We start from the raw sequence: 113022 nt of genomic DNA on the forward strand, positions 1-113022 counted from the left end.
CGCGGGTGAGCAGCTGCTGGTAATCGCTGCTCAGTGGCTGCGCAGCCACCAGCGCATGGCTGGCGCGGCTGGCATCGCGGCCCAGGCCGATCTGGATCTGCCGCGCCAGGTACACAAGGTTCTGGCAGGGCTGATCACATGCTGCCGGCGCGCTGACCAGCAGTTGCCAGCGCTGCTCCTGCGCCTGGATACCAATGTCGGCCCGGCTCAGGCCGTTGCCGATCATTGCACCGTGATAACTGCGGCCATCCGGCACCCAGAACTTGAACTTGTACATGCTGGTGGCGAGGATCATCGGGCCGAGGGTGACCAGCAAGATCAGCAACAGCTGCCAGCGTCCGCGGCTGCGGGGCTTGCGGCCTTCAGGCACGTCCAGTGGACTCGTGGCGGCGCTCATGGTGATGCTCCTTGTTGTTATGCCAGCCGAAGTACAGGTACAGCAGTACCAATGCCGCCGCCAGGGCGAACCACTGCACGGCGTAGCCCAGGTGCTTTTCCGGGCCCATGGCGACTATCGGCCAGTCCAGCCGGTAGCTGGCTGACCCGCCGAGCAGGCGCAGTTCGTGGCCATAGCCGTCGCGCCCCAACTGCTGCCAGAGCGCAGCGGGGTCGATGGCAGTGAGCAGGTGCGGCCACTGCACGCCGACCGGGTCGGGGTGCAGTTGGAAGGCCGCGCCGGGGGCGATATAGACCGACGCCTGCAGCGCCAGCGTTTGTGAAGGGGTGTCGAAGCGCACCGGAACGCGCCGGTCGGGCCAGGGCAGCCAGCCGCGATTGATCAGCAGCCAGTGGCCGCTGGCCTGATCGAGAAACGGTTGCAGCAGCTCGACGCCGACCTGGCCGTCGCGCAGGCGGTTGTCCAGCAGCAGGCTGTGATTGGCGTCAAAGTGGCCAAACAGCTGCACCCGATGAAAAGCCGGATCGGCCAGCGACTGCAGCTCGGCCAGCGCCAGCGGCGCTTCGACCTGGCGTTCGGCGTAGGTCGCCAGCAGTTCGCGCTTCTGCTCGGCGCGGCTCAGTTGCCAGCAACCCAGCGCGATCAACCCCGGCAGCAGTGCAAGCACCACCAGAGTCGGCACCAGCCCAGGGCGAAACGGCTTCACCTTGGGCCACGCTGTGCGAACGCTATACTTGCCTGCATCACCAAGCCCCCGGGGAGTGCCGCCATGCTCAAGGCCGCCATTGTTTTGCTGTTGTTGGCCACTGTTGCCAGCCTGTTCAGTGGCCTGGTGTTTTTGGTCAAGGACGATCAAGACTCGACCCGCCTGCTCAAGGCCCTGACCGTGCGCGTCAGCCTCGCAGCGCTGACCATCGGCCTGATCGTCTGGGGTTTCATGAGCGGGCAACTGGTCTCCCACGCGCCCTTTTAATCAAACCCCGCGTTCGGCCTGGCCCCCGCTAGACGGAACTGGCGCTACAGCACATAAACAAAGACGAACAAGCCAACCCAAACCACGTCGACAAAATGCCAATACCAACTGGCCGCCTCGAAACCGAAATGCTGGTTGGCATCAAAATGCCCACGCAGCACGCGCACGAACATCACGATCAAAATCACCGTCCCCAAGGTCACATGCGCGCCGTGGAACCCGGTCAGCATGAAGAACGTTGCACCATAGATCCCCGAGCCCAACGTCAGCCCCAGATGCACATAAGCTTCGTAGTACTCGTAGGCCTGCAATGCCAGAAACGACAGCCCCAGCAGGATGGTCAGTCCCAGCCACAACTTCAGCGGCCCGCGATGGCCTTTGCGTAATGCGTGGTGGGCGATGGTGATGGTCACACTCGAGCTGACCAGCAGCAGGGTGTTGATCAACGGCAGGTGCCAAGGGTCGATGACATCCTTGGGCGGCGGAAACAGCTTCGGGTCCGGCGTATGCAACAACGGCCAGGCAAACTCGAAGTTCGGCCAGAGCATGTGCGCCACACCCTTGGCGCCGTCACCGCCCAACCACGGCCCGGCCAGCACACGCACATAAAACAGCGCGCCAAAGAAGGCCAGAAAGAACATCACCTCGGAGAAGATGAACCAGCCCATTCCCCAGCGGAACGAGCGGTTCATTTGCGCGCTGTACAGCCCCGCCTTGTTCTCCCTGATCACCGCACCGAACCAGCCGAACAGCATGTAGGCCAGGCACAGCGCACCGAAGAAGAAGATCAGCGGCCCGTGCGAATCCGGGTGGCCGGCTTTCAGATCATTGAACCAGGTGCCCAGGCCGAACACCGTGACGAACATGCCGATGGTGGCGATGATCGGCCATTTGCTCTGCGCCGGGACGTAGTAGTGATCGTGATGTGCCATTGCTGTTCTCCTTCCCTCAGCGGGCGCGCTGGACGCCCTCGGTGCTCAACTGGGCAACCGGCGGGTGGCGAGCGGTGATGTCGAACAAGGTGTAGGCCAGAGTCAGGTGCTTGACGTTGCCCGGCAGGTCGCGGTCGACGATGAACCGCACCGGCATCTCAATGCGCTCACCCGGCTGCAGCACCTGCTGGGTAAAGCAGAAGCATTCGGTCTTGTGGAAATACGCCGCCGCCTCGGCCGGAGTGATGCTAGGTACCGCCTGAGCGCTCATCGGCTTGTCGGTCGGGTTGTGCGCCACAAAGATCATCTGGTTGACCGCGCCCGGGTTGACCTCGACCTGGTCGGCACTCGAGTAGAAGTCCCAGCTCATGTCGCCGGCATTGGTCGACATGAACTGCACCCGCACCGTGCGCGAAGGGTCGCTGACCTGGCTGCCTTCATATTGCCCGCCGGTCTTGCCATTGATGCCGAACGCCTTGCACATCGCGTCGTACAGCGGCACCAAGGCAAAGCCGAAGGCAAACATCACCACCGTCAGCAGCAGCAGGCGGCGCACCAGGCGTTTGAGTGGCAGGCTGGTCATGGCAGGGCCCTATTTCACTTCTGGCGGCGTCTGGAAGGTGTGGTACGGCGCCGGCGAAGGCACCGACCACTCCAGCCCTTCGGCGCCATCCCACGGTTTGGCCGGCGCTGGCCGGCCTCCACGGATGGTCTTGATGACGATGAACAGGAAGAAGATCTGCGTAGCGCCGAACAGGAATGCGCCAATCGACGAGACCATGTTGAAGTCAGCGAACTGCAGGTTGTAATCGGGGATGCGCCGGGGCATGCCGGCCAGGCCAACGAAGTGCATTGGGAAGAAGGCCAGGTTCATGCCGATGAAGGACAGCCAGAAGTGCAGCTTGCCGAGGGTTTCGTCGTACATGTGGCCAGTCCATTTCGGCAGCCAGTAGTAGGCCGACGCGAAGATGCCAAAGATCGCCCCAGGCACCAGCACATAGTGGAAGTGCGCCACCACGAAGTAGGTGTCGTGGTACTGGAAGTCCGCCGGGGCAATCGCCAGCATCAGCCCCGAGAAACCGCCGATGGTGAACAGGATGACAAAGGCGATGGCGAACAGCATCGGTGTCTCGAAGGTCAGCGAGCCTTCCCACATGGTGCTGACCCAGTTGAACACCTTGACCCCGGTCGGCACCGCAATCAGCATCGTCGCGTACATGAAGAACAGCTCGCCCACCACCGGGATGCCGACCACGAACATGTGGTGCGCCCAGACAATGAACGACAGAAACGCGATCGCCCCGGTGGCGTACACCATCGAGGTGTAGCCAAACAGCGGCTTGCGCGAAAACGCAGGGATGATCGAGCTGACCGCGCCGAACGCCGGCAGGATCATGATGTACACCTCGGGGTGGCCGAAGAACCAGAACACATGCTGGAACAACACCGGATCACCACCGCCGGCCGCGCTGAAGAAGCTGGTGCCGAAGTGAATATCCATCAGCATCATCGTCACCACCCCGGCCAGCACCGGCATCACTGCAATCAGCAGAAAGGCGGTGATCAACCAGGTCCAGACGAACAGCGGCATTTTCATCAGGGTCATGCCCGGTGCGCGCAGGTTGAGGATGGTCGCGATCACGTTGATCGCGCCCATGATCGAGCTGACGCCCATCAGGTGGATAGCAAAGATGAAGAAGGTCACGCTGGCCGGCGCATAGGTGGTGGATAACGGCGCGTAGAAGGTCCAGCCGAAGTTGGGCCCGCCACCGGCGCTGAACAGGGTCGATATCAACAGCAGAAACGCCGCCGGCAGCAGCCAGAAACTGAAGTTGTTCATCCGCGGCAGGGCCATGTCCGGGGCGCCGATCATCAATGGGATCATCCAGTTGGCCAGGCCGACAAACGCCGGCATCACCGCGCCGAATACCATGATCAGGCCGTGCATGGTGGTCATCTGGTTGAAGAAAGCCGGTTCGACGATCTGCAGCCCCGGCTGGAACAGCTCGGCGCGAATGACCATGGCGAACGAGCCGCCGAGCAGGAACATGCAGAAGCTGAACCACAGGTACATCGTGCCGATGTCCTTGTGGTTGGTGGTCAACACCCAGCGCATCAAGCCCTTGGCCGGGCCGTGGGCATGGTCGTGGCCATGTTCGTCGATCACTGCACTCATGTCCTGTCTCCTGCCTGCCACTGGCTGCGGCGCAATTTACGGCTCATTTGGCTTCTGCCTGCTTGAGCGCGAGCACGTCTTTAGGCGTGACCATGTCGCCTTTGTTGTTGCCCCAGGCGTTGCGCTCATAGGTGACCACGGCGGCGATATCGACTTCCGAGAGCTGTTTGCCAAACGCGGCCATGGCCGTGCCGGGCTTGCCGTGGAAGACAATGCCCAAGTGGCCTTCGACAGGCCCGGTAGCGATTTTCGAGCCCTTGAGTGCCGGGAACATTGGCGGCAAGCCCTGGCCCTCGGCCTGGTGACAGGCGACGCAAGTGGTGTGATAGACCTTGTCGCCGCGCTCGACCAGCTCTTGCAGGGTCCATTCCTTGCTGGTCAGCTCTTTCATCTTGGCCGCTTCGGCCTTGCGCTCGCCCAGCCAGGTGTCGTAATCAGCCTGTGACTTGACCTCGACCACCACCGGCATGAAGCCGTGGTCCTTGCCGCACAGCTCGGTGCACTGGCCGCGGTAGATGCCGGGTTTCTCGACCCGGGTCCAGGCTTCGTTGACGAAGCCGGGGATGGCGTCACGCTTGACCGCAAAGGCCGGTACCCACCAGGAGTGGATGACGTCGGCGGCCGTGACCAGAAAACGCACCTTGGCGCCCACCGGGATCACCAGCGGCTGGTCGACCTCAAGCAGGTAATGCTCATCCTTGGGCGCCTTGTTGTTGATCTGTTCCGCGGGGGTGGCGAGGTTGCTGAAGAACTCGACATCCTGCCCCAGGTATTTGTAATGCCACTTCCACTGGTAGCCGGTGACCTGGATATCGATATCCGATTCACTGGCGTCGTAGATTTCGATCAGGGTCTTGGTGGCAGGGATGGCCATGACGATGAGGATCAGCAGCGGCACCACAGTCCACATGATCTCGACCCAGGTGTGCTCGTGGAAGTGCGCGGCCTGCTGGCCGGTGGAGCGGCGGTGGATCACCATCGACCAGAACATCGCGCCAAACACCACGATGCCGATAACGACGCAGATCCAGAAGATGATCATGTGCAGGTCGAACACTGCGTGGGAGACTTCGGTAGCCCCGGGCGCCATGTTGACGGTCCATGCGCCATGCGCCTGACCGATAACCGACCACAACAGAAGGCCCATCCAGACATGTGGATGTCGCATCATTGCGGGTTCCCCTTATCATTCTTGTAATCCCGGAGGCATAGACCTTGGGCAAGGGGGGGCGGCGGTCAAGACAGCCTGCTTCGACGACCGAGCTCCTCTGCAAACTGCAGGTGGGCCTCATCAACCAATCACGTTCAACCCGAGTATAGACAGCGCTCTAGGCCACGCAACGCGGCCCATGAAAACATCGTCACAAAACCAAAAAACCGAGCAAACCCGCGCCATTGCTGGCTCATGGCATAATAGTGGCTTCGCTATATTCTTGAGCTCGCACACGTTTGCTTTGCTTATAACAAATGCGTCTTAGGTATCCGGTATACCGAGCTAACTTAGAGCTTTCCGTACGTACTGTCTTCCGTTTGTCACCCAATGTCCCTGGAGTTGTCATGAACATCGCCGCTGTACGCGAGCAGATCAAACAAGCCCATCAACATGAGAGCCAGAGCGGCCAATTGAAGCAGCGCCTAGAAGCGCAACTGCCTCACCTGCATCCGTCCATCCAACTCCCTGAAAAAGATGCTCAGGGCACCCTGGCGCGCTTTGTTGGCGCTTATATCGACGAGGTTCCAGAGCTGCTCGAAGCTGCCCATGCGGTCGCGCTCGAAGCTGGCATCGAGTCGCAGATCAAACCGGTATTGAAGATCGCCGAAGCCTATTTCATGCAACCGCCCAGCGTCATGCAAGGGCATGTCGGCCTCGATTGCCTGCTCGATGAAGCCTACCTTGCCCATCGTCTGGTCGAAGAGGTCAACGATCTATACATCAAGCACTTCGGGCAGCCGCTGATTCCGGCGGACACCACCGTGGCCAACCTGATCGCCCATCAACTGATCGGCGAAGAGTTTGCCAACCAACTGGATGAAGTGGTGCATCACTCGGTCGACGAGATGCTCGACGACGACAGCTTCGCCCTGGAATCGGTCGAAGCCTACCGCGCCACCCTGAGCAGCCCGGCGACCGGTGAAGCCTGGAAACGCTGGCCGTGCCTGTCGCGCCAGCTGGGGGTCGAGCTCGGCCAACCGGCTTGAGCTGACGCGGTGTGAAACGGCCGGTCGCGGGCAAACCGGGACCGGCCAGTACTGTTTAGGTGCAGTGCCCGCTCAGGCACCCACGCCCGCCGTGGTCCGCAGCCGCCCCTCGATCCGCCGCTTCAAGCGCCACTGCTCGATCTTCAAGCGCGAGCCCTTGGCGGCATTGCTGCGCCCCCAGTCTTCCAGCAGTTCCAGGCACGAGTGGTCGATGTAGCTAAGGTTGCCCAGCGGCACATGCAGGGTCGTGCCCGCAGGCACCTGCTCAAGTACCTGGGTCAGGGCCGGCACCTTGAGGAAGGTGGCCGCGCCGCTCAGGCGCAACTCCATATGCCCAGGCTTGGCCAGGTCGACCAGATTGATTTTCAGCCGGGCCGCCTTGAACGCCAGCTTCAACAGAGTCAAAGCAAAGCCCAGCAAGACCCCGGTCAGCAGGTCGGTGAAAATGATCGCCAGCGCTGTTGCGGCATAGGTGAACATCGGCATCCGGCCATACCGGCCAAGGCTGCGAAACGCCTTGAAATCAACCAGCTTGATCCCGGTATACACCAGCACCCCGGCCAGGCTCGCCACCGGAATCTGCTGCAGCACGCTGCTCAGCACTACCACAAAGCCCAGCAGCCAAACACCATGCAGGATCGCCGAAGCGCGAGTCTGCGCGCCGGCCTGGACGTTGGCCGAGCTGCGCACGATCACCCCGGTCATCGGCAGCGCACCGAGCACGCCGCAGAGCATGTTGCCGATGCCTTGCGCCGACAGCTCCTTGTCGAAGTCCGAGCGCTGCCCGCTGTGCATGCGGTCTACCGCTGCAGCAGACAGCAGCGTTTCAGCGCTGGCGATGAAGGCCAGGGCAAAGGCGGCGATCAGCAAGGTCGGGTCGGCCAGCTTCAGCAGGTCATCCGGGCGCAGCCAGTCGATCGCTTCGGACAGGTCCGCCGGCACTACCACGCGGTTGACCGGCAGTGCCAGCCACATGGCGATTGCGGTCATGCTTGCCACACCGAGCAGTGCGCCCGGCACAAAGCGCAGCCGCTGCGGCCGGAAGCGCTCCCAGGCCCACATCATGGCGATGGTACCCAAGCCAAGCGCACCGGCCTGCCAGCCATTCCCCGCGTTTGCCAGCGGCAACGCTGCCAGCAGCGTTTCGGGGAAGGCCAGCAGGTTGTTCAGGCCCGACGGCTGCGGCGCGGTGTCGAACATCACATGCACCTGCGACAGCACAATCAACACGCCAATCCCGGCGAGCATGCCGTACACCACCGCCGGTGCCGTGACCCGAAACCAGCAGCCCAAACGAAAACGCCCGGCCAGTAGCTGCAGCAAGCCCGCCAGCAGCAGAATCGGCCCAAGCATGGCCATGCCATGCTGGCGTACCAGCTCGAACACCAGCACCGCCAGGCCCGCTGCCGGGCCGCTGACCTGCAGCGGCGAACCGGCGATGAAGCCGACCACGATGCCGCCGATAATGCCGGTAATCAGCCCCTTGGCAGGCGGCATGCCGGATGCGATGGCGATGCCCATACAAAGGGGCAGAGCCACCAGAAATACCACCACTGAAGCCAGTAATTCTCGCGGCAGAGCCGCCTTGATCTGTGTTTTGTTCACCGTATTTCTCCTTTCTAGACACATGGCCGGTCCGCTGGCCATGGGCACAATGGGCCCCTGACAGGCGCGCAGGCGCCCGCCGCCAGCGCAGATGCCGGCAACTCGGTCAGGGAAATTCAAGGCAGCCGAAGGCCGCACCGCGCCCCTCAGGGTGCGCGGTCGGCTATCAAGGTTTCGCGGGTATCAGGGTCGCTTAGTAGCGGCCTCTCGGCGTGGCGCTCGGGATCGGCTGGCCAGCCACCAACGGCAGGAAGCTGTCGCTGACGGCGTCATAGGCTTCGATCCGGCTGGTCTCGATGTCGTAGATCCAACCGTGGATGTGCAACTGGCCAGCGGCCAGGCGCGAAGCGACCGACGGGTGCGTGCGCAGGTGCTGCAGCTGGGCGATGACGTTTTCTTTGGTCACGACCTGCATGGTTTCGTGCTCGCTGCCGCACGAGCAGTTGTCTTCAACCACGGTGCGGGCCACTTCGGCGTGGCGCAGCCAGGCCTTGACGGTCGGCATCTTTTCCAGCGAAGCGGGGTTGAGCACCGCACGCATGGCGCCGCAGTCGGAGTGGCCACAGATGATGATGTGGTGCACACCGAGGGCCAGCACGGCGTACTCGATGGCTGTCGAAACACCACCGTTCATCTGGCCATAAGGCGGGACCACGTTACCGACGTTACGGGTCACGAACAGGTCGCCTGGCGAGCTCTGGGTGATCAGTTCGGGAACAATCCGTGAGTCGGCACAGGTAATGAACATAGCGCGTGGGGTTTGCGCTGTGGCGAGCTTCTTGAACAGCTCTTGCTGCTCTGGAAACACATCGTGATGAAACTTCAGGAAGCCGTCGACGATATGCTTAAGGGCGGCATCGGCGCTTTCGGCCGGGACAGCAGCCGGGGCGGCTTTGGATGGGTCCTTGATGGGCATGATTCATCCTCTAGACGGTGCGGGTAAGTTCCATGTTACCGGTTAAAGATTCTGGCTATGCGGGGAATTAGATGACACGCACGGGCCATGAATCACAGTCGGTGTGGACTGATTTCCTACGCTACCGGGGAAAACTTAACTGAAACTTAATTTGAAGGCTCTAGAACGGGCGTTCCAGCTTCATGTGGCGGGACTTTGATAATAGCAAAAAAACATCAGAGGCCAAGGGTCATTAGTAAAAATATTGTGCAGTATTAGTTGAGTTGAAGGGTAACTGTCTGGGCTTAAAACAGTGCCATCTGCCCGCCGGGCCGACAGAACGCCGAGCAGTCCAGCGTTTGCGCCTCGCGGCCGGCAAATTCCAGCCGGCGCATGGCCCGAGCGAAGCGCTGCTGCAACAATTCGGCAAACACCCCTTCACCGCGCATCCGGCTGCCGAACCGGCTGTCGTAAAGTTCGCCGCCGCGGCTCTGGCGGATCAGGCTGAGCACGTGCGCGGCGCGCTGCGGGTAATGATCCTGCAACCACTGCTCGAACAACGGCGCCACCTCCAACGGCAAACGCAACATCATGTACGCCGCACTTTGCGCTCCGGCCTGCTTGGCCGCTTCAAGCAGATGCTCCAGCTCGCTGTCATTGATCATCGGGATCATCGGCGAGCACAGCACGCCGACCGGGATACCCGCTGCGCGCATCACCCGGATCGCCCGCAAGCGTGCCTTGGGCGCTGCCGCACGCGGCTCGAGCACACGTTTGAGCTCATCATCGAGGGTGGTCAGGCTGATCATTACCCGCACCAGGCGCTGCTGAGCCAGCTCGGTGAGCAGGTCGAGGTCACGCAGAATCAACGAGCCTTTGGTGACAATGGTGACCGGATGGCGAAAGCGCAGCAGTACTTCAAGCAAGCGCCGGGTCAGCAACTGCTCACGCTCAATGGGCTGGTACGGGTCGGTGTTGGAGCCGAGGTTGATCGGTGCACAGACATATCCCGGCTTGCTCAGCTGTTGTTCGAGCACTTCGGCAGCGTTGGTCTTGGCAATCAGCTTGGTTTCGAAATCCAGCCCTGGGGACAAATCCCAGTAAGCATGGCTGGGCCGCGCATAGCAGTAGATACAGCCGTGCTCGCAACCGCGATAGGGGTTGATCGAACGGTCGAAGGGCAGGTCGGGGGAGGTGTTGCGGGTGATGATGGTCTTGGCGGTTTCGCTGCGGATCTCGGTGCCCTGGGTGAGCGGCACCTCTTGATACCAGCCGTCATCCTCCGCCACCGATACGCTTGGCGCAAATCGGTTGTGAGGATTATCGGCGGTGCCACGACCGCGCACAGGAGAGACTGACATGGGCATATCCGGAACACTGTTTTTATATACAGTACTCCGATTGAACGGCCAATGCCATGACCGCCCGGCGTCTGCTGCAATCAGCCATATCTGCGCAAATAGGCGTTCAATGAAGGAGGCCGTCCCAGGTAGGCCTGCAACGAAGCACTCAGCGAGCGTTTGCCAGCCGGGGCGAGCAGTTCCTCGAGGATGCACTGCGCCGGAGGCTGCTGACCTGGAGGTGCAGTCAGATAATGCTCGAACGCATCGAGCGCATAGGCCTCGGCCAATTTATAACCGAAATAGCTCGCCTCGTAGCCCGTGACCAGGTAGTCAAAGCTTTCAATGAACGCCTCTTCATCATGCATCGTCAGCAGGCCGGTTCGCCGAGTAGCAGCCATTGCCAGCTGCCGCAGATCACGATGAGCGATAACTTCACAATGCGCAACAAAGTCAAACAGCGACAGCCTCAGCTGCTGTGCCTGGGACACTGCTTGCCAGCTGCTGCGGCTGTGCAGCCAGTTCTGAACCTGCTGCAAAGACGCTTGTTGACCCGTTTGCACATGTCGCGACAAGACCTGCAAAGTACTTGCGGACCAGCACCATTGCTCGAAGAACTTGCCGACGAATTCGCATCCATCTACGCCCAGCGCATCGATTGCCACTCGGTTCAACCGGCGGTGCGAGTTGCCCGCCAGGATCTGATGCAGCGCGTGGCCAAACTCATGCAGCAATTTGCAAAGGTCTTCGTGGGTCAGCATCGGCTCAGCCTGCCCATCACCAGGCTCCAGGCAGCATGAGACCAGGGCCACCGGCAGGGTTGTGTGGTTATCCACATGTCGCGGGCGCATTGGATAAAAGTATGGCCAGGGCGCCTTCAGCGGGCGGCCGAACAAATCCAGATAGATATAGCCAAGCTGTTCGCCGTCGATGTAGAAATGCAACGCCTGCACCTTGCTGTCCCAACTGAGAGCGTTGATGGACGTCGCCCGGATGCCAAACTCCCGCTCCAGCAATTGATAAATACCCTTGAGGGTCTCTTGCAGCGGGAAGTAGGCAGCCATGATTTGCTCCGCATCGGTGCCGTCTGTGCGCCTGGCCTGCTGGGCGAAATACGCCAGATCCCATGCGCCGAGCTCATCGATACCCTGCTCACGAGCAAGATGGGCGAGCAGGTGGAGCTCTTCCTTGGCCTTGGTCTGAGCGCGCTGCGCGAGTTGAGCAAGCAAGGCCTCGACCTCAGCAACCGAGTAGTCATGATTGACCCAGGCGGCCATCGACGCTGCGTTATCCCGCCCCAGCAGCTGCGCACGCTCCTGGCGTAGACGCAGCAGCGCTTGCAGCACCGGGGCGTTGTCCAGTCCGGGGTCGCCCAGCGACGACGCTAGGCTTGCAGCGGCGCGGTAGACCTTTTCGCGCAGAGCCTGATCGTCGGCATAAGCCAGAATCGTGGTAACGGTGGTTTCCCGCAGATCGAGCTGCCAATGGCCACCATCGTCAGCCAATGCGTCAAGTGCAGCATCAGGCAGGCCAGCCAGTGCAGCTCTTTCGGTCAGCGTGCAGGTCCAGCTACCACGAGCAGTATCCAGGTTGGCCAAAAACTGTTGTTCGAGCGCGCTGATTGCCGCGTCGGTTTTCTGCAACTGCTCAAGCTCGGCCGGCGCCAGCGCACTTCCAGCCAGATGAAACTGGCGCAGAATCTGCGCGAGTATCAGGCGTTGATCGGCATTGGTCGCTTCGGCTTCCAGCCTGCGGTAGCCGTCGAGCAACTGCTTGTTACCGAGCTTGGTGCGAGTCCAGGTTTGCAGAAGTTGATCACAAGCACCCACTGCAGCGGCCCATTCAATACTCACGCTAGCCATCGGCGTCAGGGCATGGAATGTATCCTCGAGCTGCTGATCATGCAGTTCGATCGGCAATACGAATGTGTCCCAGGCGGGGCTTGCAGCATGATCTCGAACGAGATCCTCCAACACGGTGACGCTATGCTCGAACAGCTCTTTAAAAGCAGGTTCGAGTTGCCCAACATCCAGTTTGGAATAGTCGAGCAAAACGCAATTGTCCATCAGTGCAAAAGCAGCGGTCATCAGCGGCTCCAGGAATTAACGGTAAGGACCGTTACCCTAAGCGCCAGCTGCCGTGTGCAACGCAGCCATGATTACCACCCGCAGCTACGGACGCTCGCGAAGAGCGTCCGCCGTGCGCTTACTCGCTGGGCTTTTTCAACTTCGGGTTGGGGAAAAACTGCACAGTCTGCACCTTGACCGGCTCAGCCTTGACCGCCTGTTGATTAACCCGCGTGCCCAGTTCCTTGGGCACCGACAGGCCTTGTTCGTTGAGCGTATCGGTAAACCCGCAGGCGACGCACTCTCGGTGCGGGACGCCGTCTTCGCTCCACATGGTCAAGCGATCCGGCTCGCTGCACGCCGGGCAGACCGCTCCGGCGATAAAGCGTTTTTTGGTCTTGCTCACAGGCACCTCACTCATGCCGCTGCATCCTCGCTCAAGCCGCAGTGACGCAGCAGGGCATCGATCGACGGCTCGCGGCCACGGAAGTCGACAAACAGTACCATCGGCTCACGCGAACCACCGCGGGCGAGGATCGCCTCACGGAAGGCGCGGCCGGTTTCGGCATTGAGTACGCCTTCTTCTTCGAAGCGCGAGAAGGCATCAGCCGACAGCACTTCGGCCCATTTGTAGCTGTAGTAACCGGCAGCGTAACCGCCGGCAAAGATGTGCGCGAAGCTGTTCGGAAAGCGGTTGTAGGCCGGCGGACGCATCACCGTGACTTCATCACGCACGCCTTCCAGCACCTCCAGCGCGCTGCGACCGTCGCCGTGGGTGGCGTGCAGCTCGAAATCGAACAGCGAGAACTCGAGCTGGCGCACCATCATCATGCCGGACTGGAAGTTCTTCGCTGCGAGCATCTTGTCGAGCAGGTCCTGCGGCAGTGGTTCGGCGGTCTCGAAGTGGCCCGAGATCAACGCCAGGCCTTCGGGCTCCCAGCACCAGTTTTCCATGAACTGACTTGGCAGCTCTACCGCATCCCAGGCCACACCGTTGATGCCGGATACGCCGGCATGCTCGATGCGGGTCAGCAGGTGATGCAGGCCGTGGCCGAATTCGTGGAACAGAGTGGTGACTTCATCGTGGGTCAGCAGCGCCGGCTTGCCAGGCGCGGCCGGGGTGAAGTTGCACACCAGGTTGGCCACCGGGCTCTGCAGGCTGCCAGCCTCGGTACGGCGGCGGTCGCGCGCGCCGTCCATCCAGGCACCGCCACGCTTGTTGGCGCGTGCATAGAGGTCGAAGAAGAAGCGCCCGACGTGCTCGCCGTTCTCCTTGATCTCGAACAGGCGCACGTCCGGGTGCCAGCTGTCGAAGCCCCTGAGTTCGGCGATTTCGATGCCGTACAGGCGCTGGACGATGGCGAACAGGCCAGACAGCACCTTGTCGATCGGGAAGTAGGCACGCAGGGTTTCCTGCGAAACGCTGTAGCGCTGCTCGCGCAGCTTCTCGCCGAAGTAACCGACGTCCCAGCTGGCCAGTTCAGGGCAGCCTTGCTCGGAAGCGTAGGCTTTGAGCTGTGCCAGGTCCTGCGCGGCAAACGGCTTGCTGCGCTTGGCCAGGTCCCGCAGGAAGCTCAGCACCTGGTCGCTGGACTCGGCCATCTTGGTCGCCAGGCTCAGCTCGGCGAAGTTCGGGTAACCGAGCAGCTGCGCCAGCTCCTGACGCAGGTCGAGTATCTCGTTCATGACCGGGCCGTTGTCGAACTGGCCGGCGTTCGGACCTTGGTCCGAGGCGCGAGTGCAGTAGGCGGCGTACAGCTCCTCACGTAGGGCGCGATCATTGGCGTAGGTCATCACCGCGTAATAGCTGGGGAATTCCAGTGTGATCAGCCAGCCATCGAGGCCCTTGGCTTGCGCAGCGGCAGCCATCTGCGCCTTGGCCGATTCGGTCAGGCCGGCGAGGGCGGCTTCGTCGCTGACGTGCTTGCTCCAGGCCTGGGTGGCGTCGAGCAATTGGTTGGAGAAGCGGCTGCCCAGCTCGCTGAGCTTGCTCTGCACTTCGGCATAGCGCTGCTGTTTGTCCGCCGGCAGGTCGATACCCGACAGGCGGAAGTCACGCAGGGCGTGCTCGAGGATGGTCTTTTGGGCGACGTCGAAGGTGGCCGACTCGGGGCTGTTGGCCAGGGCTTCATAGGCCTGGAACAGCTCGCGGTTCTGGCCCATCTCGGTGGAGTAGGCGCTCAAGGCCGGCAGGCACGACTCATAGGCCTCGCGCAGCTCGGCGCTGTTGCACACCGCATTGAGGTGGCTGACCGGGCTCCAGGCCGCGCCGAGGCGGTCGTTGAGTTCGTCCATCGCCAGCACCAGGCCAGCCCAGGTGGGGTGCTGGCCCTGGCTTTTGAGAATTTCAGCGATGGCTTTACGGTTGTCGGCAAGGATCTGTTCGATCGCCGGCAACACGTGTTCGGCACGGATTGCCGAGAAGGGCGGCAGATCGTAGGACTGCAGAAGCGGGTTGTTCGCACTCACGGTTTGGATACCTTGGCAGGAGAAACATGGGACCATCTTAATTACAATCGACGCCGTCCGCAGCAGGCAGCCCGCCTATTGGCATTCAAGAGAGGCGCTATCATGGCCATTCGTAGCTTTCAGCAACACACTCCGATAGTTGGACCCCGGGCCTTTGTAGACCGTTCGGCGGTGGTGCTGGGCGACGTGCAGATCGGCGAGGACAGCTCTGTATGGCCGCTGACCGTGGTGCGCGGAGACATGCACCGCATCCGCATCGGTGCGCGCACCAGCGTGCAGGACGGCAGCGTGCTGCACATCACTCATGCCGGGCCGTTCAACCCGGACGGTTTCCCGCTGATCATCGGCGACGAGGTGACCATCGGTCACAAAGTCATGCTGCATGGCTGCACCCTGGGCAATCGCATCCTGGTCGGCATGGGCAGCACCATCATGGATGGCGCGGTGGTCGAGGACGAGGTGATCATCGGCGCCGGCAGCCTGGTGCCGCCGGGCAAGCGCCTGCAAAGCGGCTACCTGTATGTCGGCAGCCCGGTCAAACAGGCGCGGCCGCTGACCGACAAGGAGCGGGCGTTTTTCCCGTACAGTGCCGCCAACTACGTCAAGCTCAAGGACCTGCACCTGGCCGAAGGCTACGACCGCCCGGAATGACGCCCTCGCGGCGCCCATCCGCACAACCGAGAGACTCCATGCACCAGCAGACCATTCTTTTCGACCTGGACGGCACCCTGACCGACCCGCGTCTGGGCATTACCCGTTCGATCCAGTACGCCCTGGCCAAACTGGGCATCGACGAGCCGGACCTGGCCCGCCTCGAACACTTCATCGGCCCGCCCTTGCTGCAGGCCTTCATGCAGTTCTACGACTTCGACGAGGCCAAGGCCTGGCAGGCGGTGAACTTCTACCGCGAGCGCTTCAAGGTCACTGGCCTCTATGAAAACAGCGTATATGCCGGCGTGCCCGAGCTGCTCGCAGCGCTCAACGAGCAAGGCCGCACGCTGTATGTAGCCACCTCGAAACCGTGGGAATTTGCCCGCGAGATTGCCCGCCACTTTGCCTTCGCCCATCACTTCAAGGTGATCTACGGCAGCGAGCTGGATGGCACCCGGACCAACAAGATCGAGCTGATCGCCCACCTGCTCGAGCAGGAAGGCCTCGACCCGGCGCACACCCTGATGATCGGTGACCGCAAGCACGACCTGATCGGCGCGCGCAGCAACGGCGTGCAGGCCGTGGCGGTGGGCTACGGCTTCGGCAGCCGCGAAGAGCTGACGGCAGAAGCGCCAGCCTTCCATTTCGAAACGCTGGCTGAACTGCATCAGGCGTTTATCAGGGCCTGACTGGCTTCGCCGACGGCTGCGCAAGCTTGCCCAGCTCAGCTTTACGCTGTGCCAAGGGCAGCTTGCCCAGCTTTTCAACCGCCTGGTAGAACTGCGACCAATCCCCGCCGACCTGCTGGAACAACGCTGCAAAGGCCGGCACCCACTGGTCATAGAGGCCGAAGGGCAGCAGCTTGGCATTGCTCATTGGTGCGTAGATCCAGGCGTCATAGCGCTTGTCGCCCGCCCATTGACCATCGCGCAGTTGCCGGTACTCGTCGCGCAGACGGGCAAACTCGGCTTGCTTGGCCGCTCGCTTGGCGGCATCGGACAGTTGCCCCGCGTAGAGCTGCTGCAATCGCTCACGGCTATCGAGCACCAGCTGTATGAACTGCTCGCGTTGAAGTGAAGTGTCTTCGCCAACCGCTGCAAGGCCACGGGCGGCGCGCCATTGCCGCGTGCCCTGTTGCTCGACAAAAGTGGCAAAGGATTCGTTGAACTCGGTGTCGTCCTTCACGTAAAAGCGCTGGTGCGCCAGCTCGTGAAAGATCAGCGAAGCCAGCCGCTCGTCACCCCAGCCAAGCATCGACGACAGCAGCGGGTCATCGAACCAGCCCAAGGTTGAATAGGCTTCGACACCGCCGACATACACGTCCAGCCCTTGCTGGCGCATCAACGCCGCCGCACCGCGCGCTGCGCCCTGGCGGTAGTAACCGCGATAGGCCACGCAGCCGGCAATCGGGAAGCAGTGGGTGATTGGCTGCAGCGACAGCTCAGGCGTGGCGAACACGTTCCATACCACGTACGGCCGTCCCAGATCGGCATACACCCGGTAGCTGCGGTTATCCGGCAGCTTCAGCACGTCGCTGGCAAACACTCGGGCCTGTTCGGCGTGCTCAAGCCGCTCGCGCAACACCGGATCTGTCGCCGGATCGCGCAGCAGCTGCTCGACCGGCTGGCGCGCACGCAGCAACTGCAATTGGCCCTCGGCCAGTTGGCTGTAGTAACTCACGCTGCTGCAACCGCTCAGCAGAACAAGCGCCAGTACGGGAACCAAAGGTGAGAAAACGCGGTCGAGTGCCCCAAGGCCTGAGCGCTGACTAAAAAGATCGCAAAGCATCGCCGCTGTTCATCTCGCTCAAGGTTGTGCAAAGCCACAGACTATCTCGCCAAGGGGGAGTATCGCCATGCGTGCACCGATAGCCATCGGCGCCTTACTGCTGTTGTCGGGTTGCTCGACCCTGCCCGATGCCGACCCGAACAAAGCCTGGGTCGACCTCGAACCGAGCGATGACACGGCGCTGCACGCCGTGCAGGTCGACGAGCGCGACTGGCAAGACAACCGTTACTTCGAGGTCGAGCCCGGCAAGCATGAGCTGACCGTGCGCTATCAATTCCCGGTAGCGCCGAGCAACATTGGCCCGGTGGCCGAGCCGCTCTGGCGCGACTGTCAGCTGAATGTCGACTTCAAGGACTTCAACGCTGGCCAGCGCTACAGCCTGCAAGCAGGCAGCATCGGCTTCAGGCCATGGCTGAAACTCTACGATGAGCAACAAAAGCTGGTAGGCCAGGGTGCACCGGCGGGCTGCCAACGCAGCTGATGGCGACGATTGGCGCTATGCTCAAGGCTTGTAACCTGCAAGTGGGAGTTCCACCATGCGCCAGCCCATGATGCTGATCGCCCTGAGTACACTTGGGGCCTGCGCCAGCCCCTTGCCCCCCGTTGACCCAAAACAAGCGTGGGTCGACCTCTACACCATGACACCCGGCAAGGTGATCATGGCTGACCGCCTGGATGGCAAGCGCCTCGACGACGGTCGCTACTTCCAGGTCGCCCCCGGCCAGCACGAGCTGAGAGTGCGTTTTGACTATGAGCTCAGTGGCGGGCTGTTCACTACTGACCCCACCCAGCGCACCTGCTACCTGACCGTACGTTTCGACAACTTCGAAGCCGGCCAACGCTATCGCCTGGAGGCCAGGGCACCAGCCATGCAGCCGCAGGTGTACCTCTACGACACCAGTCGCAAGGTGTTGGTAGATGAGCCCAGCGACGTGTTTTGCATCCCGTAACGAAAATGGGGCTGCTCGAGTCCGAGCAGCCCCATGGCATCAACCGTTACTGATCATTCTTTTGATAAATGATCTTCTTCGTGCCACCTTCACAGCTGCCCACCACCATGTTCTGGTCGGTGACTTCACTGTTGGCAACAATCTCCAGGGTGTAAGAGGCTACGCCTCGGGCCTGGATCTTCGCTTCGATTTCAGCTTTGAGCTCTTCGCAGGGCTTCACTGCAGCGAACGCAGAGGTAGCGAGCAGCGAAGCCAGCAGGGCGATTGCAACGCGAATCATGGGACGGCTCCTGGAGCGGCAGGCCAACTGCCGACAATCCTTAGACTACAACAAACCGCCCCAGTTGCGCCGCCTCAGCCCTCCAGCGTGGCGTCGAGGCTGATCTGCGCATTGAGCACTTTCGACACCGGGCAACCGGCCTTGGCCTTGTTGGCGATCTCGGTGAACTGCTCTTGGCTGGCGCCTGGCACCTTGGCCTTGAGGATCAGGTGCACGGCGGTGATGGCGAAGCCGTCGTCCTGTTTGTCGAGGGTGACTTCGGCGGTGGTGTCGATCCGCTCTGCGGTCAGGCCAGCCTCACCGAGCATCATCGACAGTGCCATCGAGAAGCAGCCGGCGTGGGCAGCGCCGATCAGTTCTTCAGGGTTGGTGCCGGGGGTGTCTTCAAAGCGGGTATTGAAGCCATAAGGGTTCTGCTTGAGCGCGCCGCTCTCGGTGGACAGCATGCCTTTGCCATCCTTCAGACCACCTTGCCATACCGCTGATGCTGTCTTTTTCATGGTGTCCCCTGAACCTTTGCTTGCGTGTAGGTAAAGATTGAGAGGACACCACCTACAGCAAGTTCAGAACAATCCGCAGGCAAACATTGAATACATCGAATCTGCCCATACAGAGTCTACAAGGCTAACGCCCTTTACTTTTTGCGGAGGCAGCGATGACGCAGTTGCGTGATCTGAAGATTTCAACCCTCGACCTGGTCCCGGTACGCGCCGATGCCGGCCCAGCCCAATCCCTGCACAATTCACTGGACCTGGCGCGGCACGTCGAGCGCTTTGGCTACAACCGCTTCTGGGTGGCTGAACACCACAACATGGACGGCATCGCCAGCTCGGCCACCTCAGTGCTGCTCGGCTACCTGGCCGGCGGCACCTCGACCATCCGCGTCGGCGCCGGCGGGGTGATGCTGCCCAACCACGCACCACTGGTAATTGCCGAGCAGTTCGGCACCCTGGCCAGCCTCTATCCCGGCCGTATCGACCTTGGCTTGGGGCGTGCGCCCGGCTCTGACCAGATGACCGCCCGCGCCCTGCGCCGCGAGCGCTCGGGCAGCGCCGACGACTTCCCAGATGATGTCGAGGAACTGGTGCGCTACCTCGGCCCACGCACGCCTGATCAAAAAGTGATCGCCGTGCCTGGGTATGACACCGAGGTGCCGATCTGGCTGCTCGGTTCCAGCCTGTTCAGCGCCCAGCTGGCTGGCATACGCGGCTTGCCTTACGCCTTTGCCTCGCACTTTGCGCCGCGCTACATGCATGAGGCGATTCGCACCTACCGTAATCACTTCAAGCCGTCGACGGTGCTCGACAAGCCCTATGTGATGCTCGGCGTGCCGATGGTGATCGCTGATACCGACGAGACAGCCGAGTATCTGGCGACCTCGGTATATCAACGCATCCTCGCACTGATGCGCGGCCAGAGCCTGATGCAGCGCCCACCGGTGAGCACCATGGACGGCCTGTGGTTGCCCCATGAGCGCGAAGCGGTGATGAGTTTCATGGGCCTGGCGATGATCGGCAGCCCGCAGAAGGTGCGGGCCAAGGTCGAGGTGCTGCTGGAGCAGACCGGTGCTGATGAGCTGATCTTCACCTGCGACCTTTACGAGCACGCCGACCGCATCCGGTCGTACGAGCTGCTCGCGCAGGCACTCAAGGCCGACTGAGTGCAGACGCGATTGGGGCCGCTTCGCTGCCCCAATCGGCCTCGCGGCCTGGTATTACGCAGGCAATATTACTTGCGCGTGTAGACGATTTCCTTGGTGCCGCCCTCGCAAGAGCCGACCACTTTGCCCGCTGGATCACCCTTGTCGATGATCTCCAGCGTGTAACCACTGACCCCTTTGGCATCCAGCTTCGCCGCAATCTCTGCCTTGAGCTCCTCGCACGGTTTGCCTGCGGCCATGGCACCACCGGCCAGCATCAGCAAACCCATCGCCATCAGTAGCTTGTTCATCGATCGCTCTCCTTGTTCAGATCAAATCAAACAGGGCGCAACACGCGCCCCTGAACTGTATTACCCCATCCCGCACGGACACTCTAGCCCGGTAGTGCTTCAGCTCTCGGCAATACGGAAGCCAACCTTCAAGGTGACCTGGAAGTGCGCGACCTTGCCGTTCTCGATATGGCCGCGGGTTTCGGTGACTTCGAACCATTCCAGATGCTTGAGGCTCTTGCCGGCCTCGGCGATAGCGTTGTTGATGGCGTCCTCTACACTGGTCGTGGAAGACCCAACCAGCTCGATTTTCTTGTACGTACGATGCTCAGACATTAGCGCGTTCCTCGAGTGATTACCGCAGATGAGCCTAGCAGTGCAGGCCTGATTTACCTGCGAGCGGTCAATTCGAGAAAAAGTTCGATCGCACTTTTGCCGCGCGGCGCAGTCGCACTAGTTACTGCCACTTACCATTGCGAAGGAGAGTCAACATGGCCCGCAACACCCTGCGTAAGACATCGCTGCAAAGCATGGAAGCCGAGATCGAGAGCCTCCTCAACACTCTCGAGACACTCAAGAATGATGCCTCCGAAGAATCGCAAAAGTCCCTCAAGGCCATTCGCGGCAACGCAGAAAACGCCCTGAAACACTCGCGCAGCGTCATCAGCGACGCCTATGACGAGGTCAAGACCCGCACCCGTCAAACCGGCATCGCTACCCGTGACTACGCCCAGGAGCACCCATGGACTGCCGCCGGCGTTGCGGTTGGCGCACTGGGCCTGCTGGCTGCTTACCTGCTGACCAAACGCAACTAAGCCATCTGCTCCAGCTCGCGGCGCAGCCACTGCGCCAGTTGCTCGGCGCGCCCATCTGCGGCGCGCCGCGGCACCCACAGCGCCAGCGCGGCGTTGGTGGGCGAGAACCCCCAGGGCGCAATCAAACGCCCGGCACGTAAGTCATCCGCCACCAATGGTTGTGGCGCGATCGCCACGCCCAGGCCTGCCACGGCCGCCTCCAGCAAATAATACAAATGCTCGAACGCCTGCCCCAGCTGTAGCTCGCCCGTGCTCAAGCCATGCTGCGCCGCCCAGGTAGGCCAGGCTTGTGGCCGCGAAGTGGTGTGCAGCAAGGCTTGCTGCAGCAATTCTGCGGCTGGGGCGTTGCGCAGGCTCTGCGAACCGGCAAAGTGCGGGCTGAGCACCGGGCCGATGCGTTCCGCAGCCAGGACATGGACCTGCATGTCCGCCGGCCACGGCGGCTCGGCGTACACCAGCAGCGCATCCAGCCCCGGCCGGCGCGGATCGAGGTCGCCTTCACCCGCCGACAGGTGCAGGCGCAGCTCTGGCAGCTCGGCATTCAGTCGCCCAAGCCTGGGGATAAACCAGCGCGCCAGCAGGCTGCCCGAGCAGCCCAGCACGAACGGCGCTTCGCTGACATCCCGGCTCAGCTCGGCACATACGCCGCGCAGGCGGTCGAAGGCATCGATACTGGCATCGCGCAGGCGCACGCCGACATCTGTGAGTTTGACGCCACGCCCATCCTTGACGAACAACGCCACCCCAAGATGCTCTTCCAGCACCTTGATCTGTCGGCTGACCGCGCCGTGGGTCACGTGCAGCTGTTCGGCGGCCTGGCTGACGCTGTTCAGCCGGGCGGTCGCTTCAAATGCCCGCAGGGCATTCAGGGGAGGGAGATCGTGGCGCATAACCTGTGAGATTTCCTGACATGTTTGCGCAATCTTATCGGTTTTCAGCCGAGCGCAGTGAAGTTAGAGTAAAGCCCATCAGTCATCCATATCGCCTTGGAGCGCTCCATGACCCAGACCCAATTCCGCGCTGGCCCCGACGCCGACGGCCTGTTCGGCTCGTTCGGTGGCCGCTACGTGGCAGAAACCCTGATGCCGCTGGTGCTGGACCTGGCACGCGAATACGAAGCGGCCAAGGCCGACCCAACGTTCGTCGAGCAGCTGGCGTACTTCCAACGCGATTACATTGGTCGGCCCAACCCGCTGTACTTCGCCGAGCGCCTGACCGAGCACTGCGGCGGCGCGCAGATCTACTTCAAGCGCGAAGAGCTCAACCACACCGGCGCGCACAAGGTTAACAACTGCATCGGCCAGGTACTGCTGGCCAAGCGCATGGGCAAAAAACGCCTGATCGCCGAAACCGGCGCCGGCATGCATGGTGTCGCCACCGCAACCGTGGCTGCCCGTTTCGGCCTGCCGTGCGTGATCTACATGGGCGCCACCGACATCGAGCGCCAGCAAGCCAACGTGTTCCGCATGAAGCTGCTGGGCGCCGAGATCGTTCCGGTTACCTCCGGCACCGGCACCCTCAAAGACGCCATGAACGAAGCGCTGCGCGACTGGGTCACCAACGTCGACGATACCTTCTACCTGATCGGCACCGTTGCTGGCCCGCACCCATATCCTGCGATGGTGCGCGACTTCCAGTCGATCATCGGCAAGGAAACCCGCGCCCAGATGCAGGAAAAACAAGGCCGTCTGCCAGACAGTCTGGTGGCCTGCGTCGGTGGTGGCTCCAACGCCATGGGCCTGTTCCACGAGTTCCTCGATGACGCCAGCGTGCAGATCATCGGCGTTGAAGCCGGCGGCCATGGCGTCGACACCGACAAGCACGCCGCCAGCCTCAACGGCGGCGTACCGGGCGTGCTGCACGGCAACCGCACCTACCTGCTGCAGGACGGCGACGGCCAAATCACCGATGCTCACTCGATTTCGGCAGGCCTGGACTACCCCGGCATTGGCCCGGAACATGCTTTCCTCCACGAAGTGAAGCGGGTCGAGTACGTCAGCATCACCGACGACGAAGCGATCGATGCGTTCCACGCCACGTGCCGTCTGGAAGGCATCATCCCGGCGCTGGAAACTGCCCACGCCCTGGCTGAAGCCATCAAGCGCGCGCCGACCCTGCCTAGCGACCACTTGATGGTAGTGTGCCTGTCCGGCCGTGGCGACAAAGACATGCAAACCGTGATGAACCACATGGCCGCCCAGGAGAAACAGGCATGAGCCGTCTCGAACAACGCTTTGCCGACCTCAAGGCCGAAGGCCGCTCGGCGCTGGTCACTTTCATCACTGCCGGCGACCCTGGCTACGACACCTCGCTGGCCATCCTCAAGGGCCTGCCAGCCGCCGGTGCCGACGTGATCGAGCTGGGCATGCCGTTCACCGACCCTATGGCTGACGGCGTGGCGATCCAGCTGGCGACCTTGCGCGCCCTGGACGCCGGCCAGACCCTGGCAAAAACCTTACAGATGGTTCGCGAGTTCCGCGTCGACAACCAGACCACGCCAATCGTGCTGATGGGTTACTACAACCCGATCCACCGCTTTGGCGTTGAGAAGTTCGTTGCCGAGGCCAACGAGGCTGGCGTTGACGGTTTGATCATCGTCGACCTGCCGCCTGAGCACGACGCCGAGCTGGCCACCCCGGCGCAGGCAGCAGGCATCGACTTCATTCGCCTGACCACACCGACCACCGACGATGCGCGCCTGCCGCGCGTGCTTGAGCGCAGCTCGGGGTTCGTCTACTACGTCTCGGTGGCCGGCGTGACCGGTGCCGGTTCCGCTACCAGCGAGCACGTCAGCGAGGCGCTGGCGCGTCTGCGTCGCCATACCGACCTGCCGATCAGCGTCGGCTTTGGTATCCGCACCCCTGAGCAAGCAGCGGCAATCGCGCGCCTGGCTGAAGGTGTGGTGGTTGGCTCGGCGCTGGTCGACAAGATCGCCAACGCCAGCAACAACGAACAGGCCGTCAACGATGTGCTGAGCTTGTGCTCGGCGCTAGCTGAAGGCGTACGCTCGGCACGTCGCTGAGTTGCCTTGGGCCACTCGCGCTGCTGCAGCGCGGATGGCCCTGCTTCACTCCTCGAAGATCGACAGGTCCAACGGTCGTAAAGCGCCCATCCAGATCGCATGATCACGGTGATCGGCCAGCTCATCGCCAGTCAGCGGGTGCAGAAACACCACCAGCCCGCGCCGATATAACGCCAACCACGGCAGCACCACACCCACCACTTCCGGCGCAAACGCCAGCTGGCAGCTCCAGTCCGGGTGCGGCCCTACTGGTTTCTGATGCATGCGCCCCATGCTCACGGGAAACAGCCGTGTTGCCTCCTCGCACAGCTCCCGCGCCTGCTCCATGCTCTGCGCGTCGTAATAGACGTGCGCGTGGTAACCCTTGATTCTCTGCACGATAGCTCCTGATTACGCTGCAACCATCACCGCCGGCGAGGCAGTGATGCAATGAAAGATAGCCCAGACCACATAGCGGCCCAACCTCTTAACGGTTGCGCTCTTGCTCCAGCCAATCCACAAACCGCTCAATCAACGGCCCACGGCGCTTGCGCGGCGGCAGGACTACGTAATACCCACGGTCCGAGCACAGACTTCCCGTCAATGGCCGGCACAACAGCCCTTGTTCCACCAGGCCGTCCACCAGATGCCCCCAGCCAATCGCGACGCCTTGCCCGGCAATCGCCGCCTGAATCAGCAGCGTGTAGTTATCAAAGCGCAATTGTCCCGCTGGCGGTGGGCTGGTTACGCCGAAGCCGCGGAATACCCCCGCCCAGTCAAACCAGCGGCTGGCCTGCTCGCCCTTCAAATGCAGCAACGGCAAGCGTTGCAAAGCCGAGGCTGACAAGGGTTTGCCGTCAGTCATCCGCGGGCTGCACACCGGGAAAACCTCTTCATTGAACAACCAGCGGCTCTCCCCCTGATGGAAACGCCCATCGCCGAACAGCACCGCGACGTCGATATCCGGGCGCAACATGCCCTGACTACGTTCACCTGTCACCAGGCTTACATCCACCTGTGGATAAGCCTCATGAAAGCGCTGCAGCCGCGGCATCAACCAGAATGCTGCAAAAGCAAAGTCGGTAGCCACCTGCAGCACCTCGCGTTGGCCGCGGCCACTGGCCTGGGCGATGCCGTCATCCATCGCTTGCAGGCCCTGGTGCACCTGTTCGAACAACAACTGGCCGGCTTCGGTGAGCTGAATGCCCCGATAAATACGGTCGAACAGGCGCGTGCCTAGCTTTGCTTCCAGGCGCTTCACCTGCTGACTGACGGCCGGCTGGGTGGTGCCAAGCTCCAATGCGGCAGGGGTAAAGCCACGCAGGCGCGCGGCTGCTTCGAACACGCGCAAAGTATCCAGCGACAGCGCGGCAAGGTGCTCAAACATAAGCTCAGCTAATCCCAGTCATTGCCCGCCATGGGCTTTACCCATGTTAGCGGAAGTCGCATCTTGAAAGGCACGCGGATCGCATAACCTTCAACAATGGAAGCCGACATGACGCGCCCGAATATCCTGTTCATCATGGCCGACCAAATGGCCGCACCCTTGCTGCCAATCTATGGCCCTTCGCCTGTGCAGATGCCCCATCTGAGCCGGCTGGCGAAACAGGCGGTTGTGTTCGATTCAGCCTACTGCAACAGCCCATTGTGCGCGCCGTCACGCTTCACGCTGGTCAGCGGCCAACTGCCCAGCCGCATCGGCGCCTACGACAATGCTGCCGATTTTCCCGCCGATGTACCGACCTATGCGCACTACCTGCGCCGCCTGGGTTACCGCACTGCGCTGTCAGGCAAAATGCACTTCTGCGGCCCAGACCAGCTGCACGGTTACGAAGAGCGGCTGACCAGCGACATCTACCCAGCCGACTATGGCTGGGCGGTGAACTGGGACGAACCGCACGTGCGCCCGAGCTGGTTCCACAACATGTCCTCGGTGCTGCAGGCAGGGCCGTGCGTGCGCACCAACCAGCTGGATTTCGACGAAGAGGTGGTGTTCAAAGCGCGCCAGTACTTGTACGACCATGTGCGCGAGAACGACGGGCGACCGTTCTGCTTGACGGTGTCCATGACCCACCCGCACGACCCCTACACCATCCCCAAGCGATATTGGGATCGCTACGAGGGTGTGGATATTCCGATGCCCACCGGGCTCAGCCAGGCACAACTGGACCCCCACTCACAGCGCCTGCTGAAGGTTTATGACCTGTGGGACAAGCCGCTGCCTGTGGACAAAATTCGCGATGCCCGCCGCGCCTACTTTGGCGCTTGCAGCTACATCGACGACAACATCGGCCAGCTGCTGCAGACCCTGGAGGAGTGCAACCTTGCCGACGACACCTTGATCGTGTTCTCCGGCGACCACGGCGACATGCTGGGCGAGCGAGGCCTCTGGTACAAGATGCACTGGTTCGAGATGTCGGCGCGGGTGCCGCTGCTGATCCATGCGCCCAAGCGCTTTGCTGCAAGCCGGGTGAGCGCCTCGGTATCAACCTGTGATCTGCTGCCGACATTGGTCGAGCTGGCCGGTGGCGCTGTGGATAAAGACCTGCACCTGGATGGCCGCTCACTGCTCGGCCATCTGCAAGGGCAGGGCGGTCACGACGAAGTGATCGGCGAATACATGGCTGAGGGCACTGTCGGCCCACTGATGATGATCCGCCGAGGGCCTTACAAGTTCGTGTACAGCGAAGACGACCCCTGTCTACTCTATGACCTGAGCCGCGACCCGCACGAGCGGGAGAACCTCACCGGCAGCCCGGACTACCAGGCGCTGCTGCAGGCATTTGTCGATGAAGCACACCAGCGCTGGAATATTCCCAGCCTGCGCCAGCAGGTGCTGGCCAGCCAGCGCCGCCGCCGGCTGGTTGGCGAAGCGCTGGCCATCGGCAAGCTGAACAGCTGGGACCATCAACCCTGGGTAGATGCCAGCCAACAGTACATGCGCAACCACATCGATCTCGACGACCTCGAGCGCAAGGCACGTTATCCACAGCCCGCACCCCTGGATTGAGAAGAGAGGCCGCCATGCACACGTTCTCCACCGCCGTACTTGCTTTGGCTCTGGGCATCGCTACGGCGAACGCAGCCGACAGCGACGCGCAATGCAGCACCGTAAAATTAGCCGACCCTGGCTGGAGTGATATTGCCTCGACCAACGCTGTCGCCCGGCTGCTGCTGGAAAGCCTGGGCTACCAGGTCAAAATAGACAGTCTGGCCGTGCCGATCATCTACGGCGGCCTCAAGGATGGGAGGGTCGATGCCTTTCTTGGCAACTGGATGCCGGCGCACCAGAGCTTTCACGACAAGTTCATCGCCAACGGTGAAGTACAGCAGCTGTCACGCAACCTGGAAGGAACCGAGTTCACCCTGGCGGTGCCCGACTACGTATGGAACGCCGGGGTCAAGAGCTTCGCTGACCTGCAGAAACACGCCGATCAGTTCGACCACAAGCTCTACGGTATCGGCTCCGGAGCCCCGGCCAACCTCTCGTTGAAAGAAATCATCGACAACAATGAATTCAACCTTGGCCAGTGGAAGCTGGTGGAATCCAGCGAGCAGGCGATGCTGGCCCAGGTCGATCGGGCGATCAAGAAACAGCAGTTCATCACCTTCCTTGGCTGGACCCCGCATCCGATGAACGTGAAGCTGAAGATGCATTACCTGACCGGCGGCGAGAAGTGGTTCGGCAGCAAAGGCGAGGTATACACGCTGACCCGCAAGGGTTATACACAAGCGTGCCCGAATGCGGCGAAGCTGCTGGGGAATCTCAAGTTCACACTGGACATGGAAAACAGCATCATGGCCCAGGTTGTGGATAAGAAGATCAGCTTCGATGAAGCGGCCAAGGCATGGGTGAAAGCGCACCCCGAATCGCTGGACGAATGGTTGCTCGGCGTGACCACCAAAGCCGATAACAATGGGCTGGAGGCAGTCAAAGCCAAGCTCTGACCTTGCGAACAGCCCCGCAGAACTGGGGTCAGGTGCTAGGGTCGCTCTCGGCGTAACCTTAAGGATTGTGGATAACTCATGCATCGCCTCAGTCATCTGCTGCCATTCCTCACGTGGCTGCCGCGGCAAACGCCGCGCAGCGTGCGCCAGGACCTGCTGGTCGGCCTGAGCGGCGCAATCCTTGCCCTGCCACAATCCATCGCCTACGCGCTGATCGCTGGCCTGCCGGCCGAGTACGGCCTGTACGCGGCCATCGTGCCGGTGATCATCGCCTGCCTGTGGGGATCTTCGGGGCACCTGATCTGCGGCCCGACCGCGGCCATCTCGATCGTGCTGTATGCCAGTGTCAGCCCGCTGGCCGTCAGTGGCAGCAGCGACTACATCAGCCTGATCCTGCTGCTGACGTTTCTAGCCGGCGCCTTCCAACTGGTGCTCGGACTGGTGCGCTTTGGCGCACTGGTGAATTTTGTCTCGCACTCGGTGGTGCTCGGCTTCACCCTTGGTGCGGCTGTGGTCATTGCCTTGGGGCAACTGCCAAACCTGCTCGGCATCGAACTGGCGAGCCAGGCCACCGCGCTGAAAACCCTGCAGGATCTGCTCAGTCACGCTGGCGAAATCGACCTGCCAGCGCTGACGCTGGGCTTGGCGACGTTGCTGCTTGGCCTGCTGCTGAAGCTTTGGCGGCCGCGCTGGCCGAGCCTGTTGATAAGTCTGCTGCTGGTCAGCCTGGTCGCCTGGTTGCTGCCGCAATGGTTTGGCCAGGTGGCGCGGGTGCCGGCGTTCAGCGGCCAGCTGCCACCCTTGAGCCCGTTGCCATTGCTGGATTTCGAACTGATCCTGCGCTTGCTGCCAAGCGCCGTGGCGGTGGGCATGCTCGGCTTGGTCACCAGCCTGTCGATTGCCCGCTCGCTGGCGTCGCGCTCCGAGCAAATGATCGATGCCAATCAGGAAATCCGCGCCCAAGGCCTGTCGAACATGGTCGGCAGCGTATTCTCCGGTTACCTCTCGTCCGGCTCATTCACCCGCTCGGGCTTGAGCTACGATGCGGGCGCACGTTCGCCGTTGGCCGGGGTGTTTTCCGCATTGTGGGTGGCGCTGTTCGCAGTGACCGGCGCCGGCCTGATTGCGCATCTGCCGATCCCGGCCATGGCCGGCAGCATTTTGCTGATCTGCTGGGGTTTGATCGATGTACGCGGCATCCGCGCGCTGTTTCGGGTCAGCCGCGCTGAGTTTCTGGTGATGGCCCTGACCGCTATGGCAACGCTGCTGCTGGAGCTGCAGACCGCGATCTATGCCGGCGTACTGGCCTCGCTGTTCTTCTACCTCAAGCGCACCTCACAGCCCCGCGTGCTGCAAAGCCGCGAAGGCGAGACGGATGTACTGCGGGTGGGGGGGTCGATCTTCTTTGGCGCAGCGCACTACCTGCAAGTGCGCCTGCAACGCTGCCAAGGGCCGCATGTACTGATCGATGCGCGGCAGGTCAACTTTATCGACTATTCGGGCGTTGACATGCTCCACCGTGAAGCGCGGAGGCTGATGCGTAATGGCGGTAGCCTGACGCTGCAAAGGGCCAGGCCGCAGGTGGTCGAAGAGCTGCAGAAGCTTGAAGGGGCGCAGGCGTGCCCGATACGCTTTGAGAACTGAGTAGCCCTTTCAGAATGCTGGGGGCGCTTTGCGCCCCTTTCGCGACACAAGGCCGCTCCTACGCCGACCGCGCAATTCAGATATGCGCGGTCGGCGTAGGAGCGGCCTTGTGTCTCGAAAGGGCTGCAAAGCAGCCCCAAGGCTCTCAAACCCCACTCAATTTTGAGACCCTGCCCGATCCTCAGCCCCGCGCCAACTGGCGACGCAGCTCATCCAGCACTGGCGCGGTGTCCGGGCGGACCCCGCGCCAGATGAAGAACGCCTCGGCCGCCTGCTCGGCGAGCATGCCCAGGCCATCGAGTACCTTGGCTGCCTGCAAGCGAGTCGCCCACTGGCAAAACGGGGTCGGCACCTTGGCGTACATCATGTCGTAGCACACGGTGCGACCAGCTTCGACCAGGCTGTCGGCAATCGGCGGCATCTGCCCGGCAAGGCTGGCCGAGGTGGCGTTGATGATCACGTCAACCGGCTCGCTGAGCCAGGCAAAACCACTGGCCACCACCGGCCCCAGCGCATCGAACTCATGCGCCAGCTGCTCGGCCTTTTCTTCTGTCCGGTTAGCGATCACCAGCGCCTGCGGGTTATGCGCCAGAATCGGCTCGAGTACACCGCGCACTGCGCCGCCCGCACCAAGGATGAGGATGCGCTTGCCCTTGAGCTCGACCCCGGCGTTTTGCGTGAGGTCGCGCACCAGACCGGCGCCGTCGGTGTTGTCACCTTGCAGGCTGCCGTCGGCCAGCTTGGTCAGGGTGTTGACCGCGCCGGCGCGCTGGGCACGCTCGGTGAGGCTGTCGCACAGGCGGTAGGCTTCTTCCTTGAACGGCACGGTGACGTTGGCACCCTGGCCTTGCTTGAAGAAGCCGCGAGCGCAGTCGCTGAACTCGTCCAGCGGCGCCAGCAGTGTGTTGTATTCAATGGGCTGGCCGGTCTGATCGGCAAACAGGCGGTGGATCAGCGGCGACTTGCTGTGGCCGATCGGGTTGCCGAAAACGACGTACTGGTCCATGGCGCTTCCTCGGTTATCCACAGGGCTTACTGGCCAAGCCAGTCGCGGTCTTGCAGGTAGTAGTCGGTCAGGCGCGCTTCTTCGCTGCCTGGCGCCGGCTTCCAGTCATAGCCCCAGCGCACTTGCGGCGGCAGCGACATCAGGATCGACTCGGTACGCCCGCCCGATTGCAGACCGAACAAGGTGCCACGGTCGTACACCAGGTTGAACTCGACATAGCGCCCACGGCGGTACTCCTGGAATTCGCGCTGCTCAGCGGTATAAGGCGTGGCCTTGCGCCGCTGCACGATCGGCAGGTAGGCGTCGATATAGGCATCGCCGATCGCCCGAATGAAGGCGAAGCAGGTGTCGAAGTCCCACTCGTTGAGGTCATCGAAGAACAGCCCACCAATGCCACGCGGCTCGCCGCGGTGCTTGAGGTGGAAGTAGCGGTCGCACCAGGCTTTGTAACGCGGGTAGACGTCGGCGCCGAACGGTGCGCAGGCCTGCTCGGCGACGCGGTGCCAGTGCACGCAGTCTTCCTCGTTGCCGTAGTAGGGGGTGAGGTCAAAGCCGCCGCCAAACCACCAGACTGCCTCTTCGCCTTCTTTTTCGGCGATGAAAAACCGCACATTGGCGTGCGAAGTCGGCACATGCGGGTTGTGCGGGTGGATCACCAACGACACCCCCAGCGCCTCGAAGCCGCGCCCGGCCAGCTCTGGCCGATGTGCACTGGCCGACGGCGGCAGGCCGCTGCCGAACACGTGGGAGAAGTTGACCCCACCTTTTTCAATCAGCGCGCCATCCCCGATCACCCGCGTGCGCCCGCCACCACCGGCTTCGCGCACCCACGCGTCCTCGACGAAGCGGGCGCCGCCGTCTTCGCGTTCGAGGGCAGAGCAGATGCGGTCTTGCAGGTCGAGCAGATAGGCCTTCACGGCCTCGGTGCGGCTGGTCATCGGGGTCACCTGGGAGGAGCAGGGAAGAATTCGCCGCGTAGCATACCACCGGCAACCGGCGCGTCGCAGTTGACGGCAGTCAAGCAAAGGCGTCCGATAGAAGGCCTGCATCCAATCCGACAACAGGAGTGCGAGATGGCCCAGCGTATCCAGTTCAGCCAGCATGGCGGCCCCGAAGTACTGCAACTGGTCGAGTTCGACCCGGCCCCACCCGGCCCGCAGCAGGTTCGTGTGCGCAACCAGGCGATCGGCCTGAACTTCATCGACACGTATTTCCGCAGCGGCCTGTACCCACCGCCAGCGCTGCCCTCGGGCCTGGGCACCGAAGGTGCCGGCATCGTCGATGCGGTTGGCGAAGGTGTCACCCGGCTCAAGGTCGGCGACCGCGTCGCTTACGTCGGTGGCCCGCTGGGCGCCTACAGCCAAGTGCACACGCTGCCCGAAGCCAACCTGGTCAAACTGCCCGACAGCATCAGCTTCGAGCAGGCAGCTGCGGTGATGCTCAAAGGCCTGACCGTGCAGTACCTGCTCAAACAGACCTACGCCGTGCAGCCGGGCGAAGTGATCCTGTTCCACGCCGCAGCTGGTGGGGTTGGCTCGCTGGCGTGCCAGTGGGCCAAAGCGCTGGGCGCCAAGCTGATCGGCACAGTCAGCTCGGCGGAAAAAGCCGAGCGGGCCAAGGCACTCGGTGCTTGGGCGACCATCGACTACAGCCACGAAGACGTCGCCAAGCGCGTGCTTGAGCTGACTGACGGCAAAAAAGTTGCGGTGGTGTACGACGGTGTTGGTGCCGATACCTGGCTGACCTCGCTGGACTGCCTGCGACCGCGTGGGTTGATGGTCAGCTTCGGCAACGCCTCTGGCGCGGTCAGTGGCGTCAATCTGGGCATTCTGGCGCAGAAGGGTTCGCTGTACGTGACCCGACCGACCTTGGCCACTTACGCCAACAATGCCGAAAACACCCAGGCCATGGCCGATGACCTGTTCGCCATGATCGCCAGCGGCCAACTGACGGTGGATATCCAGCAACGCTACCCGCTCAGCGAAGCGGCCAAGGCGCAGAGCGAGCTGTCGGCGCGACGCACCGTTGGTTCGACCGTACTGCTGCCGTGAGTGATTGGGGCCGGCTAACGGCCCCAATATTCAACACAGCGGCTGTCAGATGAGAGACATACGCTTCTCCAGCGTGCCTGCCTCGAAGTTGTCGAGCAGCGACTCGACCACACCCTCAGCCGCTTCCACTGCGTGCAGGTTGGCCCAGTACAGGCCACGGCCTTCTTCGCGCATGTGTTCCATGGCCTGCATGCCGGTTTCGTAGGCACAGCGCAGGTGCAGCGCTACGTGGACCAGAGCGTCTTCAATGGGGATGTTTGGGTTTACTGAGAAAAGCGGAGAATGGGCGGCTTCGCAGCGGCCGAAGGGGTGGGCGGTGGTGGAGGGTAAGGGTGGATCTGGGACGATTTTCTTAGTCATACGGATCTCGACCATCTCGCTGACACACCGCTCGTTACCACACGAAGGGTGGCAGCTGCACACGGGGTGGTAAACCAGGGAGATACCGACCCGGCAGGCTCGAAAGCCTCCCGTGCACAGCCGCCATATGACGACCAAGTATCTGACCCAGCGGGGTTACCACACCCCATCACCGAGGTATTCGGTGACGGTATGAAGCCTAAGGGCGTGAGTTCCAGCTGAGAAGGTGATGACGTCCGACAGCGTGCGTAGGATATTTCGCTGAATGCGATCCGCACAGCCTTTTGGTAAAAATCAGAAATATCCTGCACATTACCGGTTAATGCTGGGCAACAGTCTGCGCACTTACCACTTCGGTACCAGCCAGAAATGCTGGGGGCGCTGCGCAGCCCCGACAGACTCAAACCAGACGCAATTCCGAGATAAATTCACAGGGGTTTGCAGGATCCTGCAAATGTGCAAAAAAAACCGCGAAAAACAAGCGGATTCGCAGCCCTGAATCACCCCGCCCGCAACACCTCGCCAGTAGCCAAATCCCGAATCACACTCGGATTCTTCCGCCCACCCAACAAGCCACCCAACACCAGATCCAGATCCCCGCGGAAATACTGCTCCACCCGCAAGCGGCTCTTCGCTGCAGGCCGTCCACCGGGGTTGGCCGAGGTGGAAATCAGCGGCCCAACCAGCGCGCACAGTTCGCGTACCTGTGGATGATCGCTGACGCGCAGGGCGACGGTGTCGTGCTGGCCGGTGACCCACTCCGGCAACATGCCCTGATGCGGTACCAGCCAGGTATTGGGGCCAGGCCAGGTGTCGGCCATACGCTTGATCCAGTCTTCGGGGAAGTCTTCGAACAGGAAGTCGAACTGCTCGATGCTGTCTGCCACCAGAATCAGGCCTTTATCCACAGGCCGCGACTTGAGCGCAAGCAGGCGATACACCGCGTCTTCGTTCCATGGGTCGCAACCCAGGCCCCAGACGGCTTCGGTCGGATAGGCAATCACCGCGCCCGCGCGAATTTCCCGTGCGGCCTGCTGCACACGCCAACTGCTCACCATTGTTGATTCTCCGAATTACGCTGACCTGCAGTTTACTCAGCCAGACCGCGCAAACCAACGCCCAGCTTGATTGCTGACGCGGCCTTCCAGCTCCAGCTCGGTCAGGCTGGCGAGCACCTGCGCCAGCGCCTGCCCGCTGCTGCGGGCCAGGCCTTCGCTGGTTTGCGGGGCAGCATGGAGCAAGGCAAGCAGGGGATGAGCGGGTTTATCCACAGCCACCGGCGGCAGGTTTTGCCAACCGCGCAGGCTGCCGAGGATCTGCTCGACGCTTTCCACCAGCAGCGCGCCATCACGAATCAACTGGTGGCAGCCCTTGGCGCCGGGGTGATGGATCGAGCCTGGGATGGCATACACCTCGCGGCCTTGCTCCGCCGCCAGGCGTGCGCTGATCAGCGAGCCGCTGGCGGTACCGGCCTCGACCACCAGCACACCGAGCGACAAACCACTGATGATCCGGTTGCGACGGGGGAAGTTGCCAGGCAGTGGTCCGGCGTCCAGCGGGAACTCTGAAACCACCGCGCTACCACGCTCGATCATCTCCTGCGCGAGGGCTTTATGGCGCTGTGGATAAAGTTTTTCAAGACCCGTGCCAAGCACCCCAATTGTACTGCCGTGAGCGTCCAGCGCAGCCCGATGAGCGGCGCCGTCTACGCCCAGCGCCAGGCCACTGGTGATGGTAAAACCGGCGCGGGCGAGGCAGCGCGAAAAAGCTGCGGCATTGTCCAGCGCCGGCGGCGAAGCGCGCCTGCTGCCGACGACTGCCAGCTGCGGGCGCTCGAGTATTTCAACGTTGCCGGCCACAAACAGCAGCGGCGGGGCATCGTCGATTTCACCTAGCAGCGAGGGATAGCCAGGCTGGTCCCACATCAGCAAATGCTGGCCCGGACGCTCTAGCCAGGCCATTGCAGCGCTGGCACCATCGCGCACTTGTGGGCTGCGCCGAGCCTCGCAGGCCGCGGCAGTCAGCCCCAGCGTGCGCCAGGCAGTTGCCGGTGCACTGAGCGCCGAGGAGGCGCTGCCAAACGCCTCAATCAGTGTCAGAAAACGCCGCATACCGACGTCAGGCAAGCGATGCAGGCGCAGCCGCGCCTCTAATTCAGCAGGTGGACAGTCAGACGAAAGGGGAACGGGCATGGCTGATCATCCTTGATCGACAAAGGGTCATGCAGATGGCACAACCTGTGGATAACTGTGTTGATAAGAGTTTTATAACCTGTCAGCAGATTCGGCTATAAGCGCCGTTCTGAAACCCTAGCTGACCTTTGCTACGTGCTGAATCGCGCGTTTGCCTTTATTATGTGTGTTCAGTTTTCAACCGACCGCACAGTGACTGCCTGACCCCTATGGCCATTTTGAACATTCTCGAATTCCCGGACCCGCGCCTGCGTACCATTGCCAAACCGGTGACGGTGTTTGACGACGCCTTGCGCCAGCTGATCGACGACATGTTTGAAACCATGTACGAAGCGCCTGGCATCGGCCTGGCCGCGACGCAGGTCAACGTCCATCTGCGCCTGGTAGTGATGGACCTGAGCGAAGATCGCAGCGAGCCACGGGTGTTCATCAACCCCGAGCTCGAAGAGCTGACCGACGACATGGGCCAATACCAGGAAGGCTGCCTGTCGGTGCCGGGCTTCTACGAAAACGTCGATCGCCCTCTGCGCATCCGGGTCAAAGCCCAGGATCGCGATGGCAAGCCGTACGAGATGGAGGCCGAGGGCCTGCTCGCGGTGTGCGTGCAGCACGAGCTGGACCACCTCAACGGCAAGCTGTTTGTCGACTACCTTTCGCAGCTCAAACGTGACCGGATCAAGAAGAAGCTGGAAAAGCAGCACCGCCAGAACGCCTGATCCCCCACCTTGCAGAAGGCTTGCTCCGGCAAGCCTTTTTCTATTTCAAGCGAGAACTCCATGCGCATCGTCTTCGCGGGCACCCCTGAGTTTGCCGCCGAACACCTCAAAGCCCTGCTCGACAGCCCTTACCAGGTGGTTGCGGTGTACACCCAGCCCGACCGCCCGGCCGGCCGTGGGCAAAAGCTCATGCCGAGCCCGGTCAAGCAGTTGGCCGTGGCCCATGACATCCCTGTGCTGCAACCGCCGACCCTGCGCAATGCCGAGGCCCAGGCCGAACTGGCCGCGCTGGCGCCGGACCTGCTGGTGGTGGTTGCCTACGGTTTGATCCTGCCGCAGGCGGTGCTGGATATCCCGCGCCTGGGCTGCATCAACAGCCATGCCTCGCTGCTGCCACGCTGGCGCGGTGCGGCGCCGATCCAGCGCGCCGTCGAAGCCGGCGATGCCGAGAGCGGCGTCACCGTGATGCGCATGGAAGCGGGCCTGGACACCGGGCCGATGCTGCTCAAGGTCACTACTCCAATCAGTGCCAGCGACACCGGCGGCAGCCTGCATGACCGCCTTGCCGAAATGGGCCCGCCTGCCGTGCTCGAGGCGATTGCCGGGCTGGCCGCTGGCACCTTGCAGGGTGAAGTGCAGGATGACGCCCTGGCCACTTATGCACATAAGCTGAACAAAGAAGAAGCGCGCATCGACTGGAGCCGCCCGGCAGTTGAGCTGGAGCGCCTGGTACGCGCCTTCAACCCATGGCCGGTGTGCCACACCAGCCTCGATGGCGAAAGCGTGAAGGTCCTCGAAGCGAAGTTGTCCACAGGCAGCGGCGCACCCGGCCAGATCCTCAGCGCCAGCAAGGACGGCCTGGTCGTCGCCTGCGGTGAGCAGGCACTGAGCCTGACTCGCCTGCAACTGCCAGGCGGCAAGGCGCTGAACTTCAGCGACCTGTTCAACAGCCGCCGCGAGAAGTTCGCTGACGGCAAGGTGCTTGGCCAATGAACCCACGTCTGGCTGCTGCCCGTGCCCTCGCTGCTGTACTCAGCGGCAAGGCTTCGCTGAACAGTTCGTTGCCAACGCAACTGGACAAGGTCGAGGAGCGCGACCGTGGCCTGACTCAGGACCTCGCCTTCGGCACCGCCCGCTGGCAGCCACGCCTGGAACTGCTGGCCGCACAGTTGCTGCAAAAGCCGTTCAAGGCGGCCGACAGTGATGTGCAGGCGCTACTACTGGTGGGCCTGTATCAGCTGTTCTACACGCGGATCCCGGCGCATGCCGCCATCGGCGAAACCGTGGGCTGTGCCGACAAGCTTAAAAAGCCGTGGGCCAAGGCCCTGCTCAATGCCGTGCTGCGCCGCGCCCAGCGCGAGGGCGAAGAACTGCTCGCCAGCATGGAGCGCGATCCGGTGGTGCGTACCGCCCACCCGCGCTGGCTGCAGAAGTCGCTCAAGGCGTTCTGGCCGGAGCAGTGGGAAGCCATCTGCGCCGCCAACAATGCGCATCCGCCGATGATCCTGCGGGTCAACCGCCGCCATCACAGCCGCGACGCCTACCTGGCCTTGCTTGGCGAAGCCGGTATCGCTGCCGCTGCTTGCCAGTACAGCCGCGACGGCATCGTGCTCGCGGCCGCCTGCGACGTGCGTGGCCTGCCAGGCTTTACCGAAGGCTGGATCAGCGTGCAGGACGAAGCGGCGCAACTGGCCGCCGACCTGCTCGAACTGGCCCCCGGCCAACGCGTGCTGGATGCCTGCTGCGCACCGGGCGGCAAGACCTGCCACCTGCTCGAAGCCGAGCAGGGCCTGGCCGAAGTGGTGGCGATCGACCTGGAAGCCAAGCGCCTGGTCCGCGTGCGCGAGAACTTGGCGCGCCTGCAACTGGACGCCAAGCTGATCGCCTGCGATGCCCGCGACACCGCCAACTGGTGGGACGGCAAGACCTTCCAGCGCATTCTGCTCGATGCACCGTGCTCGGCGACTGGAGTGATCCGTCGACATCCGGACATCAAGTTGACCCGTCAGGCTGATGACATCCCGGCCCTGGCGACGTTGCAGGGCGAGTTGCTCGATGCGCTGTGGCCCACCCTGGAAGTCGGCGGCATGCTGCTGTACGCCACCTGCTCGAGCCTGCCGACCGAAAACACTGAAGTGATCGAGGCGTTTCTGGCCCGCACGCCAGGCGCCCGTGAACTGGACCTGGCCACCGAGGCCGGCCTGCGCCAGCCGCACGGGCGCCAGTTGCTGGCTCAGGAAGGCGGCCACGACGGCTTCTACTATGCCAAGCTGATCAAGATTGCCGCCTCGCGCGGATAAAACACCAGGTTAGGAGTAGTGGATGAAGATCATCATCCTTGGCGCAGGGCAGGTAGGCGGCACGCTGGCAGAACACCTGGCCAGCGAAGCCAATGACATCACCGTGGTCGACACCGATGGCGACCGCTTGCGCGACCTTGGCGATCGCCTCGATATCCGCACCGTGCAGGGCCGTGGCTCGCTGCCGACGGTGCTGCGCCAGGCGGGCGCCGACGACGCAGATATGCTGGTGGCGGTGACCAACAGCGACGAGACCAACATGGTCGCCTGCCAGGTCGCCTACTCGCTGTTCCACACCCCGACCAAGATCGCTCGGGTGCGCGAATCGGCGTACCTGACTCGGGAAGAAATGTTCCACAACGACCATATCCCGGTCGACGTGCTGATCAGTCCCGAACAGGTGGTGACCAACTACATCAAGCGCCTGATCGAGCACCCCGGCGCACTGCAGGTGATCGACTTCGCTGACGGCAAAGCCCAGTTGGTGGCGGTCAAGGCGTACTACGGCGGCCCGCTGGTGGGCCAGCAATTGCGCCAGATCCGCGCGCACATGCCCAATGTCGACACCCGCGTGGCGGCCATCTTCCGTCGAGACCGGCCGATCAAGCCGCAGGGCGATACCGTCATTGAAGCCGATGACGAGGTGTTTTTCATCGCCGCGAAGAAGGACATCCGCGCGGTCATGGGCGAGTTGCGCCGCATCGATGAGACCAACAAGCGTGTGGTCATCGCCGGGGGCGGGCAGATCGGCGAGCGCCTGGCTGAAGCGATCGAGAGCCGCTACCAGGTAAAGATCATCGAGATGAACGCGGCCCGTTGCCGTTACCTGTCCGACACCCTGGAAAGCACCGTGGTGTTGCAGGGCAGCGCCTCGGACAAGGACCTGATGCTGGAAGAGAACATCGCCGACGCCGATATCTTCCTGGCCCTGACCAACGACGACGAGGCCAACATCATGTCGTCGCTGCTGGCCAAGCGCCTAGGTGCGCGCAAGGTGATGACCATCATCAACAACCCGGCCTATGTCGACCTGGTGCAGGGCGGCGATATCGACATCGCCATCAGCCCGCAGTTGGCGACTATCGGCACCTTGCTTGCCCACGTGCGCCGCGGCGATATCGTCAGCGTGCACTCGCTGCGCCGCGGTGCGGCCGAGGCGATCGAGGCGGTGGCGCATGGTGACGCCAAGTCGAGCAAGGTGATTGGCAAGGCCATCGCCGACATCGACCTGCCACCGGGCACCACCATTGGCGCGATCATTCGTGCCGAGCAGGTGCTGATCGCCCACGACAACACGGTGCTGGAAACCGGCGACCACGTGATTCTGTTCGTTGTGGATAAAAAGCATATCCGCGACGTCGAGAAGCTGTTCCACGTGGGCTTGAGCTTTTTCTAAGGAGGCACGGCAATGCGCGAATCGCTGCAGAAGATGCTCGACAAGGGTGTGGATAACTCACTGTTGCGCTTTGGCCTGGGCAAGGCCTGGCTGGATGAGGGCAACGGCGCCGAGGCGGCGGTGCATCTGGCCCGCTGCGTTGAGCAGGACCCGAAGTATTCGGCGGCGTGGAAGCTGTTGGGCAAGGCTTATCAACTGAGCGGTGATCTGGCCGCGGCGCGGCAGGCGTGGGAGCAGGGGACTGAAGCGGCGCGGGCGCATGGCGACAAACAGGCCGAGAAAGAGATGGCGGTTTTTTTGAAGAAGTTGAATAAAATCTGAGATTGCTGGGGTCGCTTTGCGGCCCTTCGCGGGCAAGCCCGCTCCCACAGGATTTGCAGCGCCGCCGTAACCTGTGGGAGCGGGCTTGCCCGCGAAGGGCTGCGCAGCAGCACCAAAGACCTCAATACCAGCGCTGTTCGCCAGCCGGACGCTTCTTGAAGCGCTTCATGCTCCACATGTACTGGCTCGGATACTGGCGCACATAACGCTCGACCACCTTGCTCATGGCCGCCGCCGACACCGTCACATCGGTGCTGTACATCTCCTCGGGCGCCGCCTCGAGAATTACCCTGAACCCAGAACCATCCGGCAGCCGCAGCGCATGCAGGAACACCCCGACCGCCTTGCCGCCAGCCAGCATGTTCGGCACAAATTTGCTGGTCAGCGCCTGGGTGCCGAGGAACGGTACAAATACCCCAGCCGACTCGGCCGGCTCCGGGTCAGCCGGAATCCCCACCTGGCCACCACGGCGCACTTCCTTGATCACGCTGAGGATGCCTTCCTTGGTCGACGGCGCCACGCGGTTGCCCATCTGCACGCGCTGCTCGCGAAGCAGGTCATCGACGGCCTTGAGCTTGGGCGGGCGGTAGAAAATGATCGGTTTGCACTGGCTGCAGTAGAAGTGGTTGAGCACTTCCCAGTTGCCCAGATGGCTGGTAATGCCGACTACGCCCTTGCCTGAGGCCAGCGCGGCCTCCAGCACTTCCAGGCCCTGCACTTCGTGGACGAGGTCCAGCGAACGCTGTGGCGGCCAGATCCAGGCGCAGGCGCTCTCGACAAACGACTTGCCGATATCGCGCAGGGCGCGGCCGACCAACTGCTCGCGCTCGGCCGGGTCCATCTCCGGAAAACACTTGGCCAGGTTGATCCGCACCACGTTGCGCGAACCGTTGGGTATCTTCCACATCAGCCAGCCAATGCCGGCGCCAACCCGTTGCACCGCGCTCCAGGGCAGCTTGGCAAACAGGCGCAGCACCCCGACCATCAGGGCGCCCTTGAACTTTTCCACAGGCGAATTCCTTATTTCAGCAAGCGCTCATTGTACCCGCTCAGCGCGCCAAGGCGGCGTAGCGATCGCAGTCGGTGGTGTGGTCCATGACCATCCCGGTGGCCTGCATGAACGCATAGCAGATAGTCGGCCCAACAAACGTGAAGCCGGTTTTCTGCAACGCCTTGCTCATCGCCTTGGCCTCGTCGGTGACTGCCGGCATCTCGCTACGGTCGGTGAAGTGGTTGATCTTCGGCGTGCCATCGACAAACGACCAGAGCCACTCGGCCGGGTTATCCACAGCCAGCCAGGCCTTGGCATTACGCCGCGCCGCGTTGAGTTTGAGGCGGTTGCGGATGATCCCGGCATCGAGCATCAATTCCTCGATGCGCTCATCGCTCATCTGCGCCAGCTGCACCGGGTCAAAGTCATACATGACCTGGCGATAGCGCTCGCGCTTGCGCAATACGGTGATCCAGGACAGCCCGGCCTGGAACCCTTCGAGCAAAAGCATCTCGAACAGCAACGCCGGATCGCGCTGCGGCGTTCCCCACTCCTGGTCGTGGTAGGCCTGGTACAACGGATCGTCGGTACACCAAAAGCAGCGTGGCATAAGGCTCCAATCAGTAGAGGGCGAGGCGAATCGGGTTATACTCCCGCTCTTTACATCCGCATCCCCAGATACAGGTGAATTTCGTGAGCCAGCCTACGCCAGCCGTGCGTACCTTCCAAGACCTCATCCTCGCCCTGCAGAAGTACTGGGCTGAGCAAGGTTGTGTGGTACTTCAGCCCTACGATATGGAAGTAGGCGCCGGCACTTTCCATACCGCGACCTTTTTGCGCGCCGTCGGTCCAGAAACTTGGAACGCCGCCTACGTGCAGCCAAGCCGTCGTCCTGCCGACGGACGGTATGGTGAAAACCCCAACCGCCTGCAGCATTACTACCAGTTCCAGGTGGTCCTCAAGCCTAACCCGGCCAACTTCCAGGAACTGTACCTGGGCTCGCTGAAAGCGATCGGCCTGGACCCGCTGGTGCACGATGTGCGCTTCGTCGAAGACAACTGGGAATCGCCGACCCTCGGCGCCTGGGGTCTGGGTTGGGAAATCTGGCTGAACGGCATGGAAGTGACTCAATTCACCTACTTCCAGCAAGTCGGCGGTCTGGAGTGCTACCCGGTCACCGGCGAAATCACCTACGGCCTCGAGCGCCTGGCGATGTACCTGCAGGGCGTTGATTCGGTGTACGACCTGGTCTGGGCTGACGGCCCGTTCGGTGTGGTCACCTATGGCGACGTGTTCCACCAGAACGAAGTGGAGCAATCGACCTACAACTTCGAGCACGCCAACGTCGACAAACTGTTCGAGCTGTTCGACTTCTACGAAAGCGAAGCCAACCGCCTGATCAAGCTCGACCTGCCGCTGCCGACCTATGAAATGGTCCTGAAGGCGTCGCACACCTTCAACCTGCTCGACGCCCGCCGCGCCATCTCGGTGACCGAGCGCCAGCGTTACATCCTGCGCGTACGTACGCTGGCTCGCGACGTGGCGCAAAGCTACCTGCAAGCCCGTGCCCGCATGGGCTTCCCGATGGCGACCCCTGAACTGCGTGACGAAGTGTTGGCTAAGCTGGAGGCTGCACAATGAGTGCTCAAGATTTTCTGGTTGAACTGGGCACCGAAGAGCTGCCACCCAAAGCCCTTGCCAGCCTCGGTGACGCGTTTTTGGCCGGTATCGAAAAAGGCCTGCAGGCCGCTGGCCTGAACTACGCCGGCAAGAGCGTGTATGCCGCGCCGCGCCGCCTGGCAGTGCTGATTCGTCAGCTCGACGTGCAGCAGCCTGACCGCTCCATCAACGTCGATGGCCCGCCCATGCAGGCCGCATTCAACGCCGAAGGCCAGCCAACTCAGGCGGCCCTGGGCTTTGCCAAGAAGTGCGGCGTCGACCTCAGCGAGATCGACCAGAGCGGCGCCAAACTGCGCTTCTCGCAGCACATCCCGGGCAAGGCTACTGCCAGCCTGCTGCCGACCATCGTCGAAGATTCGCTCAACGACCTGCCGATTCCCAAGCGCATGCGCTGGGCGGCCAGCCGTGAAGAATTCGTGCGGCCAACCCAATGGCTGGTGATGCTGCTCGGTGAGCAGGTGGTCGATTGCACCATCCTCAAGCAGCAAGCCGGTCGCGAGTCGCGTGGGCACCGTTTCCACCACCCGGAAAACGTGGTTATCAGCGCGCCTGCCAACTACGCCGAAGACCTGCGCAAAGCCTACGTGCTGGCCGATTTTGCCGAGCGCCGCGACCTGATCGCCAAGCGCACCGCAGAGCTCGCCCTGCAGCAGGAAGGCACGGCCATCGTGCCGCCGGCACTGCTCGATGAAGTGACTGCGCTGGTCGAATGGCCGGTGCCGCTGGTGTGCTCGTTCGAGGAACGCTTCCTTGAAGTGCCGCAAGAAGCGCTGATCACCACCATGCAGGACAACCAGAAATACTTCTGCCTGCTCGACAGCGACGGCAAGTTGCTGCCGCGCTTCATTACCGTGGCCAACGTCGAGAGCCGTGACCCGCAGCAGATCGTGCTCGGTAACGAAAAAGTCGTGCGTCCGCGCCTGACCGACGCCGAATTCTTCTTCAAGCAGGACAAGAAGCAGCCGCTGGCGACCTTCAACGAGCGCTTGAAGAGCGTGGTGTTCCAGGCCCAGCTGGGCAGCGTCTACGACAAAGCCGAGCGTGTTTCCAAGCTGGCCGCCTACATCGCCCCACGCATCGGCGGCGACGCCCAGCGGGCGGCGCGTGCCGGCTTGCTGTCCAAGTGTGATCTGGCCACCGAAATGGTCGGTGAGTTCCCGGAAATGCAAGGCGTTGCCGGCTACTACTACGCCGTGAACGACGGCGAGCCGGAAGACGTCGCCCTGGCCCTGAACGAGCAGTACATGCCGCGCGGTGCTGGCGCTGAACTGCCGCAGACCCTCACCGGTGCTGCCGTGGCCATCGCCGACAAGCTCGATACCCTGGTCGGTATCTTTGGCATCGGCATGCTGCCAACCGGCAGCAAAGACCCGTACGCCCTGCGTCGCGCCGCCCTCGGCGTGCTGCGCATTCTGATCGACAAGCAGCTGGATCTGGACCTGACCGACGCCGTGAGCTTCGCCGTCAACCAGTTCGGTAGCAAGATCAAGCCAGCCGGGCTGTCCGAGCAGGTCCTGGAGTTCATCTTCGACCGCCTGCGTGCACGTTATGAAGACGAAGGCATCGACGTCGGTACCTACCTGTCGGTACGTGCCCTCAAGCCAGGCTCGGCGCTGGACTTCGACCAACGCGTACAGGCCGTGCAGGCGTTCCGCCAACTGCCTGAAGCCGAGGCCCTGGCCGCGGTCAATAAGCGTGTGTCGAACCTGCTGAGCAAGGCTGAGGGTGCGATCTCCGAGCAAGTCGAGCCGAAGTATTTCGACAATGCCAACGAGTTCTCGCTGTACTCGGCGATCCAGCAGGCCGACCAGGCTGTGCAACCGATGGCCGCGGCACGTCAGTACCGCGAGTCGCTGGCCCGCCTGGCAGCGCTGCGTGACCCGGTCGACGCCTTCTTCGAGGCAGTGATGGTCAACGCCGAAGATGCCAAGGTCCGCGCCAACCGCTATGCCCTGCTCAGCCGCCTGCGCGGTCTGTTCCTGGGTGTGGCCGACATCTCGTTGTTGGGGTAAGCCTTGAAACTGCTGATTCTCGATCGTGACGGGGTGATCAATCACGACTCCGACGCCTACATCAAGTCGCTGGAGGAGTGGATCCCCATTGCCGGCGCGATCGAGGCCATCGCGCAGTTGAGCAAAGCGGGCTGGACGGTGGCAGTGGCCACCAACCAGTCCGGCATTGCTCGGGGCTACTATTCGCTGCAAATCCTCGAGGCCATGCACACGCGCTTGAGCGAGCTGGTGGCCGAGCAGGGCGGCGAACTGGGCCTCGTCGTGTACTGCCCGCATGGCCCGGACGAGGGCTGCGCCTGTCGCAAACCGAAGCCGGGCATGCTCAAGGCAATCGCTGCCCATTACCAGGCCGAGCTGCCTGGCGTATGGTTCGTCGGCGACAGTAAAGGTGACCTGGAGGCCGCCCTGGCCGTCGGAGCACAACCGGTGTTGGTGAAAACCGGCAAAGGTGAGCGCACCCTGAGCAAGGGCGTCGCTGCAAGCACGCTGATTTTTGACGATCTGGCCGCTGTCGCCAGAGCACTTATCTAGACTGTACGCCGCCTGGCGCACAGTTCATTAGGCGGGCAAGACCCGCAACGGTACATGCCACTATGTCGATCCTGCAGGCGATCAGAATCTTTCTTTTTTACCTGCTGCTGGGCACCAGCTCGTTGCTCTGGTGCACCTTGAGCTTCTTCATCGCGCCGTTTCTGCCATTTCAAAAGCGCTACCGCTTCATCAACGTCTACTGGTGCCGCTTTGCCGTGCGCCTGACCGAGGTGATGCTGGGTATCCGCTACAAGATCACCGGCGCGGAGAACGTGCCGACGACCCCGTGCGTAATTCTGTCCAATCACCAGAGCACCTGGGAAACGTTCTTCCTGTCGGCGTACTTCCAGCCGCTGAGCCAGGTGCTCAAGCGTGAGCTGCTGTATGTGCCGTTCTTTGGCTGGGCTATGGCCATGCTGCGGCCGATCGCGATCGACCGTGACAACCCCAAGGAAGCCTTGCGCCACGTTGCCAAGAAGGGCGATGAGCTGCTCAAGCAAGGCGTGTGGGTATTGATCTTCCCTGAGGGCACCCGTGTCCCGTATGGGCAGATCGGCAAGTTCTCCCGTGGCGGTACGGCCTTGGCGGTGAACGCAGGCCTGCCGGTGCTGCCGATTGCGCATAACGCTGGCCGCTATTGGCCGAAGTCTGGCTGGGGCAAGCAGGCGGGGGTGATCGAGGTGGTGATTGGCGAGCCGATGTATGCCGAAGGTAGCGGGCCGCGGGCCATTGCCGACCTGAATAACCGCGCTGAGGCGTGGAATCAGGAGACCCAGCGGGCGCTGGGTGCGCTGCCTCCAGTGGCCGAAAGCAGCGCCGCAGACAGCTTGGAAAATTGTGGATAACTTGTGAGCAACTTTTCAAATGATGCTTAGAGATTGACTCTAAGTAATTGAAATTACTTGTTATTTTTCTATGTGACAGTTTTTCGAAAACCGTGCATAAGTTTTTTTCGTGATTGAAAACGGGGGCTGCTTTGCAGCCCCCGGCTATTTCAGATCAGACTTTGTCCAGGTCCACATCCTTGGTCTCTTTCAAACAGAATATCCCCACCACCAGGCTCACCCCGGTTATCAACACCGGGTACCACAGCCCATAGAAAATATCCCCGGTATACACCACCAGCGCGAACGATACGGTCGGCAGGAACCCACCGAACCAGCCGTTACCAATGTGGTAGGGCAGGGACATCGAGGTATAGCGGATCCGCGTCGGGAACAGCTCGACCATCACCGCCGCCAGCGGGCCATAGGTCATCGTCGCGATCAGGATCATCGCCACAATCAGCGCCACCACCATGAACTCGTTGACCTGCGCAGGATCCGCCTTGGCCGGATACCCCGCCTGGGTAATCGCCGCACGCATTGCCGCTTCGTCGAAGCCGGTGATGGCCGTGTCGCCGATGTTCACCACAACATCACTGCCAGTCGCAGCAGCCGAGCTGTACGGCAGGCCCTGCTTGACCAGGAAGGTCTTGACCTTGTCGCACGGGCTGTCGAAACGCGCTTTGCCGACCGGGTCGAACTGGAAGGTGCAGCTGGCTGGGTCAGCCATCACCACGATGGGCGACTGACGGCTGGCGGCGTCGATCTGTGGGTTGGCGTAATGGCTCAGGGCCTTAAACAGCGGGAAGTACAGGACGGTTGCCAGCAGCAGGCCAACCATCAGGATCGGCTTGCGGCCAATGCGGTCAGACAGCCAACCGAAGAATACGAAGAACGGCGCGCCGATCACCACGCTGATGATCAGCAGAGTGTTGGCCTGGGCCGGGTCCATCTTGAGCATCTGGGTCATGAAGAACAGCACATAGAATTGCGCCGTGTAGAACGTTACGGCCTGACCGGCGTTGATGCTGAACAGTGCCGTCAGGACGATCTTGAGGTTGCTCCAATTGGTGAACGACTCACGAATCGGCGACTTGCTCAGCTTGCCCTGTGCCTTCATTTTCACGAACGCAGGCGACTCGTGCATGCTCATGCGGATCCAGGTGGAAATCCCCAACAGCACGATCGACAGCAGGAACGGCAGGCGCCAGCCCCAGGTTTCAAACTCATCACCGCTGATGTAGCGGCTACCCAGTACCACCAGCAACGACAGCAGCAGGCCCAGGGTCGCGGTCGACTGGATGAAGCCGGTATGGAAACCGCGCTTGCCGGGCGGTGCGTGCTCGGCCACGTAGGTTGCTGCGCCACCGTACTCGCCGCCCAACGCCAGGCCTTGGAGCATGCGCAGAATCACCAGGATGATCGGTGCCGCGATACCAATGCTGGCATAGGTAGGCAGCAGCCCGACCGCGAAGGTCGACAAGCCCATCAACACGATGGTGACCAGGAAGGTGTACTTACGCCCGATCATGTCGCCCAGGCGGCCGAACACCAGCGCGCCGAATGGCCTGACCAAAAAGCCCGCAGCGAATGCCATCAGGGCGAAGATGAACGCCGTGGTGTCGTTGACCCCCGCAAAGAACTGCTTGCTGATCACCGCCGCCAGAGCGCCGTACAGAAAAAAGTCATACCACTCGAAAACCGTCCCGAGGGATGACGCGAAAATGATCTTTCTTTCCTCGCGACGGCTGGTAGGGCTCGCCGCTGCTCCCTGCTCTTGAATGTAATCAGACATCGTTGCTGTCCTCGGCCCGCAGGCCACAGTGATTATTCTTGTTGTTCCACTGCCGGCAGGCCTGATCACCAGCCGCCGCTTGTTGCACGCACCTGGTCAGGGCGTCGGTATTGCGCTTGCGTCGCTGAGGTAGGTTTGGGTTGCAGCTCCTTTGAGAATCAGTTGCGCCGCTTTCTCGGCGATCATCAGTGTCGGTGAACAGGTATTGCCGGAAACAATCTGCGGCATGATCGAGGCGTCAGCTACGCGCAGACCCGGAATGCCGTGCACACGCAGTTGATGGTCGACCACATCGAGCGCGCCGCTGCCCATGCGGCAGGTGCCGACCGGGTGAAAGATGGTGGTGCCTATCTTGCTCGCAGCCTCAAACAGCTCTTCTTCAGTGTTGAGCGCAGCGCCCGGCAGGTACTCGACCGGGTCGAAGGCGGCGAGGGCAGGGGCCTGGACGATGCGCCGGGTCATGCGAATGGCATCGGCGGCAACACGCAGGTCTTGCGGGTCGCTCAGATAGTTAGGGTTGATCACAGGCTCGGCATGCAGATCGGCCGAGCGAATATCGATTCGCCCGCGGCTGGCGGGGCGCAGGTTGCACACCGACGCGGTGAACGCCGGGAAGCGGTGCAGCGGCTCGCCGAAGCGCTCCAGTGACAGCGGCTGGACGTGATATTGCAGGTTGGCGCTGGCCTGCTCGGGGCTGGAGCGAACGAACGCGCCGAGCTGACTGGGCGCCATCGCCAGCGGGCCGCTGCGGTCGTATAGATAGCGCAGGCCCATGCCCATCTTGCCCCACAGGCTGTTGGCCATCTGGTTCAAGGTACGGGTGTTGCGGATCTGGTAGATCAGGCGCAGCTGCAGATGGTCCTGCAGGTTGCCGCCCACGCCAGGCATGTCATGGCGTACGCCAATGCCGAGGGCTTCCAGGAGCTTGCGCGGGCCTATGCCGGAACGTTGCAGGATACCCGGTGAACCCACCGAGCCTGCGCAGAGAATGATCTCCCGTCGCGCCTGAAACTCATGCCACTCACCCTGCCAGCGGGCTTTGACCGCCGTAGCACGGGTATTGTCGAGCAGCACCTGGTCAACTTCGACGCCAGTGAGCAGGGTCAGGTTTGGCCGCTTGAGGATTGGCCGCAGAAAGGCTTTGGCCGCATTCCAGCGTACGCCGCTGCGCTGGTTGACCTGAAAGTATCCACAGCCTTGGTTGTCGCCGGTATTGAAGTCGTCGACCTTACCAATTCCGCTCTGCTCGGCGGCATCGCGGAAGGCGTCGAGGATCGGCCAGCTGTAGCGCTGCTGTTCGACCCGCCATTCGCCATCGGCGCCGTGGCTGTCGCTGCTGCCGGCATAGTGATTCTCGCTGGCCTTGAACAGCGGCAGCACGTCTTTCCAGGCCCAGCCGTCGTTGCCTTGTTCAGCCCAGCGGTCGTAGTCGCTGGCCTGGCCGCGCATGTAGATCATGCCATTGATCGACGAGCAGCCGCCGAGCACCTTGCCGCGCGGATAACCCAGGCTGCGGCCGCCAAGGCCCGCTTGCGCCTCGGTCTTGAAGCACCAGTCGGTGCGCGGGTTACCGATGCAATAGAGGTAACCGACCGGGATGTGAATCCATGGATAGTTATCGCGCCCACCCGCTTCGAGCAGCAGCACCCGGCAGGATGGATCGGCGGACAAACGGTTGGCCAGCAAACATCCGGCTGGGCCAGCGCCTACGACGACATAGTCGTAGGCAGAATCGGCTGATGGCATGTGTGACCTCGGGCCTGATTATTATTCTTGTCGCTTTTGATCTTAGTGCGTAATTTCGCTAATGAAACACGAGTTTTCGCTCAACCGCTGTGCGTTTTAGCACAGCCAATATCAGCCGTTTCCTAAGTAACCTGACAGCCGCTCACAGTTATGCACAGGGATAAGCATGTTCGACTGGAATGATCTGAGGTTCTTTCTCGAGTTGCAGCGCAGCGGTCGTCTACTGACTGCAGCCAAGCGCCTGAACACCACCCACAGCACGGTGGCGCGGCATATCGAGGGCATCGAAAAGAGCCTGGGCACAGCACTGTTCGTTCAACATGCACAGGGTTACGAGCTGACGCCGTCTGGCCAGGCACTGCTCAAGCATGCCGAAGCGATGGAGAACGTCGCTCTGCTGGCGCAGGAAGAGATCACCCAGGCGATAACTCCGCTGGGCAAGATCCGCCTGGGCGTCACCGAAGGCATCGGCATCATGTTCTTCACCCCACGCATGCGGGCGTTGTTCGAGCGCTATCCGGGCCTGGAAGTCGAACTGGTGGCGGTGCCGCGCTTCGTCAGCATCCTCAACCGCGAGGCAGAAATCAGCATCCACCTGGAACGGCCCAACGCCGACCTGTTGATAACTCGCAAGCTCACTGATTATCGGCTAGCGCTCTACGCCAGCCCCGAGTACCTCGAACGCTCACCGGCGCTGAACAGTCGTGAAGATCTGGCCCGTCACAGCTGGATTGGCTACGTCGACGATCTGCTGTTCAGCCAGGAGCTGCTGTTTCTCAACAGCTTCTGCCGTGCGCCGAATGTGATCTTCCGCAGCACCAGCGTCATCGCTCAGCAGCAGGCCGCACGCGCCGGCCTGGGCATTGCTGTGCTGCCCAATTACATGGCCAGGCATGATCCACAGCTGCGCCGGGTGCTGCCCAGCGAAACCATCCAGCGCAGCTACTGGATCTGCACCCGCCGCGAGTTGCACAAGTCAGTGCGCCTGCGGGTAGTCTGGGATTACCTGCTGGCGCTGTGTGCAGCAGAGCAGGCTGAACTGCTAGCCGAGTAGGCCCTTGCTCGCCAGCAGCAGCGCTGCGCCGATGCCGACCAAGGCAAACACCTGCTGCAAGCGTGGCCCGGCCAACTTGCCGGCCAGTGGGTGCGCCAGCAGCAGGCCCATCACCGCACCAATCGCGAAGGGTGCACCTACCTGCCAGTGCATCACCCCGGCGACGCTGGCGCTGACTACGCTGCCGCAGGCAACCAGCGCGATCACCGCCAACGAGGTGGCGACAATGCTCTTCATCTCCAGGTTGGTATAACGGCTGAGTGCCGGAATGATGACGAAGCCGCCACCGACGCCCAGCAGTCCCGACAGTAAACCCGCCACACCGCCAGTTACGGCCAGGGCACGTGCGCAGGGCAAGGTCCAGCGCAGCCGCCCCTGCAAAGGGTTGAGTACACAGGGCATGATCAGCCGCTCGCCACACGGTGGCTCACCACGCAACTCGCGCGCCGCCTTGCGCCATATGCGCAGGCAGGCATGGATCAGCACCGCGGCGAACACCAACGCCAGCGGTGCGTTGGGCAACCGATGAGCGAGCATCAAACCCAAAGGTGTTGCGCAGATACCGATCAGCGCAATGAACAACGCCGCGCGATAACGTACCAGGCCCTGGCGCAGCCCGAGCAGCGCACCGACTGACGCCGCCAGGCCGACTGCCAACAGGCCAACTGGCGCCGCCTCGACCATATTCAAACCCAGCCCGAATACCAATAACGGCACTGCCAGAATGCCTCCGCCAGCACCGGTCAACGCCAGTACCGCACCGATGACCGCGCCCAGCGCTGCACCCAGCACTTCGATCACGATTGCTTCTCGGCGCCGGCAGGTTGCGGCCGCGCCAGCCATTCACGGCCTTTGAGCATCCCATGCCAATACAGCGCAGGGAGCAGCTGCGCCTTGAGTAGCCAGGCCAGCCGAGTAGGCTGCCGACCGTTGAGCAACCACTGCGGAAAGCTGGGTGCCAGCGTGCCACCGTATTTGAATTCAGCCAGGACGATCTTGCCGCGCTCCACGGTCAATGGGCATGAACCGTAACCGTCATAGTGCGCGAGGGTAGGCGACCGGCCGAGCGCTACCAGCACGTTGTTGGCCACCACCGGAGCCTGCTTGCGCGCCGCCGCAGCGGTCTTGGCATTACTGGTATTGATCACATCACCCAAGCCGTGCACGTTGGCAAACTGCCGATGGCGCAGAGTGAACGGATCGACATCCAGCCAGCCCGCGCCATCCGCCAGCGGGCTGCTGCGGATGAACTCGGGCGCTACTTGCGGCGGCACCACGTGCAACATGTCGAAGGGCTCGACTCGCGTCTGCGTGCTGCCATCGGCAAGGCTGTGGATAAACGTCGCGCGCTTGCCCGGACCATCTACTGCCACCAGGCGGTGTGAATAGTTGAGATCCACCGCGTACTTTTCGATATAGGCCATCAATGCGGGCACGTAGTCAGCAACGCCAAAAAGTACCGGAACCGAATTGTAGAAGCTGGCCTTGATGGCACCCAGGCGCTCACGCCGCAGCCAGTGATCACACGAAAGGTACAACGCCTTCTGTGGCGCGCCGGCACACTTGATGGGCATCGGGGGCTGGGTGAAGAGGGCGCGGCCTTGCTTGAGGTTCTGAACCAATTGCCAGGTGTAAGGTGCCAGGTCATAACGGTAGTTGGAGGTCACACCGTTGCGGCCGAGGGTTTCCGTGAGGCCCTCGATTGCCTGCCAGTCGAGAGTCAGGCCTGGGCAGACCACCAGCTGTTCGTAACTGATGATGCGGCCGTCCTCCACAGCCACGCTTTGCGCTGCGGGATCAAAACTGTCTACCCGCGCTTTTATAAACCGCACGCCTTTGGGGATGGCGCTGATCATGCGGCGCGCGGTGCTGGCAGCGCTGAATACACCAGCGCCGACCATGGTCCAGCCGGGTTGGTAGTAGTGCACCTCAGCCGGGTCGATCAACGCAATATCGAGCGTCGGATCACGCTTGAACAAACTGGCGGCGGTGGCAATCCCCGCAGCACCAGCGCCGACGATCACCACCTTGTGATGGTCGATGCGCGTGCTATTGGCTGTGGATGGCAAGGCAGGCATGCGGGTATTCCTTTTCGATCTTGGTATGGGTACTAGGCCGGCGACGTTCAGAGCTGGTTCAGCGGGATTTTCAGGTAACGCACGCCGTTGCTCTCCGGCTCAGGCAACTGCCCGCTGCGCATGTTGACCTGGACGGCGGGCAGGATCAGTACCGGCATATCCAGGGTGGCGTCACGCGCTTCGCGCATGGCGACGAACTCGTCCTCGCTGACGCCCTGATGGATATGAACATTGCTGGTGCGCTGCTCAGCCACGGTGGTGACAAAACGCAGGGCGCGGCCCTCGGGCAGGTAGTCATGGCACATGAACAGTTGGGTGTGGTCGGGGAGGGCGAGCAAACGCCGGATAGAGCGATACAGCGTGCGCGCGTCGGCACCAGGGAAATCGCACCGAGCAGTGCCGTAGTCAGGCATGAACAAGGTATCGCCGACAAACACCGCCTTCTCGCCAGCATCCTCGACCACGTAGCTCATACACGCAGGGGTGTGCCCTGGGGTGTGTAGCGTACGGGCCCGCAGATTGCCGATCATCAGCACGTATTCGTCTTCCAGCAACACGTCAAACTGGCTGCCGTCGCGGGCGAAACCTGGTTCGGCGTTGAACAGCGCTGCGAAGGTCTTCTGCACCTGGGTGATGTGCGAACCGATGGCAACCTGGCCGCCGAGCTTGGCTTTCAGGTAGTCAGCAGCCGACAAGTGATCGGCGTGTACATGAGTTTCCAGAATCCACTGCACACTGGCGCCGAGCGCCTCGACCCGAGCGATCAGCTTGTCCGCCGAGCTGTGGCTGGTGCGTCCAGACTTGGGATCGTAGTCGAGCACGCTGTCGATCAGCGCGCACTTGTGGGTCTGGCGGTCCATCACCAGGTAGCTGATGGTCGAAGTGGCCTCGTCGAACAGGCCCTCTACATGGATGTTGTTGCCGATGATCATCACACTCTCCAGATATCTGCAGCGCCTTGTTAGGCGTAGGCAGTAACCCAGGATTTATCAAGATGCATGCCAGGGTTTAAATGAGGCGTTATGGCCCACCTGTCCGTGGTGCTACTGCTATCGCAGCGTTGTCTTCCTCACGATTCGCTGCCAGCACTGCCAGTGGTTGGCAGTCGACTGTCAGCCAATGGCAGTCACTGGCAGTCCTTGCTACGCTCGTCAGGTACCCGCAACCGGTTCTGGTCATGTCTGCGCTTTCCGCTTCTCATCCTGCCATCCTCGGCCTGGTGTCCTACCTTGAGCACGATGTGCACCCGTCGATCGTGCTCGACACCGACTACAACATCCTTGCGGCCAATGCTGCCTACCGACGTCAGTTCGGCATCAATGACAGTGCGCCGCTGGGCGAGAAGTGCCATCGCGTTTCTCATCACTACGCGGTGCCCTGTGATCAGGCCGGCGAGCACTGCCCGATGCGCAAAGCCTGGGACAGCAAAGTGCCGGAGCGGGTCCTGCATATTCATCACACCCCACGCGGGCCCGAGCATGTCGACGTCGAGTTGCGGCCGATCCTCGATGAGCAGGGCAGGGTGGTTGCTTTTGTCGAGCGCCTCAACACCGTGACCCTGGCTGCCGCCCAGCCGCAACAACAAGGATTGGTTGGCCGCGCGCCGGCGTTCCAGGCGGCGCTGGCCAGCTTGCAACGCGCCGCGCCGGCGCAGATTCCGGTGTTGCTGCAAGGCGAGTCCGGCACTGGCAAGGAATTGTTCGCCCGTGCCCTGCACCTGGGCAGCCCGCGCGCGACCGGCCCGCTGGTGGTGGTCGACTGCACCGGGCTCAATGACAGCCTGTTCGAGAGTGAGCTGTTCGGCTATGAAAAAGGCGCGTTCACTGGCGCGAACCAGCGCAAGATCGGCCTCGCCGAAGCGGCCCATGGCGGCACGCTGTTCCTCGACGAAATAGGTGAAGTGCCGCTGACCATGCAGGTCAAGTTGTTGCGCCTGATCGAGTCGGGCAGCTTCCGCCCGGTGGGTAGCTTGCGCACTGTGCACTCAGACTTTCGCCTGATTTCGGCTACCCACAAGCCGCTCAAAGAGATGGTGGCAGCAGGTACCTTCCGCGAGGACCTGTACTACCGAATCAGCGGTTTTCCGATTCGCTTGCCAGCGCTACGCGAGCGAGTAGAGGACTTACCGATGCTGGCGCAGAGCTTGTTACAGCGCATGGCTGGCGCCCATACCGTCACGCTGACATCTGAAGCGCAGGCGCGCCTGAGCTTGCATGCCTTCCCGGGCAATATCCGCGAGCTGCGCAATATCCTTGAACGTGCGCGATTGTTTGCCGATGACGGGCTGATCCGCCCAGAGCATCTGCCTGAGGACCTAGCCCCCACCAGCTCAACTGTATCGACACGCGGCTCGCGTAATTCGCTAGCCGACCTCGCGCAGTTGGTGGAGCAGTTCCAAGGGCCGCGCAGCGAGCTGGCGCAGGTACTAGGCATCAGTGAACGCACGCTGTATCGCCGGCTACGTAAGCTTGGGCTTTGAGAGCGTCGAAAGCGTTGCTGTTCCACGTGGAACATGCCTGCGCAGGGACGCCGTCTTTTGCTTACCGGTCACGGCTGACAAGAATTGGGTGACCGTGGAGCGGGACGACATTCAATGATCAGTAGCACGCGGGCAGCGCTGTGAAATCTTGAAAAACAAAAAGCCCGCGAATGCGGGCTTTTTGTTGATCGGCGGGCCCAGGCTTGAGCAGCACCGGTCGTTTACGGCAGATCAGAAGTCCAGGTTGGACACCGACAGCGCGTTGTTCTCGATGAACTCACGACGAGGTTCCACAGCGTCGCCCATCAAGGTATTGAAGATCTGATCAGCAGCGATCGCATCTTCGATGGTGACCTTGAGCATGCGGCGAACCGCTGGGTCCATGGTGGTCTCCCAGAGCTGATCCGGGTTCATCTCGCCCAGACCTTTGTAGCGCTGGATGGTGTGACGCTTGGCAGTTTCGTTCATCAGCCAGTCGAGGGCTTCCTTGAACTCGCTGACTGCCTTGCGCCGTTCGCCACGTTGCACGTAAGCGCCTTCACCGAACAAGGTGCTGATCTTGCCACCCAGGTTAACCACGGTGCGGTAATCGTTGCTGCCAAAGAAGTCACGGTTGAAGGTGATGTAGCTTGCGAGGCCGTGGGAGGTGATTTCCACTTCCGGCAGCCAAACGTTGCGCTCTTTGTCTTCACGCAGGCTGGCGTTGTACGCCAGGCCCGACTTCTGGTTGCTGTGCAGGCGAGCCTGGAAGGTTTTCAACCAAGCCTGCATGTGAGCGTGGTCGCCCAAATGCTCCAGGGTGATTTCATCCATGTAGATGAAGTGCTCGGTCAGCTCCTGCGGATACAGACGCGACAGACGCTTGAGGGTCTTCATCACACTGCGGAACTCTTGGACCAGACTTTCCAGCTGTACGCCGGAAACTGCTGGCGCCGATTCGTCCAGGTGCAGGCTGGCATCATCCAGAGCCGACTGGGTCATGTACTCTTCCATGGCCTCGTCATCTTTGATGTACTGCTCCTGCTTGCCGCGCTTGACCTTGTACAGCGGTGGCTGAGCGATGTAGATGTAGCCGCGCTCGACCAGCTCCGGCAGCTGACGGAAGAAGAAGGTCAGCAGCAGGGTACGGATGTGCGAGCCGTCGACGTCGGCATCGGTCATGATGATGATGTTGTGATAACGCAGTTTGGCGATGTTGTACTCGTCGCGGCCGATACCACAGCCCAGCGCGGTGATCAGCGTACCGACTTCCTGGGACGAGATCATCTTGTCGAAGCGGGCTTTCTCGACGTTGAGGATCTTACCCTTCAACGGCAGGATCGCCTGGGTACGACGGTTACGGCCTTGCTTGGCCGAACCACCTGCGGAGTCACCCTCCACCAGGTACAGTTCAGACAGGGCAGGGTCCTTCTCTTGGCAGTCAGCCAGTTTCCCCGGCAGGCCAGCGATGTCCAGTGCACCTTTACGGCGAGTCATCTCACGCGCTTTACGCGCAGCTTCACGAGCACGGGCAGCGTCGATCATCTTGCCGACCACGGCCTTGGCTTCGTTGGGGTTTTCCAACAGGAAGTCAGAGAAGAACTTGTTCATCTCTTGTTCGACTGCGGTTTTCACTTCCGACGAAACCAGTTTGTCTTTGGTCTGCGAGCTGAACTTCGGATCCGGTACCTTCACCGAGATGATCGCGGTCAGGCCTTCCCGGGCGTCGTCACCCGTGGTTGCAACCTTGTTCTTCTTTGCCAGGCCTTCTTGCTCGATGTAAGCATTCAGGCTGCGGGTCAACGAAGAACGGAAGCCGACCAGGTGAGTACCACCATCGCGCTGCGGAATGTTGTTGGTGAAGCACAACAGGTTTTCGTTGAAGCTGTCGTTCCACTGCAGGGCAACTTCAACACCGACGCCATCTTCACGCTGGGTGCTGAAGTGGAAGACCTGGCTGTTGACCGGCGTCTTGTTGGTGTTCAGATACTCGACAAATGCACGCAGGCCACCTTCATATTTGAAGAGCTCTTCTTTGCCACTGCGCTCATCCTTCAACAGAATGCCAACACCCGAGTTCAGGAACGACAACTCGCGAATACGCTTGGCCAGAATGTCCCAGCTGAAGTGGATATTCTTGAAGGTGTCAGCAGACGGCTTGAAGTGGATATGGGTACCGGTGCTGTCGCTTTCTCCAACAACCGCCATAGGCGCTTGCGGTACGCCGTGGACGTAAGTCTGTTCCCAGACCTTGCCACTACGGCGTACGGTCAGGATCAGTTGCTCCGAAAGGGCGTTCACTACCGAAACGCCAACACCGTGCAGACCGCCGGATACTTTGTACGAGTTGTCGTCGAACTTACCGCCGGCGTGCAGCACAGTCATGATGACTTCAGCAGCTGAGACGCCTTCTTCTTTATGGACGTCGACCGGAATACCACGGCCGTTGTCGCGGACGCTGATGGATTCGTCCGGGTGGATGATGACGGTGATGTCATCGCAGTGACCGGCGAGGGCTTCGTCGATCGAGTTGTCGACCACCTCGAAGACCATGTGGTGCAGGCCGCTGCCATCATCGGTGTCGCCGATATACATGCCGGGACGTTTGCGTACGGCATCAAGCCCTTTCAGCACTTTAATGCTGGACGAGTCGTACGTTTGATTTTCGCTCATGCCTTCACTCCCGATGGTCGTGGGTCTGGGTGATACGGCCCTGTTCCACGTGGAACAAAGCAACTGGCGTTTCCGTCTGCCAGCCTTCCCTCAGTAATTCGTTATCTACACAGGTGATGAACACCTGGCAGCGTAATTCTTCAAGCAAGCGGCACAGTGCGCGGCGATGCTGCTCGTCCAGCTCAGACGGCAGGTCATCTACGAGATAGATACAAAGACCGCGGCGAGCCTGGCTAACCAGATGACCTTGGGCGATGCGCAATGCGCACACCACAAGTTTCTGTTGCCCACGGGACAAGATATCCGCAGCGTTGTTTGCACCAATACGCAGGCGCAAATCTGCACGTTGCGGACCGGCCTGGGTATGGCCAATCTGCTGATCGCGTTGAAGAGAAGTGGCGAGGACCTCGTTAAGTTCCCGGTCCTTGTCCCAGCCGCGATAGTAGCTCAAGGTCAATCCGTCCAGCTCGACCAGTTCGCTCAGGGTACGCTCGAAGACGGGCTTCAAGGCCTTGATGTAGGTGCGACGGTATTCATCTATCTCCGCGCTCGCCAGGCACAATTCTCGGTCCCAGGCGGCTTGCGAAGCAGCGTCAAGTGTACCATGCCGCAACCATGAGTTCCGCTGCCGCAGCGCCTTCTGCAAGCGCTGCCAAGCACCGAGGAAACGTGGTTCCACGTGGAACACTCCCCAGTCGAGAAACTGCCGGCGTATTTTCGGAGCGCCCTCGAGCAGGCGAAAGCTGTCCGGGTTTATCAATTGCAGCGGCAGTAGCTCGGCCAACTGAGCAGCACTGCGAGCGTTCTGCCCATCGATGCGAATGGTGAAGTCGCCCTGGCGCTCGCGTGATACACCCAGGTTGCTGGTGCCACCTTCGGCCAGTTGCACTTCACCAAAGACGGTACAGGTCGGCTGCTCGTACTGGATAACCGGCGTCAGCCGGGTGCTGCGAAATGATCGGGCCAGGCCCAGAAGGTACACGGCTTCAAGCACGCTGGTCTTGCCGCTGCCGTTGGCGCCGTAAAGGATGTTGATGCGGGGGGAGGGGGTGAGGGTCACTGGGTGCAGGTTGCGCACCGCAGTGACCATGATACGTCGTAGGGACATTCGCTCAGCTACAGATCACAGGCGCATCGGCATGACGACGTAAGACGAATCGTCGTTGCCAGCTTCCTGCAGCAGGGCACTGCTGTTGGAGTCGGACAGAATCAGGCGAACCTGTTCTGTGGTCATCACGCCCAGCACGTCCAGCAAGTAGCTGACGTTAAAGCCGATCTCCAGCGCGCTGCCGTTATAGTCGACGCTGATTTCTTCCTCAGCTTCTTCCTGCTCAGGGTTGTTAGCCTGGATTTTCAGTTGGCCGGCGGCCAGCTGCAGGCGAATGCCGCGGTACTTCTCGTTGGACAGAATCGCAGTACGGCTGAAAGCTTCACGCAATGCCTGGCGATCACCGACCACCAGCTTGTCACCGCCTTTAGGCAGCACGCGCTCGTAGTCAGGGAACTTGCCGTCTACCAACTTGGAGGTAAAGGTGAACTCACCGGTGGTGGCGCGGATATGGTGCTGGCCGAGCACGATGCTGACCATGCCTTCCGGATCGGTCAGCAAACGCGCCAGCTCCAGAATACCTTTGCGCGGCACGATCACCTGGTGACGGTCAGCTTGCTCTATACCAGCGGTCATCGAGCACATCGCCAGGCGATGGCCGTCAGTAGCAACGGCGCGCAGGGTGCCTGGTGACACTTCAAGCAGCATACCGTTGAGGTAGTAGCGCACGTCCTGCTGAGCCATGGCGAAGCTGGTGCGCTCGATCAGACGGCGCAGGCGGCTCTGCTCCAGGTCGCAGGTCAGCGAGCCTGGGCCTTCTTCAACAGTCGGGAAGTCATTGGCGGGCAGCGTCGACAGGGTGAAGCGGCTGCGACCGGCTTTAACCAGCAGCTTCTGCTCATCAACCTTGATGTCGATCAGCGCGTCACTTGGCAAGCTCTTGCAGATGTCCATCAGCTTACGTGCCGGGACAGTGATTTCGCCTGGCTCGGCTGGTTCTTCCAGCTGCACGCGGCCAACCAGTTCGACTTCCAGGTCGGTACCGGTCAACGACAGCTGCTGGCCTTGTACGACCAACAGGACGTTGGACAGGACCGGCAAGGTCTGGCGACGCTCGACGACACCTGCGACCAGTTGCAGGGGTTTCAACAAGGCTTCGCGTTGAATGGTGAAATGCATGGTCTAGTCCCTTGCCTTCAAAATGGCTGCGCCGGCGATCATCATGTCGTCAGCGTCCGCAGCAGGTTCTTGTAGTCCTCGCGGATGTCCGCATCGGATTCTTTCAGTTCGTTGATCTTGCGGCAGGCGTGCAGCACGGTGGTGTGGTCACGGCCGCCAAACATATCGCCAATCTCTGGCAAGCTGTGGTTGGTCAGCTCTTTGGACAACGCCATGGCTACCTGACGCGGACGCGCTACCGAGCGCGAGCGACGCTTGGACAGCAGATCGGAGATCTTGATCTTGTAGTACTCAGCGACGGTGCGCTGAATGTTATCCACACTGACCAACTTGTCCTGCAGCGCCAGCAGGTCCTTCAGCGACTCGCGGATCAGCTCGATGGTGATGTCGCGGCCCATGAAGTGCGAGTGAGCGATGACCCGCTTCAGCGCGCCCTCCAGCTCACGCACGTTGGAACGAATACGCTGGGCAATGAAGAAGGCTGCGTCATGCGGCAAATCCACCTTGGCCTGATCGGCCTTCTTCATCAGGATCGCAACGCGGGTCTCGAGTTCTGGCGGCTCGACTGCAACAGTCAAACCCCAGCCGAAGCGCGATTTCAGACGCTCTTCAAGGCCTTCGATTTCCTTCGGATAGCGGTCGCTGGTCAAAATCACCTGCTGACCGCCTTCAAGCAAGGCGTTGAAGGTGTGGAAAAACTCTTCCTGCGAACGCTCCTTGCGGGCGAAGAACTGAATGTCATCGATCAGCAGCGCATCGACTGAGCGGTAGAAGCGCTTGAACTCGTTGATGGCATTGAGCTGCAGCGCCTTGACCATGTCGGCCACGAAGCGCTCGGAATGCAGGTACACCACCTTGGCATTCGGGTTCTTCTTCAGCAGGTGGTTACCCACAGCGTGCATCAAGTGAGTTTTCCCCAGGCCTACACCGCCATACAGAAAGAGCGGGTTGTAACCGTGCTTGGGGTTATCCGCCACCTGCCACGCAGCCGCACGGGCCAGTTGGTTGGATTTACCTTCCACAAAGGTATCGAAGGTAAATGTGCGGTTCAGATAACTGGTGTGCTTGAGCGCACCTTCTACCTGGACAGTGCGCTGTTCAGTGCGCCCAGGTGCAGTTGGCTGCACGGGCGTATCGCCCCCCATCGAGTCAAAGCTGTGGCGCGAAGTCGGCTCTTCGACTTCGTTGACCATTACCGGCTCTAACGATTTGGCCGCAGTGCGCTCTTCAGCCGGAGCCGCAGGTGCTGGTTGCTGAGATTGTGCAATCGCCGCAGCAGCAGCACTGACCGGAGCGTTGGGAGCCGCGCGCGCTGCAGAACTGCGGCGGCTGCCTATCAACAAGGACAGCGCCGGTGCAATGCCGCTGCCGTGCTCACCCAGCAGCTCAAGCAGCCGGCTCAGGTACTTTTCATTGACCCAGTCGAGGACGAAGCGATTAGGCGCGTATACGCGCAGCTCGTCGCCTTCGGCTTCGACCTGTAGTGGACGGATCCAAGTGTTGAATTGCTGGGCAGGCAGTTCGTCGCGCAGAAGCTCCACGCACTGCTGCCAAAGTTCCACTGACACGGATATCCCCTGAGTTGAAAGCCGGATGAGGCAAAAGCAAACCGCCATTGTACCGGGCGGGTGAGTACTTATCCACATAAGAGCGGCATGGATAGCGTGCCAAAGCAGCCAATTCATGTCCGAAAAGCCATCTCAACCCATGAATAAGCTCTGTGGATAACCCAACATAAGGGCTATGCACAACCCTGGGTCAAAGCCTGTGGATAAAAGCCCTGTGGATAAAGAGCCATTTGATCCACAGGTTTCGACCATGCGCAGCACAAGCGCAGCACCTGTTTCTGACAGAGTCTACGATCTCTGTACATAGTATGGATAAAGGGCTGCGTAATCTTATCCACAGAAAAGGCTGTGCATAAGATTTATAAGTTATTCAGAAAAGCTTTATATATGCCTCTTTTATATTTTCATATTGAGCGTGTCTGTGAAAAGCGCTCAGGCCGATCACACACTCGGTCCAGCACCACCTCATCCACCTCTTTAATGAAAAAAGTGCTGCCATCCATAAGGAAAGGCTGGTTGGAAATTGACCTATTGGCTTGCTTTCTCTAGAATCGCCGATCTCTTAAAACGGGGGCCATTCCGGCCCGTGTCGTCGAACCCAGGTAACACGCCATGAAACGTACTTTCCAACCAAGCACCATCAAGCGCGCGCGCACCCACGGCTTCCGTGCCCGTATGGCCACCAAGAACGGTCGTGCAGTACTGTCGCGTCGTCGCGCCAAAGGCCGTAAGCGTCTGGCCGTTTGATTTTTCGGCACAGGTGGTGAGTCAGGACTTCAGTCGGGATAAGCGACTGCTTACAGCCCGGCACTTCAAAGCGGTCTTCGACTCGCCAACTGGCAAGGTTCCAGGCAAAAGCCTGCTTATCCTTGCCCGCGAGAACGGCCTCGATCACCCGCGCCTCGGCTTGGTGATCGGCAAGAAGAGCGTCAAGCTTGCCGTTCAACGCAATCGCCTCAAACGTTTGATGCGTGATTCCTTTCGTCTGAATCAGCAGAGTCTTGCTGGGCTGGACATTGTGATCGTCGCGCGCAAAGGCTTGGGCGAGGTAGAAAACCCAGAATTGCACCAACACTTTGGCAAACTCTGGAAGCGCCTGGCTCGCAGTCGGCCCTCTCCAGCGGTAACTGCCGATCCTGCAGGGGTAGACAGTCCAGATGCGTAAACTGGCCCTCGTTCCGATCCAGTTTTACCGTTACGCCATTAGTCCTCTGATGGCCAGCCACTGTCGTTTCTACCCCAGCTGCTCCTGTTACGCCTACGAAGCCATTGAAAACCATGGCCTCTTGCGTGGCGGGTGGCTAGCCGTTCGTCGCCTGGGGCGTTGTAATCCGTGGAACGACGGCGGTTTCGATCCCGTCCCACCCGCTCCCTCCTCCCGAACTTCTTCGATAGCCGAGTAATCATGGATATTAAACGCACGATCCTGATCGTCGCCCTGGCAATCGTGGCCTACGTGCTGGTCCTTAAATGGAACCAGGACTACGGTCAGGCTGCTCTGCCGACTCAGCACACTGCTGCCAGCAACGCTGCACCGGCTTTGCCGGACACCGTACCGGCTGGTAACAACGACGGCGCCAGCGCCGACGTGCCGAGCGCCAATGCTGATGCCAGCCCGGCCGAACTGGCTCCAGTGGCCGTCAGCAAGGACCTGATCCGCGTCAAGACCGACGTCCTTGATCTGGCTATCGACCCGGTCGGTGGTGACATCGTCCAGCTGAACCTGCCGCAATTCCCGCGTCGTCAGGATCATCCGGATATCCCGTTCCAGCTGTTCGACAACGGCAATGAGCGCACCTACCTGGCCCAAAGCGGCCTGACCGGCGTCAATGGCCCGGACGCCCGCGCCACCGGTCGCCCTGTGTATGCCGCCGAGCAGAAGAGCTTCCAGCTGGCCGATGGCCAGGAACAACTGGTCGTCGACCTGAAGTTCAGCGAGAACGGCGTCAACTACATCAAGCGCTTCAGCTTCAAGCGCGGCGAGTACGATCTGACCGTCAGCTACCTGATCGACAACCAGAGCGGCCAGGCCTGGTCGGGCAACATGTTTGCTCAGCTCAAGCGTGATGCCAGCTCCGATCCATCGTCGAGCACCGCGACCGGTACCGCGACCTACCTGGGCGCTGCCCTGTGGACGCCGTCCGAGCCGTACAAGAAAGTGTCGATGAAAGACATCGACAAGGGCAGCCTGAAAGAAACCGTATCCGGTGGCTGGGTTGCCTGGCTGCAGCACTACTTCGTAACTGCCTGGATTCCGGCCAAGTCGGATAACAATGTCCTGCAGACCCGGAAAGACAGCCAAGGCAACTACATCATCGGCTACACCGGTCCGGCGCTCAGCGTGCCCGCGGGTGGCAAGGTTGAAACCAGCGCCATGCTGTACGCCGGTCCGAAGATTCAGTCCAAGCTCAAGGAGTTGTCCCCAGGCCTGGAACTGACCGTCGACTACGGCTTCCTGTGGTTCATTGCCCAGCCGATCTTCTGGCTGCTGCAACATATCCACAGCCTGCTGGGTAACTGGGGCTGGTCGATCATCGTCCTGACCATGCTCATCAAAGGTCTGTTCTTCCCGCTGTCGGCTGCCAGCTACCGTTCGATGGCACGCATGCGTGCCGTATCGCCGAAACTGGCCGCGCTGAAGGAACGCTTCGGTGACGATCGCCAGAAGATGTCCCAGGCGATGATGGAGCTGTACAAGAAAGAGAAGATCAACCCGCTCGGTGGCTGCTTGCCGATCCTGGTGCAGATGCCGGTGTTCCTGGCCCTGTACTGGGTTCTGCTGGAAAGCGTCGAGATGCGCCAGGCACCATGGATGCTGTGGATTACCGACCTGTCGATCAAGGATCCGTTCTTCATCCTGCCGATCATCATGGGCGCGACCATGTTCATCCAGCAGCGCCTGAACCCAACCCCGCCGGATCCAATGCAGGCGAAGGTCATGAAAATGATGCCAATCATCTTCACCTTCTTCTTCCTGTGGTTCCCAGCGGGTCTGGTGCTGTACTGGGTTGTGAACAACTGCCTGTCGATTTCGCAGCAGTGGTACATCACTCGCCGTATCGAAGCAGCCTCCAAAAGTGCTGCCGCCTAACAGGCTGATACGCTAGCCTGTGAATAAAAACGCCCCCTCGTGGGGCGTTTTTGCTATCTGTGTAATGAATTTCTGGAGAGGCTTGCGAGCATGAACCCTGTGCGTGAAACCATCGCCGCGATTGCCACCGCCCAAGGCCGCGGTGGGGTCGGCATTGTCCGGCTATCCGGTCCATTGGCGAGCGAGGCCGGGCTGGCCATTACCGGCCGCAGCCTGAAACCACGTTATGCACACTACGGCCCGTTCCGCGACCAGGACGGCCTGGTGCTCGACGAGGGCATCGCGTTGTTCTTCCCCGGGCCGAACTCGTTCACCGGCGAAGACGTGCTCGAGCTCCAGGGCCACGGCGGCCCGGTGGTATTGGACATGCTCTTGCAGCGTTGCCTGCAGCTGGGCAGCCGCCTGGCGCGTCCGGGTGAATTCAGTGAGCGGGCTTTTCTCAACGACAAGCTCGACCTGGCCCAGGCAGAAGCCATCGCCGACCTGATCGAGGCCAGCTCCACTCAGGCTGCGCGAAATGCACTGCGGTCACTGCAGGGCGAGTTTTCCAAACGTGTGCACAGCCTGACCGAAGCGCTGATTGCCTTGCGCATCTACGTCGAGGCGGCGATCGATTTTCCTGAAGAGGAGATCGATTTCCTCGCCGATGGCCACGTACTGGGCATGCTCGATGAGGTTCGCACTGCGTTATCCACAGTGCAGAAGGAAGCAGGCCAGGGCGCATTGCTGCGTGACGGCATGAACGTGGTGATCGCCGGTCGGCCCAATGCCGGCAAGTCGAGCCTGCTCAACCGGCTGGCCGGGCGCGAAGCGGCGATCGTAACTGAAATCGCCGGCACCACCCGGGACATCCTGCGTGAACATATCCACATCGATGGCATGCCGTTGCACGTTGTGGATACCGCAGGCCTGCGCGATACCGATGATCATGTGGAAAAGATCGGGGTGGAACGAGCGTTGAAGGCCATCAGCGAAGCTGACCGTGTGCTGCTTGTCGTCGACAGTACCGCGCCGGAAGCGGCAGATCCCTTCGCTTTGTGGCCCGAATTTCTCGACCAACGGCCAGATCCGGGTAAAGTCACCCTGATTCGCAACAAGGCCGACCTCAGTGGTGAAGCGGTTGCAGTTGAACAATGCGCCGATGGCCACGTCACCATCACGCTTAGCGCCAAGGGCGATGACACCGGCCTGGAGCTGCTGCGCGAGCACCTGAAAGCCTGCATGGGTTATCAACAGACCTCCGAAAGCAGCTTCAGCGCGCGTCGGCGTCACCTGGAGGCGCTGAACATCGCAAGTACGCATCTGGAGCACGGCCGTGCTCAGCTCACGCTGGCGGGCGCGGGAGAGCTGCTGGCCGAGGATCTGCGCATGGCGCAGCAGGCACTCGGCGAAATTACCGGTGCGTTCAGCTCGGACGACCTGCTCGGGCGCATCTTCTCCAGCTTCTGTATCGGTAAATAATCCACAAATCTGTCGCCGACGGGCCTCAGCGCAGGCCTGTCGGCCCATGACAGCGGCAGCACACTGGACGCAATGTCCGGTTTTACTCCCTCCTTTCTAAAAAAATCCTTAATCCGTGGCTGCTGATTTTGATCAACAGGCTCGTTCTCTGCGTCTAAGCTCTGTGGATAAGCCACCCTTAGCTCAGTTGATAACCATGCTTTTTTCTGAGGATAAATCCGCCTGTGGGTAACATGGCATTCTATCCACAGGCTCAAAGGGCTTATCCAGAGCCCTCATAGGCACATGGACACAGGGTTTAGTTCCTCTGTACATACCATGGATCCTAGCCTGTAGCGTTCTATCCACAGATAATGACCTGCATAGAAATAAACATAAAAACAAAGCTTTTAAATATTCTCCTTTTTAATTTCTGTTATCCCGTTCATCCACAGGCTGGTCAAAATTTGCGCAGACGGTTTCTTTAGAAGGCAGGAAGTCGCATACTTGTCCGCTTAATTTTTCTATTCGCAAAACAGGCACGAGGTGCGTGGTGGATTTCCCTTCCCGTTTTGAAGTGATCGTCATCGGCGGCGGCCATGCCGGTACCGAGGCTGCGCTTGCGTCTGCACGCATGGGTGTGAAAACCCTGCTGCTGACCCACAACGTGGAAACCCTCGGTCACATGAGCTGCAACCCAGCCATCGGAGGCATCGGCAAGAGCCATCTGGTCAAAGAGATCGATGCGCTCGGTGGCGCCATGGCGTTGGCCACCGACAAAAGTGGTATCCAGTTCCGTGTTCTGAACAACCGCAAAGGCCCGGCCGTACGGGCAACCCGTGCCCAGGCCGACCGCGCTATCTACAAGGCTGTGGTACGCGAGATCCTCGAGAACCAGCCCAACCTGTGGATATTCCAGCAGTCATGTGACGACCTGATTGTCGAGCAGGACCAGGTCAAGGGCGTGGTCACACAAATGGGTCTGCGCTTTTTCGCGGACTCGGTGGTGTTGACCAGTGGCACCTTCCTCGGCGGGCTTATCCACATCGGCATGCAGAACTACAGCGGTGGTCGCGCCGGTGACCCGCCTTCCAATGCCCTGGCCCAACGCATGCGTGAACTGCCGCTGCGTGTCGGTCGCCTGAAAACCGGTACACCGCCACGCATCGACGGCCGCTCGGTGGATTTCTCGGTAATGACCGAGCAGCCGGGTGATACACCGATTCCAGTGATGTCGTTCATGGGCAACGCGCAGATGCATCCGCGCCAGGTCAGTTGCTGGATTACCCATACCAACGCCCGCACCCACGAGATCATTGCCTCGAACCTGGATCGCTCGCCGATGTATTCGGGCGTGATCGAAGGCGTCGGCCCGCGTTACTGCCCGTCGATCGAAGACAAGATTCACCGCTTTGCCGACAAGGACAGCCACCAGGTATTCATCGAGCCGGAAGGCCTGACTACCCACGAGCTGTACCCCAACGGCATTTCCACCTCGTTGCCGTTCGACGTGCAACTGGAGCTGGTGCGCTCGATCCGCGGTATGGAAAACGCCCACATCGTGCGCCCGGGCTATGCCATCGAGTACGACTACTTCGACCCGCGTGATCTCAAGTACAGCCTCGAGACCAAGGTCATCGGCGGCTTGTTCTTCGCCGGCCAGATCAACGGCACCACCGGTTACGAAGAAGCCGGTGCACAAGGTTTGCTCGCCGGGACCAACGCTGCGCTGCGCGCGCAGGGCCGTGACAGCTGGTGCCCGCGGCGCGACGAGGCCTACCTCGGGGTGCTGGTCGATGACCTGATTACCCTCGGCACCCAGGAGCCGTACCGCATGTTCACTTCACGTGCCGAGTACCGCCTGATCCTGCGCGAAGACAACGCCGACCTGCGCCTGACCGAGAAGGGCCGTGAGCTCGGCTTGATCGACGATCAGCGTTGGGCCGCGTTCTGCACCAAGCGCGAAGGCATCGAACGTGAAGAACAGCGTCTGAAATCGACCTGGGTGCGGCCTAATACTGCGCAAGGCCAAGCCATTGTGGATAAGTTCGGCACGCCGCTGAGTCACGAGTACAGCCTGCTCAACCTGCTGGCCCGCCCAGAGATCGACTATGTCGGCCTGATCGAGGCTACCGGGGGCGAAATCCTCGATGCACAGGTTGCCGAGCAGGTCGAAATAAAGACCAAGTACGCCGGCTACATTGACCGCCAGCAGGAAGAAATCGCCCGCCTGCGTGCCAGTGAAGACACCCAGCTGCCTGTGGATATCGACTACACGACGATTTCCGGGCTGTCCAAAGAGATCCAGAGCAAGCTTGGCCAGACCCGTCCAGAGACTCTCGGCCAGGCTTCGCGTATCCCCGGCGTCACGCCGGCGGCGATTTCGCTGTTGTTGATCCACCTGAAAAAACGCGGCGCTGGCCGCGAATTGGAGCAAAGCGCTTGAGTTCTTCGGTCACCCTGCAGCACGCAGAAGAGTTGTCCACAGGCGCGCGCCAGCTTGGCGTCGCCCTTAGCGAGCGGCAGCACCAGCAATTGCTGGGTTATCTGGCCCTGTTGATAAAATGGAACAAGGCCTACAACCTCACCGCAGTGCGCGATCCTGATGAAATGGTTTCGCGGCATTTGCTCGACAGCCTTAGCGTGATGCCGTTTATCCACAGCGACGCGCAAAGCTGGCTAGATGTTGGCAGCGGTGGTGGCATGCCCGGTATCCCGTTGGCGATTCTGCACCCGCACAAGCAAGTGACCCTGCTCGACAGCAATGGCAAGAAAACCCGCTTCCTGACCCAGGTGAAGCTGGAGCTCAAGCTCGATAACCTGCAGGTTATCCACAGCCGGGTCGAGGAGTATCAGCCAGCGCAGCCGTTTACCGGGATCATCTCCCGAGCGTTCAGCAGCATGGAGAACTTCACCGGCTGGACGCGCCACCTCGGTGACACGCAGACGCACTGGCTTGCAATGAAAGGGCTGCATCCTGCCGACGAACTGGTAGCATTGCCCGCAGACTTCACAGTCGAAAGCGAGCAGGCCCTGACCGTTCCGGGTTGTCAGGGCCAGCGTCATCTGCTGATACTGCGCCGCAAGGCATGACTGGGAACACACGCAACAATGGCTAAGGTATTCGCAATCGCGAACCAGAAGGGTGGTGTGGGTAAAACCACCACCTGCATCAATCTCGCCGCATCGCTGGCTGCGACCAAGCGTCGTGTGCTGCTGATCGACCTCGATCCGCAGGGCAACGCGACCATGGGCAGCGGGGTCGACAAGCATGAGCTCGAGCATTCGGTCTATGACCTGCTGATCGGCGAATGCGACCTGGCCCAGGCGATGCACTACTCCGAGCACGGTGGCTATCAGCTGCTGCCGGCCAACCGCGACCTGACCGCCGCGGAAGTCGTCCTGCTGGAAATGCAGGTCAAGGAGAGCCGCCTGCTCAATGCGCTGGCGCCGATCCGCGACAACTACGATTTCATCCTGATCGACTGCCCGCCGTCGTTGTCGATGCTGACGCTCAATGCGCTGGTAGCCTCCGATGGCGTGATCATCCCGATGCAGTGCGAGTACTACGCATTGGAAGGTCTCAGCGACCTTGTGGATAACATCAAGCGGATCGCCGCCAAGCTGAACCCGCAGTTGAGGATCGAGGGTCTGCTACGGACGATGTTTGATCCGCGCCTGAGCCTGAACAATGACGTCTCGGCGCAGCTCAAGCAGCACTTCGGCGAGCAGCTCTACGACACCGTGATCCCGCGCAACATTCGCCTGGCCGAAGCGCCAAGCTTCGGCATGCCGGCGCTGGCCTACGACAAGCAATCGCGTGGCGCGCAGGCTTATCTGGCCCTGGCCGGCGAGCTGGTCCGCCGCCAACGCCGGCCATCACGCACTGCACAAACAACTTAAGGAATCCGCATGGCCGTTAAGAAACGAGGTCTCGGACGTGGGTTGGATGCACTGCTCAGTGGTCCTTCCGTCAGCTCGCTCGAGGAGCAGGCTGTTAAGATCGACCAGAAAGAACTGCAACACCTGCCGGTCGAGCTGATCCAGCGTGGCAAGTACCAGCCACGCCGTGACATGGACCCGGAGGCGCTGGAAGAGCTGGCCGCCTCGATCCGTATCCAGGGCGTGATGCAGCCGATCGTGGTCCGTCCGATCGCTGATGACCGCTTCGAGATCATCGCCGGTGAACGCCGCTGGCGGGCGACTCAGCTGGCTGGCCTCGACACCATCCCGGCTATGGTCCGCGATGTGCCCGATGAAACCGCCATTGCCATGGCACTGATCGAGAACATCCAGCGTGAAGACCTCAACCCACTGGAAGAGGCGATCGCCCTGCAACGGCTGCAGCAGGAGTTTGAACTGACTCAGCAGCAGGTTGCCGATGCGGTCGGCAAGTCGCGGGTGACCGTGGCCAACCTGCTGCGCCTGATCTCGTTGCCGGAGGCGATCAAGACCATGCTCGCTCATGGTGATCTGGAGATGGGCCATGCGCGTGCTTTGCTCGGTCTTGAAGAGAATCGGCAGGAAGAGGGGGCGCGTCATGTTGTCGCACGTGGCCTGACCGTGCGCCAAACCGAGGCACTGGTACGCCAGTGGTTGAGCGGTAAACCTGATCCGGTAGAACCGAACAAACCTGATCCGGACATCGCTCGCCTTGAACAGCGTCTGGCAGAGCGGCTGGGCTCCGCAGTGCAGATTCGCCATGGCAACAAGGGCAAAGGCCAGCTGGTAATCCGTTATAACTCGCTAGATGAGTTGCAGGGTGTGCTTGCTCACATCCGCTGAAACAATTCCTGTTGTAGCGCGTAGTCGGAAATCACTACCCAAGAGTTGAATAGGGGTTAAACCACCCCTATACTCTGCGCGCATTTTGTCGGCACAAATTATGCCAAGTCGATGCTGGCTTGAGGGTCGACATTCGAGGAGTAGTGGTGATGGAAACCCGCACGCCAAACCGCTTGCCTTTCCATCGCTGGGCGGTTTTCCCGGTGCTGCTGACGCAATGTGTCGTTGTCCTGCTGGCAACTTTGGTGTTGTGGCAGTGGAAGGGTGCAGTCAGTGGATATTCAGGCCTCTGTGGAGGACTGATTGCCTGGTTGCCCAATGTGTATTTTGCCTGGAAGGCTTTTCGCTTTAGCGGAGCCCGGGCAGCGCAGGCCATCGTCAAGTCGTTTTACGCAGGCGAGGCAGGCAAATTGATTTTGACGGCAGTGCTGTTTGCATTGACCTTCGCAGGAGTGAAGCCATTGGCGCCGTTAGCAGTCTTCGGCGTCTTCATGCTGACCCAACTGGTCAGCTGGTTCGCGCCCCTGCTAATGAATAAAAGACTTTCGAGACCTAAGGGCGTTTGAGGCAACCATGGCAGCAGAAACCGCTTCGGGCTATATCCAGCACCACTTGCAGAACCTGACCTACGGTCAACTACCAGACGGCAGCTGGGGCTTGGCCCATTCGGCTGCTGAAGCCAAGGCTATGGGTTTCTGGGCATTCCACCTGGACACCCTGGGCTGGTCGGTTGCACTGGGTCTGATCTTCCTGTTCATCTTCCGCATGGCAGCCAAGAAGGCCACTTCCGGCCAACCTGGCGGTCTGCAGAACTTCGTCGAAGTGATGGTCGATTTCGTTCACGGCAGCGTGAAGGACTCGTTCCACGGTCGTAGCCCGGTGATTGCACCGCTGGCGCTGACTATCTTCGTCTGGGTGTTCCTGATGAACGCCATCGACCTGATACCGGTTGACTGGATCCCGCAACTGGCGATCCTGATCTCGGGCGACCCGCACATCCCGTTCCGCGCTGTGTCGACTACCGACCCTAACGCTACTCTGGGCATGGCCCTGAGCGTGTTCGCGCTGATCATCTTCTACAGCATCAAGGTCAAGGGCATCGGCGGCTTCATCGGCGAACTGACCCTGCATCCGTTCGGCAGCAAGAACGTCTTCGTTCAGGCGCTGCTGATCCCGGTCAACTTCCTGCTGGAATTCGTTACCCTGATCGCCAAGCCGATCTCGCTGGCCCTGCGACTGTTCGGCAACATGTATGCCGGCGAGCTGGTGTTCATCCTGATCGCGGTGATGTTCGGCAGCGGCCTGCTCTGGCTCAGCGGCCTGGGCGTGGTGCTGCAATGGGCGTGGGCTGTGTTCCACATCCTGATCATCACACTGCAAGCATTCATCTTCATGATGCTGACCATCGTCTACCTGTCGATGGCGCACGAAGATAACCATTAAGACCGCCTGGCGTGTCTGATAGCCTTCCCCGCCTGGCTGGGGGGAGGGCTGAAAAAGTCCGCAAGGGCAGCTGTACCAAACGATTCGTTTTACCGCTTCAAACTAAAAAACCTAACCAATACGACGTAAAAGTCGGGAGGAAAGATGGAAACTGTAGTTGGTCTTACCGCTATTGCTGTTGCTCTGCTGATCGGTCTGGGCGCACTGGGCACCGCCATTGGTTTCGGCCTGCTGGGCGGCAAGTTCCTCGAAGGTGCTGCTCGTCAGCCTGAGATGGTTCCAATGCTGCAGGTCAAAATGTTCATCGTTGCCGGTCTGCTCGACGCCGTAACCATGATCGGTGTTGGTATTGCTCTGTTCTTCACCTTCGCAAACCCGTTCGTTGGTCAACTCGCTGGCTAATCATCTCGTCCTACGAGTTGATGGCTGGTGATGAACAAAGACCGAGCGAGGTGTTGGCGTGAACATTAATGCAACCCTGATTGGCCAATCCGTTGCCTTCTTGATTTTTGTTGTTTTCTGCATGAAGTACGTTTGGCCTCCGGTCATCGCTGCTCTGCAAGAACGTCAAAAGAAGATTGCCGATGGTTTGGACGCTGCCAACCGCGCAGCTCGCGACCTGGAGCTGGCCCAAGAGAAAGCGGGTCAGCAACTGCGTGAAGCTAAAGCACAGGCAGCTGAAATCATTGAGCAGGCCAAGAAACGCGCTGCTCAGCTTGTCGAGGAAGCCCGTGACCAGGCCCGCGTCGAAGCTGACCGTGTGAAGGCTCAGGCTCAGGCCGAGATCGAACAGGAACTGAACAGCGTCAAAGACGCCCTGCGTGCCCAAGTGGGTGCCCTGGCTGTTGGCGGTGCTGAGAAGATCCTTGGGGCCACAATCGATCAAAACGCGCATGCGGAGCTGGTTAACAAACTGGCCGCTGAAATTTAAGCGAGGGCGATCATGGCAGAACTGACCACGTTGGCCCGACCTTACGCTAAGGCTGCCTTTGAGCATGCCCAGGCCCATCAGCAACTGGCCAATTGGTCAGCCATGCTCGGCCTGGCTGCTGCTGTGTCGCAAGACGACACCATGCAGCGCCTGCTCAAGGCCCCGCGACTGACGAGCGCACAAAAGGCCGCCACGTTCATTGACGTGTGCGGTGACAAGTTTGATGCACAGGCACAGAATTTCATTCATGTTGCCGCGGAAAATGGCCGTCTCCTGCTCCTGCCGGAAATTGCTGACCTGTTCGAGCTGTACAAGGCCGAACTGGAAAAATCCGTGGACGTGGAAGTCACCAGTGCTTTTGCGTTGAACCAAGAACAGCAAGACAAACTCGCCAAGGTTCTCAGTGCACGGCTCGGCCAGGAAGTTCGCCTGCACGCGTCGGAGGATGCCAGCCTGATCGGCGGCGTCCTCATCCGCGCCGGCGACCTGGTAATCGATGGCTCTGTTCGCGGCAAAATCGCGAAACTGGCCGAAGCATTGAAATCTTGAGTTTGAAGGGGCAGCAGAGCAATGCAGCAACTCAATCCTTCCGAAATAAGTGAAATCATCAAGGGCCGCATCGATAACCTCGATGTAGCCTCTCAAGCCCGCAACGAAGGTACCGTCGTCAGCGTTTCTGACGGTATCGTGCGGATTCACGGTCTGGCCGACGTTATGTACGGCGAAATGATCGAGTTTCCGGGTGGCGTGTACGGCATGGCCCTGAACCTGGAGCAAGACTCCGTAGGTGCAGTGGTCCTGGGTGCCTATGACACCCTCGCCGAAGGCATGAGCGCCAAGTGCACCGGCCGCATCCTCGAAGTTCCGGTTGGTAAGGAACTGCTGGGTCGCGTTGTCGACGCACTGGGCAACCCAATTGATGGCAAGGGCCCGCTGGGCAACACCGAGACCGATGCGGTCGAGAAAGTTGCTCCAGGCGTAATCTGGCGTAAGTCGGTAGACCAGCCTGTACAGACTGGCTACAAATCCGTCGACGCCATGATCCCTGTCGGCCGTGGCCAGCGTGAGCTGATCATCGGTGACCGTCAGATCGGTAAAACCGCAATGGCCATCGACGCCATCATCAACCAGAAAGACTCCGGTATTTTCTGTGTTTATGTTGCTGTCGGCCAGAAGCGTTCGACCGTTGCCAACATCGTTCGCAAGCTGGAAGAAAACGGCGCCCTGGCCAACACCATCGTGGTGGTTGCCAGTGCTTCGGAATCCGCCGCACTGCAGTTCCTGGCACCTTATGCCGGCTGCACCATGGGCGAGTTCTTCCGTGACCGCGGCGAAGACGCGCTGATCGTCTACGATGACCTGTCCAAGCAGGCTGTTGCCTACCGTCAGATCTCCCTGTTGCTGCGCCGTCCACCAGGTCGCGAAGCATACCCAGGCGACGTGTTCTATCTCCACTCCCGTCTGCTGGAGCGTGCATCGCGCGTTTCCGAAGAGTACGTAGAGAAGTTCACCAACGGCGCAGTGACCGGCAAAACCGGCTCCCTGACCGCGCTGCCGATCATCGAAACCCAGGCTGGCGACGTTTCCGCGTTCGTTCCGACCAACGTGATCTCGATCACCGACGGTCAGATCTTCCTGGAATCGGCCATGTTCAACTCGGGCATCCGCCCAGCAGTGAACGCCGGTGTTTCGGTATCCCGCGTAGGTGGTGCCGCTCAGACCAAGATCATCAAGAAGCTCTCCGGTGGCATCCGTACCGCCCTGGCTCAGTACCGTGAACTGGCTGCATTCGCCCAGTTCGCATCTGACCTGGACGAAGCCACCCGCAAGCAGCTCGAGCACGGTCAACGTGTAACCGAGCTGATGAAGCAGAAGCAATACGCTCCAATGTCCATCGCGGACATGGCGCTGTCGCTGTATGCCGCTGAGCGTGGGTTCCTGACCGACGTTGAAATCGCCAAGGTTGGCAGCTTCGAACAAGCGCTGATCGCCTACTTCAACCGTGATCACGCCGATTTGATGGCCAAGATCAACGTGAAGGGTGACTTCAACGACGAAATCGATTCGGGCATCAAAGCCGGTATCGAGAAGTTCAAGGCCACCCAAACCTGGTAAGCCGCGGCGGGGGCTTCGGCCCCCGCTTGCTAACCTGATAGGTGATACATGGCAGGCGCAAAAGAGATTCGCAGTAAGATTGCGAGCATCAAAAGCACGCAAAAGATTACCAGCGCCATGGAAAAAGTGGCGGTCAGCAAAATGCGCAGGGCTCAAATGCGCATGGCTGCTAGCCGTCCCTATGCGGAGCGTATCCGCCAGGTGATCGGTCATCTGGCCAACGCCAACCCGGAATACCGCCACCCGTTCATGATCGAACGTGCCGTAAAGCGCGTCGGTTATATCGTGGTGAGCAGTGACCGTGGTCTGTGCGGTGGCTTGAATACCAACCTGTTCAAGGCCCTGGTCAAGGACATGAACGCCAATCGCGAGCAGGGTGTTGAAATCGACCTGTGCGTGATCGGTAGCAAGGGTGCGACTTTCTTCCGCATCTTTGGCGGCAACGTGGTAGCTGCAATCAGCCATCTGGGCGAAGAACCGTCGATCAATGATCTGATCGGTTCCGTCAAGGTCATGCTGGACGCCTACCTGGATGGCCGTATCGACCGCCTTTCGGTGGTATCGAACAAGTTCATCAATACCATGACGCAAAGTCCGACGGTCGAGCAGTTGGTACCGTTGGTGGCAACCCCGGATCAAGAACTCAAGCACCACTGGGACTACCTCTACGAACCCGATGCCAAAGAGCTGCTGGACGGCTTGATGGTGCGTTACGTGGAGTCGCAGGTCTACCAGGCGGTGGTCGAGAACAACGCGGCCGAACAGGCTGCCCGGATGATCGCCATGAAAAACGCCACAGACAATGCCGGTGACCTGATCAGCGACCTCCAGCTGATCTACAACAAGGCGCGTCAGGCTGCGATCACCCAGGAGATCTCGGAAATCGTCGGCGGCGCTGCCGCGGTTTAACGGTTCAAAAATTCAGAGGATCCAGCTATGAGTAGCGGACGTATCGTTCAGATCATCGGCGCCGTCATTGACGTGGAATTCCCACGTGACGGCGTACCGAGTGTTTACAACGCGCTGAAAGTTCAAGGCGCGGAAACCACCCTGGAAGTTCAGCAGCAGCTGGGCGACGGCGTGGTTCGTACTATTGCGATGGGCTCGACCGAAGGCTTGAAGCGCGGTCTGGCTGTAGTCGACAGCGGCGCTGCCATCTCTGTCCCGGTCGGTAAAGCGACCCTGGGCCGGATCATGGACGTGCTCGGCAACCCGATCGACGAAGCTGGCCCGATCGGCGAAGAAGAGCGTTGGGGTATTCACCGCGACGCACCTTCCTTCGCTGACCAGGCAGGCGGCAACGACCTGCTCGAAACCGGCATCAAGGTTATCGACCTGGTTTGCCCGTTCGCCAAGGGTGGTAAGGTCGGTCTGTTCGGTGGTGCCGGTGTCGGCAAGACCGTAAACATGATGGAACTGATCCGTAACATCGCCATCGAGCACAGCGGTTATTCCGTGTTCGCCGGTGTGGGTGAGCGTACTCGTGAGGGTAACGACTTCTACCACGAGATGAAGGACTCCAACGTTCTCGACAAAGTAGCCTTGGTCTACGGTCAGATGAACGAGCCACCAGGCAACCGTCTGCGCGTAGCGCTGACCGGCCTGACCATGGCCGAGAAGTTCCGTGACGAAGGTAACGACGTTCTGCTGTTCGTCGACAACATCTATCGTTACACCCTGGCCGGTACTGAAGTATCCGCACTGCTGGGCCGTATGCCTTCGGCAGTAGGTTACCAGCCGACCCTGGCTGAAGAGATGGGCGTGCTGCAAGAGCGCATCACTTCGACCAAGGAAGGTTCGATCACCTCGATCCAGGCCGTATACGTGCCTGCGGACGACTTGACCGACCCGTCGCCAGCGACCACCTTCGCCCACTTGGACGCCACCGTCGTTCTGTCCCGTGACATCGCCTCCCTGGGTATCTACCCAGCGGTCGATCCACTCGACTCGACTTCGCGCCAGCTGGACCCGAACGTGATCGGCAACGAGCACTACGATACCGCTCGCGGCGTTCAGTATGTGCTGCAGCGCTACAAAGAGCTGAAGGACATCATTGCGATTCTGGGTATGGACGAACTGTCCGAAACAGACAAGCAGCTGGTATCCCGCGCTCGTAAGATTCAGCGCTTCTTGTCCCAGCCGTTCTTCGTGGCCGAAGTCTTCACCGGTTCTCCAGGCAAATACGTTTCCCTGAAAGACACCATCGCAGGCTTCAGCGGCATCCTCAAAGGTGACTACGACCACCTGCCAGAACAAGCGTTCTACATGGTCGGCAGCATCGAAGAAGCTGTTGAGAAAGCCAAGAAACTGTAATCCCGGTGCCCCGCAAGGGGCGCCAATCAGGTTGAGGCAAGCAGATGGCTATGACAGTCCATTGCGATATCGTCAGCGCAGAAGGAGAGATTTTCTCCGGTCTGGTCGAGATGGTAGTTGCGCACGGTAACCTGGGTGATCTTGGTATCGCTCCGGGCCACGCGCCGCTGATCACCAATCTCAAGCCAGGCCCGATCACGCTGACCAAGCAGGGTGGCACCCAAGAGGTGTTTTACATCTCTGGTGGTTTCCTCGAGGTCCAGCCGAACATGGTCAAGGTGCTTGCCGATACCGTGCAACGTGCTGGCGACCTGGACGAAGCTCAGGCCCAAGCAGCCCTCAAGGCTGCCGAGAACGCCCTGAACAGCAAAAGCGCTGATTTCGACTACGGCGCTGCTGCCGCGCGTCTGGCCGAGGCCGCAGCTCAGCTGCGTACCGTCCAGCAGATGCGCAAAGGGAAGTAATCGGCCCAGGCCGACGCTTCCGTTGCGATTGAGTAAAAGGGTAGCCTCGGCTACCCTTTTTCTTTTTCCGAAATTTCTCTTCGGTCACAGCGCTGACCGCCCCGGATTGGTAGCCAGTCAATGTCACTCGATATCGTTATTCTCGCCGCAGGCCAAGGCACTCGCATGCGTTCGGCACTGCCTAAAGTGCTGCACCCGGTTGCCGGCAATTCCATGCTCGGCCATGTTATCCACAGCGCGCGCCAGCTCAAGCCGCAAGGTATTCATGTGGTCATCGGCCATGGTGCCGAGCTGGTCCGTGAACGCCTGGCAGCAGACGACCTCAACTTCGTCCTGCAAGACAAGCAACTGGGCACCGGCCATGCCGTCGCCCAAGCCATCCCGGCGCTGACCGCTGACACCGTGCTGGTGCTGTACGGCGATGTGCCGCTGATTGAAGTGGAAACCCTGCAGCGCCTGCTGGCCCAGGTTAGCCCACAGCAATTGGGCCTACTCACCGTCAACCTGGAAGACCCGACCGGCTATGGCCGCATCGTCCGCGATGCTCAGGGCCAGGTTGCCGCGATCATCGAACACAAGGATGCCAGCGAGGCACAGAAGGCGATCACCGAGGGCAACACCGGAATTCTGGCCATGCCGGCTGCGCGCCTGAGTGACTGGATGAGCCGTTTGTCCAACAACAATGCCCAAGGCGAATACTACCTCACCGACGTCATTGCCATGGCTGTGGCAGACGGCCTGGTGGTCGCTACCGAGCAGCCGCACGATGCCATGGAAGTGCAGGGCGCCAACGACCGCCGGCAGCTGTCCGAGCTCGAGCGTCATTACCAACTGCGCGAAGGTCGCCGCCTGATGGCGCTTGGCGTGACCCTGCGTGATCCGGCCCGCTTCGATGTACGCGGTGAAGTGACGGTCGGCCGTGATGTGCTGATCGACGTCAACGTGATTCTCGAAGGCAAGGTGGTGATCGAGGATGACGTGCAGATCGGCCCCAATTGTGTGATCAAGAACAGTACCTTGTGCAAGGGTGCTGTGGTCAAGGCCAACAGCCATATCGAAGGTGCGGTGCTGGGTGAGGGCAGCGATGCTGGCCCGTTTGCGCGCCTGCGCCCGGGCAGCGTGCTGGATGCCAAAGCGCATGTGGGTAACTTTGTTGAGCTGAAGAACGCTCACCTGGGTGAAGGTGCCAAAGTCGGTCACCTGACCTACCTAGGCGATGCTGAGGTCGGTGCACGCACCAATATTGGCGCCGGCACCATCACCTGCAACTACGATGGCGCCAACAAATTCAAGACAGTGCTGGGCGCGGACGTCTTTATCGGCTCGAACAACTCGCTGGTCGCGCCTGTGGATATCCTGGACGGCGCCACTACTGCGGCCGGTTCGACCATCAATCAGAACGTCGAGGCCGGTCAGCTGGCAGTCGCGCGTAGCCGTCAGCGCAATATCGACGGCTGGAAGCGGCCTGTGAAAATCACCAAGAACTGATTTATCCACAGCCGGTAATTCGAAAGCCGACTTATGTGAGTAAGTCGGCTTTCTTATTTCAGCAGGTGATATCCGTTTCGATAGTTACCCACAGGCGCAAGAGCGCTTGACGAAGACGTCGAGTTAGGTTTTGATTGGGCTACTTATCTTTCGAATCGAAACTTAACCTGTCATGTCGAAACGAAACACCCCCCAGCGCCGTCATAACATCCTGGCGCTGCTCAGCGAGCAAGGCGAGGTGAGTGTGGATAACCTGGCCAAGCGTTTCGAAACCTCCGAGGTGACCATCCGCAAGGATCTGGCTGCGCTCGAGAGCAATGGCCTGCTGCTGCGTCGCTATGGCGGCGCGGTACCGGTACCGCAGGAGCTGCTGGCCGAAGCTGTGCAACCCGTATCCCTGTACAAGCAGGCCATCGCTCGCGCCGCCGTGGAGCGGATCCGCGAGCACGCCCGGATCATCATCGACAGCGGCAGTACCACCGCCGCCATGATCCCCGAGCTGGGCCGCCAGCCCGGCCTGGTGGTGATGACCAACTCGCTCAACGTAGCCCGCGCCATCAGTGACCTTGAACACGAGCCGGTGCTGTTGATGACCGGAGGCACCTGGGACCCGCATTCGGAGTCGTTCCAGGGCCAGGTCGCCGAGCAGGTACTTCGCTCGTACGATTTCGACCAGTTGTTCATCGGCGCCGATGGCATCGACCTGCAGCGCGGCACCACCACCTTCAACGAGCTGCTCGGTTTGAGCCGCGTGATGGCCGAAGTTGCCCGCGAAGTGATCGTGATGGTCGAGTCGGACAAGGTCGGGCGCAAGATCCCCAACCTGGAGCTGCCGTGGAGCAGCATCAGTACCCTTATTACAGACGAGCGCCTGCCCATGGCGGCGCGCGAAGCATTCAAAGCCCGCGGCATTAACCTGATCTGCGCCGCGATCAGCCAGGAGCAATAATATGTGTGGAATCGTTGGTGCCGTTGCTGAACGTAATATCACGACCATTCTGATCGAAGGCCTCAAGCGCCTCGAGTACCGTGGCTACGACAGCGCTGGCCTGGCTGTGCTGACCGAGAACGGCGCGCTGCAACGCCGCCGCCGCATCGGCAAGGTCAGCGAGCTGGATGCCGCCGTCGCCGCCGAGCCTCTCGCCGGCAAGCTGGGCATCGCCCACACCCGTTGGGCCACCCACGGCGCGCCGACCGAGCAGAATGCCCACCCGCATTTCTCCAGCGATGAACTGGCGGTGGTGCACAACGGCATCATCGAAAACCACGAAGAGCTGCGCGAAGAGCTCAGAGGCCTGGGTTACGTGTTTGCCTCGCAGACCGACACCGAAGTCATCGTCCACCTGATTCATCACACCCTGAAAAGCACACCAGACCTGGCCGATGCTCTCAAGGCTGCGGTCAAGCGCCTGCATGGTGCCTACGGCCTGGCGCTGATCAGCATCAAGCAGCCGGACCGCCTGGTCGCCGCACGCAGCGGCAGCCCGCTGGTGATTGGTCTCGGCCACGGCGAAAACTTCCTCGCCTCCGACCAGTTGGCCCTGCGCCAGGTCACTGACCGCTTCATGTACCTGGAGGAGGGCGACATCGCCGAAATCCGCCGCGACCAGATCACCATCTGGGACCAGGCCGGCGCACAGGTGCAACGCGAAACCGTGCAGTACCACGAAGGCGCTGAAGCAGCCGACAAAGGCACTTATCGCCACTTCATGCTCAAGGAGATCCATGAGCAGCCAGCGGTGGTGCAGCGCACTCTCGAAGGCCGCCTGGGCGGTGACCATGTGCTGGTGCAAGCCTTCGGCCCACAAGCCGCCGAGCTGTTCGCCAAAGTACGCAATGTGCAGATCGTTGCCTGCGGCACCAGCTACCACGCCGGTATGGTTGCTCGTTACTGGCTGGAAAGCCTGGCCGGCATCCCTTGCCAGGTCGAAGTCGCCAGCGAGTTCCGCTACCGCAAGGTCGTAGTGCAGCCAGACACCCTGTTCGTGTCGATTTCCCAGTCGGGCGAAACCGCCGACACCTTAGCCGCCCTGCGCAATGCCAAAGAGCTCGGCTTCCTCGGCAGCCTGGCCATCTGCAACGTCGGCATCAGCTCGCTGGTGCGCGAGTCCGACCTAACCCTGCTGACCCTGGCTGGCCCGGAAATCGGCGTTGCCTCGACCAAGGCCTTCACCACCCAGCTGGTCTCGCTGATGCTGCTCACCCTGGCCCTTGGCCGCGTGCGTGGCACCCTCGAAGCCGGTGTAGAAGCAGAGCTGGTCGAAGAGCTGCGCCGCCTGCCGACTCGCCTGGGCGAAGCGCTGGCGATGGACGGCGTGGTCGAAAAGATCGCCGAGCTGTTCGCCGACAAGCACCACACCCTGTTCCTCGGCCGCGGCGCGCAGTACCCGGTAGCCATGGAAGGTGCGCTCAAGCTCAAGGAAATCTCCTACATCCACGCTGAAGCCTACCCAGCTGGCGAGCTCAAGCACGGCCCGCTGGCGCTGGTAGACGCCGACATGCCGGTAGTCACCGTCGCGCCGAACAACGAACTGCTGGAGAAGCTCAAGTCCAACCTGCAGGAAGTCCGCGCCCGCGGTGGTGAGCTGGTGGTGTTTGCCGATGAGCACGCCGGCATGAGCAATGCAGAAGGCATCCACGTTATCAACGTGCCGCACATCGCCGATGCGCTCGCGCCGATCCTCTACACCATCCCGCTGCAGTTACTGTCGTACTACGTGGCGGTGCTGAAGGGGACCGATGTCGACCAGCCGCGGAACTTGGCTAAGTCGGTTACGGTGGAGTGATGTGAAGCTGGGAGGGCGGTTTGGTTGTTGCTTCCTAAAAAAGGGAGTAACAAAAAAAATTAAGTAGGTAACAAGCGAAATTAAGTAGGTAACAAGCCCCTCGGAGGCGTAAAATCGGGGTTCAAGCGGCTGTATAGCGGCCGCATCGTCGATTTGAAGCGATTTGCACTCCGAGGCTGGCGCCGCTATGAATCCCTCCCAGCCCAATCCGACACCTCCCGCGGCCTTCAATCCGCGTCGGGGAAAGCTTGTTAGCAGGGATTACCTCGAGAAGCTGATCAAAAAAGGCGTCGGCAGCGGTGAACGTGAGTCCTACCGGCCCTGGCTCAAAATCCGGTCGGTTCCTTCCAGGGGCACGTCCAGAGTCGTGCCTGGAGTCCGGGTCGCTCGCGGGCATCACTGCTTGTCCAATGGCGAATTCAGTTTCTTCGTCCTGATGGAGTTCAATCAAGACATCACGGACATCCGTGAGCAGTTCCCGCTGCTTGATTACGATGAGACCCACTCCATCGCGTTGCAAAAAAATATCAAGCCCGCCCGTTATATCGGTACGGATGTGCCGTTCGTTCACACCGCAGACTTCATGCTTAGCTACACCCGCGCTGGAGCTGATGCGACGACGCTTGTCGCAATTTCACTTAAATATCGAAGTGAAATAGCTAACGCTTCTGTCGAAAAGCGAAAGCGCATCTTCGAAAAGCAAGAAATCGAGAAAGAGTATTGGGCGCGGCGTGGAGTCGAATCGAAGCTATGCTTCTTCGAAGATCTTCCACACATGAAGATCAAGAATCTCATCATCATTCGAAGCTATGCCAATTTGCCTTTGTCTATTGCATCTGACAACAACGTCAAGAAGATTCTGCAGTTCCTGAGTGCTGCCGACCCAGTCGAAGTAGAGCGTATTTCACTGAGGCGATTGTTGAGGCTTATCAGTCAGAACGTATATATAGAATACTCGGTTGTAAAAGAGCTAGTTTTTTATCTTATTTGGCATAAGCGAATCATAGTTAATTTAGATGAGTTCGAACTTGGAATATCTAAGCCTCTGATGGGGCTAACAGTGCCCTCCACAGCGGTATATTTCGGTGAGGTCACGTTGTGAAATTGCCCATTAATTATGTCTTAGTCCCGGTACTCGAATCCGCCTTAATAAAGTCGGTCTCAAGGATTATAGATATTAACCATAGTACCGGGCAGGCGCTGATCATTGGGCTTGAGTACCCCTTGAAGAAGCCAGGCGTGATCGGCATTGAGGAGATTTCCTACGAGCTGGAGCAGGGAATCCTCCGAGTTGAGCAGGACCTCCCTGCGGCATACATGCTTAAGGATGAGGACGAGCTCAGTGATAAAGAAAAATTGTCACGCGAAAAAGCATGGAAGCTTATTAAAGACATCGTCGTAGATAAAACCGCCGGCGATATGTTTGTGGATGGTGGCTTCGGTAAGCTCGTAGCTGACCATGCGGCTAGGCTGAACGTTTCGCGAGTGATGATCTATAGGCTACTCTATAGATATTGGGCGCATGGTCAGTCCAAAAACGTATTCCTTTGGCAATCGACCAAGTGGGGCGCCCCAGGAAAACGGAAGGTCTACAAGGAGGGCGCTCAACCAGGGAGGCCGCCGCTCTACCGTGGAATCGTCAAGAAGGATCGAGCGATACGAATCAATGACTTTGACCTGATCTGCATTGAGACGTCCTTTCTAAGGTATGTCAACAAACAGGAGTCTTCAGTTAAGAAATCTTTCGACTGGATGATCCAAAACTATTATCGAGAGATACATTCAGATGGGACTGTCGGAGATGTCAAACGCGGTAAACATCCGACCATAACCCAGTTCAGACGATACTCGGGTCAATACTTCGATCGTCTGTCTATACTGAAGTCCCACGCCGGTGAGATTCGTTGGCTTAAAGACCATCGCGCTATTAAAGGTAGTGCTGTTGATGGTGTATCCGGCCCGGCTCATCGATACGAGATAGACGCCACTATTGCAGATATTTATCTCGTCCACCGTGTGAATAGAAATTGGATCATAGGAAGGCCTGTACTTTATATTGTAGTGGATGCCTATTCGCGCATGATTGTGGGAGTACACGTCGGACTCGAAGGTCCAAGCTGGGAGGGTGCTCGCCATGCGTTATACAACGCATTTACAAGCAAAGTGGATTATTGCAAGCGCTATGGCATAACAATCGATGAAGATGAGTGGCCGTGCCATCACATCCCGGCTGAGGTTTCAGCAGACCGGGCGGAGCTGCTTAGTCATGCAGGCGAGGAGTTTTCCAACACCCTTGATGTGATTTTGAAAATTGCGCCCCCTTACAGGCCTGATTGGAAGTCCATCGTAGAGAGTCGTTTCAAGCTCATTAATCAAGGGCTTAGCCTTAAGTTCATGCCGGGTGGCGTCGACGCTCGAAGAAACGAGCGTGGGGATCGCGATTATCAGCTGGATGCTCAGTACGATTTAGATCAGTTCACGTCAATCATTATTAATGAAATCCTCTACCACAACTCCACCCTACATTTACCACATCTCGCCACTAACGATATGGTCCGGGATGAGATAGATCTCTATCCGATCGATATTTGGAAGTGGGGAATGGAGAATAATCTCCTGAGGCTAAAGACTCGCACGGATACGGAGATCAAGATTGGTCTATTACCCTCCGCGCTAGCAACCGTACGCCGAGCGGGTATTTACTTCAAAGGGGTGTACTACACCTGCGCCCTGGCTCAGCGCGAGGAATGGTTTGCCAAAGCTCATAACTTCGGCGTCCAGCGGCTGAAGGTTTGGTATGACCCAAATAGCGTTGATAATGTTTGGATCCGTGATGGGGCGGGCTTCGTTCGCTTGGAAGTAGTTGAGTACCTGAAGGAAAAATATAGCGGTTTTCGGCTAGAGGAGGTTGAAGACCGGATTGCGATCTTGAAGCAAGTATCACCTGACAAAGAGTACGACCGGCTCAACAAAGCAGCTCGGACAAGAGATGCCAACGATGAAATATCCCAGCAAGCGAAAAAAATGAAACAGGCCTCGCCCGCTCCGCCATCCAAAGCTGCGGCAAAGGCCAATAAGTTAGTTAATCGCCGTTCAGAGGTAGTGGTGCTTCGGGCAGCAGACAGTGCTGATCTATCGCGATTGAAGACCGACGATTTGGCGCTCTCATCGCCACCTTCCGCTGAGCAATCGGATCAAGACGTCTCGACGCGCGAGCCCACAGCGCGCAAGAAGGTCGTTTTGAGTTTGATCTCCTCCAAGCTCAAAAGGCCTGAATAATGCTTCGCTCATCTGCTGCGATCTACACTCCGACCGGGCTCGCTCATTATGACGGCAACCCTCTGATAGAGGCGCTTCCCGCCATCCATGAAGATGAGGCTATAGGCGAACTGCTCTGCAATTTTCCCGAATTTCCCAGCGCGGCAGAGATGACATTGAGTGCAAAGCTCAGAGCGCACTGCGTTAGCCGTATTAGCGACATTGTTGTACCTATGGAACTGCATCTTCAGTTCGAAGCGTCCCTAAGCCAACTGATTAGGGCAGGCTACACTGCTCGAAACCCCTTTGATCGGAACGCTGTGGCCATGCTTCATGCAGCTGACGATTCTCAACTACGGCATTGCGGCTTCAAATCCTCTGCATCCTCGCTCGCAATTTTTGGGTTGAGTGGCATGGGGAAAACCACAATGCTAAACAGCGTGGTCAAGACCTATCCTCAAGTGATTGTCCACAAGCGATATGCCGGTAAGGCCTTGAATAGGACGCAGGTTGTCTGGCTAAAAATTGATTGTCCTCACGATGGCTCCCCGCGCGGTCTGTGTGCTGCTTTTTTCGCTGCGCTCGATGCAGCAATCGGCAGTGATTATACTGATAGGTACATGAAGCCAAGAGCGAGTGTCAGTATGCTGCTTCAGCACGTCAGTCAGCTCAGCCGCAGTTTCAATGTGGGCGTTTTAATTATTGACGAGTTACAGAATCTAAATTTGTTAGCTGATACTGAAGCAAAGCAGCGCATTCTCAATTTTTTCCTGACCCTATCTAATGATTCGGGCATACCGCTAGTTTATTCCGGCACGAACTCCACCTTCAAACTTTTCTCCAAGGTTGTTCGAAACGCAAGGCGTGCCCTTGGCATGAGCGATTATTACTTTGATCGGTTTCGGATCGACGACGACGAATGGAGTGCCTTGGTACAAACCTTCCTTGCCTACAATTGGACAAGGGAGCTGGTCCAATTCACGCCCGAGCTTAACGAAACATTGTACGACCTGAGCCAGGGGAATACTGATTTCCTAGCGAAATTGATGATGCTAACCCAGTGGTACGCACTATCGAACGACGAGAAAATTACCCCCGCCCTTTACCGAAAAGTCTATGAACGGCAGATGATCATTCTGCATAAGCCCATAGAGGCTCTACGCAGCCGTGATCCACTACAAATCGGCGATTTCGAAGACATGATGCCGGCCCGTGAACAAGTGGCGCAGATGCTCGCTGCGGCTCATCTGCGCCAGGCACGGCGAGCTGGATCGCTTATTCACCGTACCCCTCTGGCCGACCCTCTGTCGATTGACACAGCCGAGAAATCTGCTGGTCGCAGGCGCGGCCATTTGGCTGCAGTGGCTGATCCTTCGGTAGTTAGCGACGCGCAGCAGATCGCGGAATCCGATGACTGGGAAGCCACTGCTGCCGAGAAGGGCTTTACTACATTGGACGGCAAAATAGATCTTTGGTGATGGTAGGGAGCGGGATGATATGGCTTCTGTGCTGAACTTCCCTACGCCCCTTCCAGATGAAACTATCACCAGCCTGGTAACCCGTTACCATCAGATCTCTGGAGGTGTCGGGGTCCGGCGGACGCTGACTGATCTGTTTGGGAGCGTCACTCGCAGCTACGCATCTGACCTGCCGTGTTATCTGAGCCGCCTTGAAGCTTCGTCAGGCTTTGGCGGCCTGGCGGACAGCCATACGCTACTTCCATACTTCGACCCTTTTCTTTCCCCTGGGATAGCCAGGCGGGCCAGGCAGCTGATGCAGTCGGCCCAGTCTGATGGGCTCAAGATGACGTTGGGTATCACAGCAGCTGGATTTGAGCGGTTCCGCGTCCGGCAATACTGCCCCCGATGTGTCGCCGTGGACGTTTCGGTACATGGGGTGTCTTACTGGCATGTCGGTCACCAAGCCACTGGCGTACATGTCTGCCCGGTCCATCATTGCTCCCTGCAGCGCGTTCTATCCGACCCACGGTTCGGCTATTTCAACCAGTTTTTTCTTCCCTCAGATGTGATTCGGCTTCGGGGACGTGAGGAGATCGAGTCTGCGCCTACTGCGTATTTCTGCCGGCTTGCGAAGCTTGCAGACATCGTGGATTGGGGGAGGTCCCACCCTCGAGCGATCTCCAGCCTGCTTCAGGCCCGCTATCTTTTATTCGTCTTAGACAGAGCTGGGTATATTTCGCGTGGGAGGGTGCGTGCTGGCATGCTTGCAGAGCATTTTCTAGAAGCTACTGAGCTATATCCGCCACGAGACGAATTTTGCAGGTTGTTCGAGCTCCACGGTGAAAAAGTAGTTTGGCCATTCAATTTGCTACGGGCACGCGCCTCAAGCCATCACCCCATTTTTTTCTATGTTTTCCTCAATTCATTTGGTGTAGACCTTCAATGCCTAATCCAAGACGATGCTGAAAGTGTGAAATTTTGCCCTGCTCCGTTACTCAAAGCCGTGTCTCAAGCGTCGCCTGCGCCCCATTTTGAGCTGGTCGCTAGACGACAATCCTTTACTACAAGCTACGCTATAGGTCCAGCTAAGAAGGCGCAAAATTATACTTGGCTATATCGTCACGACCGGGCATGGCTCCGAAACTATATTTCTTGTCATGCGAAGCGTTTGGCAGTTAACGATAACATTGACTGGGACGGGAGAGACCGTGAGCTAGTCGCAAGGTTGTCACGCGCTTTGGATGACTTATACGCGTTGCCAGGTAGGCCAGTTCTTATTTCACTAGCGGCTCTGTGTCGCGTCTTATCTGTACCTCCTGATGCGTTTCGACAGCAGCGGAAGCTGCCCAGGTCTACGGCGTTCATCAAGGCGTGTTTGGAAAGCCGGCATGATCATCAGCTCAGAAAGCTACACTGGGCCGCTCGTTTCCTAGCTATGAAAAATGTGAATATTACTCGGTCCAGCCTATTCAGGCAGGCTAACATAAGAGTATTGCATCTGGCGGAGAGTGAAGTTGCGTCAATCATTGTCGGCGCGACAGGCATTCATAGCGGTCATGAAATTGTCTAGGTTGCCGTACAGGAGATATGCGACCCGAGTGAATAACTGCATAGGTGTACGAGGCGAACTTTTTATGGCGGCTTCAGCTTGCAAGTAAATCCGTTCATCAATCGCCGTGGTAGGGTCTTCATTTATACAAAACTGGAAATAGCTACTAATTGATGGAGTTTCATAACCGTGAACCTCCAGAGAACGATTTATGGCGGGGATGGAAAAAACTCGAAACTCTTCGGGGGATGGTAAATTCAGTACGTCATAAACGAATTTAGAATAATTATGTTCGGATGAGCTTTGCACCGCATGCGCCTTGCCATAGCGCTCATGGGTTAGGCATGAACTTAGCTTCGTAATCTTGTGCCGCTGCAATGTTACTTTGCAGGTAGGGCAGTTCTCCAGCAAGGGCGATGCGTGTCGATGGCATACTTCAACGCCCAGCGGTCCTGGAGTTACATGGGTGCGGTGTATATAGGCGGTACCTAGGCGCTGCACATCTTCAATGACACATTGAGCGCATACCCTAAATGGTCCCCTGGGCAGTACAGACGCGGATCGGTATCGGACCCTATCGAACAATATAGCTATCGGATAGAGAGTATGCCTGCTCAAGGCATCAGGGCCAAAGATTCCGCGAAATGCCCTAGTGTCTCCTAACTTCAATACATTCAACTCGAACTCGGTGATCTCAAGATACCGGGACTCGTTTTCGACTATCCCGCAGAGTTCATTGTTTCTTAAGATGGTCGACGCAAAGTATTCCTCATCGAATGGCTCTGTGACCGGTGCATTTTTTGGTAGCAAGCAACACTCTCTTGAGAAAAGTAGATGGGAGATAGTACATCAGTGACTTCCGCGGTGACTTGGGATCACCTCAATGGGACCTCAGCATCCCCTTCGATGGATCTGCGGTCTGCTACCCGCGAAAGCGTGCGCTGGGTATTAGCCACTCCACTGGAGGTGATCGAGCCGCTTGTAGGTTTCGTACAGTGTGATGAGGCTTCCTTTTGACATCACCTCTAAGGGGGAACGACCTTGGAAGAAGGCATTGTCGTTCTTCATGGAAGGAAAACCCTTCACGTTCGCTTGGTTGTCAAAGGTATTTCGTAAGGCGGCGTGGATGTTCAGCACCAAGCTGACACGCTGCAATTGGTCAGTGTCGAGGCGCAGCACGGCGTCAGGGTGGTGGGCGATACGCTTTCGCGAAGACGGCGAGATGCGGAGGATGCTGCACACCTGATCATGAGTGGCATTCCACTCCTCGAGCACCCGCAGCGCGGTTTTTAGGGCTACTGCCTGTTGATCATGAGTGAGCTCACTTGAGATCGCCACTAAAAACCGCCTCCTTTGTCGTCGATGCCGCTCCGGACCATGGCGCATGGGTCTGATATGCCAGGCGCTATTCACATTCCGCGAACCGTTGTTCAAAGCATAAGCTCCCGATCATTTGCTCACTAGTCCGTCTCATCTGGAAAGCGACCAGCTCGAGCACCACGTGGGAAGGACATGGCGCAGCGCCATCAAATAGCCATAGGAAACACCCATCGCTCTCGTTTAAGCTCCGATAAAACCTTCGCGGTCCAGGTATGGAGACTACGGCAATGGGGGCTTCAGATGATTAGCAGGGGATCTGAATGGCATCGGTGGGAGCCGCATATCCACGCTCCTGGTACGGTTCTTAATAACCGGTTTGGCTCAAACGATCCGTGGGAGGCCTACCTCAGCTCCCTTGAAGGGCTACAGCCTGCAGTCGAAGCGATCGCTGTGACTGACTACTATGTCACGGACACCTACGAGCAAATTCTCAAGCACAAAGAAGCCGGCCGTTTGCCGGGGGTTCAGCTCATCTTCCCCAACATCGAGCTTCGTCTGGATGTGTTCGCCAAAACGGGTTATGTGAACCTTCACCTTCTCGTCAGTCCTGAAGATCCCGATCACATAGATGAGATCAAGCGCATCCTCAAGCGGCTCCAGTTCCATGCCTTCGGTGACCGCTTCGATTGCACGCGAGAAGAGCTGATCAAGCTCGGTAAGTGTGCAGATCCCTTGATTGTGGATGAGCTCGCGGCGTTGCGGCATGGGGCGACGCAGTTCAAGGTCAATTTTGACCAGCTACGAAAGGTGCTTGGGGAAAGCGACTGGGCCAAAAAAAATACGTTGGTCGCTGTCGCGGGTAACGCGAGTGACGGTACGTCCGGGGTTAGACAGGCGGCCGATGCGACCCTGCGGCAAGAAATCGAGAAGTTTGCTCACATCATCTTTTCCAGCCATCCGGCCCAGCGTGAATTCTGGCTCGGCCAGCGACCTGCCATGACGGCTGAGGACCTGCGCCTTCGTTATGGTGGCTGCAAGCCATGCCTTCATGGCAGTGATTCACATGACCAGAAATCAATTGGTCAGCCGGTGGATAACCGGTTTTCTTGGATCAAAGGTGCGCTGGATTTTGATTCTCTTCGCCAAGCATGCATCGATCCAGAGGGACGAGCCTATGTAGGCGAGTTGCCGCCTCGATCGGCGCTGCCGTCCCAGGTCATTTCTCACGTGAGGATAAACCGCGCGGACTGGGCGGCGACTCCAGATATACCGCTCAATCCAGGCCTTGTTGCCATCATTGGGGCGAGAGGTTCGGGAAAAACGGCGCTGGCGGACATTATCGCTGCGGGCTGCGATGCGATCACCCAAGAGAGCTGGGACGCGGACGAAAATAGTAGTGCGTCATTTCTGGCCCGTGCTCGTAGGTTGATCGGCAACGCTTCTACGACCCTGACCTGGGGAGGTGGCGCGTCGGTTGAGCGCGCTTTAGATGGAAGAGATGCCAACGGGCATATGGCCTTCCCGCGAGCTCGTTACCTCTCGCAGCAGTTCGTCGAGGAGTTGTGCTCCGCGAAGGGCATGTCAGACGGCCTCGTTGATGAGATCCAGCGGGTAATTTTTGACTCCCATAGCCCCGACAGTCGAGACGGGGCGATTGACTTTGAACAGCTGCGAGAACAGCTGACAAGCCGTTTCCAGCAGTCGAGGGATCGAGAGGCTGCCGCGATAGATGACATCTCGGAGCGAATCGCCACTGAGTTTGAGAAAGAGAGCTCGGTTGCCTCGCTAGGCTTCCAGGTTGCGCAGAAAAAACAGCAGATCGCTGGATATTCTGTCGACTTGGCAAAGCTCGTCGTTCAGGGCACAGAGGCTCATGCGACACGGCATGCGCAGCTTAGCGCGGCCGCAGAGAAGATGCGCAGTCGGATTCAGGCCTACAGCAGTCAGCGGCGGACCTTCGTGGCCCTGCAAGACGAGGTCAAGAGTATGCGGGCCACTGGAGCGCCCGAAATGCTCCGGCAGGTTCAAGCCAGACATGCCAATAGTGGTTTAGGACAGGAGCAATGGGAACAGTTTCTTCTGGTCTACAAGGGGGATGTCGACAAGAGTCTTGCCGGATACATTCAGTGGTCTGATCAGGAGATCATCAAGCTACGTGGAGTACCACCGGTACCCGGTGACCCTCTGGTCCCGTTGATTGCCGACACTGTGGATCTTGCAACGCTTCCTCTGGCGCCTATCGCTGCTGAAATGACCCGCCTTGAAGCGTTGTTCAGCGCAGATAAGCTTATTCAAGAGCAATTCAAGGCGTTGACCGACCGTATTACTCAGGAAAACGCGACGCTCAAGGCTCTCGAAACCAAGCTCACAGATGCTCAAGGGGCGGAAGCCCGCCGCAAAGCACTGCAGGCTGAACGCAGTGAGACGTACGGCCGGGTGTTTGAGGCGATCATCAATGAGCAAGATGCCTTGGCCGATCTCTATGCACCTTTAATGGCTCGTCTTGGCGAATCCTCAGGGACCTTGAAAAAACTAGGCATCTTGGTTCGACGGACTGCCGACGTCGCCGCTTGGGGTGAAATTGGTGAAGAGAAGCTGCTTGATCGGCGCAAGGCAGGACCGTTCAACGGGCGCGGGTCGCTGATCACCGCGGCTACGAAGGATCTCAAAGCAGCTTGGGAGACTGGTTCGGCTCAGGACATCCAAGCGGCGATGGCAGCCTTCATGGACAAATATCGCAAGCACTTCATTGATCATGCTCCGGTTGCACAAGCCCAGCAGGCGGAGTTCCGCGCTTGGTCCAAGCAGTTCGCTACCTGGCTCTATAGCACCGACCACATGACTGTCAGTTACGAGATCCTGTACGACGGTATCGATATTAGAAAGCTTTCACCTGGCACGCGCGGGATCGTACTGCTACTGCTCTATCTCGCGCTCGATGATGCGGATGATCGCCCCCTGATCATTGACCAGCCGGAGGAGAACCTCGATCCCAAATCGGTCTTCGATGAGCTGGTCGACCTATTTATCGCGGCAAAAGCGAAACGTCAGGTGATCATGGTGACGCACAATGCCAACCTAGTGATCAACACTGATGCTGATCAGATCATCGTGGCATCCTCGGGGCCCAATACTCCAGGCGGCTTACCGCCTATCACGTATGTTTCGGGCGGCCTTGAGAACTGTGAAGTCCGGACAGCAGTGTGTGAGATCTTGGAAGGTGGTGATACCGCTTTCCAAGAGCGTGCCAGACGGTTGCGGGTACGCTTGGAAAGGTAGGGGTTGGCGTGGCGAGCGTTTATTGGCGGTTGCTTGCCACGCACGTGCCGGGAAGTTCTGGACTTTATCGCATCGTCGATGGACCTCCTGGCTCCAGCGCCTAAGCCGGCGCTGTGGCCAGGACTCCCCTGTCTGCTGGCTGTAGTGAGCGACCTCAGGCCAAGGTACTGGTCGTATTGCTTTGCTTTGGCAGTGCTATCGAGATGAGTGCAGCAGCGAATACGAACGTGCTGGAAATCCACAAGCATGCCTCCAGGCCAGAGGCTTGGAACACCCAACCTGAAAGCAACGTGCCGATCAGCCGGCCCAATGCGTTGGACATGTAGTAGAAACCTACGTCCAGGGAAACGCCGTCTTGCTTGGCATAGCTGACGATCAGGTAGCTGTGCAGCGATGAGTTCACCGCGAACAGCACACCGAACAGCATCAGCCCGCCGAGCAGCACTACCTGGGCCGACCAGCCTGCCGATAGGCCCAGACCAATGAGCGCGGGCAATCCAGCCAGGGCGATCGCCCAGATAAAGGCCGCTCGACCGTCGGGTACATGACCGCGCTTCTTGCCGGTGATGTGAGGAGCAAACGACTGGACGATGCCATAGCCAATGATCCACGCGGCCAAGAAGCCACCGACCAGCCAAAAGTCCCAGCCAAACGCGGTGCTCAAGTACACCGGCAGCGCCACGACGAACCAGACGTCCCTGGCACCGAAGAGAAACAGTCGTGCAGCCGAAAGGATGTTGATGGCCCGGCTCTTGGACAGCATGTCGCGGAACTTCGGCTTGGCCTTGGCTTTGCCCAAGTCCCTGTTCAGCAGCACTAGACTGCCGATCCAGATCAGGGCCAGTACTGCTGCCATAACCAGCACCGCCAGCGTGAAGCCAAGCAACGCGAGCAATGCTCCGCCGAGGAAAAAGCCCACGCCTTTGAGCGCGTTCTTCGAGCCCGTGAGGATGGCCACCCATTTGTAGAGAGTGCCTTGCTGGCTATCCGGTACCAGAAGCTTGATGGAGCTCTTGGCGCTCATCTTGTTCAGGTCCTTGGCGATGCCGGACAGCGCCTGGGCGGCCATCACCCACGGCACTGTCAGCCAGGCTGCCGGAACCGTGAGCATCAGCAAGGCCAGCACCTGCATGCCCAGGCCGATGTTCATGGTGCGGTTGAGCCCCAGGCGGGCGCCGAGGTAGCCGCCCACTAGGTTGGTGATGACGCCAAACACTTCGTAGAACAGGAACAGCGCGGCGATCTGCAGCGGCGTGTAGCCCAACGAATGGAAGTGCAGTACCACCAACATGCGCAATGCACCGTCGGTGAGGGTGAAGGCCCAGTAGTTGCCGGTAATCAGCAGGTACTGACGCACTTCCCCAGATAGGGCTGACAACGCCTTCATGATCGCCGTTTACTCCGCCGCGCCGACCAGTCGTGCCAGTTCTGCCGCACGGTTGGCATAGCCCCACTCGTTGTCGTACCAGGCATATATCTTCACCTGTGTACCATTGACCACCAAGGTCGACAGCGCGTCGATGATCGAGGAGCGTGGATCAGTGCGGTAGTCGATAGACACCAGGGGGCGCTCTTCGTAGCCAAGGATGTCTTTCAGTGGTCCATCGGCCGCCGCCTTCAGCAGCGCGTTAACCTCCTCAGCTGTCGTCTCGCGCTCGACTTCAAACACACAGTCGGTCAGCGAGGCGTTGGCCAGCGGTACACGCACGGCGTGACCATTCAGCTTGCCGCGTAGCTCGGGGAAGATCTCAGCGATCGCAGTAGCCGAACCCGTGGTGGTCGGGATCAGGCTCATGCCCGAGGCACGGGCGCGGCGCAGGTCCTTGTGCGGCGTATCGAGGATGCTCTGGGTGTTGGTGAGGTCGTGGATGGTGGTGATCGAACCGTGACGAATGCCCAGGTTCTCGTGAATCACCTTGACCACCGGTGCCAGGCAGTTGGTGGTGCAGGAGGCGGCGGTCACGATACGGTGCTGCGCCGGGTCGAACAGGTGCTGGTTGACGCCCATCACCACGTTCAGTGCACCCTTTTCCTTCACCGGAGCGCAGACCACCACGCGTTTGACGCCTTGATCCAGATAGGCCTGAAGCACGGCCACCGACTTCATCTTGCCGCTGGCCTCGATAACCAGATCGCAGCCCGACCAGTCGGTGTCGGCAATCGTCTTGTTCGCGGTGACCTTGATGCGCTTGCCCTCGATCATCACCGAGTCGCCTTCAGCACTCGCCTCACGATGCCAGCGCCCGTGCACCGAATCGAAGTTGATCAGGTGGGCGTGGGTCGCTGCGTCGCCGGCAGGGTCATTGATCTGCAGGAACTCGAATTCCGGCCAGTCCCAGGACGCGCGAAGCGCCAAGCGACCAATACGGCCAAACCCATTGATGCCTACTTTGATAGCCATGTTCTTGTTCTCGAATCGCGATTAGCGAAAGGTTAGAGGGTGTCGCTGAACTGGTTGATGTATCCAACGTGCGCAGGGTTCTGGATCGCACGCGGGCGCAGGGCCTGGACCTGGGCAACAGCTTCTTGCACAGGAATGCCGCACTCGATCATCAGACGGGCCGCAAACAGGCCGGTGCGTCCAGAGCCTCCCTTGCAGTGAATGGCGATCGTCTTACCGGTCATCACCAGCTCTTTCAGGCGTTCCCGGTGAGTGTCCCAGGCGGCAGCAAACGGCTCACCGGGTGCTTCGTCGTCCTCGACCGGCAGGTGGAACCATTCGAGGCCCAGCAGTTGACACTCCACGGGAAGCAGATCGATTTCGTTCTGCAGCAGTTCTTCACTCGGCATCAGAGTTACCAGCGCGCTCGCGCCGGCTTCGCGCAGCGTTTCCAACGCCTGAGATACCGATGTCTCTTTGGTACCTGGGCACGGAGTGAAGATCAGCTGGCCGACCAGTTCAGAATTAGCCAGCACGGAATACGGGTGCAATTGCATGCTCACAAAGCCTCAAATGGATCGTTGATTGACACGCTTGGATAGGTCTTCAGCCGACTCTTTACGTTCGGAGTAGCGATCGACCAGGTAGTCGGAACGATCACGAAGCAGCAGGGTGAACTTCACCAGTTCCTCCATCACGTCGACGACACGGTCGTAGTACGAAGAGGGCTTCATGCGGCCCGCCTCGTCGAATTCCAGATAGGCCTTCGGCACGGACGACTGGTTAGGGATAGTGAACATGCGCATCCAGCGGCCGAGGACGCGCAGCTGGTTGACCACGTTGAACGACTGCGAGCCGCCGCAGACCTGCATCACCGCGAGGGTTTTGCCTTGAGTGGGGCGCACTGCGCCCATGCTCAGTGGAATCCAGTCGATCTGCGACTTGAACACGCCGGTCATTGCACCGTGGCGTTCCGGCGAGCACCAGACCATGCCTTCGGACCACAGCACCAGATCGCGCAGCTCCTTGACCATGGGGTGGTCATCGGGCACGTCATCCGCCAGTGGCAGCCCGGTCGGGTTGAAGATCCGCGTCTCGGCACCGAAGTGCTCCAGCAGCCGTGCGGCTTCTTCCGTCAGCAGGCGGCTGAACGAGCGTTCGCGGGTCGATCCGTACAGCAGCAGAATGCGAGGCTTGTGGGTGGACTTTTGCTCGACTGCCAGTTTGTCTTCTGTCGGCAGGTCGACCAGATCGTTGTTGATATTGGGGATGTGGTGTTCGGTCATGATTTACTCCTGAGACAAGGCGCCAGATGGCTGATCGAACCAGCGGCGCTTGAGCCACAAGGCCACGCCCACCAGTGAGATCAGTACCGGCACTTCCACCAATGGCCCGATGACGGTGGCAAACGCGACCGGCGAGGCAAGACCGAAGGTGGCGATGGCCACGGCAATGGCCAGTTCGAAATTGTTGCTTGCTGCGGTGAATGCCAGTGCAGTGGTGCGCGGGTAGTCAGCTTCCAGCAGCTTGCCCATCCAGAAGCTGATGAAAAACATCACCACGAAGTAGATGGTCAGCGGGATAGCGATGCGCAGCACATCCAGCGGCAGTTGCAGCACCATGTCGCCTTTCAGGCTGAACATGGCGACGATGGTCAGCAGCAACGCCACGAGCGTCAGTGGACTGATCTTCGGGATGAAGCACTCCTGGTACCAGGTCTCGCCCTTGCTGCTGATCAGAATTTTGCGGGTCAGGAAACCGGCCAGGAACGGGATGCCCAGATAGATCAGTACCGATTGGGCGATTTCGAGGAAGCTGGTCTCGATGACGCTACCCTCAAGGCCAAACAGTGGCGGCAGCAAGCCCAGGAAGATCCAGGCGTACACGCTGAAGAACAGGATCTGGAAAATGCTGTTGAAGGCGACCAGGCCCGCCACGTACTGGTTGTTGCCACCGGCGATCTGGTTCCACACCAGGACCATGGCAATGCAGCGCGCCAATCCGATGAGGATCAGGCCGGTCATGTACTCAGGCTTGTCGGAAAGGAAGACAACGGCCAGCCCGAACATCAGGACCGGGCCGATCACCCAGTTCTGGATCAGGGACAACGTGAGGATGCGTTTGTCCTTGAAGACCTGCGGCAACTCCTCGTATTTCACCTTCGCCAGAGGTGGGTACATCATGACGATGAGGCCAATGGCGATGGGGATGTTTGTCGAGCCTACCGACAGGCTGTTCAGCCACTCTGGAAAACCCTGGAACAGACTGCCCAGACCAATGCCCAGGCCCATGGCCAGAAAGATCCAGACCGTCAGGTAGCGGTCGAGGAATGAAAGTCGGCTTTTGCTCATGGTGGATCTCCCTAAACGTCAGAGCGTTCCGATGCGGGCCAGCTCAACCTTGAGTTGGGCGGCATCCAGTTTTTCGAAAGGCAGCGCGAGGAATGCCTTGAGGCGTCGTTTGATCTGCTCAAGCGTGACGTCGAACGCTGCGTCCAATTCGGCGGTGTTGCCCTGCAGGTCCGAAGGGTCAGAAAGCCCCCAGTGGGCTTTCACAGCTGGTCCGAAGAACACGGGGCAGGCTTCGCCAGCGGCCTTGTCGCAGACGGTGATGACAAAGTCTGGTGCCAGCTCGGCATGCGCGTCGCTGGACTTGCTGCTGAGGCCCTCGGTGGAGATACCGGCACGCTGCAGCGCGGTGATGGAAAGCGGATGCACCTCGCCCTTTGGCTGGCTGCCGGCGCTGTAGGCCTTCATGCCGGCCGGTGCCAGATGATTGAAAACAGCCTCGGAGAGGATGCTGCGGCAGCTATTGGCGGTGCAGAGGAACAGAACTTTCATCGGTTTTTCTCGGCAATGATCAGCAGCAGGAGGCGACGCGTTGTGGGCGGTCACCCATGGTGTCCAGTCTTTTGGTGCTAGTACTCAGCCACTCGTGGTTGGCCTCCAGCGTCGTCGCCAGGACCTCACGTACCCAGGCGGGCAGCTCTGGATGCAGCCGGTAATAAACCCACTGGCCCTGACGGCGGTCTTCCAGCAGGTCACACGTACGCAGCTGCGCCAGGTGGCGGGAAACCTTGGGCTGGCTTTCTTGCAGCGCGCAGGTCAGTTCACAGACGCAGAGTTCTTCCTCGCGAGCGATCAGCAGCATCATCCGAATGCGGTTTTCGTCGGCGAGGCATTTGAAGACTTTGGTGGGGGTCAGCGAGTCAGTCATGGGGTTACTCAGTGTTTGGTTTTCACAAGGACGAACATCTTGATGCGTTCATGGATCTCGTGAAGCGCGTGTCGGAAAGCATCGTGTTTGTCACTGGTCACAGGGTCTTCGAAGTTCCACGCCAGAGCCTCGCCGAAGGCAGGCAACGTAAGGCACTCGTGGGCTGCCTTGTCGCACAGAGTAATCACGTAGTCGAACCGTTCCCCTGCGAACTCGTCGATGGACTTGCTGCGCAAAGCGCTGGTATCGATAGCGAGGTGCTCAAGGGCGGCATAGGTACGCGGGTCGACCTCGCCAGGCTGGGTCCCGGCGCTGAAAGCTTCGAAGTGAACAGGGTCTGTATGCCGGAGCAAAGCTTCGGCGAGCTGGGAGCGAGCGGCGTTTGCGGTGCAAACAAACAGAACGCGGGTCTTGCCAGTCATCACTTGGTACCCTGAGTGTATATGGTTTTTCGAATATACGCTTTTTCGAATGTATCGCAACCCCTCGATGATGGGTGGCTTTACATGTGCGCGTTCATGCACATATATTGGCTGCATGACGACCAACCAAAATCTCCGTGCTCAAGCCATCGAAGCCGCCATCGAGTCGCTAGACGAGACCTTCTTCAAAGCGCTTTGCGAGCCTTCCAGAGTCGCGGTTTTCAAGCGCGTACTTTTGCTCGGCCGGGCGGATGTCGGCGAAATCGCCAAAGAGCTGCCACAGGAGCGCTCGGTGATCTCCAGGCACCTGCAGGTATTGCATGAAGCCAAGATCGTGAAGGCCACCAAGGTGGGTCGGCAGGTGTTCTATGAAGTGAATGGTGGGGCGATCGTCGAGCGACTGGAAGGCCTGCTCCAGCGAACCAAAGGTCTGGTTTCGATCTGCTGTCCGTAGCACGGGCTTTTTTTGCTCTTATATATGTATGAGTGCGCACATATGAATGATTCGAATCGCGTTCTGGATGTGGTCGTCATCGGTGGTGGGCAAGCAGGTTTGGCGACTGGCTGGCATTTACAGCAGCACGGCTTGGATTACCTCATCCTGGATGAGCAGACATCCCCAGGCGGGAATTGGCGTAACTACTACGAAAGCCTGCAGTTGTTTTCACCAGCGGAGTACTCCGCGCTGCCGGGGCGGGCGTTTCCTGGCAATCCCAAGGGCTACCCGCTGCGAGACGAAGTGGTGCAGTACCTGGAGAAATACGCCGCCGAGTTTCAGCTGCCTTTTCAGGGCGGTACCCGTGTGGTGGCGGTCGTACTTAAGGACAAGGCATTTGAGATTCGCACCGCCAACGGAGCGACTTTAACTGCGCGTGCTGTGGTAGTGGCATCAGGGGGCTTCAGCCGTCCTTTCATGCCTGACATTCCTGGGCTGGAGAACTTTTCAGGATACTGTCTGCATAGCTCGGCTTATCGAACACCTGAGGCCTTTGACGGCCAGCGTGTTGTCGTTGTGGGGGCAGCTAACTCCGCTGTTCAGATTGCCTATGAACTTGCAGGCGTTGCACAGGTAGTGCTGGCTACCCGCGAGAAGATCCGCTTCTTCCCTCAGCGGATTCTGGGACTCGATTTTCACACTTGGTTGAAATTCACCCGGTTGGAGCACACGCGCTGGTTGAGTGACCAGAGCACGCCTGTGCTGGATACCGGCAAGTACCGGAAGGCCTTGGATACCGGGCGGCTCCAGCGCAAAGCGATGTTCCAGCAGGTGGTGCCTGACGGCGTCGTCTGGCCGGATGGAACCACCCATCAGACCGATGCGCTGATCTTCGCCACCGGTTTCCGGCCGAACCTGGCGTTTCTGGCACAGCTTCCAGTCGCCGACCGGCAAGGTCGTGTCCTGCAGCAAGACGGCGTGGCAGATCAGGTGCCCGGCCTGTACTTCGTCGGGCTGCCCAAGCAAAGGAACTTCGCCTCGGCAACCCTCAGGGGGGTAGGGACTGACGCGGGCTATCTCATGCCTCAACTGCTCCGTCATCTAGAACGGGTTGGTTCGACGGAAACACCCGTTCAACGATCGCGCAATCCAGCCAGCGGCCTTCAAGGCAAGCGTGCTTCTCATAGACGCCAATCGTCCTGAAGCCGCAGGACTGGCAGAGCGCGAGGCTCGCCTCGTTGAAGGTGAAAATGCGGGAAAGGACCTTCCAGAAACCACGTGCCTCTGCCTCGCTGAGCAATGCCTTGAGCAGCAGCTTGCCGATACCACGTCTGCGGACGTCACGATGAAGATAGATTGAGAAGTCGGCGATGCCGGCGTAGCAGGAACGCGCGCGGTAACTGCTCAGGTTTGCCCACGCCACTACCGCCCCGTCGAGCTCGACGACCAGCACCGGATAGCGTGACATATCGGCAACCCACGGCTGTATATCAGTTTCAGTACGCGGCTGGGTCTCGAACGTAGAGCTGCGGTCTTCGATCCCCTGGTTGTAGATCTCGGCAATGGCCTGAACATCACCGGTTTCAGCGAGGCGAATGTGCATCCGGCTTCCTTTGGTGAAATGGAACAACTTTGTTAAAGAGGTTTCACTTTTTTTGCGGCTGGGCTGGGCAGCATTCGGTGGCCAAGCCACAACGTAGTTTGGCAGCACGAGTCAATTGGCGTAGCAGCGTCAGGGCCCCTTGACGTACTTCTGGCGGCAGACAGCTGATCATTGCCTTCTCTTCGGCGATCAGGCTGGCACGAATCCGCTCGTACAGCTCGCCGCCGGCTTCGGTGGCTTGCACCTGGACCGCCCGACGATCTTCTGGATCCTCTACTCGGGTGACATACCCCTTTCGCTCCAGGGTATCGACGACACGACTGGCTGTGCTCTTGTCCAGGAACATCTGCTCGGCCAGGACCTGGAGACGCAGTGGTCCCAGCTTCACCAAAGCTTCAACCGCGTGGCACTGAGTGACCGATACGTCGTAGCAGCAAATGCGGTCGCGATCCCTGAATTGGTAAATGCGCACCAGCTGGGCAAGTGCCTCGTAGAGATCTTCGGCATCCCGGCTGAGATCGCCGCTGTGCTTATCCGACATGGCATTTCCAATTAGTTGTTACTCACAACGTTATGGTTGAAGAACGCGGTCATCAACATTGACCAGCAGATTGATTGTGGTTGATCGTTTACGCGGATGGGTTATCGGTATGCAGATAAAAAAGCAGCTCCGAAGAGCTGCTTTTCTGCCCTACTCCCCCTTTTTATGCTTGTGGGGTTTCAGGTCTGGGTGATCCTTCTGCTTCTCAGGCGTGACCCGCTGCCTCTTGTCCGGAGTGCCATCTTCGTTGGTGCGTTTAGGGCCTGGCTTGATGCTCATGCAAATTTCCTTTTCCGCTTGGGTTGTTGAGTACTGCTATGTAGTTAGTCGAGCTTCTGGCTGCTGTCAAAGCAGCTCGATGTGGAAGCGCTGTCGACCTCACGCGTTCAGTCCGTATTAGAGGCCTGAGTAGGTGCTTCCGGTCAAAGTCTTGCAAGGGGCCGTAAAATCCAGAGCTGAGCTATACGAGGATGTCTGGACGCTCATCATCCCGAGTACGGTGTGGAACAGGTTGTCGTGGCTCAGTGGCGAGCTCGTCTGTGCTTTCAAGCAGCCCACATTGAGGCGTTCGCTTTTCGCGAGAGAATCAGACATCCAGAGCACCAATGGCACCTTGGTTTGCTCATCTGGGGCCATCGCATAGGGCAGCCCATGCAGGTAAAGACCACCCTCTCCCAGTGACTCTCCGTGATCTGAGACGTACATGAGCGCAGTGTCGAATTTGGTATTCGCAGCCAGGATGTCGATCAGCCCGGCCGTCACGTAGTCGGTGTAGAGGATCGAATTGTCGTAGGCATTGATCACCTCCTGCTGCTTACATTTGTCGAGCTCATTGGTCTCGCAGACCGGCCCGAATTTCTTGAACTGCGGGGGGTAGCGCTTGTAGTAGGCCGGGCCGTGACTACCTTTGTAGTGGAGCACCAGGACTGCATCGCCTTCCTGACGCTTGATGAAGTCCTCCATCTCCGAAAGCAGCACCCCGTCCTTGCACTCGTCGCTGGTACACAGTTGAGCATCTGCGTGTTGGGTAGCCTTGTGGTTTGGCACCCGATCACAGACCCCTTTGCAGCCCGAATTGTTATCAGTCCACATGACACTGATGCCTGCCCGCTGAAGCACATCGAGCAGCCCTTCTCGGCTCTTGGCCAAGCCGTCCTTGTACTCATCCCTCCCGACGTCCAAGAACATGCATGGCAGGGAAACCGCAGTGGCAGTGCCGCACGAGCTCACATTCGAGAAGCTGATGACATTGCGCTTTTCCAGCTCTGGATTCGTATCGCGGGAGTAGCCATTAAGGGAGAAGTTGGCGGAACGTGCGGTTTCCCCCACTGCCAGTACCAGCAGCTTGGGTTTGCGAGCCGCTCCCTGCCTGGTCACCACGGCGTCGGTACCAATGGAGGTCAGCGCTTTCGGTGTGGCCAGCTTGCGTTTCAGGTAACCATGACCGGCAGCAAACAAATTGGTGGGAACCAGAATGAGCCGGATCTCCCGATTGTTGCGTAGGAGGGAGGCATAAGACTGGTACTGGCTCAGCACGATACCAGCAAGGGTTACCAGTGCGAGCGACAGGACGATGAGTCTGCTACCCAACGCTTTGGTCCAGGGCTTGCGTCGCAGGGGCACCAGACAGATCAGGTAGACGGGCAATACCCCTACCATTGCCACCCAGAGGCCAAGTTTCCAGTTCAGTAGCTCGGACACCTCACCGACGTCGGTCTCCACGACGTTGGTGAACATCGTGTAATCAATGACGATGCCGTAAGCACTCATGAAGTAGCTGGCGAACGACGCGCTGATCAGCACCAGGCACAGCAGAGGTTTTGCGAGTCTTGACCATGACAGCAAGCTAAGTACGGTGAACACCCAAACGAACACTACGACTGGCAGGCTGGCGGCGAGCAACCAGTTAACTTCATCAGTGTTGAATGCCAGGCGCCAGAGCACACGCCAAAGCTCAGCGTTCGCGAACAACAACAACCAAAAAGTTACTAGCGCGATGAGTAAATTGGTGCTGATGCCTTCCTGTCTAACTTTGCGAATAGCATGGATCCATTTACTTAACAGGATGTGAACAATGGATTTAGAAGGTGTCATTATCAAACTCTAGGGAGCTGCTCATCCATGGCGCTGGTTATGAATAGTCGGGAGCTAAACGGCAAGCCATCGACAGACACTGAGCGAATCAGGCCGTACAGAGCGCCAGAGACCTTGATCCCCTTAGCCTGAGGACGCTTAGGATGTGTGAGGCATAGGATTAAATGAGAAATTAGCTCTCGCTAGGCGCATTATTTCCGCCACACGATAACGTCATGATGACTTCGCGATTACAATGCTGACAGAATCGCGATAATGACTTTTTCGATTGTAAATGCTCAGGCTATGATAAAAAATCGGACAGGTCCGACTCTTTGAGTAGTCAATGCCATCTGGCGAATTAAATTAAATTTCATAAACAAACCAGCTTCGTTTTGTCGTACGCTAATTTTGAACTTTTACTTTAACTTAAAAGTCATTCTAACGAGCAGAACACTTCTTTCACCTTTTGCTCGTGCTGATGTCACCTATCGATGAGGGACGAATACCATGAGTTTTCTCAAAAATTTATTGGGCGGCCACCACGGCCGTGGCAACCACGGCGGTGGCAAGCATCACGGTAGTGGGCACGGGAGTGATCGACATGACCGGCATGGTCGCTTCGAGCAGCAGCAATCCTGCGACAGTAATGACCGGGTGATTGAGGATGGTCGCGTAATAGCTCAAGCCCCAATCAAAGATCTGCAGACTTGCAGGCACTGCCGGACCGCAAACGCCCCGTCCGCACGCTTTTGTCTAAACTGCGGAACACCACTATCGAGTGGTTGCACGGCCTGCGGCTCATCCCTGACAGCAGGAGCAAAATTCTGCAGCCAGTGCGGCCAAGCCACCCATTAGCGCATGGCCACACTGGAAATCCAACGCGACCACTACCCTGTGCAAGGAGAAATACGTGGGATCGAATCATGATCATGGCAGTGCCGCGCTTCGTGAGGGGCATCAGAAGAAACTAGTCATGGCATTGGTCCTGACCGGTAGCTTCATGATCGCTGAAGTGATCGGCGCATGGATTACCGGCAGCCTGGCGTTGCTGTCGGATGCGTCTCACATGTTCACCGACACCGCCGCTTTGGCAATTTCGTTGATTGCGCTTCAGATCGCAAAGCGGCCGGCGGATCAGAAAAGAACCTTTGGCTATGCGCGGTTGGAGATCCTAGCCTCCACGTTCAACGCCGTGCTGCTCTTCCTGGTGGCGATGTACATCTTGTACGAGGCCTACCAGCGCTTCTTCATGCCGGCGGAGATCGCCACCGGGGCGATGATGTGGATCGCAATTGTCGGCCTGATCATCAACCTGATTTCAATGCGACTGCTGGCATCTGCCAGCAACGAGAGCCTCAACGTCAAAGGCGCCTACCTCGAAGTCTGGAGCGACATGCTCGGATCGTTGGGCGTGATCATCGCAGCCCTCATTATCCGCTTTACCGGCTGGACCTGGGTCGACACGGTTGTCGCCGTAGCGATCGGCCTTTGGGTATTGCCGCGGACTTGGCAATTGCTTCGAGAGAGCCTGGGGATTCTTATGGAAGGTGTACCCCGGGGGCTCAACGTGGCGGCAATCGAGGCCACGATCCTCAAGGTCGACGGCGTCACGGATGTCCATGACTTGCACGTTTGGGCCGTCAGCAGCGGAAGCAACGTGATGACGTCGCACGTGGTCGTCCGAGACGCAGCAGATGGAGATGCTGTGCTAGCGGCCGTCGTGGATGCAGTCAGCGACGCGTTCGAAATCCATCACTGCACCATTCAGATCGAGCGCGCAGCTTTCCACGAGAACGTTCCGTCGCCGTCGCATTGATCGGCCGGTAGACACCTGATCAACACACCGCCGCCAACGTCGGGGGGGTGTTGTCGAGGAAAGGTAAGGATGGATAGGCGACAGCAGAAGCACGTCGTGAGTGCCTGGCGAATGATCCCAGGAGATCCACTCCACTAGCTCAAGTAGGTTCAGCGATGGCTTGGATCATTACGAAGTACCTGGTCACTGCCGCGATAGTGATTATCGTGTCTGAGCTGGCAAAGCGCAGTGACAAGCTGGGCGGCTTGGTTGCCGCCCTGCCATTGGTCACCGTCTTGACGCTCATCTGGCTCTACTTGGAGAACCAGAGCATGGAGAAGATTTCCAATCATGCCTGGTACACGTTCTGGTATGTGATTCCAACGCTGCCGATGTTTATCGCGTTTCCGGCACTGCTGCCCAAGTTGGGATTCTGGCCAACACTTATCTCCAGCATCCTCATCACCATGGCGAGCTTCGGAGGATTTGCCCTACTTCTAAGGCGATTGGGCATCGAGTTGCTTTGAGTCGGGTGTAGAGGAAAGCACTCGGTCACCGCTTACCGGCTGTTGATGCACTCACCTTTCACGAGGTAGCGAACCATGTGCAGTTCGCCCTTGGAATCCTCGTAAGTCATCATGCTTCTCACATTCCCGCAGTACCGCACGCTAGGCGAGACGTACACCAACTTGCCAACGTCCAAATCCATACCGTATGCGTAATCTTCAAGCTCGGGCATGGGTTTCTTCACGCTCTGTGCATAGCGTTCTGTAGCCTTCCTGGCAGACTGCTCAAGACCGTCGTTGATCTGAACGCTACTTTGGGCATTTGTCGACAGTGCAGAGAAAAGCATGAACGCGGCAATAGCCGATATAGTTGTTTTCATGAGAAGTCCATTAATAAAAAAGCGCCCATGGCGGGGCGCTAAAATTCACCTTACCAAAGGAGCGTATGGTTCCAAGGTGAATGCATTGGCGTGAGCAGGGTATCGTTACTCCCGCCATGCTGCTTCAGATGAGACTGGCCCAAAGCAGCGCTGCCTGTGTGCTGTTCTTAAACTAGCAAAAGCGGCTAACGACAAGATGATTGTGAAATTACAATTTGGACATGTAATAGATTGTAAAGTAATTATTCTTGCCCAATTAAGATGAAAAGCCATGCATGCTGGCCGGTTTAAGCCCGTTATCAAAGGGGCGAACGATCGGTGGCTTGCTACCACTCGGAGCTTGAGCTTGTAGGATTGAACGCCATAAATGCTGAGCAGCTTGGCAGAAACGCCACCCCTCTCGGCCGAATCCTCCTGTCAGTCCTGAGGACTGATAACCGCTGCAAGCCACAGAATCCGCTAAGCTCAGTAGGGAAAGCCGTCATGACTGTCAGCAATCTTGCGGCTACATTACAAATTTGTAGGATTTCGCCGCGGCCAGCGTCTTCGCGTTAAGATTCAAGCGTCCTCAGGTGACCCCGGCGTATGGACAGAGGTAGCGACTACCAGATGTCATGCACTCAGCCGAACCTTCAAACTGCCTGCAACCACAGTCTTGGCGGATTAGGCCAATTCCTTCCTCACACCTTGAGATAAGTTATGCGCGTTCTAGTTGTGGAAGACGAAATTAAAACTGCCGAATATCTTCAGCAGGGCCTATCCGAAAGCGGGTATGTCGTAGATATCGTGCACAATGGTGTTGACGCCCTGCACTTGTTCAATACTAACGTCTATTCGTTGGTTCTGCTGGACGTAAACCTTCCTGGCATCGACGGTTGGGACCTTTTGGAAACCATCAGGAAAACCAGCCGGGTCCGCATCATCATGCTGACCGCTCGTGGTCGCATCAACGACAAGCTCAAAGGCTTGGATGGCGGAGCCGACGATTACCTTGTCAAACCCTTCGAATTCCCGGAGCTGCTCGCTCGAATCCGTTCGCTGCAGCGGCGTGGTGATGAATTAGTCGAGAAGAGTTCGCTGAAAATTGCCGACTTGGAACTCGACTCAGTGCGCCATCGGGTTTTCCGCGCTGGCACACGCATCGATCTCACCACAAAGGAATTTACGCTCCTGCACCTGCTTATGAGCAGGACGGGCGAAGCGCTGACTCGTTCTCAGATCATTTCGTTGGTCTGGGACATGAATTTTGACTGCGATACCAACGTCATCGATGTCGCTATCCGGCGCCTTCGCTCAAAGATCGATGACCCGTTTGAAACCAAGCTCATTCACACGCTTCGTGGCGTAGGGTACGTTTTTGAGGAACGCGCATGAGGCCATTCAGCCTGGCTGCAAAGCTGGGATTAAAGGTGGGGTTGATGAGCGCAGCGTTGCTGCTTCTGTTCGCCACCTTCGGGTATCTGATGGTGGGTCAGGCGCTAGAGCGAAATGCCCGCAGTGACCTGGAAGTGAAGATGGCGGGCATGGCTCACAACCTGTCCATGATTTCCGACATCTCAGGAGTCAACGCAGACGCACATCAGCTTGTGGATCTGGTGATGGGCCACAACAACCTGTACGTCAGCATTTTCGAGTCGGCGCAGAGTGAAACGCCCCTGCTCTCGATTGGCTCGAAGCAGGTCAACGTGGAGGTGCACAAGTTTCAACCATCCGCACAGCCGAAGGAACATGAGTGGCGCGACACCCAGGACCGCCCCTTGCTGACAGCTTCTCGCACCATGAATTTGGGCGACGGAACCGAAGTCAGCGTGTACATGACTATGGACCAGTCGTCCAATGAAGCGCTGCTTGATGCATTGCTCACCTGGGCCCTGATGATTTCCCCGCTCATCATCGCGCTGATCCTCGCAATCGGCTGGTGGACCGTACGCAGAGGTCTGCTGCCTCTGACCAAGTTCCTGAAAGTCGCCTCGAAGATCTCCACCGAGAGCCTCGACCATCGTCTGCCGACTAATGGAATGCCAGCAGAACTCAAAGAGCTCGCCGACGGTATCAACATCATGCTGGCTCGCCTGGATGACGGGGTTCAGCAGCTCTCGCAGTTTTCTGACGATCTTGCTCACGAACTGCGAGCGCCGCTATCCAACCTGATGGGTAAAGCCCAAGTTGCACTGACCAGAGAGCGATCGCTTCCCGAGTACAGGGAAGTGCTGGAGTCGTGCACAGAAGAGCTGGACCGCATGAGCCGCATGGTTTCCGACATGCTGTTCCTCGCTCAGGTCAGTCATCCAGCATCCATGGTGGAGTTCGAACCTGTGTCCCTGGTCGATGAAGTTCAGCGGGTGTGTGATCTCTTCAGCATTTCGGCAGAGGATGGCGAGATCCAGCTGCAGATCTCTGGCAGTGATGACGTGGTGCGCGGTAACCGCCTGATGATTCAACGAGCCGTCTCGAATCTGGTGTCAAATGCGATTCGCTACTGCCCTCGCGGTCGCACGGTCTACGTGAAAGTGCAACGCGGTGGTAGCGGCACGACCTTGAGCGTCGGCAACCCGGGCCGCGGGATCGCCAAGGAACACCATGCGCATTTGTTTGAACGGTTCTACCGCGTAGATAAGAGCCGAGCACGAAGCGAAGGGGGGACCGGTCTTGGCCTTGCCATCGTGCAGTCGATCATGAGCCTGCATCAAGGCTCGGCGAGCGTGGAAGTGACCGAGGAAAATTTCACCTGGTTCCACCTTCACTTTCCCGAAGCCCAGCTAAAGCAGCCGGCAAAGACCGCTGCTTGAAGCGCGCCCACTTGAAAAGGCCCGTCAATCGACGGGCCTTTTGTCTATGCAATGCCTCAGTGCCTAAGCACCACAGGGTCCATAGGTGACCGCAGAATTACCGACTTTATGATCTTTTGCTCTTCTGGGTTGGCGTTTCTCCACAGGTGGGAGAAGTATTGGGCATTCACTTTTTCCTGGGCGCTCACACTGCCGGCGGCCTCAATGAATTGCATGGTCGAGTACACACAGAGCAGTGCCAGGATAAAGAATGCTGTCGCCACCACCATGACATAGCGCTTGGCCAGCACCGGTGCTTGCTTTAGCTCCAGGATCGAGGCATTCGCTGATTTTGTCGCGGCAGTGAGCTCCGAAATCAGCGGTTGGATGGCGGTCTCGACTCCACGAGCGGCAGCGGAATATGCCTCTGCCGCAGCGCGTATGGCGACCTCTTCGGCATTGGACCAGGCTTTCTCAGCCTTTCGTACCTCCTCCTGAATCTGCCGACTGACAAGGTCAACCTCCTCCACCAGCTCGTTCGACTTTTCCAGAACGGCGTTGCAGGCCCTGGTCTGGGAGGCCAGCTCATCGAGCTGAACTGTGAGTTTTTCAGTGCTTCGACGGAAGTCACCGATGGCAACAGCCCAAGACTCTATGTCATTCATGGCTATCTCCTAGGGCGGCCGGTAACGCCGCACTGATTTATTTTGTTAGATGTCAAATATGTAATTTAAGAAGCAGTTTGAAGTCACCCTCGGCACAAGCGAGGTAGACATGATCCTTCCAGATTTGCAGATTTGGCGCATCCCGCCAGCCGCCCAAATTACGGAATTGTAATTATTGACTCACCTTGTCGTTAGCTTCGCGTTCCTAAACTACAAACCAACAAAGGCCGTCAGTCAGGCAGGCCTAGTAAGAACCGAGGCACACAATGAAATTTGTCAAATCTATCGCTATTGGCAGCCTGCTGCTTGGTCTCGTGGGTACCGCTTACGCTGAAGGTGGTTACGAGCGAGCGAAACAGTTCCAGGAAAACTTCCGAAATGAACAGGCTCGCTTATGGAGCGACGATTCTTCGGACCAGAACAAACAACAAGTCGCTCAAGAGAAAAAGAAAGAAAGCAAGGATGGTAAGGAACAAGCCGATAACTAAACGGCGGTTAAATAGGACTTTAAATGACGAAAGCAATCGACAAAAAAGCCAGGGTAAAACCTGGTTTTTTTTGTGTCTGGAATTTTACCTTCGTTTGTACGAGGCGTTTCCGCATTACTGTCTCCGACCAGACCTTCGGTACCTTGCTTGGCGTCTTTCCAACGGCACAGCAACAGCTGACTGGCGTTCGCTTCGGTGATCTCGACACAGCCCAGGTTGGCAGGCAGCTCAGCATTGCTGTCGAGTAAGCGCCGGGACAGGTAGAATGAGCTGTCACGAGGCCACTTTGCTGGGTACTGGATGTTTTCGGACTTCCCGCTGCTGTAGAACTCCGAGGAATTCGAGCGGCGACCAGGGTAGATCAGAGGGGCCGATTGAGCACATTCAACCAGGCCTGAACGACATCTCGCTGGTTCTGAGGCCTCTGCATCAACACCCCGGCATAGATGATGTCGACGCCGATGATTGGCAGTATCAACGCTCGCGGCGGCGCCCTGGTGATCCTTCGGCCAACCTCATTGATCCGACCGGACAGGAGCAACGCCGAGACAGGTACAGAACCAGCGGCAGCCAGTCGATCAGCCCTAGTTTTCCTGCGAGCGCTCCGGCTCCGAGCAGGGCACCACAGATCAGCGCGAAAACCAGCTCGGTGTTCATGCCAAAGATGCCGTCGTGCTCATGGCTCAGCCCTTCATGCTCTGCTTGGTCATCTGGGCGTTCAAGCGAACTTTTCATAACTCGTCCCTTCTGGGGGGCAAGACTATAAACTGCTCTATGCAGTTGAAAGACATTACTGTTGTGTAGTTGAGATTTATTTCACAGCTAACCCAGGGGCAGTCATTAAGGCATCTAGCCTAAATGACGTTCATCGAGCTCAATAAAAAATGCCAGGCACTGCCTGGCATTTATGAATTCTCTAAGTATTCTACTCACAGCAATTACTACTTGTTGTTGATGCATTGCGAGTACATGGAGTAGCGAACCGTCTTAAGCGTACCCTGAGAGTCCTCGAAGGTCATCAATCGCGGGTAAACTTGGCAGGTACGCGGGTCTTGGGACTGACGCACGAATTTCGCAACATCGATCTTCATGCCGTAATTGTAGTCCTGGATCTCCGGCATCGGTTTGCCATTTCTCTCGGCATAGTTCGCTACAGCAGTCTGATGCTCCTTGATGTATTGCAGCTGCTTGCTTTCAGAGTAAGTATAAGCCTGCGAAGCCATCGAGAACATAACAAGTGCAGCAGCAACAATTAGCTTTTTCATAGGAACCTCTCAAATTCAAATCATCTCGGGCGTAACTTTAGCAACGCAGAGGCATCACCGGCATGACGAGAAACTTACAATTTTGAAAGGTAAGTGCATCTATTTCATATAAAACAAAAAACCCACAACGCGTGTTGTGGGTTTTTGTATCTGGGGGGATCAGCTTACGGCTTCTGCCTCGTCGCCGTCTTCATCCTTGCGATGTGCCCAATGATACAGGGCCGGCAGGACCAGCAAAGTCAGCGCGGTGGAGGAAAGGATCCCACCAATTACCACTGTAGCCAGAGGCCGTTGAACCTCCGCACCGGTACCGGTGGCCAAGGCCATTGGGATGAAGCCCAGGGACGCCACCAAGGCTGTCATCAACACTGGTCGCAGTCGGGTGAGTGCGCCTTCATCGACTGCCTGCCTGAGCGTTCGTCCCTCTTCTCGCAATCCGCGAATGAAGGCAATCATCACCAGGCCGTTCAGTACCGCGACGCCGGAGAGTGCGATGAAGCCTACCCCTGCCGAGATCGAGAGCGGGATATCACGCAGCCAAAGGGCCACGACCCCGCCAGTGAGAGCGAATGGAATACCGGTGAAGACCAGCATGCCGTCCTTCAGGTTGTTGAACATCAAGAACAGCAAGGTCATTACCAGCAGTAAGGCTACCGGAACCACAATCTGCAGGCGCTTGGCTGCCGACTGCAGCTGCTCGAACTGGCCGCCCCAACTGGTCC

The 113022-nt window shown here is 59.4% G+C and carries 112 protein-coding genes and 3 pseudogenes (2 of these 115 running past the window's edge); 59 read left to right on the top strand and 56 right to left on the bottom strand.

The features are described 5' to 3' along the window. Both FW789_RS16765 and FW789_RS16770 read right to left on the bottom strand, forming a co-directional pair. A protein-coding gene (locus tag FW789_RS16765) for a hypothetical protein (protein WP_446431776.1) crosses the window boundary here: on the bottom strand, nucleotides 1-397 show its 5' portion. 188 nt of this gene lie to the left of the window's left edge; only the first 397 of its 585 coding nucleotides appear in the window; it begins with the start codon at nucleotides 395-397; the stop codon falls past the left edge of the window. Further along, nucleotides 363-1103, bottom strand: coding sequence for an SURF1 family protein (locus tag FW789_RS16770; protein ID WP_411564088.1), 741 nt, complete (start codon nucleotides 1101-1103; stop codon nucleotides 363-365). The genes FW789_RS16765 and FW789_RS16770 overlap by 35 nt, the downstream gene beginning before the upstream one ends. A gap of 63 nt (nucleotides 1104-1166) precedes the next feature. On the opposite strand from FW789_RS16770, the gene FW789_RS16775 reads away from it, so the two are divergent. Then, on the top strand, nucleotides 1167-1370 hold the full coding sequence (locus FW789_RS16775; protein ID WP_103435447.1) for a twin transmembrane helix small protein: 204 nt from the start codon (nucleotides 1167-1169) through the stop codon (nucleotides 1368-1370). 44 nt (nucleotides 1371-1414) lie between these two features. Here FW789_RS16775 and FW789_RS16780 read toward each other — a convergent pair whose 3' ends face one another. The 4 genes from FW789_RS16780 to coxB are packed head-to-tail and all read right to left on the bottom strand — an operon-like array spanning nucleotide 1415 to nucleotide 5649. Continuing rightward, nucleotides 1415-2302 (bottom strand): cytochrome c oxidase subunit 3, encoded by an 888-nt coding sequence (locus FW789_RS16780; RefSeq protein ID WP_101322724.1) that lies wholly within the window; start codon nucleotides 2300-2302, stop codon nucleotides 1415-1417. Nucleotides 2303-2318: 16 nt separating this feature from the next. Continuing rightward, nucleotides 2319-2885 (bottom strand): cytochrome c oxidase assembly protein, encoded by a 567-nt coding sequence (locus tag FW789_RS16785; RefSeq protein ID WP_446431777.1) that lies wholly within the window; start codon nucleotides 2883-2885, stop codon nucleotides 2319-2321. Nucleotides 2886-2894: 9 nt separating this feature from the next. After that, complete coding sequence (ctaD, locus tag FW789_RS16790) at nucleotides 2895-4478, bottom strand: cytochrome c oxidase subunit I (RefSeq protein WP_186700228.1); 1584 nt, start codon at nucleotides 4476-4478, stop codon at nucleotides 2895-2897. A 43-nt stretch (nucleotides 4479-4521) separates the two neighbouring features. Then, a complete protein-coding gene (gene coxB / locus FW789_RS16795; protein ID WP_103435451.1) occupies nucleotides 4522-5649 on the bottom strand; it encodes a cytochrome c oxidase subunit II in 1128 nt (375 codons plus the stop codon). Nucleotides 5650-6035: 386 nt separating this feature from the next. Here coxB and FW789_RS16800 point away from each other — a divergent pair, with 386 nt between their 5' ends. Beyond that, on the top strand, nucleotides 6036-6677 hold the full coding sequence (locus FW789_RS16800) for a hypothetical protein (RefSeq protein WP_101322728.1): 642 nt from the start codon (nucleotides 6036-6038) through the stop codon (nucleotides 6675-6677). 72 nt (nucleotides 6678-6749) lie between these two features. Here the strand turns inward: FW789_RS16800 and FW789_RS16805 are convergent, their stop codons facing one another. From FW789_RS16805 to prlC, 6 genes are all read right to left on the bottom strand, one after another. Beyond that, a complete protein-coding gene (locus FW789_RS16805) occupies nucleotides 6750-8282 on the bottom strand; it encodes a SulP family inorganic anion transporter (protein ID WP_103435452.1) in 1533 nt (510 codons plus the stop codon). A 193-nt stretch (nucleotides 8283-8475) separates the two neighbouring features. Next, nucleotides 8476-9198 (bottom strand): carbonic anhydrase, encoded by a 723-nt coding sequence (locus FW789_RS16810; RefSeq protein ID WP_103435453.1) that lies wholly within the window; start codon nucleotides 9196-9198, stop codon nucleotides 8476-8478. A gap of 284 nt (nucleotides 9199-9482) precedes the next feature. Then, on the bottom strand, nucleotides 9483-10538 hold the full coding sequence (locus FW789_RS16815) for a PA0069 family radical SAM protein (protein ID WP_103435454.1): 1056 nt from the start codon (nucleotides 10536-10538) through the stop codon (nucleotides 9483-9485). A gap of 80 nt (nucleotides 10539-10618) precedes the next feature. After that, nucleotides 10619-12604, bottom strand: coding sequence for a M3 family metallopeptidase (locus FW789_RS16820; protein ID WP_446431778.1), 1986 nt, complete (start codon nucleotides 12602-12604; stop codon nucleotides 10619-10621). A 118-nt stretch (nucleotides 12605-12722) separates the two neighbouring features. Beyond that, entirely contained in the window at nucleotides 12723-13004 is a 282-nt protein-coding gene (locus tag FW789_RS16825; RefSeq protein ID WP_101322733.1) for a YheV family putative zinc ribbon protein, read from the bottom strand. After that, entirely contained in the window at nucleotides 13001-15052 is a 2052-nt protein-coding gene (gene prlC / locus FW789_RS16830; RefSeq protein ID WP_446431779.1) for an oligopeptidase A, read from the bottom strand. Before prlC ends, FW789_RS16825 begins: the two co-directional genes overlap by 4 nt. A gap of 102 nt (nucleotides 15053-15154) precedes the next feature. On the opposite strand from prlC, the gene FW789_RS16835 reads away from it, so the two are divergent. Continuing rightward, nucleotides 15155-15703, top strand: a complete 549-nt coding sequence (locus FW789_RS16835; protein ID WP_186700240.1) for a gamma carbonic anhydrase family protein — start codon at nucleotides 15155-15157, stop codon at nucleotides 15701-15703. A gap of 38 nt (nucleotides 15704-15741) precedes the next feature. Next, the gene (locus tag FW789_RS16840; RefSeq protein WP_186700243.1) at nucleotides 15742-16392 is read left to right on the top strand and encodes an HAD family hydrolase; all 651 of its coding nucleotides are present in this window, start codon (nucleotides 15742-15744) and stop codon (nucleotides 16390-16392) included. Here the strand turns inward: FW789_RS16840 and FW789_RS16845 are convergent. Then, nucleotides 16382-17491, bottom strand: coding sequence for an aminopeptidase (locus FW789_RS16845; RefSeq protein WP_103435459.1), 1110 nt, complete (start codon nucleotides 17489-17491; stop codon nucleotides 16382-16384). The genes FW789_RS16840 and FW789_RS16845 overlap by 11 nt on opposite strands. Before the next feature lie 67 nt (nucleotides 17492-17558). Here FW789_RS16845 and FW789_RS16850 point away from each other — a divergent pair, with 67 nt between their 5' ends. Together FW789_RS16850 and FW789_RS16855 are read left to right on the top strand one after the other, a co-directional pair. Next, nucleotides 17559-17972 (top strand): PA0061/PA0062 family lipoprotein, encoded by a 414-nt coding sequence (locus tag FW789_RS16850; RefSeq protein ID WP_103435460.1) that lies wholly within the window; start codon nucleotides 17559-17561, stop codon nucleotides 17970-17972. A gap of 55 nt (nucleotides 17973-18027) precedes the next feature. Continuing rightward, nucleotides 18028-18441, top strand: coding sequence for a PA0061/PA0062 family lipoprotein (locus tag FW789_RS16855; RefSeq protein WP_103435461.1), 414 nt, complete (start codon nucleotides 18028-18030; stop codon nucleotides 18439-18441). A gap of 46 nt (nucleotides 18442-18487) precedes the next feature. On the opposite strand, the gene FW789_RS16860 is transcribed toward FW789_RS16855, so the two are convergent. Further along, nucleotides 18488-18721, bottom strand: coding sequence for a DUF1161 domain-containing protein (locus FW789_RS16860; protein WP_446431780.1), 234 nt, complete (start codon nucleotides 18719-18721; stop codon nucleotides 18488-18490). 74 nt (nucleotides 18722-18795) lie between these two features. Further along, on the bottom strand, nucleotides 18796-19221 hold the full coding sequence (locus FW789_RS16865; protein WP_103435463.1) for an OsmC family protein: 426 nt from the start codon (nucleotides 19219-19221) through the stop codon (nucleotides 18796-18798). Nucleotides 19222-19376: 155 nt separating this feature from the next. Here FW789_RS16865 and FW789_RS16870 point away from each other — a divergent pair, with 155 nt between their 5' ends. Then, a complete protein-coding gene (locus tag FW789_RS16870; RefSeq protein WP_446431781.1) occupies nucleotides 19377-20381 on the top strand; it encodes an LLM class flavin-dependent oxidoreductase in 1005 nt (334 codons plus the stop codon). Between the two features lie 68 nt (nucleotides 20382-20449). Here the strand turns inward: FW789_RS16870 and FW789_RS16875 are convergent, their stop codons facing one another. Both FW789_RS16875 and FW789_RS16880 read right to left on the bottom strand, forming a co-directional pair. Then, entirely contained in the window at nucleotides 20450-20671 is a 222-nt protein-coding gene (locus FW789_RS16875; protein WP_101322743.1) for a DUF1161 domain-containing protein, read from the bottom strand. Between the two features lie 99 nt (nucleotides 20672-20770). Beyond that, complete coding sequence (locus FW789_RS16880; protein WP_101322744.1) at nucleotides 20771-20986, bottom strand: dodecin; 216 nt, start codon at nucleotides 20984-20986, stop codon at nucleotides 20771-20773. Between the two features lie 155 nt (nucleotides 20987-21141). Between FW789_RS16880 and FW789_RS16885 the strand changes: the two genes are divergently transcribed. Beyond that, nucleotides 21142-21465, top strand: a complete 324-nt coding sequence (locus FW789_RS16885) for a DUF883 family protein (protein ID WP_101322745.1) — start codon at nucleotides 21142-21144, stop codon at nucleotides 21463-21465. Here the strand turns inward: FW789_RS16885 and FW789_RS16890 are convergent. After that, nucleotides 21462-22355 carry a LysR family transcriptional regulator gene (locus FW789_RS16890; protein ID WP_207072802.1) on the bottom strand — a complete coding sequence of 298 codons (894 nt, stop codon included), beginning with the start codon at nucleotides 22353-22355 and terminating at the stop codon, nucleotides 21462-21464. The genes FW789_RS16885 and FW789_RS16890 overlap by 4 nt on opposite strands. 108 nt (nucleotides 22356-22463) lie before the next feature. Here FW789_RS16890 and trpB point away from each other — a divergent pair, with 108 nt between their 5' ends. Continuing rightward, on the top strand, nucleotides 22464-23681 hold the full coding sequence (gene trpB / locus FW789_RS16895; protein ID WP_103435466.1) for a tryptophan synthase subunit beta: 1218 nt from the start codon (nucleotides 22464-22466) through the stop codon (nucleotides 23679-23681). After that, complete coding sequence (gene trpA, locus FW789_RS16900) at nucleotides 23678-24487, top strand: tryptophan synthase subunit alpha (RefSeq protein ID WP_103435467.1); 810 nt, start codon at nucleotides 23678-23680, stop codon at nucleotides 24485-24487. The genes trpB and trpA overlap by 4 nt, the downstream gene beginning before the upstream one ends. 45 nt (nucleotides 24488-24532) lie before the next feature. On the opposite strand, the gene FW789_RS16905 is transcribed toward trpA, so the two are convergent. After that, complete coding sequence (locus FW789_RS16905) at nucleotides 24533-24865, bottom strand: DOPA 4,5-dioxygenase family protein (protein ID WP_101322749.1); 333 nt, start codon at nucleotides 24863-24865, stop codon at nucleotides 24533-24535. An 88-nt stretch (nucleotides 24866-24953) separates the two neighbouring features. After that, nucleotides 24954-25853 (bottom strand): choline sulfate utilization transcriptional regulator, encoded by a 900-nt coding sequence (locus FW789_RS16910; RefSeq protein ID WP_103435469.1) that lies wholly within the window; start codon nucleotides 25851-25853, stop codon nucleotides 24954-24956. A 108-nt stretch (nucleotides 25854-25961) separates the two neighbouring features. Between FW789_RS16910 and betC the strand changes: the two genes are divergently transcribed. From betC to FW789_RS16925, 3 genes are all read left to right on the top strand, one after another. Further along, entirely contained in the window at nucleotides 25962-27476 is a 1515-nt protein-coding gene (betC, locus tag FW789_RS16915; RefSeq protein WP_446431782.1) for a choline-sulfatase, read from the top strand. Nucleotides 27477-27490: 14 nt separating this feature from the next. Continuing rightward, on the top strand, nucleotides 27491-28414 hold the full coding sequence (choX, locus tag FW789_RS16920; RefSeq protein WP_446431783.1) for a choline ABC transporter substrate-binding protein: 924 nt from the start codon (nucleotides 27491-27493) through the stop codon (nucleotides 28412-28414). Nucleotides 28415-28492: 78 nt separating this feature from the next. Continuing rightward, nucleotides 28493-30058 carry a SulP family inorganic anion transporter gene (locus FW789_RS16925; protein ID WP_446431784.1) on the top strand — a complete coding sequence of 522 codons (1566 nt, stop codon included), beginning with the start codon at nucleotides 28493-28495 and terminating at the stop codon, nucleotides 30056-30058. A gap of 181 nt (nucleotides 30059-30239) precedes the next feature. Here the strand turns inward: FW789_RS16925 and aroE are convergent, their stop codons facing one another. Both aroE and hemF read right to left on the bottom strand, forming a co-directional pair. Continuing rightward, complete coding sequence (aroE, locus tag FW789_RS16930) at nucleotides 30240-31064, bottom strand: shikimate dehydrogenase (protein WP_103435473.1); 825 nt, start codon at nucleotides 31062-31064, stop codon at nucleotides 30240-30242. A 26-nt stretch (nucleotides 31065-31090) separates the two neighbouring features. Beyond that, nucleotides 31091-32002 (bottom strand): oxygen-dependent coproporphyrinogen oxidase, encoded by a 912-nt coding sequence (gene hemF, locus FW789_RS16935; protein ID WP_101322755.1) that lies wholly within the window; start codon nucleotides 32000-32002, stop codon nucleotides 31091-31093. Nucleotides 32003-32137: 135 nt separating this feature from the next. On the opposite strand from hemF, the gene FW789_RS16940 reads away from it, so the two are divergent. Then, the gene (locus tag FW789_RS16940) at nucleotides 32138-33115 is read left to right on the top strand and encodes an NADPH:quinone reductase (protein ID WP_103435474.1); all 978 of its coding nucleotides are present in this window, start codon (nucleotides 32138-32140) and stop codon (nucleotides 33113-33115) included. Nucleotides 33116-33160: 45 nt separating this feature from the next. On the opposite strand, the gene FW789_RS16945 is transcribed toward FW789_RS16940, so the two are convergent. From FW789_RS16945 to dprA, 3 genes are all read right to left on the bottom strand, one after another. After that, complete coding sequence (locus tag FW789_RS16945; protein WP_103438674.1) at nucleotides 33161-33475, bottom strand: DUF3077 domain-containing protein; 315 nt, start codon at nucleotides 33473-33475, stop codon at nucleotides 33161-33163. Nucleotides 33476-33975: 500 nt separating this feature from the next. After that, the gene (locus tag FW789_RS16950; protein WP_207072804.1) at nucleotides 33976-34533 is read right to left on the bottom strand and encodes a Sua5/YciO/YrdC/YwlC family protein; all 558 of its coding nucleotides are present in this window, start codon (nucleotides 34531-34533) and stop codon (nucleotides 33976-33978) included. Nucleotides 34534-34569: 36 nt separating this feature from the next. Continuing rightward, a complete protein-coding gene (gene dprA / locus FW789_RS16955; protein WP_446431785.1) occupies nucleotides 34570-35667 on the bottom strand; it encodes a DNA-processing protein DprA in 1098 nt (365 codons plus the stop codon). Nucleotides 35668-35876: 209 nt separating this feature from the next. On the opposite strand from dprA, the gene def reads away from it, so the two are divergent. From def to FW789_RS16980, 5 genes are read left to right on the top strand one after another with little or no spacing between them, the layout of a single operon-like run. Beyond that, nucleotides 35877-36383 carry a peptide deformylase gene (gene def / locus FW789_RS16960; protein WP_101322761.1) on the top strand — a complete coding sequence of 169 codons (507 nt, stop codon included), beginning with the start codon at nucleotides 35877-35879 and terminating at the stop codon, nucleotides 36381-36383. A gap of 60 nt (nucleotides 36384-36443) precedes the next feature. Further along, nucleotides 36444-37376, top strand: a complete 933-nt coding sequence (gene fmt, locus FW789_RS16965) for a methionyl-tRNA formyltransferase (RefSeq protein WP_101322762.1) — start codon at nucleotides 36444-36446, stop codon at nucleotides 37374-37376. Next, entirely contained in the window at nucleotides 37373-38683 is a 1311-nt protein-coding gene (rsmB, locus tag FW789_RS16970; protein ID WP_103435477.1) for a 16S rRNA (cytosine(967)-C(5))-methyltransferase RsmB, read from the top strand. The genes fmt and rsmB overlap by 4 nt, the downstream gene beginning before the upstream one ends. Nucleotides 38684-38705: 22 nt before the next feature. Next, nucleotides 38706-40079 carry a Trk system potassium transporter TrkA gene (gene trkA / locus FW789_RS16975; RefSeq protein WP_101322764.1) on the top strand — a complete coding sequence of 458 codons (1374 nt, stop codon included), beginning with the start codon at nucleotides 38706-38708 and terminating at the stop codon, nucleotides 40077-40079. 12 nt (nucleotides 40080-40091) lie between these two features. After that, complete coding sequence (locus tag FW789_RS16980) at nucleotides 40092-40400, top strand: tetratricopeptide repeat protein (RefSeq protein ID WP_150570277.1); 309 nt, start codon at nucleotides 40092-40094, stop codon at nucleotides 40398-40400. Between the two features lie 121 nt (nucleotides 40401-40521). Here the strand turns inward: FW789_RS16980 and FW789_RS16985 are convergent, their stop codons facing one another. Beyond that, a complete protein-coding gene (locus FW789_RS16985; RefSeq protein ID WP_207072808.1) occupies nucleotides 40522-41409 on the bottom strand; it encodes a lysophospholipid acyltransferase in 888 nt (295 codons plus the stop codon). Between the two features lie 40 nt (nucleotides 41410-41449). Continuing rightward, a complete protein-coding gene (locus FW789_RS16990) occupies nucleotides 41450-42001 on the bottom strand; it encodes a DNA-3-methyladenine glycosylase I (protein ID WP_446431786.1) in 552 nt (183 codons plus the stop codon). 83 nt (nucleotides 42002-42084) lie between these two features. Between FW789_RS16990 and glyQ the strand changes: the two genes are divergently transcribed. From glyQ to FW789_RS17010, 4 genes are all read left to right on the top strand, one after another. Then, nucleotides 42085-43032 carry a glycine--tRNA ligase subunit alpha gene (gene glyQ, locus FW789_RS16995; protein WP_101322768.1) on the top strand — a complete coding sequence of 316 codons (948 nt, stop codon included), beginning with the start codon at nucleotides 42085-42087 and terminating at the stop codon, nucleotides 43030-43032. Further along, complete coding sequence (gene glyS / locus FW789_RS17000) at nucleotides 43029-45083, top strand: glycine--tRNA ligase subunit beta (RefSeq protein ID WP_207072809.1); 2055 nt, start codon at nucleotides 43029-43031, stop codon at nucleotides 45081-45083. The genes glyQ and glyS overlap by 4 nt, the downstream gene beginning before the upstream one ends. Nucleotides 45084-45086: 3 nt before the next feature. Next, nucleotides 45087-45614: a D-glycero-beta-D-manno-heptose 1,7-bisphosphate 7-phosphatase gene (gene gmhB / locus FW789_RS17005; protein ID WP_103435482.1), complete on the top strand. Its 528-nt coding sequence runs from the start codon at nucleotides 45087-45089 to the stop codon at nucleotides 45612-45614. A 62-nt stretch (nucleotides 45615-45676) separates the two neighbouring features. After that, entirely contained in the window at nucleotides 45677-46459 is a 783-nt protein-coding gene (locus tag FW789_RS17010) for a lysophospholipid acyltransferase family protein (protein WP_103435483.1), read from the top strand. Between the two features lie 154 nt (nucleotides 46460-46613). On the opposite strand, the gene FW789_RS17015 is transcribed toward FW789_RS17010, so the two are convergent. After that, nucleotides 46614-48233, bottom strand: coding sequence for an MFS transporter (locus tag FW789_RS17015; RefSeq protein WP_101322772.1), 1620 nt, complete (start codon nucleotides 48231-48233; stop codon nucleotides 46614-46616). A 96-nt stretch (nucleotides 48234-48329) separates the two neighbouring features. After that, nucleotides 48330-49979 (bottom strand): GMC family oxidoreductase, encoded by a 1650-nt coding sequence (locus FW789_RS17020; protein ID WP_446431787.1) that lies wholly within the window; start codon nucleotides 49977-49979, stop codon nucleotides 48330-48332. A 166-nt stretch (nucleotides 49980-50145) separates the two neighbouring features. On the opposite strand from FW789_RS17020, the gene FW789_RS17025 reads away from it, so the two are divergent. Then, entirely contained in the window at nucleotides 50146-51033 is an 888-nt protein-coding gene (locus FW789_RS17025; RefSeq protein ID WP_101322774.1) for a LysR family transcriptional regulator, read from the top strand. Here FW789_RS17025 and FW789_RS17030 read toward each other — a convergent pair. From FW789_RS17030 to FW789_RS17040, 3 genes are read right to left on the bottom strand one after another with little or no spacing between them, the layout of a single operon-like run. After that, complete coding sequence (locus FW789_RS17030; RefSeq protein WP_446431788.1) at nucleotides 51022-51876, bottom strand: sulfite exporter TauE/SafE family protein; 855 nt, start codon at nucleotides 51874-51876, stop codon at nucleotides 51022-51024. The two genes, FW789_RS17025 and FW789_RS17030, sit on opposite strands and share 12 nt — an antisense overlap. Beyond that, on the bottom strand, nucleotides 51831-53111 hold the full coding sequence (locus tag FW789_RS17035) for an NAD(P)/FAD-dependent oxidoreductase (RefSeq protein ID WP_446431789.1): 1281 nt from the start codon (nucleotides 53109-53111) through the stop codon (nucleotides 51831-51833). The genes FW789_RS17030 and FW789_RS17035 overlap by 46 nt, the downstream gene beginning before the upstream one ends. 47 nt (nucleotides 53112-53158) lie before the next feature. Beyond that, on the bottom strand, nucleotides 53159-54043 hold the full coding sequence (locus FW789_RS17040; protein WP_103435487.1) for an MBL fold metallo-hydrolase: 885 nt from the start codon (nucleotides 54041-54043) through the stop codon (nucleotides 53159-53161). Nucleotides 54044-54288: 245 nt separating this feature from the next. Between FW789_RS17040 and FW789_RS17045 the strand changes: the two genes are divergently transcribed. After that, complete coding sequence (locus tag FW789_RS17045; protein WP_446431790.1) at nucleotides 54289-55590, top strand: sigma-54 interaction domain-containing protein; 1302 nt, start codon at nucleotides 54289-54291, stop codon at nucleotides 55588-55590. 231 nt (nucleotides 55591-55821) lie between these two features. Here FW789_RS17045 and gyrB read toward each other — a convergent pair whose 3' ends face one another. The 4 genes from gyrB to dnaA are packed head-to-tail and all read right to left on the bottom strand — an operon-like array spanning nucleotide 55822 to nucleotide 62037. Then, on the bottom strand, nucleotides 55822-58242 hold the full coding sequence (gyrB, locus tag FW789_RS17050; RefSeq protein WP_103435489.1) for a DNA topoisomerase (ATP-hydrolyzing) subunit B: 2421 nt from the start codon (nucleotides 58240-58242) through the stop codon (nucleotides 55822-55824). Nucleotides 58243-58246: 4 nt separating this feature from the next. After that, nucleotides 58247-59350 (bottom strand): DNA replication/repair protein RecF, encoded by a 1104-nt coding sequence (gene recF, locus FW789_RS17055; RefSeq protein WP_446431791.1) that lies wholly within the window; start codon nucleotides 59348-59350, stop codon nucleotides 58247-58249. A gap of 15 nt (nucleotides 59351-59365) precedes the next feature. Beyond that, nucleotides 59366-60469, bottom strand: coding sequence for a DNA polymerase III subunit beta (gene dnaN / locus FW789_RS17060; RefSeq protein WP_101322782.1), 1104 nt, complete (start codon nucleotides 60467-60469; stop codon nucleotides 59366-59368). Between the two features lie 41 nt (nucleotides 60470-60510). Next, the gene (dnaA, locus tag FW789_RS17065) at nucleotides 60511-62037 is read right to left on the bottom strand and encodes a chromosomal replication initiator protein DnaA (protein WP_103435490.1); all 1527 of its coding nucleotides are present in this window, start codon (nucleotides 62035-62037) and stop codon (nucleotides 60511-60513) included. A 612-nt stretch (nucleotides 62038-62649) separates the two neighbouring features. Between dnaA and rpmH the strand changes: the two genes are divergently transcribed. The 25 genes from rpmH (at nucleotide 62650) to FW789_RS17190 (ending at nucleotide 89181) form a co-directional block, all read left to right on the top strand. Continuing rightward, nucleotides 62650-62784: a 50S ribosomal protein L34 gene (gene rpmH / locus FW789_RS17070; RefSeq protein ID WP_002551315.1), complete on the top strand. Its 135-nt coding sequence runs from the start codon at nucleotides 62650-62652 to the stop codon at nucleotides 62782-62784. Between the two features lie 13 nt (nucleotides 62785-62797). Next, complete coding sequence (gene rnpA, locus FW789_RS17075; RefSeq protein WP_101322784.1) at nucleotides 62798-63202, top strand: ribonuclease P protein component; 405 nt, start codon at nucleotides 62798-62800, stop codon at nucleotides 63200-63202. Next, complete coding sequence (gene yidD, locus FW789_RS17080; protein ID WP_101322785.1) at nucleotides 63195-63440, top strand: membrane protein insertion efficiency factor YidD; 246 nt, start codon at nucleotides 63195-63197, stop codon at nucleotides 63438-63440. The genes rnpA and yidD overlap by 8 nt, the downstream gene beginning before the upstream one ends. A 2-nt stretch (nucleotides 63441-63442) precedes the next feature. After that, entirely contained in the window at nucleotides 63443-65128 is a 1686-nt protein-coding gene (gene yidC / locus FW789_RS17085) for a membrane protein insertase YidC (protein WP_103435491.1), read from the top strand. A gap of 90 nt (nucleotides 65129-65218) precedes the next feature. Beyond that, nucleotides 65219-66589, top strand: coding sequence for a tRNA uridine-5-carboxymethylaminomethyl(34) synthesis GTPase MnmE (mnmE, locus tag FW789_RS17090; protein ID WP_101322787.1), 1371 nt, complete (start codon nucleotides 65219-65221; stop codon nucleotides 66587-66589). A gap of 532 nt (nucleotides 66590-67121) precedes the next feature. Continuing rightward, on the top strand, nucleotides 67122-69014 hold the full coding sequence (gene mnmG, locus FW789_RS17095) for a tRNA uridine-5-carboxymethylaminomethyl(34) synthesis enzyme MnmG (protein WP_101322788.1): 1893 nt from the start codon (nucleotides 67122-67124) through the stop codon (nucleotides 69012-69014). Then, the gene (gene rsmG / locus FW789_RS17100; RefSeq protein WP_446431792.1) at nucleotides 69011-69661 is read left to right on the top strand and encodes a 16S rRNA (guanine(527)-N(7))-methyltransferase RsmG; all 651 of its coding nucleotides are present in this window, start codon (nucleotides 69011-69013) and stop codon (nucleotides 69659-69661) included. The genes mnmG and rsmG overlap by 4 nt, the downstream gene beginning before the upstream one ends. Nucleotides 69662-69679: 18 nt before the next feature. Next, nucleotides 69680-70471, top strand: coding sequence for a ParA family protein (locus tag FW789_RS17105; protein ID WP_103435494.1), 792 nt, complete (start codon nucleotides 69680-69682; stop codon nucleotides 70469-70471). A gap of 9 nt (nucleotides 70472-70480) precedes the next feature. Beyond that, entirely contained in the window at nucleotides 70481-71353 is an 873-nt protein-coding gene (locus FW789_RS17110) for a ParB/RepB/Spo0J family partition protein (protein WP_101322791.1), read from the top strand. 149 nt (nucleotides 71354-71502) lie between these two features. Then, nucleotides 71503-71919 carry a F0F1 ATP synthase subunit I gene (locus tag FW789_RS17115; RefSeq protein WP_101322792.1) on the top strand — a complete coding sequence of 139 codons (417 nt, stop codon included), beginning with the start codon at nucleotides 71503-71505 and terminating at the stop codon, nucleotides 71917-71919. Nucleotides 71920-71926: 7 nt separating this feature from the next. Further along, complete coding sequence (atpB, locus tag FW789_RS17120) at nucleotides 71927-72796, top strand: F0F1 ATP synthase subunit A (RefSeq protein WP_103435495.1); 870 nt, start codon at nucleotides 71927-71929, stop codon at nucleotides 72794-72796. 144 nt (nucleotides 72797-72940) lie between these two features. After that, complete coding sequence (atpE, locus tag FW789_RS17125; protein ID WP_002555987.1) at nucleotides 72941-73198, top strand: F0F1 ATP synthase subunit C; 258 nt, start codon at nucleotides 72941-72943, stop codon at nucleotides 73196-73198. Nucleotides 73199-73256: 58 nt separating this feature from the next. Beyond that, complete coding sequence (locus FW789_RS17130) at nucleotides 73257-73727, top strand: F0F1 ATP synthase subunit B (RefSeq protein ID WP_101322794.1); 471 nt, start codon at nucleotides 73257-73259, stop codon at nucleotides 73725-73727. A 12-nt stretch (nucleotides 73728-73739) separates the two neighbouring features. Further along, nucleotides 73740-74276, top strand: a complete 537-nt coding sequence (locus FW789_RS17135) for a F0F1 ATP synthase subunit delta (RefSeq protein ID WP_101322795.1) — start codon at nucleotides 73740-73742, stop codon at nucleotides 74274-74276. Nucleotides 74277-74297: 21 nt separating this feature from the next. After that, nucleotides 74298-75842, top strand: coding sequence for a F0F1 ATP synthase subunit alpha (gene atpA, locus FW789_RS17140; protein WP_101322796.1), 1545 nt, complete (start codon nucleotides 74298-74300; stop codon nucleotides 75840-75842). 48 nt (nucleotides 75843-75890) lie between these two features. Beyond that, on the top strand, nucleotides 75891-76751 hold the full coding sequence (gene atpG, locus FW789_RS17145; protein WP_101322797.1) for a F0F1 ATP synthase subunit gamma: 861 nt from the start codon (nucleotides 75891-75893) through the stop codon (nucleotides 76749-76751). Between the two features lie 27 nt (nucleotides 76752-76778). Further along, a complete protein-coding gene (gene atpD / locus FW789_RS17150; RefSeq protein ID WP_101322798.1) occupies nucleotides 76779-78155 on the top strand; it encodes a F0F1 ATP synthase subunit beta in 1377 nt (458 codons plus the stop codon). Between the two features lie 44 nt (nucleotides 78156-78199). Continuing rightward, nucleotides 78200-78619, top strand: coding sequence for a F0F1 ATP synthase subunit epsilon (locus FW789_RS17155; protein ID WP_101322799.1), 420 nt, complete (start codon nucleotides 78200-78202; stop codon nucleotides 78617-78619). Between the two features lie 120 nt (nucleotides 78620-78739). After that, nucleotides 78740-80107, top strand: a complete 1368-nt coding sequence (gene glmU / locus FW789_RS17160) for a bifunctional UDP-N-acetylglucosamine diphosphorylase/glucosamine-1-phosphate N-acetyltransferase GlmU (protein ID WP_103435497.1) — start codon at nucleotides 78740-78742, stop codon at nucleotides 80105-80107. A gap of 172 nt (nucleotides 80108-80279) precedes the next feature. Further along, nucleotides 80280-81056 carry a DeoR/GlpR family DNA-binding transcription regulator gene (locus tag FW789_RS17165; protein ID WP_101322801.1) on the top strand — a complete coding sequence of 259 codons (777 nt, stop codon included), beginning with the start codon at nucleotides 80280-80282 and terminating at the stop codon, nucleotides 81054-81056. Between the two features lies 1 nt (nucleotide 81057). Then, nucleotides 81058-82893 carry a glutamine--fructose-6-phosphate transaminase (isomerizing) gene (gene glmS / locus FW789_RS17170; protein WP_186700281.1) on the top strand — a complete coding sequence of 612 codons (1836 nt, stop codon included), beginning with the start codon at nucleotides 81058-81060 and terminating at the stop codon, nucleotides 82891-82893. Nucleotides 82894-83080: 187 nt separating this feature from the next. Continuing rightward, on the top strand, nucleotides 83081-83995 hold the full coding sequence (locus FW789_RS17175; protein WP_100852561.1) for a TnsA endonuclease N-terminal domain-containing protein: 915 nt from the start codon (nucleotides 83081-83083) through the stop codon (nucleotides 83993-83995). Further along, nucleotides 83992-86172 carry a Mu transposase C-terminal domain-containing protein gene (locus FW789_RS17180; protein WP_100852560.1) on the top strand — a complete coding sequence of 727 codons (2181 nt, stop codon included), beginning with the start codon at nucleotides 83992-83994 and terminating at the stop codon, nucleotides 86170-86172. Before FW789_RS17175 ends, FW789_RS17180 begins: the two co-directional genes overlap by 4 nt. Further along, complete coding sequence (locus FW789_RS17185; protein ID WP_100852559.1) at nucleotides 86172-87629, top strand: ATP-binding protein; 1458 nt, start codon at nucleotides 86172-86174, stop codon at nucleotides 87627-87629. The genes FW789_RS17180 and FW789_RS17185 overlap by 1 nt, the downstream gene beginning before the upstream one ends. 19 nt (nucleotides 87630-87648) lie before the next feature. Further along, a complete protein-coding gene (locus FW789_RS17190) occupies nucleotides 87649-89181 on the top strand; it encodes a TnsD family Tn7-like transposition protein (RefSeq protein WP_446431793.1) in 1533 nt (510 codons plus the stop codon). Here the strand turns inward: FW789_RS17190 and FW789_RS17195 are convergent. Together FW789_RS17195 and FW789_RS17200 are read right to left on the bottom strand one after the other, a co-directional pair. Further along, entirely contained in the window at nucleotides 89131-89469 is a 339-nt protein-coding gene (locus tag FW789_RS17195; RefSeq protein WP_162497242.1) for a hypothetical protein, read from the bottom strand. The genes FW789_RS17190 and FW789_RS17195 overlap by 51 nt on opposite strands. A gap of 639 nt (nucleotides 89470-90108) precedes the next feature. After that, entirely contained in the window at nucleotides 90109-90498 is a 390-nt protein-coding gene (locus FW789_RS17200; protein ID WP_100852557.1) for an antitoxin Xre-like helix-turn-helix domain-containing protein, read from the bottom strand. Nucleotides 90499-90780: 282 nt separating this feature from the next. Here FW789_RS17200 and FW789_RS17205 point away from each other — a divergent pair, with 282 nt between their 5' ends. After that, nucleotides 90781-93759 carry a TrlF family AAA-like ATPase gene (locus FW789_RS17205; RefSeq protein WP_100852556.1) on the top strand — a complete coding sequence of 993 codons (2979 nt, stop codon included), beginning with the start codon at nucleotides 90781-90783 and terminating at the stop codon, nucleotides 93757-93759. 154 nt (nucleotides 93760-93913) lie between these two features. Here FW789_RS17205 and arsJ read toward each other — a convergent pair whose 3' ends face one another. The 8 genes from arsJ to FW789_RS17245 are packed head-to-tail and all read right to left on the bottom strand — an operon-like array spanning nucleotide 93914 to nucleotide 99777. Beyond that, nucleotides 93914-95146 (bottom strand): organoarsenical effux MFS transporter ArsJ, encoded by a 1233-nt coding sequence (gene arsJ / locus FW789_RS17210; protein WP_100852555.1) that lies wholly within the window; start codon nucleotides 95144-95146, stop codon nucleotides 93914-93916. A gap of 9 nt (nucleotides 95147-95155) precedes the next feature. Next, nucleotides 95156-96160 (bottom strand): ArsJ-associated glyceraldehyde-3-phosphate dehydrogenase, encoded by a 1005-nt coding sequence (locus tag FW789_RS17215; protein WP_100852554.1) that lies wholly within the window; start codon nucleotides 96158-96160, stop codon nucleotides 95156-95158. Nucleotides 96161-96192: 32 nt separating this feature from the next. Next, nucleotides 96193-96696 carry a phosphatase domain-containing putative toxin gene (locus tag FW789_RS17220; protein WP_104963044.1) on the bottom strand — a complete coding sequence of 168 codons (504 nt, stop codon included), beginning with the start codon at nucleotides 96694-96696 and terminating at the stop codon, nucleotides 96193-96195. A 12-nt stretch (nucleotides 96697-96708) separates the two neighbouring features. After that, on the bottom strand, nucleotides 96709-97425 hold the full coding sequence (gene arsH, locus FW789_RS17225; protein ID WP_100852552.1) for an arsenical resistance protein ArsH: 717 nt from the start codon (nucleotides 97423-97425) through the stop codon (nucleotides 96709-96711). A 3-nt stretch (nucleotides 97426-97428) separates the two neighbouring features. Continuing rightward, a complete protein-coding gene (arsB, locus tag FW789_RS17230) occupies nucleotides 97429-98490 on the bottom strand; it encodes an ACR3 family arsenite efflux transporter (protein ID WP_100852551.1) in 1062 nt (353 codons plus the stop codon). A gap of 18 nt (nucleotides 98491-98508) precedes the next feature. After that, on the bottom strand, nucleotides 98509-98979 hold the full coding sequence (locus FW789_RS17235) for an arsenate reductase ArsC (protein WP_100852550.1): 471 nt from the start codon (nucleotides 98977-98979) through the stop codon (nucleotides 98509-98511). Nucleotides 98980-98998: 19 nt separating this feature from the next. Further along, nucleotides 98999-99355, bottom strand: coding sequence for a metalloregulator ArsR/SmtB family transcription factor (locus FW789_RS17240; protein WP_100852549.1), 357 nt, complete (start codon nucleotides 99353-99355; stop codon nucleotides 98999-99001). Nucleotides 99356-99363: 8 nt separating this feature from the next. Next, entirely contained in the window at nucleotides 99364-99777 is a 414-nt protein-coding gene (locus tag FW789_RS17245; RefSeq protein ID WP_100852548.1) for an arsenate reductase ArsC, read from the bottom strand. Between the two features lie 115 nt (nucleotides 99778-99892). On the opposite strand from FW789_RS17245, the gene FW789_RS17250 reads away from it, so the two are divergent. Next, complete coding sequence (locus tag FW789_RS17250; protein WP_100852547.1) at nucleotides 99893-100231, top strand: ArsR/SmtB family transcription factor; 339 nt, start codon at nucleotides 99893-99895, stop codon at nucleotides 100229-100231. A 42-nt stretch (nucleotides 100232-100273) separates the two neighbouring features. Further along, nucleotides 100274-101317, top strand: a pseudogene (locus FW789_RS17255) (FAD-dependent oxidoreductase); the annotation flags it as partial. Here the strand turns inward: FW789_RS17255 and FW789_RS17260 are convergent. From FW789_RS17260 to FW789_RS17275, 4 genes are all read right to left on the bottom strand, one after another. Then, complete coding sequence (locus tag FW789_RS17260) at nucleotides 101292-101816, bottom strand: arsinothricin resistance N-acetyltransferase ArsN1 family A (protein WP_125921898.1); 525 nt, start codon at nucleotides 101814-101816, stop codon at nucleotides 101292-101294. The pseudogene FW789_RS17255 and the gene FW789_RS17260 sit on opposite strands and share 26 nt — an antisense overlap. Nucleotides 101817-101859: 43 nt before the next feature. Then, nucleotides 101860-102357, bottom strand: a complete 498-nt coding sequence (locus tag FW789_RS17265) for a MarR family winged helix-turn-helix transcriptional regulator (RefSeq protein ID WP_100852545.1) — start codon at nucleotides 102355-102357, stop codon at nucleotides 101860-101862. Nucleotides 102358-102753: 396 nt separating this feature from the next. Further along, a complete protein-coding gene (locus tag FW789_RS17270) occupies nucleotides 102754-104451 on the bottom strand; it encodes a phosphoethanolamine transferase (RefSeq protein WP_100852544.1) in 1698 nt (565 codons plus the stop codon). 507 nt (nucleotides 104452-104958) lie between these two features. Further along, a complete protein-coding gene (locus tag FW789_RS17275) occupies nucleotides 104959-105150 on the bottom strand; it encodes a hypothetical protein (RefSeq protein ID WP_044047183.1) in 192 nt (63 codons plus the stop codon). Here FW789_RS17275 and FW789_RS17280 point away from each other — a divergent pair. From FW789_RS17280 to FW789_RS17290, 3 genes are all read left to right on the top strand, one after another. After that, nucleotides 105088-105288: a zinc ribbon domain-containing protein gene (locus FW789_RS17280; protein ID WP_224459391.1), complete on the top strand. Its 201-nt coding sequence runs from the start codon at nucleotides 105088-105090 to the stop codon at nucleotides 105286-105288. The two genes, FW789_RS17275 and FW789_RS17280, sit on opposite strands and share 63 nt — an antisense overlap. Nucleotides 105289-105343: 55 nt before the next feature. Continuing rightward, nucleotides 105344-106249 carry a cation diffusion facilitator family transporter gene (locus FW789_RS17285; protein WP_047595902.1) on the top strand — a complete coding sequence of 302 codons (906 nt, stop codon included), beginning with the start codon at nucleotides 105344-105346 and terminating at the stop codon, nucleotides 106247-106249. Between the two features lie 155 nt (nucleotides 106250-106404). Further along, on the top strand, nucleotides 106405-106755 hold the full coding sequence (locus tag FW789_RS17290; RefSeq protein ID WP_044047185.1) for a DUF3147 family protein: 351 nt from the start codon (nucleotides 106405-106407) through the stop codon (nucleotides 106753-106755). 32 nt (nucleotides 106756-106787) lie between these two features. Here FW789_RS17290 and FW789_RS17295 read toward each other — a convergent pair whose 3' ends face one another. After that, nucleotides 106788-107114 carry a DUF2790 domain-containing protein gene (locus tag FW789_RS17295; RefSeq protein WP_100852543.1) on the bottom strand — a complete coding sequence of 109 codons (327 nt, stop codon included), beginning with the start codon at nucleotides 107112-107114 and terminating at the stop codon, nucleotides 106788-106790. Nucleotides 107115-107813: 699 nt separating this feature from the next. Here FW789_RS17295 and FW789_RS17300 point away from each other — a divergent pair. Then, the gene (locus tag FW789_RS17300; RefSeq protein WP_044047186.1) at nucleotides 107814-108488 is read left to right on the top strand and encodes a heavy metal response regulator transcription factor; all 675 of its coding nucleotides are present in this window, start codon (nucleotides 107814-107816) and stop codon (nucleotides 108486-108488) included. After that, entirely contained in the window at nucleotides 108485-109903 is a 1419-nt protein-coding gene (locus FW789_RS17305) for a heavy metal sensor histidine kinase (RefSeq protein ID WP_100852542.1), read from the top strand. The genes FW789_RS17300 and FW789_RS17305 overlap by 4 nt, the downstream gene beginning before the upstream one ends. 56 nt (nucleotides 109904-109959) lie before the next feature. On the opposite strand, the gene FW789_RS17310 is transcribed toward FW789_RS17305, so the two are convergent. Then, nucleotides 109960-110547, bottom strand: coding sequence for a hypothetical protein (locus FW789_RS17310; protein ID WP_094010857.1), 588 nt, complete (start codon nucleotides 110545-110547; stop codon nucleotides 109960-109962). Nucleotides 110548-110813: 266 nt separating this feature from the next. Between FW789_RS17310 and FW789_RS17315 the strand changes: the two genes are divergently transcribed. Continuing rightward, nucleotides 110814-111035, top strand: a complete 222-nt coding sequence (locus tag FW789_RS17315) for a hypothetical protein (RefSeq protein ID WP_100852541.1) — start codon at nucleotides 110814-110816, stop codon at nucleotides 111033-111035. A gap of 86 nt (nucleotides 111036-111121) precedes the next feature. On the opposite strand, the pseudogene FW789_RS17320 reads toward FW789_RS17315, so the two are convergent. The 4 genes and pseudogenes from FW789_RS17320 to FW789_RS17335 form a co-directional block, all read right to left on the bottom strand. Further along, nucleotides 111122-111594, bottom strand: a pseudogene (locus FW789_RS17320) (phospholipid carrier-dependent glycosyltransferase); the annotation flags it as partial. Beyond that, nucleotides 111582-111770, bottom strand: a pseudogene (locus FW789_RS17325) (hypothetical protein); the annotation flags it as partial. The pseudogenes FW789_RS17325 and FW789_RS17320, both read right to left, overlap by 13 nt. A gap of 206 nt (nucleotides 111771-111976) precedes the next feature. Further along, nucleotides 111977-112300 (bottom strand): DUF2790 domain-containing protein, encoded by a 324-nt coding sequence (locus FW789_RS17330; protein ID WP_013974877.1) that lies wholly within the window; start codon nucleotides 112298-112300, stop codon nucleotides 111977-111979. 159 nt (nucleotides 112301-112459) lie between these two features. Further along, on the bottom strand, nucleotides 112460-113022 hold the 3' end of the coding sequence (locus FW789_RS17335; protein ID WP_100852539.1) for a CusA/CzcA family heavy metal efflux RND transporter. Its footprint extends 2599 nt past the window's final position; only the last 563 of its 3162 coding nucleotides appear in the window; its start codon lies off the right edge, out of view — the gene reads right to left on this strand; its stop codon occupies nucleotides 112460-112462.

It is taken from the genome of Pseudomonas sp. 1121_17, from assembly GCF_052850745.1.

Bases quoted from the DNA above. Each gene is read 5' to 3' on its own strand.
- FW789_RS16950 (WP_207072804.1), bottom strand. From the start codon at position 34,533: ATGGTGAGCAGTTGGCGTGTGCAGCAGGCCGCACGGGAAATTCGCGCG.
- FW789_RS16855 (WP_103435461.1), top strand. From the start codon at position 18,028: ATGCGCCAGCCCATGATGCTGATCGCCCTGAGTACACTTGGGGCCTGC.
- FW789_RS17330 (WP_013974877.1), bottom strand. From the start codon at position 112,300: ATGAAAAAGCTAATTGTTGCTGCTGCACTTGTTATGTTCTCGATGGCT.
- dnaN (WP_101322782.1), bottom strand. From the start codon at position 60,469: ATGCATTTCACCATTCAACGCGAAGCCTTGTTGAAACCCCTGCAACTG.
- arsB (WP_100852551.1), bottom strand. From the start codon at position 98,490: ATGAGCAAAAGCCGACTTTCATTCCTCGACCGCTACCTGACGGTCTGG.
- FW789_RS17260 (WP_125921898.1), bottom strand. From the start codon at position 101,816: ATGCACATTCGCCTCGCTGAAACCGGTGATGTTCAGGCCATTGCCGAG.
- FW789_RS16990 (WP_446431786.1), bottom strand. From the start codon at position 42,001: ATGCCACGCTGCTTTTGGTGTACCGACGATCCGTTGTACCAGGCCTAC.
- FW789_RS17010 (WP_103435483.1), top strand. From the start codon at position 45,677: ATGTCGATCCTGCAGGCGATCAGAATCTTTCTTTTTTACCTGCTGCTG.
- trpA (WP_103435467.1), top strand. From the start codon at position 23,678: ATGAGCCGTCTCGAACAACGCTTTGCCGACCTCAAGGCCGAAGGCCGC.
- FW789_RS17290 (WP_044047185.1), top strand. From the start codon at position 106,405: ATGGCTTGGATCATTACGAAGTACCTGGTCACTGCCGCGATAGTGATT.
- FW789_RS16860 (WP_446431780.1), bottom strand. From the start codon at position 18,721: ATGATTCGCGTTGCAATCGCCCTGCTGGCTTCGCTGCTCGCTACCTCT.
- hemF (WP_101322755.1), bottom strand. From the start codon at position 32,002: ATGACCAGCCGCACCGAGGCCGTGAAGGCCTATCTGCTCGACCTGCAA.
- FW789_RS17190 (WP_446431793.1), top strand. From the start codon at position 87,649: ATGGCTTCTGTGCTGAACTTCCCTACGCCCCTTCCAGATGAAACTATC.
- FW789_RS16810 (WP_103435453.1), bottom strand. From the start codon at position 9,198: ATGCCCATCAAGGACCCATCCAAAGCCGCCCCGGCTGCTGTCCCGGCC.
- FW789_RS16815 (WP_103435454.1), bottom strand. From the start codon at position 10,538: ATGTCAGTCTCTCCTGTGCGCGGTCGTGGCACCGCCGATAATCCTCAC.
- FW789_RS16825 (WP_101322733.1), bottom strand. From the start codon at position 13,004: ATGAGTGAGGTGCCTGTGAGCAAGACCAAAAAACGCTTTATCGCCGGA.
- FW789_RS16820 (WP_446431778.1), bottom strand. From the start codon at position 12,604: ATGACCGCTGCTTTTGCACTGATGGACAATTGCGTTTTGCTCGACTAT.
- FW789_RS16945 (WP_103438674.1), bottom strand. From the start codon at position 33,475: ATGACTAAGAAAATCGTCCCAGATCCACCCTTACCCTCCACCACCGCC.
- FW789_RS17020 (WP_446431787.1), bottom strand. From the start codon at position 49,979: ATGCCATCAGCCGATTCTGCCTACGACTATGTCGTCGTAGGCGCTGGC.
- FW789_RS17305 (WP_100852542.1), top strand. From the start codon at position 108,485: ATGAGGCCATTCAGCCTGGCTGCAAAGCTGGGATTAAAGGTGGGGTTG.
- FW789_RS17215 (WP_100852554.1), bottom strand. From the start codon at position 96,160: ATGGCTATCAAAGTAGGCATCAATGGGTTTGGCCGTATTGGTCGCTTG.
- ctaD (WP_186700228.1), bottom strand. From the start codon at position 4,478: ATGAGTGCAGTGATCGACGAACATGGCCACGACCATGCCCACGGCCCG.
- atpA (WP_101322796.1), top strand. From the start codon at position 74,298: ATGCAGCAACTCAATCCTTCCGAAATAAGTGAAATCATCAAGGGCCGC.
- glyS (WP_207072809.1), top strand. From the start codon at position 43,029: ATGAGTGCTCAAGATTTTCTGGTTGAACTGGGCACCGAAGAGCTGCCA.
- FW789_RS17240 (WP_100852549.1), bottom strand. From the start codon at position 99,355: ATGACTGACTCGCTGACCCCCACCAAAGTCTTCAAATGCCTCGCCGAC.
- FW789_RS17250 (WP_100852547.1), top strand. From the start codon at position 99,893: ATGACGACCAACCAAAATCTCCGTGCTCAAGCCATCGAAGCCGCCATC.
- atpD (WP_101322798.1), top strand. From the start codon at position 76,779: ATGAGTAGCGGACGTATCGTTCAGATCATCGGCGCCGTCATTGACGTG.
- FW789_RS17105 (WP_103435494.1), top strand. From the start codon at position 69,680: ATGGCTAAGGTATTCGCAATCGCGAACCAGAAGGGTGGTGTGGGTAAA.
- FW789_RS16850 (WP_103435460.1), top strand. From the start codon at position 17,559: ATGCGTGCACCGATAGCCATCGGCGCCTTACTGCTGTTGTCGGGTTGC.
- mnmE (WP_101322787.1), top strand. From the start codon at position 65,219: ATGAACCCTGTGCGTGAAACCATCGCCGCGATTGCCACCGCCCAAGGC.
- FW789_RS17295 (WP_100852543.1), bottom strand. From the start codon at position 107,114: ATGAAAACAACTATATCGGCTATTGCCGCGTTCATGCTTTTCTCTGCA.
- FW789_RS16785 (WP_446431777.1), bottom strand. From the start codon at position 2,885: ATGACCAGCCTGCCACTCAAACGCCTGGTGCGCCGCCTGCTGCTGCTG.
- FW789_RS17270 (WP_100852544.1), bottom strand. From the start codon at position 104,451: ATGACACCTTCTAAATCCATTGTTCACATCCTGTTAAGTAAATGGATC.
- yidD (WP_101322785.1), top strand. From the start codon at position 63,195: ATGCGTAAACTGGCCCTCGTTCCGATCCAGTTTTACCGTTACGCCATT.
- FW789_RS17110 (WP_101322791.1), top strand. From the start codon at position 70,481: ATGGCCGTTAAGAAACGAGGTCTCGGACGTGGGTTGGATGCACTGCTC.
- FW789_RS17205 (WP_100852556.1), top strand. From the start codon at position 90,781: ATGATTAGCAGGGGATCTGAATGGCATCGGTGGGAGCCGCATATCCAC.
- FW789_RS17015 (WP_101322772.1), bottom strand. From the start codon at position 48,233: ATGTCTGATTACATTCAAGAGCAGGGAGCAGCGGCGAGCCCTACCAGC.
- FW789_RS16875 (WP_101322743.1), bottom strand. From the start codon at position 20,671: ATGAACAAGCTACTGATGGCGATGGGTTTGCTGATGCTGGCCGGTGGT.
- glmS (WP_186700281.1), top strand. From the start codon at position 81,058: ATGTGTGGAATCGTTGGTGCCGTTGCTGAACGTAATATCACGACCATT.
- recF (WP_446431791.1), bottom strand. From the start codon at position 59,350: ATGTCCCTACGACGTATCATGGTCACTGCGGTGCGCAACCTGCACCCA.
- FW789_RS17030 (WP_446431788.1), bottom strand. From the start codon at position 51,876: ATGGCTGGCGCGGCCGCAACCTGCCGGCGCCGAGAAGCAATCGTGATC.
- FW789_RS16780 (WP_101322724.1), bottom strand. From the start codon at position 2,302: ATGGCACATCACGATCACTACTACGTCCCGGCGCAGAGCAAATGGCCG.
- arsH (WP_100852552.1), bottom strand. From the start codon at position 97,425: ATGACCGAACACCACATCCCCAATATCAACAACGATCTGGTCGACCTG.
- fmt (WP_101322762.1), top strand. From the start codon at position 36,444: ATGCGCATCGTCTTCGCGGGCACCCCTGAGTTTGCCGCCGAACACCTC.
- FW789_RS16880 (WP_101322744.1), bottom strand. From the start codon at position 20,986: ATGTCTGAGCATCGTACGTACAAGAAAATCGAGCTGGTTGGGTCTTCC.
- FW789_RS17025 (WP_101322774.1), top strand. From the start codon at position 50,146: ATGTTCGACTGGAATGATCTGAGGTTCTTTCTCGAGTTGCAGCGCAGC.
- FW789_RS17115 (WP_101322792.1), top strand. From the start codon at position 71,503: ATGGAAACCCGCACGCCAAACCGCTTGCCTTTCCATCGCTGGGCGGTT.
- rsmB (WP_103435477.1), top strand. From the start codon at position 37,373: ATGAACCCACGTCTGGCTGCTGCCCGTGCCCTCGCTGCTGTACTCAGC.
- FW789_RS16980 (WP_150570277.1), top strand. From the start codon at position 40,092: ATGCGCGAATCGCTGCAGAAGATGCTCGACAAGGGTGTGGATAACTCA.
- FW789_RS17310 (WP_094010857.1), bottom strand. From the start codon at position 110,547: ATGAATGACATAGAGTCTTGGGCTGTTGCCATCGGTGACTTCCGTCGA.
- FW789_RS16775 (WP_103435447.1), top strand. From the start codon at position 1,167: ATGCTCAAGGCCGCCATTGTTTTGCTGTTGTTGGCCACTGTTGCCAGC.
- atpG (WP_101322797.1), top strand. From the start codon at position 75,891: ATGGCAGGCGCAAAAGAGATTCGCAGTAAGATTGCGAGCATCAAAAGC.
- dprA (WP_446431785.1), bottom strand. From the start codon at position 35,667: ATGCCCGTTCCCCTTTCGTCTGACTGTCCACCTGCTGAATTAGAGGCG.
- trkA (WP_101322764.1), top strand. From the start codon at position 38,706: ATGAAGATCATCATCCTTGGCGCAGGGCAGGTAGGCGGCACGCTGGCA.
- FW789_RS17185 (WP_100852559.1), top strand. From the start codon at position 86,172: ATGCTTCGCTCATCTGCTGCGATCTACACTCCGACCGGGCTCGCTCAT.
- trpB (WP_103435466.1), top strand. From the start codon at position 22,464: ATGACCCAGACCCAATTCCGCGCTGGCCCCGACGCCGACGGCCTGTTC.
- FW789_RS17300 (WP_044047186.1), top strand. From the start codon at position 107,814: ATGCGCGTTCTAGTTGTGGAAGACGAAATTAAAACTGCCGAATATCTT.
- FW789_RS16885 (WP_101322745.1), top strand. From the start codon at position 21,142: ATGGCCCGCAACACCCTGCGTAAGACATCGCTGCAAAGCATGGAAGCC.
- FW789_RS17315 (WP_100852541.1), top strand. From the start codon at position 110,814: ATGAAATTTGTCAAATCTATCGCTATTGGCAGCCTGCTGCTTGGTCTC.
- rpmH (WP_002551315.1), top strand. From the start codon at position 62,650: ATGAAACGTACTTTCCAACCAAGCACCATCAAGCGCGCGCGCACCCAC.
- FW789_RS17135 (WP_101322795.1), top strand. From the start codon at position 73,740: ATGGCAGAACTGACCACGTTGGCCCGACCTTACGCTAAGGCTGCCTTT.
- FW789_RS17245 (WP_100852548.1), bottom strand. From the start codon at position 99,777: ATGACTGGCAAGACCCGCGTTCTGTTTGTTTGCACCGCAAACGCCGCT.
- FW789_RS17165 (WP_101322801.1), top strand. From the start codon at position 80,280: ATGTCGAAACGAAACACCCCCCAGCGCCGTCATAACATCCTGGCGCTG.
- FW789_RS17035 (WP_446431789.1), bottom strand. From the start codon at position 53,111: ATGCCTGCCTTGCCATCCACAGCCAATAGCACGCGCATCGACCATCAC.
- FW789_RS16840 (WP_186700243.1), top strand. From the start codon at position 15,742: ATGCACCAGCAGACCATTCTTTTCGACCTGGACGGCACCCTGACCGAC.
- FW789_RS17175 (WP_100852561.1), top strand. From the start codon at position 83,081: ATGAATCCCTCCCAGCCCAATCCGACACCTCCCGCGGCCTTCAATCCG.
- FW789_RS17155 (WP_101322799.1), top strand. From the start codon at position 78,200: ATGGCTATGACAGTCCATTGCGATATCGTCAGCGCAGAAGGAGAGATT.
- FW789_RS17265 (WP_100852545.1), bottom strand. From the start codon at position 102,357: ATGTCGGATAAGCACAGCGGCGATCTCAGCCGGGATGCCGAAGATCTC.
- betC (WP_446431782.1), top strand. From the start codon at position 25,962: ATGACGCGCCCGAATATCCTGTTCATCATGGCCGACCAAATGGCCGCA.
- FW789_RS17220 (WP_104963044.1), bottom strand. From the start codon at position 96,696: ATGCAATTGCACCCGTATTCCGTGCTGGCTAATTCTGAACTGGTCGGC.
- yidC (WP_103435491.1), top strand. From the start codon at position 63,443: ATGGATATTAAACGCACGATCCTGATCGTCGCCCTGGCAATCGTGGCC.
- FW789_RS16890 (WP_207072802.1), bottom strand. From the start codon at position 22,355: ATGCGCCACGATCTCCCTCCCCTGAATGCCCTGCGGGCATTTGAAGCG.
- FW789_RS17040 (WP_103435487.1), bottom strand. From the start codon at position 54,043: ATGATCATCGGCAACAACATCCATGTAGAGGGCCTGTTCGACGAGGCC.
- FW789_RS16870 (WP_446431781.1), top strand. From the start codon at position 19,377: ATGACGCAGTTGCGTGATCTGAAGATTTCAACCCTCGACCTGGTCCCG.
- gyrB (WP_103435489.1), bottom strand. From the start codon at position 58,242: ATGAGCGAAAATCAAACGTACGACTCGTCCAGCATTAAAGTGCTGAAA.
- arsJ (WP_100852555.1), bottom strand. From the start codon at position 95,146: ATGAAGGCGTTGTCAGCCCTATCTGGGGAAGTGCGTCAGTACCTGCTG.
- def (WP_101322761.1), top strand. From the start codon at position 35,877: ATGGCCATTTTGAACATTCTCGAATTCCCGGACCCGCGCCTGCGTACC.
- atpE (WP_002555987.1), top strand. From the start codon at position 72,941: ATGGAAACTGTAGTTGGTCTTACCGCTATTGCTGTTGCTCTGCTGATC.
- glmU (WP_103435497.1), top strand. From the start codon at position 78,740: ATGTCACTCGATATCGTTATTCTCGCCGCAGGCCAAGGCACTCGCATG.
- FW789_RS16800 (WP_101322728.1), top strand. From the start codon at position 6,036: ATGAACATCGCCGCTGTACGCGAGCAGATCAAACAAGCCCATCAACAT.
- FW789_RS16940 (WP_103435474.1), top strand. From the start codon at position 32,138: ATGGCCCAGCGTATCCAGTTCAGCCAGCATGGCGGCCCCGAAGTACTG.
- atpB (WP_103435495.1), top strand. From the start codon at position 71,927: ATGGCAGCAGAAACCGCTTCGGGCTATATCCAGCACCACTTGCAGAAC.
- coxB (WP_103435451.1), bottom strand. From the start codon at position 5,649: ATGATGCGACATCCACATGTCTGGATGGGCCTTCTGTTGTGGTCGGTT.
- FW789_RS17235 (WP_100852550.1), bottom strand. From the start codon at position 98,979: ATGAAAGTTCTGTTCCTCTGCACCGCCAATAGCTGCCGCAGCATCCTC.
- FW789_RS16925 (WP_446431784.1), top strand. From the start codon at position 28,493: ATGCATCGCCTCAGTCATCTGCTGCCATTCCTCACGTGGCTGCCGCGG.
- FW789_RS16865 (WP_103435463.1), bottom strand. From the start codon at position 19,221: ATGAAAAAGACAGCATCAGCGGTATGGCAAGGTGGTCTGAAGGATGGC.
- FW789_RS17045 (WP_446431790.1), top strand. From the start codon at position 54,289: ATGTCTGCGCTTTCCGCTTCTCATCCTGCCATCCTCGGCCTGGTGTCC.
- FW789_RS16845 (WP_103435459.1), bottom strand. From the start codon at position 17,491: ATGCTTTGCGATCTTTTTAGTCAGCGCTCAGGCCTTGGGGCACTCGAC.
- FW789_RS16835 (WP_186700240.1), top strand. From the start codon at position 15,155: ATGGCCATTCGTAGCTTTCAGCAACACACTCCGATAGTTGGACCCCGG.
- FW789_RS16910 (WP_103435469.1), bottom strand. From the start codon at position 25,853: ATGTTTGAGCACCTTGCCGCGCTGTCGCTGGATACTTTGCGCGTGTTC.
- aroE (WP_103435473.1), bottom strand. From the start codon at position 31,064: ATGGACCAGTACGTCGTTTTCGGCAACCCGATCGGCCACAGCAAGTCG.
- choX (WP_446431783.1), top strand. From the start codon at position 27,491: ATGCACACGTTCTCCACCGCCGTACTTGCTTTGGCTCTGGGCATCGCT.